The organism is Streptomyces sp. NPDC051452 (assembly GCF_044454765.1).
Taxonomy (GTDB): domain Bacteria; phylum Actinomycetota; class Actinomycetes; order Streptomycetales; family Streptomycetaceae; genus Streptomyces.
In genome coordinates this window covers 114351-226584 of the sequence record NZ_JBITEB010000009.1, presented here as the reverse complement: position 1 = coordinate 226584, position 112234 = coordinate 114351, and the positions used below count along the sequence as shown (strand labels likewise).

Genomic DNA, 112234 nt, shown 5'->3' with positions numbered 1-112234 from the left:
CGCACCCACGCCAGGGCTCCCCGCCGTAGCGTCACGTGTAGGCGTCACGCGGTGACGGCTGCTGACCGCGAGCAGCGCGCTACCGGCAGGACGAAGTCGGAGACCCAGTCCTGGACCCGCAGAGCAGGCGGTCGAGACGAAAGGCGGACGGGTTTGTCTCCGCGGCCAGGCGCAGCAGGCGTAGCGGCTGCGGGCGCAGGCCCGTGACGGTTGTGCGGCGGTCCGGACGGGCGGGCGGGGCAGGGGCGAAGAGGAGGTGCAGGCCGGCGATGTCCATGAAGAGCGTGTGGTTCAGGTCCCACAGCAGGCCGGTCACGTGTGCGGGCAGGGCATCGGCCGTGGCGCGGAGCGGGGGCAGGGTGTCGAAGTCGATGTCGCCGCGCACCGCGATGGTCGCGTTCGTGCCGTTGAGGGTGGTGATCGTGTTCATGCTGGGCGCGCCCCCTTCCGGGGGTTGTTGAGCCCAAAGACGAAGCACCCTCCGAACAGAGAGGGTGAACGCGATGGCAGGGGGCCGGGTGCCCGGGATGGGGGCAACGCCCGACTCCCCCGAAAGACCAGCACCCCGAAGGGAGCCGGTCGGTCTCGTTGTTCCTCCACCGTCGCACACTCGCGCGCATGCCCGCGATAGTCCTGAGGGTGTGCTTCAGCACCTCGCGCCAACCGACGGTGATCGCGCCGTAACAACGGGCCACAGGAGAAGCGAAGCGAACATTTGGCGTACCTGGAGCGTGCACGGCGCAGGTCTCGGTGCCCTGAGCCGTCCGCGAAGGCGATGTGGGCGGTGTGCGTTTACCGACCGGCTCTTTTCCCGACCGGACTCACGTTGCGCTTACACGAGTTGCGCGACGGCCAACACGATCTCCACACCGCGCTGCTCGAACCGGCCCGGGCCAGCCAGGGCCGTGGGCAATCCCAAAGTCCGAGTCCCACGTGCCAGGTTGCCGCGACGGGCTCGATGTCCGGGACCACGGTCACCGTCCCGACTCAGGCGCGGGCGCCACGCCCTACCGTACGCGGCGGAAAAGGTTGTCCGGCGCAGCGAACCGCCGCCGGACAACGAGCGTCTACGGGTGCGTGGGTGCGCACTGACCTCACGCACCGAGTCGTATTCGAGGGGAACCGAACACGTCCATGAAGACCACAATGACCACCGTGGCCCTTGCGGCGATCGTCGCCGCCGGCACCGCCGTCGCCGCCGTCCCGGCCTCGGCCGCCACCGCCAAGGCCGCGCCGACGCGTTGTCACACCGCCGACCTGAAGGCCGGTTTCGCCACGGGGGGCGACGCGAAGCCGGACATGGGGCGGACCGGGAAGCAGACGCAGGCGTTCATCTGGTTCACTAACAAGAGCAACCGCACCTGCACCCTGTCCGGCTTCGCCGGTGTCGACATGGTCGGCGCCCAGAGGACCGACGGCACCTGGTCCCTGATGCGCTCCGCCAAGAGGCCCACGAAGATCACCCTGGAACGGGGGGCCACGACGGACTTCAGCATCACCCTGCTCCCCGTGGCCAAGTCCACGCCCCAGAAGGAGAAGTTCGTCCCCGCGACGTTCCAGGTCACCCCGCCGAACGAGACCAAGCACTTCACCCTGAAGTGGCCGTTCGGCGGCCAGATCCTGAAGCAGGACGCCGCCACCCACCCGGGCACCTACCTCAACCCGGTCGGACAGTAATCCCCCGCGGCCACGTGGTCAGGGCTCCAGGAGGGCTCTGACCGCGCGGCGCTCGGCCATCCCCCGGTAGCCCACGGCGACCCGCTCCCGGGGCAGGATGAGGTCGAAGACCCCGCCCGGCTGGATCCGGCGGGCGGGATTCGGTCGACCAGGCCGGGCAGGAAGCGGCGCGCGGGTGCCGGGCCGCCGCGCGGCCCGACCTGGAAGAAGTACAGCTCCCGTCCGTCGACGGCCACCTCGTGCGCGACGCTGCCGACCGCGCCGATGCCGCGGGTCAGGGCTCCGAGAAGGGCGAGGACCGCAAGGTGTGCGGCGTACGCCGTCCAACGCGGTCCAGGCGCTGCTGGTTGCTGGCGAACGCTGCACCGCAGGAAGGCGGCGGCCTTGATGGACCGCTCCCCTAGGTCTTGCGGGTCAGGACCTTGGTGACGTGAGTTGTTGGCAGATCAGCTGGTGAGCGAGTTGCGCCGTCGCGAGCAGGTCCTCGCGAGCCGTGTCGACGTTGGATCGCACCGACAGTCCGTGCCAGACGGATTGGATGAGCCCGGTCAGGGCCGCCGCGTTGGTGCCCGCGGCTAGTTCCCCGTCCTGGATCGCTCGTTCGATGCGCAAGAGGAGGGCCTGCTCGTTCGAGCTGTGCAGCTCGGCGATGTAAGCGCTGGTATCGAGCGTGCTCGTGCTGTCGGTCATGACGGCGCTGCTGATGAGGCATCCGGGGTGCGTGTCGCTTGGCTGGGTGAACTCGTGGACCGAGTCGATGAGGACGCGTTCGATGACCATCTGGATGTCGTTCTCGGCGACTGCCTGCTGGTAGATCTCGCGGTAACGCTCGGCATAGGTCCGCACCGCTTCCTCGAACAGTCCGGCCTTGCTGCCGAAGGCGGCGTAGAGGCTGGAGGTGGAAAGCCCGAGGGTCGCGACCAGGGTGCGGGTCGAGGTGCCGGAGTAGCCGCGTCGCCAGAAGAGGCGAGCGGCGTCAAGGACCGCGAGGTCGCGGTCGAAGGCTCGGGGGCGTCCACGCTTGCGTTCAGTCACGCTTGCATTGTAGATCGTTCGCTCCATAATAGATTTATGGAGCGAACGATTCAGAAAAAGCTGTCGGTCGGCGGGGACAGCTGGGTCACGGTTGATGTGTACGGGGAGCCGGACACTCCGGGCCTCATCGTCGTCCCGGGCGTGATGAGTGATGCGCATGCATGGCGCGATGTGGCGGGCACCGTCGACGCTTGGCCCTCAGTGGTAGTCGTGAACCGTCGTGGCCGTGCCCCCTCAGGGCCGTTGACCGACTCGTACTCGCTGCGGACAGAGGTTGAGGACCTCGGCGTGGTCCTTGGCGAGTTCGACAGCGCGAGGGCTCTCTTCGGTTGGAGCTACGGCGGCATGATCACCTTGCTGGCCGCCAACGAGCGCCCGATTCACCAGATCATCGCGTATGAGCCGGTGATGCAGCCGTTCGGACGCCATGCGCTGCCGGACCTGAAGGTGGCAGCGGAGACGGCGGACTGGGATCGCTGCGTCGAGATCGTCAATCGGCAGATCTCCGGCTTCTCCGCAGCGCACGTCGATGAGCTTCGGGCCGAGCCTCACAGCTGGGCGATACTGCGTCGCTTGACTGGACCGCTGTACGCCGAACTCTGCGCGCTCAACGCGACACCGCCTCCGGATCTGCTGGCACAGCAGGCAGACCAAGTCGACTTGATCATCGGCCAGCGTAATCGCGGAAGGGCCCCCTACGGAACGTCGTTCGACCACGTGCGGCAGCGCGTCGCGCACGCCGGAGTCCACGAACTCCCTGGTCAGGGCCACCTGGCCCACATTCAGGCGCCAGCAGAGCTGGGGCGCCTGCTCAACAACCTCGCCGCGATCTGATGGGCACCCATACTCTCCATTGAGGGCCGCAGGCGGTACCGGGTGGCGATGCCGCGCCCGACTTGTCCCCGCTTCAGAGCCGCCGGGTACATTCGGGTTGTCCTGAGTGATCGCCCGAATCCCGGTGGCAGCCGGTTCCGGGTGCACCCCGAGGTGGCCGCGAAGATGATCGCGGCCAGCACCTCACGGTTCCCTCTCCGGCGGCCTCCTGCGCCCTGCGGGCGTTCCGGTGCCGGCGGGACCACCCGCTGGAACAGCTCCCACAGACCTCCCTGCGCCATCCGTTCGACAAGCGCAGCAGTCACCACCCCAGACTGGCGCAAGATCACCGACTGAAATGACGTCTAAGTTGCCTCGCCGGTCCAGCGTTGACCAGCGGTGAGGCTGGTCAACGCCAGGCAACCGAACCCTTTCTGCCTCACATCCTGCGCAGCTGCGCCTCGATCACAACGTCGCCCGCCACCAGGCCGAGGACCGCCAGCCCCCAGGCCAACCATCGCCCGGCCGGGCCCCAGCCTCCTCCTGAGTCCCGAATGAAAGGCGCGGGCCGGTCGGCTGCCATCGCCGACGATGACCGGCAGCACCCCGACAACCACCCGAAAGACAGCCGAGCGCCACCGAACGCGCACCAGCCGAGCACCCCCCTACGAACTCACCGACTGGGCGCCGGACGGGCGCGCCACATGGTCGTCCGGCTGGGAGCGGGTTGCCGGGGCCCGGCACATCGTGTCGTACTGGACTCACGGGCTTCACGGGCTCGTCAACCGCCTCAGTCAGGACCTCGATGTCGCGACCGAGAATCCGGCACCGATGCCCCAGTGGGTGATGAGGTCGGCAACCTGGTCCGTGGAGAACTTCAGGTCCCTGGGCAGGTCGACGCGGGTCTCCGCGTCGTCGTCGGAGATGTTCTTCGGGACGAGGAGGTAGCGGTGGTCGGTCTGCTCCGCGCACCCCAGCGGCCCGACAAGGGCCTCGGGCAAGGGGACGACTCGCTCACGCGTCATCTCTCGACGCTCACGGGTGCGCGGCGGTGCGGATGGTGGACACGGAGGCCGCGACGATCCACTGAACTCCGTTGCGGCGAGCGCCTGGTATCGGATTTCCCAGTATGTCTGGGCGGTCTGCGCGGCGGCGAGTAGGCCGGGCCGTCTGCGCGCCCCGCTGGGTCTATGCGGCCCAGGCGTGCTCCAGGTGGGTGCGGAAGGTGGCGGGCTCTCGTCCGATCAGTTCGGCCAGCGTTGGGTCGACAGTGGCGAACTCGCCATGCCGCGCCGCGGCGAAGATGCTCAGCATCAGGTCGGCGATCGGGGCCGGGGCGCCATGCGCCAGGACCTGCTCGCGGAAGGCGTCGTCCGGGACGACGGTGCGGATGAAGGGCCGTCCGGTGGTCTGGGAGGCGATCTCGGCGACGGTGTCGAAGTCGAGCGCCGCCGAGCCGGTGAGCGGCGGGGTGGGCCCCTCGTAGCGGGCCTCCTCGGCGAGGATCATCGCGGTGGCCTCGGCGAGGTCGTCGTGGCCGGTCCAGGCGACGGGGCCGTCGGCGGGCAGTGCGATGTCGCCGGTGTGGCGGCTGGACTCCAGGAATTGCAGGGCGCTGGAAGCGTAGAAGCCGTTGCGCAGCGCGGTCCAGGGCAGGCCGGTGGCGCGCAGCAGGTCCTCGGTCTGGGCGTGGTCGCGGCACGCCTGGAAGCGGGAGTCGTGGGCGGCGCCCATCTGGCTGGTGTAGAGGATGCGGCCGACGCCGGCCTGCACGGCGGCGTCGATGGCGACGCCGTGGCCGCTGACGCACTCCTGGCCCGTGCGGTCGAGGGAGACGAGGAGCAGCTGCTCGGCGCCCTCGAAGGAGTGCACGAGCGAGGCCGGGTCGTCGAAGCTGCCCTGCCGGACGCGGACGCCGCGGTCGGCGAGGTCCTGGGCCTTACGGGGGTCGCGGACGCTGACGCCCACGCGGTCGACGGGGACGCGCTCCAGAAGGCGCTCCACCGTGCGGCGCCCGAGCTTTCCGGTGGCTCCGGTGATGATGATCATGAGTTCTCCCGACATTGTTTCCGATGGAATCACTTTAAGGCTAACACTGGAAATACCAGTGGAACCAGATCCTCGGTACCATTGGTTCATGGTTACGCGCGACTCGTCCGACAGCCCTCGGCGCCGCATCGTCGAGGCAGCTGTCGAGCTGCTGGAGAACAGCGGCCCTGATGCGGTGAGCACCCGCGCGGTCGCCGCCGCGGCCGGAATGCAGCCGCCGGCGATCTACCGCCTCTTCGGCGACAAGGAGGGACTCCTCGAGGCCGTCGCCGAGCACGGCTACGCGCAGTTCCTGGAGAGAAAACGCACGGAGCTCGACGTCACTCCCCAGGATCCGGTGGAGGAGCTGCGCCGCGGTTGGGACATGGTGGTCGACTTCGGCGTCTCCCGCCCCGAGTTGTTCGCGGTGATGAACCGGGCCGCCGGCCGGGGATCGGACGCGGCACACCGGGCGGGCTTGGAGATCCTCCACGGGCGGGTGCGCCGGCTGGCGGCCGGGGGGTGGCTGCGCGTAGACGAGGAGCTGGCCGCCCAGATCATCCAGGCAACCGGCCAGGGCGCGGTCACCACCTGGCACTCCACCCCGGCGGACCGCCGCAATCCGGCGCTGTTGACCGTCCTGCGCGAGTCCATGGTCGCGGCCGTCACTCGCGCCGAGCCGGCGGTCCCAGCCGCGGAGTCCGGTCCCGCCGCAGCGGCCCGCGCGCTGCGCGCCGCTCTCCCCGATGACGCCGACGTCCTGAGCGACGCCGAGCAGCGCCTGCTGCGTGAGTGGCTCACGCGCCTGGCCGCGGACGGCGGCGCGCCGCATGCCTGATCGCGCGTCAGGCGCCCTCGTGCAGGTCGAACCTCCCGAGGAGGGATCGACCACACGGCAACGCTCGTGGTCATACATCTAGGCGGTCCCCCGGCAGTGACACCGGCCACCGCACAGCGGAACCTTTCACCTCGGCCCTGAACCGAAGGATAGGCCCGTAGTGCGAGCACGGTTGGGCACCGCACGCGACTACCCAGTAGTCATCGGCGTGTTGGTCGGCCTGCTATGCATCGCCTGGGAAGGAGTCGCGGCCGCCACATGAACACTCAGCGGGATAGGCGGCGCAGCCACCACTGCGCCGCCCACGCGCCCGACAATGGCGGCGCAGGAGGCGGCGGACCCAGCCACCAGCTGCCAAGCTGCTCGGCACCCCAACCCACGGGCTCGCGCCACGACCCACCGCCGGCCCCAGACCCACGGACCTGCACCAGCGACGACCGCGGGAAATTCGAATCCGATCGAATGCGCTGTCCAGGCAGTCCGTCAGCCGCACCAACGCGCCGTCCTCCCCCACCCCGACGGCCGGCGCGGGTGCGGTGCGGGGGCGGCGAAGACCCTCCAGGGCGACGAAAACCCTTCGGGCCTACACGGTACGCCCGCGGGCTTACAGCTCGCGGCCGACCAGGAAGTCCAGCACCGTGAGCAGGTCCTCTGCTGCCCCGGCGGCCAGCGGTGTCTGCGTCAGGAGGGTGCGGGCGGTGGTCGTGTGCGTGCGGGCCTCGGCCAGTGCCGCCGTACGTCCGCCGACCGCCTCCATCAGCTCGGCGGCCTCCTGCGCCCGCGCCGGCGAGTGCAACAGCTCGGGCAGGGCGCGAGCCGCCGGGGAGTCCAGGGCTGCCAGCACCGGGTAGGTCTTCTTGTGTTCCCGCAGATCGCCGCCCGCGGGCTTGCCGGTGACCGCGGGGTCGCCCCAGATCCCGAGCACGTCGTCGACCAGCTGGAAGGCGATGCCGAGATGCCGCCCGGCCCGGTCCAGCACGCCGGCCATGTCCTCGTCCGCTCCGCCGAGCACGGCGCCCAGCGCACAGGCGCAGCCCAGCAGGGCACCTGTCTTGGCCTCCGCCATCGCCCGGTACTCCTCGACTGTCACCCTGTCCGGGCCGGTGCACGGCCGACCGGTGAACAGCAGGTCGTCGGCCTGCCCGCGCACCAGGTCGGCGAGGGCCGCCGACAGAAGCCGTACGGCTCGGGCGCCCTGCGGCACGACGGCGAGGGTTTCCACAGCCAACGCGAACAGGGCGTCGCCGGCCAGCACCGCCGGACCCGTGCCGTATGCCTTCCACACGGCCGGACGGCGGCGCCGGGTCGCGTCGCCGTCCATGATGTCGTCGTGCAGCAGCGAGAAGGTGTGCACCAGCTCCACCGCGACCGCCGCAGGAATCCCGGCCCGCCCGTCGGCACCCGCCGCCCGCGCACCGAGCACCGCCAGCGCCTGCCGCACGCCCTTGCCGCCCGGTGTGGCGGCGGGCGCGCCACCCACCTCGCACCAGCCGAAGGAGTACGCGGCCATCTCGGCCATCCACGGATGCAGCCGGCCCACCGCCTCGCGCAGGGACGGCCGCACCAATTGAGCGCAACGGGAGAGGAGTTCGGGCGCGGCGGACGGAGCCTGGAGCGCGGTCATCGTACGGCCTCCGCGTCGAGTGCGAACTCCTCCTGTGCGTGGGTCACCAGCCGTTGCACGTGCTTGAGTCCACTCGCTTCCAACGAGCCTGCGAGTTCGACGAGTTCGGCCGCCGTCTCGTCACGGTCCCGTCCGAGCCGCGCCAGCGACTTGACGAGGCCCAGCCGGGCGAGCGCCTCGCCACGCGGCTCGCTCATCGCACGGAACTCCGCCAGCGCCAGCTCGTACATCTGCCGTGCCTCCTCGTGACGCCCGGCCCGGTACAGGACGTTGCCTCGCATCTTGTGGTTGTAGGCCAGCGCGCTGGACAGGTTCATCGCGCGACAGCCGGCCTCCGCCCGCGACAGCAGCTCCAGCGCCCTCTCGGTGTCCTTGTCGCGCACCGAGAGGAGGTCCGCGAGGCCGCGCAGCGCCCACGCGTGCCCGCGCCGGTCCTCGGCCCGCTCGGCTATCTCCGCCGCCTCTTCGAACAGCGCGTACGCCCGGTCGTAGTCCCCGGTGTTGCGGTGCATCTGGGCGATGCCCTCCAGCGCCCAGACCGTGTGCCGGGCCTCGCCGCGCCTGCGGGCCTCGGCCAGCAGCTGCTCGTGCAGCCGGCCGACCGCCGCGTAGTCGCCCTGTATGCGGCCGGTCTCCGCGAGTCCGGCCAGCGAGTAGCCTCGGCAGACGACGTCGCCGGCCCGCTCGCCGAGTTCGGCCGCGAGTCCGAGCAGCCGCCAGGCCAGCGGGAACGCGCCGCGCTGCCGGGCAAGGGTGCCGCCGCTCCACAGCGCCCACGCCATCGCCGCGGTGTCTCCGGCCTCCCGAGCGGTGCGGTAGCTCGCCTTCCACGCCTGGTCGGCCTCCCGTACCTTTCCTAGCCGCCGGTACGCCTCGGCCACAGCGAGCCCGCAGCGTGCGGCCTCGGCCGGGTGTCCGGACCGCTCGGCCTCGCGGAGCTTCTCGATGCCTTCCGCCAGCACATCCGTCAGAGAGGAGTTCACGGACAGGGTGGTCAGGGCGCCCTGGTATTCGGGCGCGAAAGCCTTGCCGTACATATATGCCTTTCTATACACGTTGCGTATACACGGCGTGTATAGCGAATCGGAGACACGCCCCGGCCTAGAGGACCGGTGCGCGTTGGTCTGTTGTCGATCAAGACGCGGGTAGCGCGACGGGGGTTGTCTGTGTGGTGCGGATCATGATGTGAAGGTTCCGCGCTGGGTCCGCACGGGCCGGCTCAACGGTCGCGATCCGAGCCGCCGTTGCCCCGTCCACGGGATCGTCACCGCCGGAACGGACCCCCCACTCCGCGCGAGCCCGCTGACGCTCGCCCGCGCCGCCGACCTGGAGGCCGCTCCAGCGTTGCGGTCGACTGCGGGGTGCTGCCCGTCCCCATCTCCAGCCTCGGCCTGTGCATCGGCAACGCCAACGGCCTGACCACGCACCGCACCGCCCACGCCGTCGGGGCCGCCTCTGCAGTTCGGGGCTCCTCCGGGCAGCAGCTGTCCGCCCCCCGTGCGGCGTCGTCCTCACGGCCGCACCAGTCCCAGTGCCAGCGCCGGGAAAGCCGCCGCCTCCTGCAGTACGGACAGCAACGGCACGATGAGATAGCCCCGGCCGGGAATGAGCATCGCGTCCTGCTCTTGTGGTGGTCCATGCCGTCGACGCTGTGGCGGTTCGCTACGGTGACCGGTCGGAGCGCGCATGCCGACGCGATCGAGCTTCCGGTCGCACAGGACCAGGCGGTCGTGTGGTGCTACCCGGCGATCACCCTCGGGCTGCTTTCGGCCGCGGCATACGCCCGCCGATTCTCGAGCCACGAACTTCGGCACTCGAGCCGTTCTCAGTCTGTTGCGCAGCCTTGACGGTACTGGTCTGGGCCAATACCGTCTGTCCCGCACAGAACTCCACATGACGCAACACCGCTGAACAGCATCAGAGTTGACGATGCACTCGCCGGGTGGGGCGAAAGCCCGGACGTCCGCTGCCGGCTTGCCTGTCAACGGCAGCCAAGGCGCCGGTCTTCACCCGGTCGTCGTCACCCGGATCCACAAGGGCGCCTGCACTGCTCGCCGTTGATGGAAATCGCCAGAGGCGGCATAGCGAACAGACGCGATCATGTCTTCCTTCGGAGGCCAGACCTATGCAATTCCCCCCTGGGGCACGACTCGGCGGGTGGAAGAGAGCGCTCTCTCTGATTCCCGTCGTCCTCATGACGGTGGCGGCCGGCGTCACCACAACACAGAACGCCCAGGCGGCGGTGCCCCCGACACCGTCGGGCTTCACGCTCACTTGGAGCGACGACTTCAACGGTGCGTCCGGCACCGGCATCGATCAGAGCCTGTGGAAGTACGACACCGGGCCGGGCAGCAACTTCGGCACCGGTGAGATCGAGACGATGACCAACAGCACCTCGAACGTCTACTACGACGGACAGGGCCATCTGGTGCTCCAGGCACTGCACTCGGGTTCCGACGCGCGCAGCGGATGGACCTCCGGACGCGTGGAGACCCAGTCGGCGGGCTTCGGCGCCCCGGCCGGCGGTGTCGTACGCATCGAGTCCGTCCTCCAGCAGCCCAACGTCACCACCGCCAACGGCGCGGGCTACTGGCCGGCGTTCTGGATGCTCGGCGCGCCGCTGCGCGACGGTGTGACCTGGCCGAAGTCCGGCGAGGTCGACATCATGGAGGACATCAACGGCCGCAGCTCCGTCTTCAGCACCCTGCACTGCGGTGTGAACCCGGGTGGGCCATGCAACGAGTCGACCGGCATCGGCTCGGGTGAACGCCCCTGTTCGGGCTGCCAGACCGGCTTCCACGACTACGCGGCGGAGATCGACCGCTCGGTGTCGCCGGAGCAGATCAGGTTCTACCTCGACGGAAACAACTTCTTCACTGTCAACGCCAATCAGGTGGACGCCACGACCTGGTCCGACGCGGTCGACCACTCCTTCTTCATCATCTACGACCTGGCGATCGGCGGCGGTTTCCCGGACGCCTTCGGCGGGGGCCCTAACGCGTCCACGGTCTCCGGCGGCAAGCTGGTCATCGACTCGGTGGCCGTCTACAACAAGGCCCCCGGCTCCGGAGGCGGCGGTGGCGGTGGCGGCGGTTCGGTGAGCGGCCAGGCGATCACCGGGCCCGGCGGCAAGTGCGTGGATGTGGCGGGTGACGACACCGGCGGCGACGGCACCGCGGTCCAGCTCTGGGACTGCCAGTCGGCGGCCAAGGACCAGCACTGGACCTGGAGCGGCCAGACCCTTCAGACCCTCGGCAAGTGTCTGGACATCGCCGGCGGCAACAGCGCCGCCGGTACGAAGCTGCAGCTCGCCACGTGCAACAGCGGCGGCTACCAGTCGTGGGTGCGTCAGCCCGACGGCTCGCTGCGGAACCCGACCAGCGGCCGATGCATCGACTCGCCGTCGGGTGCCACCGCGAACGGCACACGCCTGCAGATCTGGGACTGCAACGGCGCAGCCGCCCAGAAGTTCGCCATCGGCACCCCGATCTACGGACCGGGCGGCAAGTGCGTGGACGTGGCGGGTGACGACACCGGCGGCGACGGCACCGCAGTGCAGCTCTGGGACTGCCAGCAGGCCACCTCGCTCGACCAGAAGTGGACCTGGGACGGCCAGACCCTGCGCACGCTGGGCAAGTGCCTGGACATCGCCGGCGGTGTGAACGCGGCCGGCACAAAGCTCCAGCTGGCCAACTGCAACGGCGGCGGCTACCAGAACTGGGTTGCCAACGCCGACGGCTCGATGTCCAACCCGACCACCGGCAGATGCATCGATTCACCATCGGGTGCCACCGCGAACGGCACACGCCTGCAGATCTGGGACTGCAACGGCTCCGCCGCCCAGAAGTTCTCGCTGGCGTGAGCACGAAGCGCCCTGTCTGAAGCGAGGCGGGGCGCGTCGAAGGGCCACACCGCAACCGGTGCGGCCCTTCGACGAATCACCGCTGCGCAGGTGATCCGCTGAGACCTTGCGCCACCGCGAGCCCGCCGGGCTTCTCGCGCCGCTGGAACAGCCCGCGGCGTTCCGCGCCCTGCTGCTGGCCTTCGTCCGCCGCCTCCCGCCAGCAGTCGTCGCCCGCGCACAGCCGGTGAATCCGAACCGGGCGTGGGTGTCGATGACCAGGCCGGTGCTGGTGGCGGCCTGGCGGGAGGCAGCGGCTCGGCAGCGCCAGAGCGTCGGACCGCCCTCCTCGAGGTTGTGACGCGCTCATCCCCGTGGATGTGAGTGGTCCTCTTGGGTGCGCTTACTCACTCGACGGCCACCGTCGCCTGCCACGCGCCCGGACGCATGCCTGTCGCCTTGTGGAAGAACACCGAGAAGTTGGATGCGTCGGGGAAGCCGAGCGTGTCGGCGCAGCGGGCCGCGGTGAGGCGGTCATGTGCAAGGAGTCGTTTGGCTTCCAGGACGATGCGGTCGACGATGTACGCCTTCGCGGTGCGGCCGGTGGCCTGCTGCACCGCTCGTGAAAGGGTGCGGGGCGCGTATCCCAGAGCACGGGCGTAGTAGCCGGCGTCGTGGTGTTCCCGGAAGTGCGCTTCGACGCTGGAGCGGAACGACCGGAACAGCGGATGCGTGAACCGTTCTTCGGCGTGCGGTGGGCGCAGCCGGGCGATGAGCGCAGAAAGCAGGATTTCCGGCAGCTCTGTCGAGAACTCGCCGGGTGGGGCGGACGCCTCGAGGAGGAGATGGTTGCGCGCCGCGTCGACGAACATCCAGTCGGCGTCGGGAATGCTCCAGTGAGCGGCCAGGTCCGGGGACGCGACGAGCTCCCGGGTGGCGTGGGTGACCGGCGCTGTCGGCACGAACAGCACGAGGTGCCCTGTCACTTCGGCGATGTCGTCCCACCGGTGCACCGCGCCGGGAGGAACCCACACCGCGGATCGCCCCTTGAGCGGGTGGTGGAGGAAATCCACCGTGACCGAGCCGTGCCCGGCGTCGACGACGGCGAGGACGTGGAAGTCGGCGCGCTGCGTGCCGCCGTCGTTCAGCTCGCGAACGCGGCCGAACGTCATCGTCTCGACCGTGGCGGCGCGGCGCCCCGCGGGCTGGTAGGTCATCTGCCGGATCACGCTCACGTGTCCAGTTTTCACCATCGGGTGACCAGTCACGCCGATGTCCCGCCTCGGTGCGGAAGTTTCAATGAACGCACAGGGCAATCGCTCAGAACACCGACCGGAAGAGCCATCATGAACACGACGCAGCGGACGCTTCTGCCCGTTTACGACCACCGGCCGGGGACCGGACCGACCCTGGTGTTCCTGCACTACTGGGGTGGTTCCGCCCGCACCTGGGACCTCGTGGTCGACCGCCTGCCGGGCCGTGACGTGCTCACAGTCGACTTCCGCGGGTGGAGCCGGTCGAGTGCTCTGCCCGGCCCCTACACGCTCGGTCAGCTCGCCGACGACACGCTCGCCGTGCTCGCTGATGCGGGGGTCACCGACTATGTCCTGGTAGGGCATTCGATGGGGGGCAAGGTCGCACAGCTGGTCGCGGCCACCGGGCCCACCGGCCTGCGTGGCATCGTCCTCGTCGGCTCCGGCCCGGCGAAGCCCGCCGCACAGATCACCCCCGAGTACCAGAAAGCCCTGTCACATGCTTATGACTCCGCGGAGTCCGTAGTCGGGGCACGGGATCACATCCTCACCGCGACCGAGCTGCCCGCTCCGGTGAAGGCGCGCATCGTGACCGATTCGCGGACCGTGACCGAAGCAGCCCGTGCGGAGTGGCCGCTGCGCGGCATCGCGCAAGACATCACCGAACATACGCGCAGGGTCAGCGTTCCCGCACTCGTCATCGCCGGAGAGAACGATCGGGTCGAGCCCGCCGACGTGCTCCGCGACAACCTGGTGCCCTACCTTTCCCAAGTCGACTTCATGGTGGTCCCGCACACCGGTCACCTGATCCCACTGGAAGCCCCGGCCGACCTCGTCGACGCCATCACGGTCTTCGCGCCGGCCGCCTGACCGTCCCCACGGCGCGACGACGTGCTGTGCCCCTGATAACGCCTTTCGGCGCGAGTTCCAGCTGTTGGGCCGGTCAGGACGGTCCTGGGCGCACCGGCTCAGCGGGCCATCCAGCGGTCCATCTCCCGCGCCCGCGTGTCCAGCGTGGTGACGATGGCGGCTGACGCGGTCCGGGGGCTGCCGGGGGCCTGCGCGTCGCGCTGGACACCACCACACGCATGGCCGGGCCCCGGTTCGGGCGTCTCCACCTCGATTCCCGCCCGCCTCGCGAGCGCGACCGCCGTCGCCACGAACCCCTCGGAGAGCGCGAGGATCACGGGGTTCCCCGTCCGGCAGTGCCATGCGACCAGGCCGCGTGCGAACTCCGCGTATACGGCCGGATCGACCTCGAGTGTGTCCGGGTCGCCCCAATATTTCCCCTGGCCGATTCCGGCGGGCAGCTTGAGCTCCGCCTCGAAGACCTCGACCTCCCGGAGGAAGAGGCGGCCGACACCGTTCGGCGGGTTCCACAGCGTCTCGTCACCCATGTCGAAGTACATACTCATTGCGAATCCCCCTGCTCAGCCGCCCCGGCACAGGGTAGAAGGTCGGGCGGGTGGTAGGCACCCCGGTTAAACGGTGCCTGGGGGGAGTACGGCCGGCCCGACGGCACTCCGCCCTCCAAGCCGGCCCGCATTTCACGCAACCGTACAAACACGTTCGCCGATTGGGCCGTTGGAAGGAATCGCCTGGCGCCGGGGTTGCCCGTGATGCCTCCCTCTCGTTGTCGGCGACAGATACAAGTGACGAGCTGAGTGACGAGCTGATCGGGAGCGAAGATGCGCGGTGAGCGCAAGGTCAGGGTGGCCACGCTGGTGGCTTTGACGGCGGGCGGCATGGTGTGTGTCGGGCCGGGAGTCGCGTTTGCCGGCGGCCAGGATGGTGGTGCCAGCGCCAATGGTGGCACCGCGCTGGCTGAGGCCGTCCAGCAGAACACCGCCCAGGCGCATCGGCAGAACAACAGCTGTGCCGACGGGAACGGGCTGCTCCGCGGCGCGACGACGCTGATGGGTGGCCGCGCGCAGACACGGTGCGTGACCGGTGACGCCTCCCTGAACAAGCGCACTCTCACCGAGGGCGGGGGTGCCAACGCCAATGGGGGCTCTGCCACGGTCGGGACCGTCAACCAGCAGAACACGGCCCAGAAAGGCCGCCAGAACAACAGTTGCGGCAACCCCAATGACACGCCGATCACCCTCATGGGCGCCAACACGGAGAACCACTGCGTGGGGCTGGACGGCTCCACGAATGAGGACACGGTGACCCGGAGTGGTGGGGCCAACGCCAACGGCGGTTCCGGGGGAGCCTTCCTGGATCAGCAGAACACCGCGCAGGATGGCCGGCAGAACAACAACTGCGCTGACATCGACACCGCTTTCCTCAACCTGACCGGCGCCGAGACCGACGGCCGATGCGTGGATCAGGACAGCTCGGTCAACAGGCATGTGGTGACCACGGGCAAGGGCGCCACCGCCAACGGTGGCTCCGGGTCGGCTGCCGGACTCGTCCAGCAGAACACCGCGCAGGAAGGCCGGCAGAACAACAACTGCGCCGACCCCATCGCCGGTGTCGTCCTGACCGGTAGCCAGGCAGAGGGCCGCTGCGTCAACCGAGACGGTTCGGTCAACGAGAACGGCGTGGTCAAGGGTGGTGGCGCCACCGCCGACGGGGGAAGCAGTCTGGACGACGACCTGCTGCAGCAGAACACCGCGCAGGAGGGGCGGCAGAACAACAACTGCGCCAACCCCAACAACTCCGGAATCAACGGCAGCGGTGGCAGCGCCCGGGGCCATTGCGCGAACCATGACGGTTCGCTGAACCGGGACACCGTGGTCAAGGGCGGCGGCGCCGAGGCCAACGGTGGTTCCGGAGGAGGTTTCACCCCTCAGCAGAACACCGCGCAGGAAGGGCGCCAGAACAACAACTGTGCCAATCTCAACGGCTCCGAGCTCGACCTCATCGGCGCAAGCGCTCAGGCCGACTGCACGAACCATGACGGCTCGCTGAACCAGGGCACCCTGGTCAAGGGCGGCGGCGCCGAGGCCAACGGCGGTTCCGCCGGTGGCAGCCTGAGCCAGCAGAACACCGCGCAGGAAGGGCGGCAGAACAACAACTGCGCCAATCCCAACAACACGACCCTCGCTCTGACGGGTGCCAGCAGTAAGAACCGGTGCGCGACGGACGACCGTTCCGCGAACGTGGACAGCGCGGACATCGGCGGAGGCGCCGAGGCCAACGGCGGATCCGGCCTGCTGGACCTCACCCAGCAGAACACCGCGCAGGAGGGCCGGCAGAACAACAGCTGCGGCAACCCGAACGGCCTGTCGATCACCGCTTCCGGAAGCCGTAACAGCTCACAGTGCGAGGCTGTCGACGAGTCCACGAACGTTGGCACCCTCACCCGCTGACCGGCCATCCCTGAGTCGACGCATCCGCGGTCTCACGGCGACGCGGGTGTGTCGGCGGCCAGGTACGCACATCCCACCAGGCACGCAACCGCGGCCACCGCCGCCGTGTGCGACGCGAGCGGTAACCACTTTGTCCGAGGCCCGACCGAACGGCAGGAGTAATCACGATGCGGCAGCGAGGACGCCATGCGGCACCCCGCCGGTCCGGGCAGAAAGCACGACAGGCCGTTGCTCTCGTCTTCACCGCCGGAGCTTTCCTGGCGGCCAGTCAGGAGACCGCTGTCGCAGACATCCTGGACGGCAATCCGTTCAACGGGCAGCTGAACACCGACCAGGAGGGGCAGGAGAACCTCGATTGCGGCAACTCCGCCCACCTGGTCCGAATCAACGTGGCGAAGACCGCCAACCAGGAGACGGTCTGCGCCGACACCGACGGTCACACACACCGCCGAAGCGGTCATCCGGGCGGCCCGCAGGCGATCGGAGGAACGGCTCTAGGCCCTCAGATCAACACGGCACAGGCCGGAGAGCAGAATCTCAACTGCGGCAACTCCGCCGACGTGATCACCGTCAATGTGCTGGGTACGATCAACGAGCAGACGACCTGCGCGGCCGTGGCCCGAGACCATGCGGACGCGCAGGGAGGATTCACCGGCCGTGCCCAGGCTCTGGGTGGAACGTCACTGGGGCAGCAGCTCAACACCGCGCAGACCGGTAAGCAGAACCTGTACTGCGGCAACTCCTCCGACACTCTCACCATCAATCTTCTCGGAACCATCAGGAAGTACACCCGCTGCGTCGCCCTCGACAAGTCCTCTCGGCACGAGTCGGCCCCCGAACACCGGGGCCATGCTCTCGCCGATGCCGGTCAGGTGGTCGGTGTCGGGCAGAACACCGCACAGAACGGCCGCCAGAACCAGACCTGCGGCAGCCCGGGGAGCGGCATCGATCTTCCGTTGGGCGAGACGAAACGCGACACCCGGTGCACGGTTTACGACGCATCCGGCGCCGCGAGGTAGCCACGGCCGAGCAGCTCCGCGGTGCCGGGGTCGCCGTCAGTGCGGGTTCGGGGAGGCGGGTGGACGCCGCGATCCGCTCGCATCTCCGCCATCTCGGGGATCCGGGCGGTCATCCGCAGCCCGCCGACCAGGCCGGCCGGGTGGCGTTCTCGGCTGTGCACGCAGTCATCCGGCCTGCGGCTATGGGCGACGGTCCCGTTTCCGTTCGCTGCGCCGCAGTGCGCGGCGCTGCTTTCCCGGCAACGTGGCGGCCAAATCGCCCACCGGAGAGACGTCGTGGCAGTGGCCGTCCCGGCCGCCCCGGCACCACCACACCGGTGGGCCATCCGCCTCCGTCGCCCCCTGGTACCAGTCGTCGGCGGTCCCAGCGGGACGAGGGTGCATTCCGATCCCGTGTTCCCAGCAGATCGGCCAGACCTGCCAGAGCAGCTCGGTGATGGTCGCCTGCGCCGCATCCGCGACGACGGTCAGGACCGTCGCCGTATCGTGCGGCTCTGGCGGGTCGTCCTCGTCCAGGTCGCACGCATTGACCGGATTGCCATGCCAGCGGCCGTCCGGCATCGCCACGTAGACCTGGTCCCTGTCGATCCCACCCGGGGGCGAAGGCTGCCACGACGGCGCAGCCATCAGTATCAGCGGGCCCTGGCCCGGCAGGGTCGCCATCAGGTCGCGATTGACCGTAGCGAGTGCAGCCTCCAGCTTCGGCCACTGGCCGGGCACGGTCTGCCTGGGCTCCGGGAGACGCTGCCGGTCATCACCAGGACCGAGGCTGACATACGAGAAGTAGCTCACCGCGACATCGTCCCACCGCGCTGTCCTTCACCGCTGACGGCCTGCTCGCCGAGCACGACGCGGGCAAAGAGCGGCGGCGGCCGGAACAGGGCCCGGGTGGAGCTGCTGGCCCGCTGCCGTACGGAGCGCATCCAGCCGCCCACACCCGGACGGTGCGACCGGATCGTGAGAGCGCCGCTGCGGGCCGCCAAGGAGACGTTGACGTCGCGGATCTCGGCACGGCGCATGGGGAAGGCACGCAGCGGATCGTGGCCCTTGGCCGCGACACCCCAAATCCTTCAGTGCCGGGATGAAGGCACACCGGGCCCCCGAAGTGGCCTGGTGGGCTGGCGTCGGCTTCATCCGGGGGCTACCGTGTGCAGCCATGACTACCGGGACGGCATTGCGCCACACACGGATTGGTGACCCGGTGCTCTTCTGAGCGCCGTACGGGCCGGTGCCGGCCCGCTGTCGTATCGAGGATCTGGCGCTGCCGCGCGGGCTCCGCCTCTGTCGTGTTGACCACAGGCTCGACACCTCGACCACGACAGGAGAATTCATGCCCGCCAAGATGCTGCAGGTTCCCACCGCGGACGGTCAGGCCGACGCTTTCGCTGCCTTCCCCGAAGGTGGCGGCCGGCACGCCGGGGTGCTGATGTACCCGGACGGCTTCGGGATCCGGCCCGTGCTGCGGGAGATGGCCCGCGAACTGGCCGGACACGGGTACTACGTACTCGTCCCCAACCTCTTCTACCGGCACGGCCCGGCACCCGTGATCGAACTTCCCCAGTACATCGGAGAAGAGGTCCGGCCCGCGATCTTCGCCCAGCTTATGCCCATGATCGAGGCTCACGTCACAGAACGTGTCCTGACCGACGCCGACGCCTATCTCGCGTTCCTCACCGCTCAACCCGAGGTCGGCTCCGGACCGGTCGCGGTGACCGGCTACTGCATCGGAGGCCTCCTGGCGACGCGGACCGCCGCGGCCCGCCCCGATCAGGTAGCCGCCCTCGCCGCATTCCACGGCCCGGTGGGAGTCGACGGACCCGACAGCCTCTCCAAGCTCAGCGCCGAGGTCCACTTCGGCCACGCCGAGAGCGACTTGACGCCCGAGGCCCTCGGCACGCTCAACAAGGCCCTGGACGCGGCGGGTGTCGGCTACACCTCCGAGATCTACCCGGATACCGTGCACGGCTTCACCATGTCCGACACCGATGCCTTCAACCCTGCCGCACTGCGGCTTCACTGGGACCGCCTGCTGCCCCTTCTCGGCCGCACCCTGACCAAGGGCTGAGCCCGGCCCGCAAATCGACCCCGAGGTGCACGCGCCCGGAGTCCTGGCGATGGGCCGGAGCGGGTGGAGGACGGGCGACGGCCGCCCTCCACCGAGGGGTCCTTGAGAGGTAACCGGCCCGACTGGCGGGCGGGCTGTGGTAGGCAGGACCGATGATCAGCCGACTTCCTCTCGACCAGCAACTCGAGTCCCTTCGAGTGATGCTGTCCCGTAACGACATGTTGACGGAGGTCCTGTCGCGGGCAGCGACGCTGGAGTTGCCCGGGTGGTATGTGACGGCCGGCTGCCTGTTCCAGACCGTGTGGAACGTGGTCACGGGCAGGCCCCCGGCCAACGGCATCAAGGACTACGACATCTTCTACTTCGACAGCGGCGATCTGTCCTGGGAGGCCGAGGACACCGTGATCAGGACCGGACGCGAAGTCTTCGCCGGCCTGCCCGCGGAGGTGGAGATCCGCAACGAAGCGCGAGTTCACCTCTGGTATGAGGACAAGTTCGGTGTCCCGTGTGCGCCGTATGACTGCACCGAGGCGGCGATCGACAGTTTCGCCGCGACGACCTGCTGCCTCGGAGTCCGTGTGGAGGCGGACGGCCGGTGGCGCGTGTATGCGCCGCACGGCCTGTCGGACGTGTTCAATCTCGTCGTCCGGCCGAACCCGGTGCTCGCTCCACGGGCGGTCTATGAGACCAAGGCAGCGCGGTGGCGAGAGCAATGGCCCGAGCTGACTGTTCTCGACTGGCCCTCCACGAGTGCCGTGTCGGCCTCTTCCGCTCCGTGCAACCTGCCGACCCCCAAGTCTCCGACCTGACGGTCCCGGGCGAAGCTCGCGCAGGCGGTCGGCACTGGCGCGAGGAAATGTTTGGTGAGCATTCAGCTATAGTCCTCCGATCGTGACCATGACACGAAGGACGATCCTGAAGGGGCTGGCCGCCGCGCCATTCGCCGCAGCAGCCGGCAGCTTGATGCCCACTGTCGCCGAGGCGGCAACCATCGATGGCAGCCAGTTCAGTCTCACCAGCCGCTCGGCCAACGGCTACGGCGAGTTCGCCGACCTTACCGCCGGTCTGGCGACCAAGCTGACGAAGGTGGACGCGACAACCGTCATCGCGGACACCAACCGCAGTGCCACCCACCTCACCAGCGCCCCCAGCACCGTTGAGGCGTTCTCGACCGGATTCGCCTGGGACAGCGGCGACCAGACGGTCGACTACTGGATCCCCCAAGGCGTGACGACCAGTGCCGACGCCTACGGCAACGGGCTGTACCCGGCGGGCGGCACCAAAAGGGTTGTCCTGGTCTCCTGGTACTTCGAATCAGACCCCGACGGCAACGGGACCGACGAGTACGCCCTCGACAAGGGCCTGCGGCTGACCTTCGTCGACTACACCACCTCCACCAAACCGACGTACCGGCACGTTCTGCTGGTCGAGCCGGTCACGACCGACGCCGGCGGGTACTCCTTCAACCCCATCCGCAAGCATGCCGGCGGCATCATGTGGTACGGCAACCTGCTCTATGTCGTCGACACATACAAGGGGCTGAGGGTGTTCGACCTGAACACCCTGTTCAAAGTCGCCACCGCCGAGGTGGACGTGTGCGGTCTGCACACCGACGGCCTCTACTACGGCTATGGGTACCAGTACGTCCTGCCGCAGAGCTACGCCTATGACAACGCGGGAACGTACCTGCGCTACACCGCAGTCGGGTTGGACCGCACCAGCACCCCCGACAGTCTGGTGGTCAGCGAGTACTCGAAGTCGGGGGCCGTCGACTACACGGACGGCACCTTCAACGGCACCGGCCCTGGTACGACCACGCCCAAGGTGGTCCGCTGGAACCTCGACTACACCAATCGGCAACTCGCCTCGCTCACCGCGTCCGAAGCCGTCACCGTCGCCCAGGAGAAGATCCAGGGAGTGGTGTCATGCAACAGCAAGCACTACCTCGCCGCGAGCGACGGCCCGTCCACCAAGGGCTCGCTGCGCACCTTCACTTCCGGCGCATCGACCGCGACCACCGTTTGTGACCTGGCTGTCGGCTGTGAGGACCTCAGCTTCCACAGCAGCGGCGCGTCCGGCTGGGCCTACAGCGAATCCGTGATCTGGAACCTCAGCGAGTACGTCGGCAAACGGTACGTCTACGCGGTGCACGCAGACGGCTCGTGACCGCCTCCTGGCCCGAGCGGCTGGTAGCGGCGACGCCACCAGCCGCTCGGGGCCTGCCTCGCGCAGCACCAGGGCGATCGGGCCCACTGCCGCTCGTGCTGTGACCATGAGCATTCGGCGAGTGATAGGCAACGTCGTGGCGCATGACGACCGCGTTGGCGAAGTAAAGCAACCCGTGCGCTTCACCGAGCAGAGCGTGACCTCAGCCGGACGGCGTGACCGAGGACCACACGCCGAACCACTGCTCGGCGCCGTACTCCTCGAACCGCTCCACCTCAGTGAACCCCAGCTTCCTCGCGAGGCGGATCGAGCGGGCGTTGGCGGTCTGGGTGGTGAGCACCACCGGCTCGCCAGGAAGCACGCCGGCGAACCAGTCGAGTGCCGCTGCGCACGCCTCGGCCGCGTAGCCGTATCCCCACGCCTCCGGCAGGAACATGTAGCCGAGCTCGGCCTCCCCGCCGTCCGGACGGACGTGACCCTGACGCTCGGCGTCACGCCGATCGAGCAGCTGAATGAAGCCGATCATCGCCCCGTCGAGCTCCACCACGAAAAGCCCGGGACGCCGCCCTGGCACCTCGGGCACCACGCGCTCGAGCTCGTCGCGTGGTCGAGCGCCACCGACGTAGGTGCCCACTTCCGGCGAGGCGGACAGCTTGATGAACGCCGTACGGTCCCGCGCCTCGGACTCACGGAGCACGAGCCGCTCGGTCCTGATCGGGGCAGGTGGCCAGGCCACGGGTCCGTGCTCAGTCATGGCGGCAAGTTATCGCACGCCCGCCGGGCAGGGGACTCGGATTCCGGAACGCACATCAACCGCGTCCAGGGCCGCCGGACTCGGTCCAACGAGGGGTGTCGCGAACACCTGCTCAAGGAAGCGGTTGCAGGACTACACGGTCGACTGGCCCGCCGGGTCGGCTTCCGCTTGCAACTTGCGGGCTCGCTCGGCCGGGTCGTAGTTCGGCCTGACGCCCTCGATCAGCAGCAAGTCGCCCTCGATGTGGTCGGTGCGCAGACGCAGGATGGCCCGGTAGGCCGGTGAGTCGTACCAGGCACGGGCCTCGGTCAGGCCGGGGAACTCGATCAGCACCATACTGCCGGGCCACCTACCCTCTACGACCTCGGCTGGCGGACCATGGATGACGAAACGGCCGGCGAAGGGGTCGAGGGTTGCCTGGATGCGTTCCAGGTACTCGATGATGTCGGAGTGATTCCGGCGGCTGCGGAGATGAGCGAAACCGTAGGCAGGCACCACGGGGCTCCTTTGTTCCAGGGGGCGAGTGCTGACCGCGAACGTAGCCGGGGGAAGTCGGGCAGTGCGATTACCTCAGAGGGAATTGCCACAACCCCGAGCGTTGCGGCGCCCGATGGGCGGACCAGGCGCCGCTACCCTCTTACCTACAAGCCGGTGAGGTGACCAAGCGGATGGGCCTCCGGTGAGTGACGCGCTCGATCGCGCCGTCCGGCCGGTGGGCTTTGCCGGGCACCGGCCGGACGGGGGGTCAGCGCAGTCCGGCGAAGAGATCCTTCTCGGGTACGGCCGCGCCGGTGGCGTCCTGGACGCGTAGGAAGGTCTCCATGCCCATCAACTCGCCGAACCTCTCCTTGCCCATCTTGAGGAAGAAGATGTTCTCGCCCTGACTGGCGTGCGCTGCCAGCGCGTCGTACTTCTGACCGCTGAAGGCGGTCGTGTCCACCCACGTGGTGATCTCGTCGTCGGGGAGGCCGATCTCGGCCATCGCGGCGGCCTCGGCGGGATCCGGCTCCGGCATGTCCTCCTGAAACTCGCCCATGATCTCACCGAACCGCTGCATCATCGAGCGAGGCACCGTCGTCCAGTACACCTTCGGTGTCAGCTCGGTCATCTCCAGCGCCGCCATCGTGATCCGGTGGGCCTGGATGTGGTCGGGGTGGCCGTAGAAGCCATTCTCGTCATAAGTGACGACCACATCGGGCCGGTAGTGGCGCATGAGTTCCGCGAGGCGGGCGGCGCCTTCCTCCACGGGAGTCCGCCAGAAGGATCCGGGGGCGTCGTTGCTCGGCCAGCCCATCATCCCGGAGTCGGCATAGTCCAGCATCTCCAGATCGCTGACCTTCAGGACCTCACAGCTCGCCTCGAGTTCCTGACGGCGCATCAGGGCGACGGCCGCCGGATCGTGCCCGGGTTCGCCCGGCTTGACGCCCCCCGGTCCATCACCGCAGGCGCCGTCGGTACACGTCACGAGAACCGTGCGGATGCCTTCCGCCGCATACCGCGCGAGGATCCCTCCGGTACCGGTGGCCTCGTCGTCGGGGTGAGCGTGCACTGCCATGAGCGTCAAGGGTCGGTCGGTCATGGAACGGTCCTCCTGTGGAAATACGTGTCGATCCGATTGCGCGGCGGGCGTACCGCGATCTCGGGGACCGGCTCCTGTCCGGGCGGATGACCTGGTGATCTCCGTGTTTCCCCGCATGCGGCGCCGGTTCCTCGGTCGATGCAACAATGGCGACCGGATCGGCTGTTCCCACGGCGGCCGCTCGACTTTCCGGGCGTCGACATCCCGGTTCGTGAGGGAGTCCTACCGGCCGCCCACCGGGGCCCGGCCCGCACCACTCGGGGATGACCTCGGTGATGACTCCAGCGAGGCATCGGTCATCCTGAACCCGAAGTCTTCGCCGACACCGTCTGTCGCCGCGCAGGCGCCCGGCCGGTTCCCGAGCCGCGCGAAGTACCCGACGAATCGCACGCGGACTGCCTCGCGGGCACCGGTAGCCGGTCATGGTGCCGTTGAGAAGGCATCGCGGGCCCAGTCGGCGAACGACGTCCAGCGCAGTTCCGGGTGGGCGGCGTGCAGCGCGGGCAGGTCGACGCCGTAACCGACGTCGCGCAGGAACTCCCACATCGCTCGCATGTCGGCGTTGACGATCTCGTCGAGCCGCACTTCATTGTGGCGAACGGTCCCACCGAGAGCCGCGCCCAACGTGGCGGCCATGTCGCCGGGCGTGGGGGCGTCGCCGGCGAGTTCGATGCGCCGCCCGACGAACGCGCCGGGCTCCAGAAGGACAAAGGTGGCGAAAGCGCCCAGGTCGGGGCGCGCCAGCTGCTGTAGCCGGCGGTCCGGTGGCAGGGGGAGATCGAGTACCCCCTGGCGGATCCGCTCCACGTCGCCGAGGGCGTTGTCGAAGAAGTAGGTGGGCCCGAGGATCGTATAGGGCACCTCACCTGCGGCCAGCTCCCGCTCGACGACTGCCTTGGTCTCGAAGTGCGGTACGCCGGTTTCCTGGTCGGCGCCTGCGACGGAACTGAAGACCAGGTGTGGCACACGGGCCTGGTGCGCGGCGGCGAGAATGGCTCGGCCCTGTGCGATCTCGGCGGCCGGCCCCGACTCGAAAGGGGTGGTCATCGCGAAAACTCCGGCTACTCCCCGCATCACCGAGGCCAGAGATTCTCGGTCCTCGAGATCTCCGCCCACGACCTCGACGTTCTCTTCGGCCAGACGCCGGGCCGAGGCGGAACCAGGGTTGCGGACCAGCCCGCGGACGGCGGCACCGCGGGACAGCAATGCGCGGACGACGGCGCCGCCCTGTCCTCCCGCTGCCCCGAGTACCAGGATCGGCCGGTCAACGCTCATGAGGAAAGTCCTTTCGAATCGACTCCACGGGACCGCGCCGCCGCCAGTGGGACCGGGCAGTCGGATCAGTGTTCCCGCGACGCCGGAACGCCTGCTGCCGGTGGAGCGGGGAAGCGCCCTCGCCCAGTGAGCGGTGACCGGTAACCGGTGCGGCGTGCCGGGTTGCCTCATGCATCGACTGCGGGCACCGTGGTCAGTATGTGTCACATTGTCCCGGAAGGAGTTCGTTGTGGCCGGGACTTCCGACCAGGTGTCACGGACGGCGTGGCCGCAACTGCGGGTCGCCGACTGGACCGAGACCCGGGACACCCTGCACATGTGGGCTCAGATCGTAGGCAAGATCAGGCTGGCTCACGCGCCGCTGGTCAATCACTGGTGGCAGGTCACCTCGTATGTCAGCCCGCGCGGCCTGACGACTTCGGCGATTCCCCATGGCGCAGGAGTATTCGACATCGAGTTCGACTTCCTCGATCATCTGCTGCGTTTGCGCAGTAGCGACGGCACGAGCCGCACCGTGGCTCTGGAGCCCAGACCGGTGGCCGACTTCTATCGCGAGACGATGCAAGCCCTGCGTGAGCTGGGTATCGAGACAAGGATCCAGGCGCATCCGAACGAGGTCAGCCCGGCGATCCCGTTCGATGAAGACCACCAGCACGCTTCGTACGACCCGGACGCCGCGCAGCTGTTCTGGCGGCAATTGCTGCAGGCCAACCGGGTGTTGGGAGAGTTCCGCTCGTACTTCGCCGGCAAGGTCAGCCCGGTGCACTTCTTCTGGGGCGCGATGGACCTGGCCTGTACGAGGTTCTCGGGACGCACGGCCCCTCCGCATCCGGGCGGCGCTCCGAACTGTGGTGACTGGGTGATGGTGGAGGGCTATTCCCGCGAGTTGAGCAGCTGCGGCTTCTGGCCCGGCGGCGGGGAAGAAGGGGCCTTCTACTCGTACACCTACCCCGAGCCGGATGGCTTCGCCGACCATCCGATCAGCCCGCGCGACGCGTTCTACAGCCCCGAGCTCGGCCAGTTCCTCCTGCCCTACGAGGCAGTGCGCACCGCGGCCGACCCGGACAGGGCGGTGGCCGACTTCCTGCACACGACCTACGACGCTGCCGCGGAACACGCCCACTGGGACCGAGCGACGCTCGAAGAGGACCCGAACCGGTGGCAAGGGCACAGGTAGCCTCTCCCCCACCATGAGGGCACCCCGCGCGACCCACGTTCGCGTCAAGGCGTGGTCGGGACGTACTGGTCCGACGACAACTGGAACACCCGTACCCGCCGACCGCAGGTGGGATTGACGGTCTCACGGACCGGATGCATCCCCAGTTTCACCATGATTCGTTCGGAGGCGTCGTTGCCCACTTGAGCGATGCTGACGATCCGCTCCAGCCCTCGCTCTTCGAAGCCGAACCGTACGACGGCCGCGGCAGCCTCGGTGGCCAAGCCCTGCCCCCAGTGGGAACGTCCCAGCCGCCAGCCGACCTCAACCGCCGGCAGTACCTCCGGCAAAAAGTAGGGCACCGAAAGGCCGGTGAACCCGGCCAGCTCACCGGTGGACCGGATCTCCACGGCGAACAGGCCGAAGCCCCGGGACTCCCACTCGCTCTCCCACGCCCGGACCCCGTCACGAGTCTGCTGTTCGTCACGGACGCTGCCGTCACGGACCCACCGCATGACCTCGGGGTCGCCATTGACGGCAGCCATGGGCGCAATGTCTTCCTCGCGCCAGCGACGGAGGATCAAACGGGGAGTCTCAAGCGTGACCATCCATTGATTCTGGATCACACATGGACTCTCCGCGAGGCGTCAACCGTGGGCCAAGTCGGGCATATACGGTCGAAAAGGAAGGGCGCGCCGCGAATTACCAGAAGCAGGCCGATCAGGCGGTCGTCGGCCCACTGCCGCCTGCCGGTCCCGGGGTGGGGCGTCGCGCCCGGCGGCGCCGGGTCAACGCCGGGCAGCTCTTACGCGTTTGGGGCTCGTCGGCCGACCTGCGCGACTCCACTCGCGAGCCGTTCCAGGGCGTTGACTACGCTCTCAAGAGCCGGGTCAGGAGGACGGCCGCCGCTTGGTGCCGCCGCCGCCTCCGTTCAGCGGGATCAGGGCTTCCAGGCGAGCACCCTTGACCCAGGAGCCGAGCAGGTCGCGATGCAGGGCCACGATGTCCTGGCGCAGCGCCAGGCCCAGCGCGGCTTTCGTGAACGTGCGGCAGGTGGTGACGAACAACGCGACGTCGGCGCCGTGTTCAAGGCGGGCGGTACCGACGAACTTCTGCATGTCCTGCGAGGACACACTGCGGTGCGGCGCGTACTTCTTGCACTGGACGACCAGCTTGCGGCCGTCGGCGAGGTAGCCGACGACATCCGCACCCAAGTCGCCACTCCCGCCGCTGACAACGACCTTCGTGCAGCCGTCCCGCCGGCACAGGTCGGCGACGTACTGCTCGAACTCCTGCCACGTCAGCGCGTCGACTTCGGTCATCGACAACTCCCGCGTCCGGGCTTCCTCCTGTGCTCGCCATGCTCGGTCCTGGCCTACCGCGCGACGGTGTGCGCGCAGCAGCACCCATCCGGCGCCACCCACCACGGCCCCGGCGATCACGGCCACCAGGACGGGCCACACCTCCGCCCAGTGCCCGGCCGCCCACCACACGGCGATCAGCGCCACTGCCGCGGCCCAGCCCTGTAGCTGCCGACGCGTCCGCTTCTTCAAGCGCCGGCCCCGCCGCCGTGCCGCCATCAGGCCCCCGCTCCCCACACCCGTGATGAGCAGTGATTGACAACGGGCGCCACCCGGCTCCGACGCACTTGGGAGTTCATCGGCCGGCCTCAATGACACCGCTCGCGAGCTGCCCCAGGAAGTTGGCGATGCCCTCACCCGCCGGAGTGGGGGCGATCAGGACGCCTAAGGCCAGGACGATGACGACGGTCATTTTCTCGTCGAAACGACTGCGGGACTCGGTGCGCCGCCGCAGCCGGAAGAACACGATGATCGCGAGCAGCAACGTCACATCGATGGTCAACAACTGTTCAGACCCTCCCCCACACACCGGCCACCACCGTCGGGGAACGGCAGGACGCCACCCCGGCCTCCTTGTGTACCGAGGCCTCGGGGATGTTGTAGGCGGGTTTCCGGCGAATGGCACAAAGCCATCGGACCTGGCCGGATACCGCGTCGACTCAGGTCGGGCTTCACATATCACCTGACTGCGATACGTCGGCCGCCACGCGCGGACCCCCGGGCCGCGCACTCTTGACGGGCCCGGCCCAGGGCGGCGGGCTCGGTCGCCGTCGCCCGGTGGCGGCGCTGCGCGCAAGCCGCCTCGATCGGGGCCGTCGCGTCGCCTGAGCCGGCATCGAACCTGGGGAACGCGTCGCGGGACGGCTCCCGCATCGCGATGGCTGCCGCGCCACCGTCTGGGTGGTGATCGGGTCCACTCGGCGGCGCGGCGCGCCCTGACACTGGGCTTCGGTCAGTCACTGGGCTTCGGTCGCTCGTCGACAGCCGTCCGGCGCCCCACCGCGACCGACGTGGTCGGATGCGTGGCCAGGACAGCGGCTGGCGGGTGCGGCGGCTGGGAGGCATGCTTGGTGTGTTCGTGGTCGACGTGGCCCCACAGTGCTTGAGGCCGGCTCGGCGACCGTGCCCTGGTGGGTGCGGCGGGCGCTGTCCCGGGTCGCGTCCCACCAGCAGGCCGCCGCTGCGTGGGGGCCGGCAGAGATGAGGACCTTGGACCCGCATACTGCCGCTCCGTACGGGATATCCGCAGTACGTCGGAGTCCCGCCCCGCGGGTCGTCGACCTCGCAACAGCGGAACGGAAGGAACACTCTCGTGAGCATCATCGCCTGGATCCTGATCGGCCTCATCGCTGGCGCCATCGCGAAGGCCCTGACCCCCGGCAGGGACCCGGGCGGCTGCTTGGTGACGATGCTGATCGGCATCGTGGGTGGGCTGCTCGGCGGCTGGCTCGGCAAGGTGATCTTCGGCGTCCACTCGATCAACGGGTTCTTCAGCCTCTCCACCTGGATTGCCGCGATCGTGGGTTCCGTGATTGTGCTGCTGCTCTACCGTCTGGTCACGGGGCGCTCTCGCTGACACCACCTACGAAGACGGCGGCTCCCACGAGAGCCGCCTTCTTCGTGTGTACGGGCCGGTCACATGCCGATGGCCGGCGATGGCGAGGCGAGAAGCGGCAGCCGGTGCCGGAAGACCCGATCTACCGCTACGGCGGCGGGCAAGCGGTTCTCCGGCAACGGCAGGGCGCCCATCCGGAACGCGATCTCTTGCCGTGCTGACGCGGGCTCAGCCCAGCGACGGGGGCTGTCCAGGAAGGTTTCGACGCTGTGATCACACCGGACACACCACAAGATCTTTTCCCGCGTCGCACCAGTGCCGGTCTGCGGGTAGTCAGGAGGCGTGTCTGCGCGGTTCAACAGCCTTGAGCAGACTCTCGGCACGCCATCGCCCCGAAGGGTGTCTGCAGGGGGCCACGCGTCGTCGGTTCCGCGGGCGAAAAGGCGTACGCCGACGGGCCATGCGTACTGTCCTAGGTCAGCGGAAGCGTTGGCCGAGGCGTTCGATCAGCCCCACGGGCAGGAACGCGGGCCGGTGCGGTCGGCCGACCTGGTACGCCACGAAGCCCAGCGAGGAGGCGACAGTGACCTCTTCGGCCGTCTCCGCCTCGTAGACCACACGGCAGCGGCCCGAGTCGGCCTTCGCGCGCTCCCACAGAATCCGAGCCGGCTTGCGCTCGGCCTCGGCGCGTGGAGTGAGGATCCGGTCTGCGAAATCCTCCCAGGCGAAGGGAACCGGACCCCGCCACGTCGCGTCGACTTCCTGTTTCAGCTTGGCGGCACGCTCGGCGTCGGTCGTGCCCCAGGAGGGCGGAACATTGGTGATCAGGCCGACTCTGATGTGCCGTGCACGCAGGGCGTGCAGGTATGAAGCCGCGCCGGGCTGGTAGTCGGTGCTGCCGTCGCCGGCGGTGTGCACGAGGGTCTCGCCCAGGTCGAAGTACACGACGGGACAGTCGCGTTGGCTGCTCGCATGTGCGGCGATGACCGCTCCGTTGCCTCCCCTCGCGACTTCTGGGGCAGCCCCACTCGCGGTGGAGCACAGCGCAGTCGACAGTAGGACGACGCCCAGCACGAGGCTCGCACGGACAAAGCTCTTGGAAGCAGACCTGCCCATGGCGTCGTCGCCCTTCCTGCCGGGGACCTAGCACGATACCGCCCCGGTGAGCGTCCCGGTATGACCAGCGGCCGACGGCCCGACTGCGCCGACTGCCCCCATTGCGTGCGCAGTTCACCGACGAATGGCGGATGGTGGCCTGGGCGGCTGACTGGGGCCCACAAACCCCGCTCCGCTCGCCTCTGGCAGGGACCAAGGAGGGTCGCGAGGCCGACCCGAGTCTCAAAGCATTTCGGCTGGCTCAAGGCTTGACGGGTGAGGCCCGGTGCCTTGTCATCGTGAAAAGGGCACATACCGGGGGGCTGACATGATGGCGGCAGAGGGGCATGACGGGCCCGGTGCTGAGCCCGCAGGCGACAAAGCGAGCCCACAAGCTCAGTACTCGGAAACATGAGGCCAGCCAAAGTAGTTGGGCTGCGGACAACGTACCGCTGATCGTCCTGGCTCTCATCGTCGTCGTGCTGGGGATCATGGGCGCGGTGTCAAACGACAGCGTCACCTGCCCCGGCGGAGCCAGTAGCTGTGGCGTTCCCTGAGATACCCCGGCGACCAGGCGCCTCACGCGTGCGTAGGGGAGCAGACGGGCGCGTGTGAGAAGCCGCTGTGATGCTCCGCGCGCGAGACGTACCGGGCGCCTGAAGCCGAGCACGTAGCCACCGAACGATGAGGCGGCGGCAGCCCAACGGCTGGGCCGACACCGTTGGACCATCGAACGGAGCATGCCTGGCTCACCGGCCCGGGAACCTGCCCAACGGCATGTGAACGGCGCCCGCACGATCCGTGTTGTGAGTGACCCTGCCGTCAGGTCGCACAAGGGTCGGCCTTGCTGAGAGGTGAGCGGTCTCAGCGCAGTCGGCGCACGCGCAGTACCAGGTCGTCGGCATGGTGGGCGCCGGCACCGCCGTCGGGTGCCACTCGTGGCCGTTGCTCGTCCACCTCCACCACCCAGTCGTCGTCGAGCCGTGCCGCGACCATCGACGGCCAGACGTAGTCGGCGGGGTCGAAGCCACCCTCCCGGGAGTGCTGGGTGTCCATCCCGGCGTGGTGTACGAGCAGCAGCACACCGCCGGGCGCGACGGCGTCGAGCAGCGCTTGCTCGGCCGCGGCGTCGGGGGTGCGCAGCAGGGCCGGATACTGCGCGGAGACCAGGTCGAAGGAGGCCGGCGCAAGCTCCGCCCGCGTCAGCTCCGCGTGAACCCAGCGAACGGTGAGGCCGGCATCTCGCGCATGCCGGGCGGCCCGCTCCAGCGCCACGCCCGAGACCTCGAGCGCGGTCACGTCCCAGCCGCGGCGCGCGAGCCAGACGGCGTCCGCGCCCTCCCCACAGCCGACGTCGAGCGCCCGCCCGGGGGTGAGACCCGCGCTCTCGGCCACGAGCGCACCGTTGGGCCGGCCGCTCCACAACTGCTGCCGGTCGGCGTAGCGACTGTCCCACTCCACCCGCACCGCGGGATCTCCCAGGTATGCGTCGGATACGGGCGATACGTCAGCGGGCGAGTCGGTGTCGGAGGTCGGCGATCCTGCTGGGATGTCTACGGTCATGGGCCCACCGTGACAGGCGGACTTCCGAACCCGCCACTGCTGTTGCCGGTCCGGCAAAACGGTGTCACGAGCAGAGAGGTACCGAAGAAGGAACAAGCGAGGAGAGGCGGGGGTGTGGGCCTCGCCTGCCGGGCGGCGTCCAGCCGCCACATGGTGTTGACCGCGGCGACGAACCCGTCCAGCGCGGCGAGCTGACGCTGGACGGACGAGCGACCCTGCGGTCGCGGACGTTCCCGGAGCATCCCGCACAGCCGACTGGCGGCATCCTGGTGTCTGCCCTCGCGCTCCGGTCGGTCGCCGCGATGTGCAGCGGCCGGACGGCCCCGGTGAGGCCGAGTGGTCCCGCGACGGCAGGTTACCGAGTCACAGTGGGGCCCCGGTGTGCCCGCCGCGCCCGATACGACGCGGCTGAGACCACCGACGAAAGCCCCGAGCGGGTCACCACCCTCGCCCGGCTCACCGCGGCCTACGTTCACACCTGGCTCCATCCCGGCGCGTCACGTGGCAGACCACGTGCGAAGCACTGACGACCGGCCCCCATTCGGTAGAACGGGTCGAATCCAAGTAAGCCTCGCCTCGGCCTAATCGACCGGTGGTTCGACCGGGGGCGGGCCGGACCCGCCCATGCAATCGTCACTCGCCGGCCGCGAGGGTGACCAGGGACGAGGCTTACGGCCAGTAGCGACACTTCAGGCGCACTCGAGGATGCCTGGCGGAGGCTGTCCTACGGTGACGGCGGTGACGGCGGTGACGGCGTCGAGGGCCGCGCCTTTGGTGACTGGGCAAGCGCCAGGCTGCCGGCGGTAGCTGATTGGCCTCACCCGTCACCGCTGGGTCCTGGCCCGCCACAGCCTCACACGGCCTGATCACGGCGTCCGAGCCGTCCTGGATGGCTCGCCGTCACGACAGCTTGGTTGATAGCCTGTGGCGATGGACGAGGTGTTGGACGAGGGGCCTTTCTTTCACGGCACAAAGGCCGATTTGCGGGTCGGAGATCACCTTACCGCCGGTTTCCGTTCTAACTACCGGCCCGAAGTCGTGATGAACCACATCTACTTCACCGCGTTGCGCGACGGCGCGGGCCTCGCCGCCGAACTCGCCGCCGGCGACGGGGAACCGCGAGTGTATGTCGTCGAGCCCACCGGGGAGTTCGAGAACGATCCAAACGTCACCGACAAGAAGTTCCCAGGCAATCCGACCCGTTCCTATCGCAGCAGGGAACCGCTTCGGATCGTTGCCGAGGTCACCGACTGGACCCGACAGACGCCCGAGGCTCTCCAGATGTGGCGAGACCGGCTGGCCGCGGTCCTTCAGGACGACCGCGCCGAAATCATCAACTGACGGTGCGCCTGCACCACACCGGCGTCTACCGCTTCCACCACCCCGCCGTCGGCGAATGGTTGTGAACCGGCTTCTGTGGCAGCGCATGGGCTCCTTCGAACCCCGCCGTTCTGCTGACAGCCAAGATTGTCGCGGCTGCGATGGCATGGGCGACAGGATCGTCACATGCAGCCGATCTTCGTTCTCGTGCACAGTCCGTCCGTAGGTCCCTCGACCTGGCGCCCCGTGGCCGAACACCTGACGGCGGCGGGATACCAGGTAAGGGTGCCGTCCCTGCTGCGGATCGGCGCCGACGCACCGCCCTTCTGGCCCCGCATCGCCGACGCCGTCCGCGACGACCTCCGGCAGGTCCCGGCCGACAACCCCGTCACGTTGGTGGCACACAGCAACGCAGGCTTGTTTCTCCCGACGATTCGCTCCGCCCTCGACCAGCCGGTGACCAGGTCGATCTTCGTCGACGCCGCGCTGCCGGCCCGAACCGGACCGACCCCTGTCGCCTCATCCGAGTTGCTGGAATTCCTCCGTCCGATGGCCGTGAACGGCAGGCTGCCGCGCTGGACCGACTGGTGGGACGAGGCAGACGTCGCACCCATGTTCTCCGATCCTGTCGTGCGACAGACAGTCATCGAGGAGCAGCCCACGCTGCCGCTGTCCTACTACGAACAGCACATCCCGGTCCCCGACGGCTGGGATGACCACCCCTGCTCCTACCTGCTGTTCGGCCCTCCGTATCACGACGTTGCCGCCGAAGCGCGCGAACGCGGCTGGCGCGTGGCACACCTGCCCGGCGCGCACCTCCATCAGATCGTCGATCCCGTCGGCACAGCCCGGCACCTCGTCGAACTCGCCACCAAGATCTGATCCACTTTCGAAACGGCGCCACCCAGCCAATTGCTGTGCTGCGGCAGCCCGTTCGCATCGGGAATCCATGTGAGGCAGCAGCGCGACCGGCGATCCGGGGCCGGCGTCCTGCGGCAAACCGACTGCTACGCCTGGCCAGTTGTGAGGGGATGCCGGTCCAGCCGCTCGATCGGTTCGAAGCGTGCGGAAGGTTCCGTCGTGGGCGAACTTTCCCTGCCAACGTTGTCACTCCGATTGGTCTAGGCCTTGACTGGTACACACCAAAGCGATTGAGTATGGCTTCCGCACCCCCCACCCGGGCCGCTCCGGAACGCCGCGGCCGCCTCGTCGGCTCCGCCTGCCTCCGGTGCGACCCGGCTTCCGCAAAGGAGTTGTCTCCGTGTCGAAGCGCCGTCTTTCCGCACTCCTCACCGCGGTTGTGATCGGAACCGCAGCACCCGTCCTGCTGCCGGCCGCCGGAGCTTCCGCCGCGTCCTGCTCGAGCTACCCGAGCTGGCAGGCCGGCAAGTCATACGTCACCGGCGACATCGTCCGGTACACCGACGGCAAGGCGTACATCGCAGAGCACGACAACCCGGGCTACGACCCCGTCATCAGCACGTGGTACTGGGAGCCTTACGCCTGCGACGGCGGCTCCACGGACCCCTCGGGCAGCTTCGTCGTGAGCGAAGCGCAGTTCAACCAGATGTTCCCGAACAGGAATTCCTTCTACACCTACAGCGGCCTCAAGGCCGCGCTGAGCGCCTATCCGGCCTTCGCCAACACCGGCAGCGACACCGTCAAGAAGCAGGAGGCCGCCGCCTTTCTGGCCAATGTCAGCCACGAAACCGGCGGGCTGGTCTACGTGGTGGAACAGAACACGGCCAACTACTCGCACTACTGCGACTGGAGTCAGCCCTACGGTTGTCCGGCCGGCCAGTCCGCCTACTACGGCCGCGGCCCCATCCAGCTCAGCTGGAACTTCAACTACAAGGCCGCGGGCGACGCGCTCGGCATCGATCTGCTCCACAACCCCAACCTCGTCCAGACCGACGCCTCCGTCGCCTGGAAGACGGGGCTCTGGTACTGGAACACCCAGTCGGGCCCCGGCACGATGACACCCCACAACGCGATGGTCAACGGCGCCGGATTCGGCCAGACCATCCGCAGCATCAACGGCTCACTGGAGTGCGACGGCAGGAACCCCGCGCAGGTGCAGAGCCGTGTCGACGCCTACCAGCGGTTCGTACAGATCCTGGGCACCTCGGCGGGCGGCAACCTGTACTGCTGATCCGCGCGGGCCGCGGACCGGGCCGTCGGCCGCGGGGGCGGGGTGCCGCAACCATCCGTTGCCTCGGGTGCCGCAACCATCCGTTGCCTCTGGGCCGGCCCCACCACCGGCCCGGAGGCGGCGCCCCGGAACGGCGCCGGGGCCCGACAGCGGCGTCGGGCCTCCTGGCCGCCCTCGCGTTTCCGTGGCCCTGGTCAGAACGCCCAACGCGTATGGGTGTAGACGCCGGCGTCCCGGCCGAAGCCGTACGCCGTGACCGGGGCCACCGCGAACGCCAGCACGTCCCCCTTCCGGAGAGCATCCCCGATGCCGTGGAAGGTGCCCTCGGGCGAGGTGATGTGCGGCCCGTACTTCGCCTCGTACGCCGCGATCACCTCCTCGATCAGCGCCGGATCGGTCACCTGTCGCGCGTTGCCTTCGACGACGAGGTCGAGGCCCTCGGTGAGTGAGTTCCCTCCGGTGGTCAGCGCGCAGTGCGCGTCGTGGGCGAGGTTCCTCGCCTTCTGCTCCTGCGGGCCGGTGGAGAAGTACAGCGCCCCGTCGTGCCACGCCGCGATCAAGGGAGTGACGTGCAGCCGGCCGTCGGGCCGCACCGTGGACAACCAGAAGATCTCGGCGGCCTCCAGGTGCCGTCGCGCCTCGGCCCATTCGGTGGCCGTGACGTCGCCGGCACCCGGGCGGGGATTGAGCGCGGAGCTGTAGCGTGTGTCCAGCTCGGTGGTCGGTTGCTGTGCGGGTTGCCGCTTCTCGGTACCTGGTTCCGGCATGGTGGACCTCCTCTTCCGCACCGATAACGACCGCCCGGCCACCCGGAGATCGGCGTCACACCCGATTTCTCGTCTTGCTCGTCGACTCCATCAGGTATACGTCGCCAGCGGGTCGACTGGGACGAACGAACCTCGGCGTGCCGCACCGGTGGTCCCGAGGGCAGGAATCCCGGGACCACCGGGGCCGGGAGTCAGCCGAAGTCGTAGATGCTGACGGTCACGGAGCCGCCTTCGGCGCTGATGGTGTAGCGCCCAGGGCCCGTGTAGGGCAGACAGCCGTCGGCGAGGATGTCGTCGTCGTTGATGCCGGTGTCGTCCTCTCCCACGAAGGCGCACACCTCGGTGACGGGATGGGGGACGTACCTGTGCTCGGCGCCGCCGTACAGCGGGTAGCGGGGCAGGGTGGGGGTGTTGATGTCACGGTCGGGGTGTTCCCACAGCGCGGTCTGCTGCCCCCAGGGCGCCCTCACGGTGACTTCACCGTACGGTTCGGGCAGGTTGTTGTCGTCGCTCTCCCGGGGGTTGGAGAAGTCGATCGAGTAGGTGATGGGCCCGCCGGGCACCTGCGCCTGGGCCGCGCCGACGCTCACCACGCCGGCCAGTAACAGGACGGTCGAGGCAAGCACGATCAGTCGGCGCGCAGAGTTGTGGAGCACTCCACTCCCCTTCCACTCAAGGTAACCGTTTGGCTACTGGACGTAGCCTATGGGGAGACTCGGTCCGCTCCCCCGGCCAGCTGGGCAAACCCCTCGCAGGGATGGGACCGAAGCCCGGCGCGGTCGGTGCCTCGGGGCGCACGCCAGCGCGAGCGGCGCCGGGGCCGGGCGGCACTAGGTGCGCGGTCCCGCGGATGCGGTGCAGCTTCGCTCGACGTGGTCGACTCGGCGCTTCCGCCCGCGTTGGTGCGCGACACGACGTAGGTGTCCGCCGACGGGATGACCGCCCTCGGGGAGAGCAGGGGGCGGAAGCATCCTTGGAGGGGGCACCATGAGGTCATGAGGACGCAACCTGTACTGGTCTTCGACGGTGACTGCGGCTTCTGCACGACCTCGGTGTCCTTCGCGCAGAGGTGGATCAAACCGCGCTGCGACGTCACCTCCCGCCAGTGCGCGCGGCTGGACGCCCTGGGCGTGTCCCGGGAACGAGCGGAGTACGAGGCCCTGTGGATCACGCCCGCCGGAACGGTGTACGGAGGCGCCCAAGCCGTGGCCAAGTTGCTGTCGAGCGCCCGCGGCGGCTGGGCCGTCCTGGGAGCGGTACTGCAGCTGGCACCGATCCGGTGGGCCGCCCACGGCATCTACCGCGTCATCGCCCACAACCGCCACCGTCTCCCCGGCGGAACACCGGCCTGCGCCCTGCCCGCCGACCGAGAGTCAGTAAGGGACTGAGCCGGTGACGTGGCCTGCCGAAGCCGTTTGCAGCACCGACAGGAAGGCGTCACCGGTGCGGGAGCGCCCACTTGAGCGATCGTGCGCACGGCTCACCCGATGCTGACGACTCGCGCCCAGGGCGGCGGGGAGTCCGGGACGTAGTCCGGGTCCTTCTCGGCCGCGGCACCGCCCGGGCGGGAGAAGAGTCCCACGATGGTGCGGCAGGGCGGCTGGGCGGAGGGCCACGGTGTCTGGCCGTCCGTGAGGGCGACGATCACGTCCGGACGCGGCCTGGAGCGCAGTGCCTGGGCGAAGCCCGAACGCAGATCCGTTCCCCCGCCGCCGATGAGTTCGACGTTCTCGGCGCGGCAGAGCGGAACGACGGCCTCGGCCGCCGCGTCGCAGGAGATCACGGAGACCAGGTCACGACGTCCACCCACCGCGCGCGCGATGGCCGTCACCTCCAGCAGCGCGCTGCCCAGCTCCGCGTCGCTCACCGATCCCGAGGTGTCGATCACGACGCAGACCCGGGGTGGCGAACGGCGCAGGCTCGGTAGCAGCACCCCGGGAAGACCGGCCGAGCGCCGGGACGGACGCCGGTAGCTGTGGTCCTCCCCCACCCCGGGCGCGGCCACCGCCGAGCGGACCGCCGCGCCCAGCAACTGCCGCCAGGGCTGGGGCGGATGGAACGCCTCTTCCGCCCAGCGGCGCCACCCCTCCGGCGCGTCGCCTGGCCGGCCCTTGATGGCCTCGGCGACACGGAAGCGCACCGCGTCCCGCTGCTGCCTGCTCAGCCCGTGTGCCCCGCCCGGCCCCAGTTCCCACGGCCGGACCTGTCCGTCGGCACCACTGCCGCAGTCCAGCCAGGCCAGGTCCGAGGCGAGCCCGGACATCGACGCGGTTCGCAGGTACTCCTCCATCAGCAAGCCGTCGGGCAGCCGCAGCAGCGACGGATGCACGGTTCCCACGGGCCGGGGCAGACCGTCGCCATAGATGTCGTCGTTGATCTCGAAGTCGGCGGCGATGTTCCGCCGCAGCCGCTCGCCCGGCCCGAACTCGCCGTGCGCCCGGGCATACCGCTCGCCCCGGCCGTGATGGTCCCGGAGCAGGTGAGAGACCTCGTGCACCCAGACTCCCGCCAGTTCCTCCACCGGGGTACGCGTCACGAAGCCGGGGGAAACGTAGCAGCGCCAGTGCGCGTCCACCGCCATCGTGGGCACCGACCTGTCCTCCACCACGTGCAGGGCGAAGAGCGCGCCGGCCAGGTAGGGACGTACCTTCACCGCGTGCAGCCGGGCAGCCAGCAACTTCTCCATGTCCAACGGCCGTTCGGGCTGGTCGTCCGGGCCGCCGGAGCCGGCCGGCGGCCACGGCGGCCCGGCCCGCACCGGGCGCGGCGGCGCGGGCGGGGACATCGGGTGCGGCAAGGGCACCGTGCGTTTCGCGGCCCTCTTCACCGGCGCCGCGCGCTTCGCGGCCCGCTTCACCGGCGTACCGCCGTCGCGCGCCCGGTGCCGGCCGCCGCGGCCCGTCCCACCGAGTGGTCCGCCCGCCGGGCGAGGCCGACCACCCCGGCCAGCCGCTCCACCGCCTCCGGCACCTCCCAGTCGTCCCGCCGCACCGAGGCGAGCACCGTCGCCGGGGCGACCAGCAGGTCCGGAGCACCTGTTTCCAGGGCTCGGACCAGTACCGCCCAGCCCGCTTCCCACCGCTGCTTCGACGGCCGGGCACCGACGGCGGCCACCACCGCCTCCAGCGCGGCCTGGCGCAGGTCGCCCCGCACCGGCAACTCGGCCGAGGCGGGATCGGCCAGCAGCGACTCCGGGTCCGGCAGGTCCATCCGGTCGAGATGGGCGAGGAGTTCGAGCCCTGGGCCGTCCCCCACCGCGCCTCGCACCAGCAGCGCCAGCACCTCCCGGGAGACGCAGGACGCCGTGCCGAAGGCCAGCAGGGTCAGCGCGGCCTCCCAACTGCGGGGTGAGGGCCAGGCACCGCCGCGCCGCGTCTCGGTGTTCGGCAGCCGATGGATCAACGTCGGCCGGGCTGCCAGGAAGCCACAGACCGCGCGACGGGCGTAGGCCACCGCTTCCGGCAGCCGCTCCGGCACGATCCGGGGCAGCCGCGCCCGGGGCCAGACCCCGCCCAGGCCGCGCACCACCACCTCCCGGTCGTGCACCCAGTACAGGTGCACGAACCTGTTGGCCAGGGGCGGGCTGAGCTCCCATCCGTCCGCCGCCGACGCGCGGGGGTTGGCGGCGGCCACGACCCGTACTCCGGGCGGCAGTTGCAGTGCGCCTACCTTTCGCTCCAGGACCACGCGGAGCAGCGCGGCCTGGACGGCCGGGGTGGCGGTGGAGAGTTCGTCCAGGAAGAGCAGGCCCCGCCCGGCGCGTACGAGTTCCACGGCCCACTGCGGGGGCGCCATCGGCACCCCCCGCACCGCCGGGTCGTCGCCCACGATGGGCAGCCCGGAGAAGTCGGACGGCTCGTGGACGCTGGCGATGACGGTCGTCAGCGGCAGGTCGAGTGAGGCGGCGAGCTGCGTCAGGGCCGCGGTCTTGCCGATGCCCGGCTCACCCCAGAGCAACACGGGCAGGTCGGCCGCGACGGCCAGGGTGAGTGCGTCGAGTTGCTCGTCGGGGCGCGGCTCGGTGGTGGTCGTTCGCAGGAGTGTCAGGAGGTCGTCGGCGAGGGTGAGTTGGGTGCGGGTGCCGGACGCGTGGGCGGGTGGCGCCGGGGGCGCGTCGGCGGGCGGGGTGGGCAGGAGGGTGCTGGAGGTCATGGGCATCACCTGGGCATGGGTCGGGGGAACGGGACGGCCCGTTCCGGGTGTGGCGAGGGCGACCGCGCGAGCCGCACGGCAGGGCTGCGGGAGGGTAGGGCGGACAGGGCCGCGGGAGCGTGGGGAACCCACAGGTCAGCGGGAGAGATCGAAGACCGACAGGTCAGCGGCCAAAGGCAGAGGGTGAGGGTGAGGGTTGGCAGGTCAAGGGGTCAGGGCGGTCCGGGGCCGGCCCCGGCTGTCGCGCTTGTGGCGCATGGCGGCGGGCACACGGCGGTCGAGCCGGGGCCGTCGGGCCGTCTCCGCGTGCTCGGCGCCCGTGACGCCGCTGTTCCCGCCCGCGCCGGCAGCCGGGTGTACGGCGACGAGGCCGGAGCGGAAGAGTCCCTGGTCGACGTGGCGGGTCGCGGCCGACCGCAGCTCCTCCCGGAGGGGCCCGTCGCGCAGGACCGCACCGGGACCGAGCAACGCCTCGACCACGGCCAGCGCCCCGGCGACATCCCCATGTCCGAGCCGCTCCCGGACCGCGGGCAGGGCCTCCGGGCTGCGGTGCGCCGTGTCGATCTCCCGCAGGCAGGGGAGCGGCGGGCCGCCGAGCTCCAGCAGCAGCTGCTCCCGGCGCAGTTCGGTCGGGTCGTGATCGACCGCGGTCAGTACGCCGTCGCGGAGCGCGATCCGATGGACCTCGCCGCGGCACTCCACCCGGTGCGCGTCACCGGCCCCCGGGGCGGGGCCGGCCACCGGCGCGGTGCCGGACCCGGCCAGTGCTGCGGCGACATGGGGGTGCAGTCGATCGACCCCGATCAGTCCTTCCCGCAGCAGTTCCAGATCCGGAAGTGTGCGGGCCGCCACCTCCGGCAGCGCGGGAAGCGCCGCGATCTCCTGCGGCGGCAGCGCCTCCCGCAGGAGTCGGAACGTCGGGGCGTGGCTGTCGTCGGGCGCGACGAGTTCGAGCACGGCGCGACGGCGCGCACCGAGCCGCACGGTGAACGCGCCGCGGGTACGGCCCTCGGTCCGCAGCAGCAAATCCGCCTCGGCGGCCCATCGGTCCACCGCCCAGGATGCCGCGGGGGCGCCGGACGGACGGCACAGGTCCACAGGGAGTGGACGGCCGGAGACAGGTGACCGCGCGGATGACAGGGGAGCTGTGGTCCCACGCGCACCGCAACGCCACGCCAGTTCGCCGCTGCGGGTCCAGTCCCAGAGGTGCCGGTGCAGGTCGAGGCGGAAACGCCGGTCGGGATGCGGGTGCGGATGGTGCGGCGCGGTGCCGTCCCCGGGGCCCTCCCACACGGCGAGGGACATCCGCTGGCCGGCATCCGCCCAGGCCGGCGGTGTACGCACCACCAGCCGCAGCGGAATGTCGTCCGCGGTGCGGTACTGGGCCAGGGCGAGGGTGAGGCCTGGCCGGAGCCGGCCGTCGGGCGCGATCCTGGGCGCGTGCCACCGGAGGAGGTCCGGCGCGAGCCGACGCAGGTCTGCGCGGAGGCGGGTGACGATGTCGGTGCCGTGGCGGTTGCGCACGGCGCGAAGATCGAGGTCGACGTCGACGCGGGCGGCGGCGCAGGCCGCCGACCAGTCACCGACCGCACGTCGTGCGGTCGCGGTCTCGATCATGGAGGGAGGCACGGCGTACTCGCGGACGCGCTGCCACATCAACAGGTGGGCCGGAATCGGGTTCGCGTGGTGATGTGCCATCAGCACTCACCTTGCACGAACGATTCCCCCAATCCGTACGAGGAGAAGTTCTTCATCCCGCGCATCGTACGCACAGCGCCGACGATCTGTCCTCTGCTTATCGATCCCCCGACAAGCGGGCGGGGCAGGGGTGGGAAATGGATGTGCGCCGGCGGTGCCGTGCCGTGATCATGGACCGGACACGGAACCGCCAGCGATGAGGAAGCCCATGCCTGTGCCCACGCCTGTGCCGGCCGATCCGACAATTCTCCATCCGATGCCCGAGCAGCCCCGGGTGGTGCTGCTCAAGCCGCTCGTACGGTCCCCGCTCATCGAGGTCGGGGCTTACTCCTACTACGACGACCCGGACGACCCGACGGCCTTCGAGACCCGCAACGTGCTCTACCACTACGGGCCGGAGAAGCTGGTCATCGGCAAGTTCTGCGCGCTGGGCACGGGAGTGCGGTTCATCATGAACGGCGCGAACCACCGCATGGACGGCCCCTCGACCTTTCCCTTCCCCACCATGGGCGGCTCCTGGGCCGAGCACTTCGACCTGCTCACCGACCTGCCCAACCGCGGAGACACCGTCGTCGGCAACGACGTCTGGTTCGGACACGGCACGACGATCATGCCCGGCGTACGGATCGGGCACGGCGCGATCATCGCTTCCGGCGCCGTGGTCACCGGCGACGTACCCGACTACGGCATCGTCGGTGGCAATCCGGCCCGCCTCATCCGTACCCGCTATGACGACCGGGACATCGCCCGTCTGCTGGCGGTTGCCTGGTGGGACTGGCCGGTCGAGCACATCACCGAGCACCTTCGCATCCTCATGTCCGGCAGCGTCGCCGATCTCGAAGCCGCCGCCCCGGACACTCCGCACATCTGAGGCGCGTACGCGGCACGTCAACTGGTGACCCGGCCGGCCCTGTTCACGCCTCCAGGCGAATCCAGGTCCGGGCGAGTTCCTCGACCCAGGTGGCCGCCGCGTCGGGAGTGGACGGGGGCGCGCCCACGACGACGACTTCCGTGACGCCCGCCGTGCCGAGTGCGGGGAGGTCCCCGGGGCTGCCGTCGCTCAGCGCGACGGCGACCGTGAGCTCGCCGAACGCGCGACCGTGGCGGGCGCACTCGTCGGCGAGGACTGCGATACGCGACGGGACGTCGCCGACGGGGACGTTGAAGCCGTACCAGCCGTCGGCGAGCGTGGCCGCGCGGCGCAATGCGGCGTCGCTGTTGCCCCCGGCCACCACCGGAAGCCGACCGCCGCGCAACGGCTTCGGGTTGACCCGGATGGCGTCGAAACGGATGAACTCCCCCGCGAAGGAGGCCGGGTCCTGCGACCAGAGGGTGCGCATCGCGGCGAGGTACTCGTCGGTGCGGCGCCCGCGCGCGGCGAAGGGGACTCCGAGCGCCGCGAACTCCTCGGCGGACCAGCCGACCCCGATCCCGACGCTGAACCGCCCGGCGGAGAGCACGTCGAGTGTGGCCGCTTGTTTGGCGACCAGCACCGGGTTGTGCTCCGGCAGCAGGAGTACGCCGGTGGCGAGCTCGATCCGGCTGGTGACCGCCGCCGCGAAGGTCAGGGCGAGCAGCGGGTCCAGCCAGTCCGCGTCCGCGGGCACGGCGATCCTGCCATCGGCGGAGTAGGGGTAGCGGGAGGCAGGTGCGTCCACCAGCACCACGTGCTCACCGCACCAGAGCCTCGCGAAGCCGTGCGCCTCCGCGGCTGTGGCGACCGCACGGATCACCTCGGGACGGGCGCCGTCACCGATGCCGAGCGCGTGCAACCCCACTCGCATTGTCCACCTCCGGCGTCACCTTAAGCGCGCAGCGTGGAGCCACTCGGGCATGGCGCGCCGCGCGCGGAGGCCGCGAGGCATGTCGTCCGGACGGGCAGGATCGACGCCTCGGTGCCCCGCCCGTCAGGGCGGTATGGGCGAAACCTCGCGCTGCTTCACCCGAACGGGGTGTGGGTCTGATCGCCTCCCCACGTACTCTGCCGCCTAGGATCCGTGCGTGACCAAGGTCCCCGATGAGCTGATCAAGCTGGAGCGGTCCACCGAGGAAGAGCGCGCACGGCTCGCGGGCCTGACCGGTGGGGCGTTCGACGAGCAGCTGAGCCGCTGGCGTGATGCGTTCGAGGCGGTGCAGGCGGCCATCGCCGCGCACGCCGCAGCCACCGGGTCCAGCCCGTACGAGGTGGAGCAGGCTGTGAAGTCGGCCGTCCGGCACGCCCAGGAGGACCCTGCCGTCGAGTAACCGGCATGCGCGGAGATCGCGTGCTCCGCCTCTCGGTCGATGGCCGGTAGGCCGTTGGCCCACCGGGTCAGGGACGGGGGGCGCCGCACGGCGATCGGTCGAGTGGAGCCCGTCTGCCTCGAACGTGCTCCTGGACGGGGCCACCCCTCATTGGCGCGCAGGACGGAATGCGCGGCAGGCCGGGGCGTGCGGTGCCACGGGGCAGCCAGGATGCGCTCAGTTGTTCGACCTAACAGGAGCCGTTGACATGGAGAAGCGTGAGATTCTCACCGACCTCGACATGGCGAGCACGTCGAGTACGACCAGGTCGGTGATGAAGAAGCTGCCCGAGGTCACGTTGATCTTCTGGATCATGAAGATCGCCGCGACGACTCTGGGCGAGACGGCGGGTGACCTCTTCGCACAGACCCTGAAACTCGGTTACTTCCTCACCACGATCGCTCTGTTCGCCGTCTTCGTGGCGACCTTGGTGGTCCAGCTGCGGTCGAGGCGCTACAACCCGTTCTTCTACTGGACCGTGATCCTGTCGACCAGCATGGCCGGCACCACGATGTCCGACTTCATGAACCGCGACGCCAGCGCCAGGTACCTCTCGGGCGGGGCTACGGCCCTCGGTTGGGGCCCGCAGGGCCTCGGCCTGGGCTATCCGGTCGGCGCGGCGATCCTGGTCTCGATCCTCCTGTCGATCTTCGTCGTCTGGAAGCTGAGCGGGCTGACCTTCCAGATCCGTGACATCGTCAGCTTCCGCGGCGAGGCCATGTTCTGGGCCGCGATCCTGGTGTCCAACACTCTCGGCACGTCGATGGGGGACTTCCTGTCCGACAGCTCCGGCCTCGGCTACGCCGGGGGCGCGCTGTTGGTGACCGGGGTGCTCGTCGTGCTCGCGGTGCTGATGAAGGTGCCCGCGGTACCGAACGTGGTGCTGTTCTGGATCGCCTTCGTCCTGACTCGTCCGCTCGGTGCGACCGCGGGCGACTTCCTCACCAAACCGGTCGCCAAGGGCGGTCTGGACCTTGGCACCGCGGGTTCCTCCGCAGTGCTCCTGGCCGTGCTGTTCGGCCTGATGGCCTACGCCCACGTACGCGAGCGCAGGGGTTTCGCGGCGCCGAACGTGGGGCGGGAACAGGTCAGCCGGCGGGCAGAGTGACCGTGAATCTGGCCCCGGGCGTGTGCTCGGGGTCGTAGGAGACCTCACCGCCGACCGCACGGGCCAGACGACGTGCGAGCGGCAGCCCCAGGCCCGCGCCGTCGTGCCCATCCCCCGCGTCGGCGCGCCGCCCGGGTTGGAACAGCTCGCCGACGAACGACTCCGGCACCCCGGGGCCGTCGTCGTCGACGTGGATGTGCACGGTGCCCTGGGTGTGCCACGCGGACAGGATGATGCTGGAGCGGGCATAGCGGACGGCATTGGCGAGCAACGGGCTCACGATCCGCTCCAGGAGGGCGGGAGCGACCCCGGCGCACAGCACCGCGGCGGCGCTGTCCACGGTGACCTTGACGCGCTCCGGTGGGTCGAGGTGCTGGAGCAGGCCGTTCAGGACGGGTTCGATGTCGGCGGTGCCGGGGGCTGTCATCGGCTTGAGCGTGCCCTCACGGGTGTCGTCGAGCAGCGTGTCGCAGATCGTCCGCATCGACTGGGCGGCCTCCGCTATCACCTCATGGGCGGCATGGACCTCGTCGGCGGAGCGGTGCCGGGAGCGCAGCCAGTCCAGTTCCATGACGATCCTGGTGAGCGGCGTCCGCAGCTCGTGGGAGAGTTCCCCGGTCAGCTGTCGTTCGTGCCGCAGGACGGTCCGTATGCGGTCCAGGAGCACGTCCAACGAGGTGCCCAGCCGGGCGAGTTCGACCGGGTGGCCTTCGGTGTCGAAGCGGTCGTCGGAGCCCACGGCGCTCCACTGGGTGGCCTGGTCGGTCATCGTCCGCACCGGGCGCAGTGCCCGGCCGACGGACAGACGGGTGAGCACATAGGTGCACATGAGCATCACGCCGTCCAGGACCAGCGATCCCAGGAGCAGCGTGTCGGCGGAGCTGCGGTAGGGGCTGAGGTCCAGGGCGGTGACGATGGTGGCGCCCTGGGCGCCGGGCACGGCCAGCGAGCACAGGCGCACGGGGTCGTGCCCCTTGATGGTCGCGCAGCCTTGTCCATGCCGCGCGGCCAGCCGGTAGGCGGCCTGGGCCGGGGGGCTGCCGGCGGTGGGGGGCGGCTTCTCCAGCAGGCGTCCGTGGGCGTAGATCCACACGTTGGTGTCGAGGAGGTGGTCGTTGGCCGTCTCCACGACCCTTGTCCGGGGGCCACCGGTGTCGACGGTGGTAGCGACCGCGGCTGCCCGATTGCGCAGTTCGTCGTCCGCCTGATGCTGCAGATGCCGGTTCACCGCGACGTTGAACACCACGGTCAGGATCGTCATCAGGAGCGCGGCGGTGGTCGAAGCCACCAGGGAGAGTCTTCCGCGCAGCGTGCGCGGCACCAGGCGGCGCGAGAAAGCTCTCATGACAGACGATGTCCCACGCCGCGCACCGTGCCGATCGTCAGGCCGCTGCCCGCGTAGCGTAGCTTGCGGCGCAGCCGGGTCAGGTACTGGTCCAGGGTGTTGTCACTGACCTGTGCGCCTTCGGGCCAGCCGGACCGGGCCAGGTCGCGGCGGGGCACGATGGTGCCGTCGGCGGCGACGAGGGTGGCGAGCAGCCGGAATTCCGTCGGTGACAGGGCGATGCGCGTGCCATTCGTGGTGACGCTGTGGTGCACCGCGTCGAGGACGAGATCACCGGCCGAGGCCGGGGGTGGTACGGCCGCCCTTCTGAGTACCGCTCGCAGCCGGGCGGTGAGTTCGGCGAGGTGGAAGGGCTTGGGCAGGTAGTCGTCGGCGCCGGCGGAGAACGCGGACAGCCGGTCGCCGATCCGGTGACGGGCGGTCAGGAAGATCACGGCGCCGGGGAAGCCGTTGGCCCGCATCGCCTGGCACACGTCCCGTCCGTCCGCGTCGGGAAGGCCGACATCGAGGACCGCCGCCGAGATGTCGGCGGTGGCCAGTCGAAGTCCCGTCGCGCCGTCGGCGGCGAGGACGGGGTCGAAGCCCTCGTCGGACAGACCACGCCGCAGTACGTCCCGCAGTGCGTGGTCGTCTTCAATGATCAGGATCTTGGGGCGCATGGTCCTGCCTCCGTCCTGGTGCGGGTGCCGTGCCCGTGACGAACGATCCGGGCAGCCGGCGGGCTGTCACCCACAGGCATGTCCCGAGCCAGCCGACGGCGAACAACCACCCCCCGAGGACGTCGGTGAACCAGTGCACTCCGAGGTAGATCCGGCTCAACCCGACGAGCGCACCCCAGCATCCGATGATCAGCCGCAGCGCTGTCGCCCCGCGCGGAGCGCGCAGGGTCACGGCGGCGATCAGCAGCCCGGCGGTGATGGCGCCCGTGGTGGTGTGCCCCGAGGGGAACGCCCAGCCGGACGCGTGTGTGGCCCAGTCCGTCATTGGGGGCCGGGGGCGCCGCACCAGCTCCATGACCCCGTAGCGCAGGGCCTGACCCGCCGCGAGGCAACCTGCGAAGACCGCGGCGGCGAGCAGCCGGTGCCGGGCCGACCGCCCCACTATGAGGCCGGCCAGTACGGCGAGCGCGTAGGGGATGGCGCCGGTCCCTGTGGCGGTCACGTCACGCGCCAGGGTCACGGCCGCGTGCGGTCGGTGACCGGCCGACCATAGGAGGAGGTTGTGGTCCAGCCGCAGTGGTCTTCCGGCGCCGGTGACGAGGACCGCGGTCAGGACTCCGAACGCGCCCCATGCTCCGAGAGCGATGGTCCCGGCGACGTCGGTGACATCGCGACGGTTCATGAGGCCAGCAGCAGGGCGCCCAGGCGGACGGCCGTGAGCCGCCGCGCCACGACCTCCGACCGGTGGCGCAGCACGAGCATCGCGGTCAGCGCCACGAGCCCGCCGACGGCCGCACCGGCCAGGACATCGTGTGGGTAGTGTGCGCCGACCCACACCCTGGAGACGCCCATGGCGAGCGCGGCCACGACAGCGACCGCACCCAGCCGACGTGAGACGAACACCAGCGCCACGGCGGCGGCGACCGCGAGGGCCGCGTGATTGCTGGGGAACGACCAGTCACCGGGCGCCGGACACGCTTCCAGCGTCCGCACGTGCAGGCTCTGGCACGGCCGGTCCTCGCGCACGATCGATTTGACGCCCATGTCCACGCCGTACGCGACGATCACGACGACCGGCACCGCCAGCGCCGTCACCGCGTGCGCGGCGCCCGTCCGGCGGGCCCGCCACCAGCCGATGACCATGAGGACGGCGAACACCGCGAGTCCGTACGTCGACCAGAGCGACACCATGTCGTCCAGCCAGCCGGGCGCGTTCTGGGCCCGGCTCACCACGTCCTCGTACACGGACCCGTCGATGGAGGAACCGTCGAAGGCGATGATCACTGCTGGGTCCCCCTCGCCTTGGCACCTCGCCGGCCGCGCAGGACCTCGGCCAGCAGGGGGATCAGCGAGACGACGACGATGAGGGCGATCAGCGGCAGCAGGTACCGGTCGACGTTCGGGATCGAGGAGCCCAGTGCGTACCCCGCGAGGGTGACGCCGACACTCCAGACGAGGCCGCCGACCACCTGCCAGAGCGTAAAGGTGCGTACGGGCACTTCCAGCACTCCGGCCAGCGGGTTGAGAACCGTGCGCACCACCGGGATGAACCGGGCCAGCACGATCGCCTTCGCGTACCCGTAGCGCTCCAGGAGCTCCTCCGCGCGCTTCGCGCCCTCGTGCAGCCGCTGCGAACGACTGCGGGCGAGCAGCGCTCCGCCGCCCCGCCGACCGATCAGGTAGCCGCACTGCGCCCCGGCCAGCGCACCGACGACCGCGGCGGCGAGCAGTGGCACGAGCGAGAGGTGCACCGCTCTGTCCGCTGTGTTCGTGCACAGCAGACCCGCCGTGAACAGCAGGGAGTCGCCCGGCAGGAAGAAGCCGACGAGCAGGCCCGTCTCGGCGAACAGCACCACGCCGACGCCCAGCACGCCGAAGGCGCTCAGCAGGGACTGGGCGTCGAGCACGTTCACGGCGAGTTGCGAGGCCAGGTGGAGCGGTGCGGTCATTCGGTGGGGACCCTTTCCGGGGGACGACCTGGAGCAGCGCGGCGGGGCGGAGCGCCGGCGGTCTACAAAGAGGTAGACCGTCTACTGAACTGTAGACGATCGGCACGTCGAATGCGTTCCCAGGCCGACGGGACGTCACCCCAGGTTTCCTCATGCGTCGGGGTGCGCCCCGCAGCCGGCCCCATTTGGTGCGCCTGTCACTCGTTCGGCCGGACGGCCGGCCACGCACCCCGCGGCCTGGGCCCCGTCACCTCGCGGGGGCGCCGCTAGCGGCTGGAACCCTGCCGGTGACGGCCGGATGCCGTGTCGAGCGGCGCCACGGTCCCGGGCGCGTCCCGATGGGTGACGGCCAGGAAGCCGACGAAGCAGACGATGGCGACGGTCCAGGCCGCGGTGACCGGAGCCAGTCCCAGTCCGAGCCCGCCCCGGCTGTGGCCGAGCGCCATCCAGTCGGCGAGGGAGGCGCCCAGGGGGCGGGTGATGACGTAGGCGGTCCAGAAGGCGGTGACGGCGTTCAGTGCGCCGAACCGGTGGGCGACCGCCGGCACACAGATCGCGACGGCGAAGAGGACGATGGAGCCCGCATAGCCGAAGCCGGTGGTGGCGGTCAGGTCACCGGCGGCCGTACCCAGCGCGAAGGTGGCGAGGACGGCGGCCCAGTAGAACGCCTCGCGTCGCCGCGTGCGGACGCTGTGGATGGACAGGGTCCGCTCACTGGCGTACCAGAGGGCGAACACCGCGCCCAGCGCGATGAGGAAGAGCGGCGTGGACGTGGTGTAAGGGACGCCGAGGCCCACGTGCAGGACGTCGGCGGCCATCGTGCCGAAAACGCTGACCATGACGATGGCCGTCCAGTACACCCAGGCGATGTAGCGGCGCACGGCGAACTGCGCGGCCAGCGACGCGACCAGGGCAAGCCCGCCGACGGCGACCGCCGGCACCGGACCGAGCAACCGGGCCAGCAGGTCAGAGGCGGTCTCTCCCATTCCCGTTGTCAGCACCTTGATGATCCAGAAGTAGACGGTCACTTCCGGCACCTTGTTTGCCATGGCGCGCAAGGAGGCAAGGGGGCGGTCATCGAAGAGGTGCTCTGTTGTCATGAAGCGCACGATGACACGGCGGACTCCTCGAACCAAAGACGCCTTTGCCATTGCTTGGAAGCTTCTGGAGCACATGTTTCAGTTTCGCGCGGGTGACCTGAACGCAACCTGAACGTATGAGCAAAAGACCTGGTCAAGCCACTTGGGTTGCTGATAGTCGGGCTGCGACGCTTCGGCTTCCGCATGCTGCTCGGCTCCGTGTCGCAGACACAGGCGATCGATGAGGCCGCGCGCGGTGCCGAGGCGTGGAGCCCACCCCCGTGTAGAGAACCACGGATGGCTCGGATCTGTCCCTTACTCGCCGTGGTCCGGTTCAGCCGGACGTCTGCTCCCCCTGGGCCACCTCGACGCCCCGGTGCAGCAGGACGGCGCCCGCGCAGGAGGACGCGGCGGCGAGCGAGCACATCAGAACCATGACCAGCAGCACGGGAGCGACGCGCCGGACGGGCGCCTGGGCGAGCATGGCTTTGACCCTCGCCGGTACGGGACCGGTGCCCACCCCGGCGGCGACGAGGGGCAACCGGCCCGGCCCCGGCCCCCGGGTGGCGGCCAGCGCCGCCCGCCCGACGGCCCGGGCGGTGAGCTTCCGGTCGCCCGTGGCCCGCGCCGCGGCCTCGTCCGCGGCCCGTTCCGCCGCGAAGGACACCTGCGGTACGACGGCGGCCAGCGCGGGATGGCACCAGCCGGCGAGCTGTGCGGCGGCGAGGAAGAGATGGTGCCGCTCGGCGAGGTGCGCGCGTTCGTGAGCCAGGAGGGTCTCCCGCTCACGCGCGTCGAGAGCGCGCAGCATGCCGGTGGTGACCACGATGCGGTCCTTGCCGCGCAGACCGCCGGGCAGCGCGTAGGCGTCGGGACGGGGGTCGTCGAGGACGCACAACCCGCCGGCGTGCGGAAGGTGTGCGACCTCACCGCGGGCGGCACTCAGCCGCCGCAGCTCGGACCAGACGCGCCGGGCGACGGTGGCGCAGGTGACCGTGAGGGTCCCGGCGGCAAGCACGGAAACCGCCAGCACCAGCAGTCGTGGGCCGGCCCGGAGCGGTTCGACGAGGTGGGCGAGGGCGGCGAGCGGAGGGACGGCCAGGGCCACGGGCAGGAGCAGTATGCCCAGGCACGCCACGACCCCGATGGCCAGCACGGCAGCGGAGCCGGCGATCGCCCACAACGCGGCCTCGGGGTGCACTCGGGCGATGGCACGCCGGGCGAGCGGCGGCAGGAGCCAGGGCAGAGCGAGCGGAACGAGCAGCAGGGCGATCATCGGCCGTTCTCCTCCAGCAGGCGCCGCAGTTCCGCCTCGTCCGCCGCGCTGAGCCCCTCGATGAATCGGGCGAGGACCAGGCTGCGGTCGCCGTCCTGGTCGAGTTCCCGGTGCATGCGCCGAGCAGTCAGCCCATGCGCGTCCTCCACCGGGAAATAGAGGAAGCCACGTCCGCCGGGCCGGCGTCCGATCACGCCCTTCTCGTACAGGCGAATGAGCAGGGTCGCCACGGTGGTACGGGCCAGCGGGTGCGGCAACGCCGCCCGCACCTGGGCGGCGGACTGCGGCTCGCCGGCCGCCCACAGCGCCGTGAGAACGCTGGACTCCAGCTCGCCCGCAGAGCGACGCTCACTCGCGCTGTCCGTCATGACCCCATCCTCCCTACCGATACCTTCCCCACGCCGGACAGACCTGGTCTGTCCCGTAGTCCACAGGGTAGGCGCACCGATCAGAGTGTCCGCCTCCGGCTCTCAGGCCGTGGCCCTGGTGTGCACCCGTCGAATGCGACGCGGTAGCCGGCAGGGTGGCCGCGATGCCCGGTGCGATCAGCGGGTAGCGCGTACGGACGTGATCACGCCAGCCCGCCTCCGGTGACGGCGCCCCCACCGGTGCCGGGGACCGGCGGAGGCGAGGTCCGCGGCATGGCGCACATACGCTCCCCCCGGGGCGACCAAGTGGCCCCACACCGGCGGGAGATGATGCCCTGCCGGGGCGACGGCGAGCGGCGCGCGGGCCGGCGGGCCGGGTCGCGTACCGAGGGGCCGGGAGGCGCCCACCGACAGACTGACAACCACGCCCCGGCGAACACCGCCGCCAGGGCCAGCGGAACACGGAACGAGCACCAGAGTGGACTATTCGTTCCCGGCGAACAGTCCAGACGCACCGTTCGCCAACGGCGGTGCGTCGGCGCGGAATTGCTGCGCGCGTGCCGAGCGGCTGGCAGCCTGGCGGCCACTGTCGCCGGGGGCTCGCCATGGTTGGCCGCGAGCGGGAATGGTGTTGTGTCCAGGCACAGCGGGGGCGGCCTCGAGGGGCCGCCTCCTCGGCGGGGTGAGGAGGGGAGAAGGGGGGGGCCGCTGCCGTCGTAGAGCCGTAGGACGGCCTTTGTGCGGGCGGGTACGTGTCCGCCAGGCCGCTCACCTCCGCCGCGGCCGACCACTTGGAAGGGTCGGCCATGACATGCCCGGGATGGCCGGGTGCGTAGCGGAGCCGGGGGAATCGGCGACTGTGCCCGCGGTGGTTCGACAGGTCCGACAGCTGCTCGCTCACGAGCGTGCCGACACGGTCCCTTGGTGGTGGCGCCGGGCGCGGATCGTCACAGCGCGGCCCGGCTCGTCGGGACAGGGGTCGGTCAGTAAGCGGAGTTGACGTTGTCGATGGAACCGTAGCGGTGCGCGGCGTAGTTGGCGGCGGCGGTGATGTTCGCGACCGGGTCGGTGGAGCTCTGGGCGGTCCCGGCGACGTGGTAGGCGTTGAACGTGGGGTCGATCACCTGCAGCAGGCCCTTGGACGGGATGCCCTTCTGCGCGTTGACGTCCCAGTTGTTCTGGGCGTTGGGGTTGCCGCTGGACTCGCGCATGATGTTGCGGTGCAGCCCCTCGTAGGTGCCGGGGATGCCCTTGGCCTTCATGATGGCCAGGGACTGCTTGATCCAGCCGTCGAGGTTGTTCGCGTTGCCGCCGGTGCCGGGGTCGGTGTGGCCGACTCGCGAGGTGGCCGTGACGCTGTGGGCGCTTCGCGGTGCCTCGGCAGCGTGCGCGGAGGCCGGCATCAGGGTGAGGGCCGCGGCCGCGGCGCCGGTCGTGGCGATACCGGTCAGGGCGAGGGAGCGCAGGCGTGCAAGGCGACGGGTGGCGATGATCGCGGTCATGTGGAAGGAACTCTCCTGTAGGACGTCTTTGAAGGCGCCGGCCGGGCGTACCGGTCGCGGCCTCAGGGCGTCGGAGTGAGGCCCTGCGCTGCACGGCGCGGAAGGCACGATCAGGCGATCAACGCCCGGTCGGCCCTGCGGCTTGCGGCAACGAGCAACATGGTTAGGGGCCGATCGGCGGCAAGGCAAGAATGTGACGTACTACCTGACGCCGGAGTAAACGCTCAAATCAGACATACGGCGGCTTTCGTGCCTGCTAGCCGCGATGCCTGCGTACGGCCCTACTTAGGATGTGACATGGCCCCTATGGGCCGCATCACCCGATTCTCGGAGAAACCGGCCCTCCGACCGGCTCCCCACCGGCTCCATGCAAGCCGGACAGGCACCCCGTGACTATCACCAGTCGCTACGACCCGTAACCGAAGGTATCCATTCCGGGCCAGCGATACCGGTGGCCGGGGGGAATGTGGGGCTGGGTGTTGGGAGCCAGGTCCTGCCGCACGTCGAACGGCGGCACACCCTCTCTGCCTGGTACCGGACGGCACCTACTCCCGACTCCCCCTCTGCGACTCCCGGAGGCCCGTGCGCGTGCCCAGGGCTGCACCGGGATGGTGGAAGCCGCACCGTTTGCGTCGCCGGAGGCCTTCCGCTCGGCCCCCTTGGTCACGCGCCGCGGCCAGTCCGTAGTCCGGTCCCGCTCCGCCGTCGGCGACCGCGCTGAGGTCGAGCCAGCCGGGGGTAACCCGTTGGCTTCGAGCGTGCTCGAAATCCTAGTCTCGGACCATGACGACGACATTGATCACCGGGGCGAACAAGGGGCTCGGCTACGAGACCGCCCGTCGGCTCGTGGCCGCGGGTCACACCGTCTACATCGGCAGCCGGGACATCGAGCGGGGCCGCCGCGCGGCCGAAGAGCTGGGTACTCGCATGCTCCACCTCGACATCACCGACGACGCGTCCGTGCGGGCGGCGGTGAAGGTCCTCGAAGCCGACGGCGGGCTGGACGTGCTGGTCAACAACGCCGCGCTGCAGGCGGAGATGAGCGACGGCGCCGTAGTGGTCGGTGCCGCCGATCTGACCGCCGAGGTGATGCGCGAGACATTCGAGACGAACGTCTTCGGCACCGTGCGGGTCCTGCATGCCTTCCTGCCGCTCCTTCAGCGTTCGGCCGCCCCCGTGGTGGTCAACGTCAGTAGTGGCACAGCCTCACTGTCCAGGGCCGCCACCCCGGGGGACCCGGCACGCGCCTACCGGGGCGTGGCCTACCCCGCTTCGAAAGCCGCGCTCAACATGCTCACCGTGAAGTACGCGGAGGCGTTCCCCACCATGCGGATCAACGCGGTCGAGCCCGGGTACACCGCGACAGACCTCAACCAGCAGGCCGGCACCCAGACCGTCGAACAGGGCGCCGAGATCATCGTGCGCATGGCCCGGACAGCCCCCGACGGCCCCACCGGAGGCTTCTTCTCCGCCACCGGTCCCATGCCCTGGTAACGCGCGTCGGCATCCCGTCCTCGGCGGGGGCCGCCTTCCGCGGGGGCCGCCTTCCGCCAGAGCGGGGTCGCGCCAGCCGCGCACAGGCGTCACGGGTCGGCCGCCTTCTCCGCACGAACGTCGGGAGCGAGCCAGGTCGGGTTCTGGATTCCACAGAAGCCGAGCGTCACGTCGTCGGACGGGCGAGTTTGGCGGCCACGGCGTCGAGGACCCAGTCCAGGCCGGTCGCGAAGGATGTCTCGGCGTCCACATCCGTGCCGTCGTACACGGCCTTGGTCAGCGTCGGGAAGCGGCCCGTGGCCAACATGCGCGTCACATGCGGGCCGGAAGCGCGCTGCCAGTCACGCTTGGACAGGCCCGTGGCGCACTCGGCCCGCAGGTTCGCGATCTCGCGCCTGATCGCGCCAGTGACGTATGCGCTGACGATCTCCACGGCGCGCATGACGGTGTCGATGTCGGCGAGGCCGTCGAGGGCGGCCAGCCTGGCCTCGGTCACGGCGAGACCGTTCGGGCCCAGGGTCGGGCGGCCGCCGAACAGGTCGGCCAGCCATTCGTGACGGAGAGCGGTCTGCCTGGTGCGGTGGGCGAGGGTGCGCAGCGCCTCCCGCCAGTCACCGGGCCGCTCCTCGGGGAGGATCTCGGCGTGGACCTCGTCCACCATGAGGTCGAACAGCTCCTGCTTGGTGGAGATGTATCCGTACAGCCGCATCGGGCCTGCGTTCAGCCGGGCGGCGACCTTGCGCAACGACACCGCCTCCAGCCCGCCCTCGTCGGCCAGCGCGATGGCGGTGGCGACGATCCGCTCCCGGTCGAGCGGCACGGGGCGCGTCGGCGGCTCAGGCCGGTCCCAGACAGTCATGGTCACACCGTTCTCTTGCGATGCATCGTATCGGAGAAATACAGTGTATCGACATGAGACATCGTATCGCCGTCGGGAGCGGCCCTGCCGGCCTTACCTTCGCCCGCGTCCTGCACCGCCATGGCCACCGCGTCGCCGTCCTCGAACGTGATCCCGCCCCCGACGCCCGCCCCCCGGGCGGCACGCTGGACCTGCACGAAGGGCTGGGCCAACTCGCCCTGGACAAGGCGGGACTGCTGGCGGAGTTCCAGGCGCTGTCTCGCCCCGAGGGGCAGGCCATGCGCATCCTGGACACGGACGGGACCGTCCTGCGCGACTGGCAAGCCCGCCCGGATGACCGGGCCAATCCCGAGATCGACCGCGGGCAACTCCGTGACCTGCTGCTCGGCCCGCTCGACGTCCAGTGGGGCCGGGGCGTGACGCAGGTGGTGCCGGGGGCCCGGGACGGCGTACTGGTCGATTTCGCGGACGGGCGGCAGGAGGCGTTCGACCTCGTGGTCGGCGCGGACGGCGCCTGGTCCCGGGTCCGCCCGGCGGTCTCGTCGGTGACGCCGCACTACACCGGCGTCACCTCGGTCGAGACCTCCCTCGACGACGTCGACTCGCGCCACCCTGGCCTCGCCCGACTGATCGGCGACGGTTCCCTGGCCGTGTACGGCGTGAACCGGGCTCTCGTAGCCCAGCGCAACAGCGGCGGCCATGCCAAGGTGTACGCCCAGTTCCGCGCGCCGCTGGACTGGCACACACACCTGGACCTGGCCGACGTCGAGGCAGTGCGATCGAGCCTGCTGACTCTGTTCGACGGCTGGGCCGCCCCCGTCCTCGACCTCCTCCGCCACGGCACTGCTTTCACCCACCGCCCCCTCTACGTCCTGCCCGAGTCCCACACCTGGACCCACGTCTCCGGGGTGACGCTTCTGGGCGACGCCGCCCATCTGATGCCCCCCTTGGGAGCGGGCGCGAACCTCGCGATGCTGGAAGGCGCCGAACTCGCCGAGTCCATCGCCACCGCCACCCGCCCGGGGGATCTGGACGAGGCCGTCCGCGCCTTCGAGGAACGGATGTGGGCACGGTCCGGCAGGTGGGCGAAGATCACGCTGGCCGGTCTGGAACGCCTCGTGAGCCCGGACCCAGCCGAAGCCCTCGCCCTCTTCGACGAAGTCCAGCCATCCTGACCGCCAAGCGCGACAGCACCAAGAGGGCGTGACACGCGGCGAGTTCAGCTGTCCGGACACGCGGGCGGCGGCCTGGCACATCACCTCTTCCTGGCGGCCTCGCGGTACAACTGACCGCCTGTCGCGACGCGTTGGAGAAGGCAGAGGCGCCGCGCCGGGTGCGCGGGCACGTGGCCGCCCAACTCGGTGTCGCGCCGGAGGGCTTGGCCGCCCGCCGCGCTCGGCAGCAAGTCCGGGCCGGGCATCCCCGCCCGTGTGGCGGGCGCGCCCCCGCCCCTCCCGCTCCACCGCGTCCTGCCCGCCATGGGCCGGGCTGACCGCATTGTTGGCTGGTGAGACAGCCAGTATCGGGGGACGACGTCTCGCAGGGCTACGTCGGCGAAGGTCCGGAAGCACCCTACGGTCGGCGTGAGCTCAGCCGTCCTCCAGGACGGCCATGGCCGCGTTGTGGCCGGGAATGCCGCTGACGCCGCCGCCGCGGACCGCGCCCGCACCGCACAGCAGGACGTTGGCGTGAGAGGTCTCCACACCCCAGCGTCCGGTGCCCCGTGCCTCGTCGGCGAACGGGAAGGACAGCGGCCGGTGGAAGATGTTCCCCCGCGGAAGCCGCAGCTCCTTCTCCAGGTCGAGCGGCGACTTGGCCTCGATGCACGGCCTGCCGTCCTCGTCCAGCGCGAGGCAGTCGGCGATCGGTTCGGCGAGGACGGCGTCGAGCTGGTCCAGGGCGGCCTTGAGGAGCGCGGCGCGGGCGCCTTCGTTGTCCTCGGTGAACAGGCGGGCCGGGGCGTGCAGGCCGAACATCGTCAGGGTCTGGTAGCCACGTTCGGCCAGCTCCGGCCCGAGGATCGTCGGGTCGGTGAGCGAGTGGCAGTAGAGCTCAGAGGGCGGCGTCGACGGCAGGGTTCCGTCCGCTGCCTCCTGGTAGGCGGTGGCCAGTTGTCCGTAGCCCTCGGCGATGTGGAAGGTACCGGCGAAGGCCTCGCGCGGGTCGATCGAGGTGTCCCGTAGCCGGGGCAGCCGGCGCAGCAGCATGTTGACCTTGATCTGGGCGCCCTCGGCCGGTTCGGCGCCCTGCTCGCCCAGGAGGTCGGCCAGGACCTCGGGTGAGGCGTTGACCAGCACCTTGCGGGCCGCCACCGTGCCCTCCCGGTCGCCGGTGCGGTAGCTCACCACGGAGTGCGGCTCGTCGGGTTCGATACGCAGGGCCTCGTGACCGGTGACGATCTCGGCGCCGGCCGTGCGGGCCGCCGCGGCCAACGCGTCGGTGAAGGCTCCCATGCCGCCGATCGGCACGTCCCAGTCACCGGTGCCGCCGCCGATCACGTGGTAGAGGAAGCAGATGTTCTGGGCGAGGGACGCGTCGTGCGCGTCGCTGAAGGTGCCGATGAGGGCGTCGGTCAGTACGACACCGCGAACCAGGTCGTCACGGAAGCGCTCTTCGATCGCCACGCCGAGTGGCTGCTCGAAGAGCGTGTGCCAGGCGGTGTCGTCCCCGATCCGCTCCCGCAGTTGCGCGCGCGTGGGCAGCGGCTCGGTGAGCGTGGGGAAGACACCGCGACCCACCTTCGCGGTCATGGCGTAGAAGTCCCTCCACGCCCGGTATTCGGCGTCGGAGCCGGTCAGGGCCCGGAAGGAGTCCCGGGTTCGGTCCTCGCCGCCGCCGACGAAGAGGCCGGTGGCCCTGCCGTCGCGCGTCGTGGGCGTGTAGGAGGCCACGGAGCGCTTGCGCACCGCGAAGTTCAGTGCGAGGTCGTCGACGATCTTGGACGGAAGCAGGGAGACGAGGTAGGAGTACCGCGACAGACGCGCGTCCACTCCGGCGAAGGCCTGGGTGGAGACGGCGGCTCCGCCGGTGGTGCCGAGACGCTCCAGGACGAGGACGGAGCGTCCGGCGCGGGCCAGGTAGGCGGCGGCGACCAGGCCGTTGTGACCACCACCGACGATGACGACGTCGTAGACGTCCTGGGCGAATGCGGCGGGAGCAGACATGACTCTTGGTAACACGCGGTTGTCGACCGCCGCAAGAGTTTCTGCGCGGCAGGGCCCATTCCGCTCATGTCACTGAGTCGGGAAGCAGTGCCGGACCCATGGGGAGCATCGACCCGATTACGGCCCTCGCCGTGAACTAGCAGCTCGTGGCGCCTATTTCTCCTGTGAAGCAGGTCCGGTACGAAAGGTGTGGACGAGTCATGTCGGTCACGACTTGCTGATCGGGCAGTCAGTATCGTTTTCCTGGATTCCGCCGTACGCACCTCCGGCGCCGATACGTAGCGTTACGGGACTCGGGGTGGGAGGTGAAGCAGGTCGCCCCGCGCTGTCCCGGTGGGTCGAGGTTTCCCGACCTGTGTCAGACCGCGGGCATCCGCCCTACCCGGGGCCTCAGGTAGACCGTCCATGTCACGGCGGAGCAGACCGCGTACGCGGCCAGGAACGCCCAGTAGGCGGCGTCGCCGCTCGCACCGGCGAGGAACGCCTGCCGGAAGGCGATGTTCACCAGGACCCCGCCGAACGCGCCGACGGCGCCCGCCAGTCCGATCAGCGCCGACGCCCGACGCCGCGCGTCCCGCTCCGCGCTCTGGGCGTCCGTTCCGGCCGCCACCGCAATCTGTGCCTTGGCCTGGAAGATCGCGGGGATCATCTTGTACGTCGAGCCGTTGCCGATCCCGCTCAGCACGAACAGGGCCACGAACCCGGTGAGGAAGAGCGGCAGCGAATGCTGCCGGGAGGCCACGAGGACCACACCTGTTCCCGCCGCCATCGCCAAGAAGGTCCACAGCGTCACGGCGGCGCCCGTCCAGCGATCCGCCATCCTCCCGCCCAACGGTCGCACCAGCGAGCCCAGCAGGGGCCCCAGGAAGGTCAGGTACGCGGCCTTGACGGGGGTGTCGAACTGGTCGTGGAACTGCACTTGCAGGACCTGCCCGAAGGCGAAGCCGAAGCCGATGAAGGAGCCGAATGTGCCGACGTACAGCAGCGACATGACCCAACTGTGCGGCTCCCTGGCCACTTCACGCAGGGCACGCCTGTCGCTCTTCAACGACGTCAGGTTGTCCATCCTCAGGCCCGCGCCGAGGGCTGCCAGCACGATCAGCGGCAGGTACACCAGCGGTACGAGCCGCGGATGTGCCGCGCCCGCCGTGGCCAGGACCAGGAGGCCGACGAGCTGCACCACCGGAACGCCGATGTTGCCGCCACCGGCGTTGACGCCGAGTGCCCAGCCCTTGAGGCGCTGCGGATAGAACGCGTTGATGTTCGCCATGGAGGAGGCGAAGTTGCCGCCGCCTACGCCGGCCACGCAGGCCACGGCCAGCAAGGCGCCGTAGGAGACGCCGGGCCGCAGGACGATCCCTGCCAGCGCCGTCGGGACAAGCAGCAACAGGGCGCTGAACACGGTCCAGTTGCGGCCGCCGAACCGGGCCACCGCGAACGTGTAGGGCAGGCGCAGCACGGCGCCGAGCGCCGTGGGTACCGCGGTGAGGGTGAACTTGCCTGCCGCGTCGATGTGGTACTGCGGTCCGAGGAACAGCACCAGGACCGACCAAAGGCTCCACACCGAGAAGCCGATGTGCTCGGACAGGACGGAGAAGACCAGGTTGCGGCGGGCGACCCGTGCGCCGGTCCGCTCCCAGAACGCCTCGTCCTCCGGGCGCCAGTCCGTGATGCCGCGCGGATGGCCCGCGCTGTCGGCGGCACCGGTCCGCTCTGCGGCTTCTTCGGGGGTGTTCTTGGTTCCGACGACACTGCTCATCAGCTGTCACCCGCTGGTTCCGTGAGGTGGGGGCATGTGGTGCGATGACGTTATGGGCGGCGGGTTTCGGGGATCGGCTCCCCACCGCTCAACCGTGCTACGGCTCGCGCACGCCCCTGCCGGCCGGCTGTGAGGTCGTGACCGCGCTGTCGCGCACCGGCCAGACCCGCAGCCGTGCCGGGGTGCCGTCCGGGGCGGTGGGCTCGTCCAGGCAGCGTCCGTCGCGCAGGTCGAAAACCTGTTTGTACATCGGTGACGCCACCGTCGGGGCCGAGCCCCGGCTGCCGAGGATGCCTCGCGACATCACGTACGCGCCGCTGAAGGGGTCACGGTTGTCGACCGCGTACAGTGCGCCGGACCGGTCGCGGAAGACCGCCACCTGCTCACCGCTTGAACTGAGCACGGCCACGCCTCGACCGGGGATCAGGTCCTCGGGGGCACAGGCGCGTGACCACGTGGCGCCGTCGAAGATCTCCACGTTCCCGTTCACGCGGTACGCACCTCCAGGCGGGGGCCGGCCACCAGGGCCGGGGACAGGATCGTCCCGTGCTCGTCGGGCCGGGCGGGGCGGATCTGGCCGCGTTCCGGTACGAAGGTCACGGCGGGGTCGGGCGTGCCGGGGGCGTTGACGAAGGACACGAAACGGCGCAGTAGCTCGGGGTCGGCCAGCACGGCGGCCCACTCGTCCTGGTAGCCGTCGACATGGCGTTCCATCAGGGTGTCCAGTTCGGCGCCCAGTCCGAGGGAGTCGTCCATCACGACGGCTCGTACGTGGTCAAGTCCGCCCTCGATCCGGTCGAGCCAGACGGAGGTCCGCTCCAGCCGGTCGGCGGTCCGGATGTAGAACATCAGGAACCGGTCGATGCTCCGGATCAGTGTGTCGCGGTCCAGGTCGGCGGCCAGGAGGTCGGCGTGGCGGGGTGTCATCCCGCCGTTGCCGCCGATGTAGAGGTTCCAGCCGGTGGAGGTGGCGATGATGCCGAAGTCCTTGCCCTGCGCCTCCGCGCACTCACGTGCGCATCCGGAGACGGCGGACTTGAGCTTGTGCGGTGAGCGCAGTCCGCGGTAGCGCAGTTCCAGCTCGATCGCGAGGCGGACCGAGTCCTGTACGCCGTACCGGCACCAGGTCTCGCCCACGCAGGACTTCACCGTGCGCAGGGACTTGCCGTAGGCGTGCCCGGACTCGAACCCGGCGTCCACCAACCTTCGCCAGATCATGGGGAGTTGGTCGACGCTTGCGCCGAACAGGTCGATCCGCTGGCCGCCGGTGATCTTCGTGTAGAGCCCGAAGTCACGGGCGATCTCGCCGATGGTGATCAGTCCGTCCGGGGTGATCTCGCCGCCGGGGATCCGCGGCACCACCGAATAGGAGCCGTTGCGTTGCAGGTTGGCCAGGAAGTGGTCGTTGGTGTCCTGGAGGGCGGCCTTCTCGCCGTCGAGGATGTGGCCGCCGTCCGGGCCGGCCAGGATCGAGGCGACGACCGGCTTGCAGATGTCGCAGCCTTCGCCGTTGCCGTGCTTGTCGAGCAGGGTGGAGAAGGAGGTGATGCCGGTGACCCGGATGATCTCGTACAGCTCCGTGCGGGTGTGCGCGAAGTGCTCGCACAGGCTCTTGTCGACGGTGACACCGCTCGCCCGCAGTTCCTCGGTCACGATGGTGCCGAGGAGTTTGACACAACTGCCGCAGCCGGTGCCCGCCTTGGTGCACTTCTTGACGTCGGGGACGGTGGCGCATCCCTTGTCGTGGACGGCGGCGCGGACCTGTTGGTTGCTCACGTTGTGACAGGAGCAGACGACGGCGTCGTCCGGGAGGGCGACCGGTCCTGCGGGGCCGAGCCCGGCGGGCAGCACCAGCTGTTCGGGGGCTGTCCGCAGCGGCTCGCCGGCGATCGCCAGGGGCCGCAGCAGTCCGTAGGAGTCGGTGTCGCCGACCAGGACGCCGCCGAGCAGCTGGCCTTCGCGGCCGATGACGAGCTTCTTGTAGACGCCGTTGCGGCTGTCGCTGTACAGGACGTCGAGTGCCCCCTCCGTCGCGCCGTGCGCGTCGCCGAAGCTGGCGACGTCGACGCCGAGGAGCTTGAGCTTGGTCGAGGTGTCCGCGCCGGTGAACGCGTCCTCGGCGCGGTGTTCGCCGGCCACCGACCGGGCCGCGGTCTCGGCCATGGCGTAACCGGGGGCGACCAGGCCGTAGACCCTGCCGTCCGCGGCCAGCGCGCACTCCCCGATGGCGTAGACGTGCGGGTCGGCGGTGCGGCACCGCTCGTCGACGACGATGCCGCCGCGCTCTCCGACGGGCAGACCGCTCTCCCTGGCCAGCTGGTCGCGCGGTCGCACGCCGGCCGAGAAGACGACGAGGTCCGCCTGGAGTTCGCGGCCGTCGGAGAGTTCCATGCCGCGCACCCGGCCGTTCGAGCCGGTGACGATGGCCTGGGTGCCCGCTCCCGTGTGGACGGTGACTCCCAGGTCCTCGATCTTGCGTCGCAGCAGCTGCCCGCCCCCTTCGTCGACCTGGAGGGCCATGAGGCGGGGCGCGAACTCGACGACGTGGGTCTCCAGGCCCAGCGCGGTGAGCGCGCCCGCCGCCTCCAGGCCGAGCAGGCCACCGCCGACGACCACGCCTGTCCTGGCCTGCTCGGCGTCGGCGCGGATGCCCTCGAGGTCCTCGATGGTCCGGTAGACGTGGCAGCCCTCGGCGTCATGGCCCGGTACGGGTGGCACGAAGGGGTAGGACCCTGTGGCCAGCACGAGAGCGTCGTAGTGCAGTACCTGGCCGGAGGCGGTGGTGACGGTCCGCGCGGCGCGGTCGATCGCGGCGGCCGGTTCGGCCAGGCGCAGGTCGATGCCGTGGTCGGTCAGGAAGCCCGGTGGGGTCAGTGACAGCCCGTCGGCGTCGGCGCCGGAGAACCACGAAGTCAGGTGGACTCGGTCGTAGGCGGGGCGCGGCTCCTCGGCGAGTACGGTGATCCGCAGGTCTGCCGCTCCGGGCTGCTCGGTCAGCACCTCCAGGAAGCGCTGACCGACCATGCCGTGGCCGACGAGCACGAGATCCTTGAGCGGGCTGGAAGGCGGGCCGGACGTCCGGTGATGGGTCATGGCGAGGCTCCGTATGAGGTGAGCAGGTGCAGAGGTCGATCGGGAATCGGCGCGTCACGCTCGAAGACGCGGGTGAGTTCACCCACGGTGGCCAGGTCGCCGAGCAGGATCGCGCCGACCAGGCGCTCGCCGCGCAGTACGAGCTTCTTATAGCTGCCGCGCGTCGCGTCCGTCAGCCGCAGTACGCTCAGTGCGGAGTCGGCGGCCAGGTCTTCGGCGTCGAGGTGGGCTTCGCCGTAGGCCGCGTACTCCAGAGGTCCCGCGCTGAGCCGGGCCAGTGGGCGCGAGCCGTGGTAGAGGGCTGCCGGGTCCGCGCCCGAGAGGCGAGCCGCGAGAACGTCGGCCTGTTCCCAGGCCGGGCCGGACAGTCCGTGCACCGTGCCGCGGTGCTGGGTGCAGTCGCCGATGGCGTGCACACGCGGCGCGGACGTGCCCAGGGTGTCGTCGACGACGACGCCGGTGTCGACGGCCAGCCCGGCGGCGTGGGCGAGGCCGGTGCGCGGGCGGACGCCGCAGGCGAGCACGACCAGATCGGTGCCCAGACGGTATCCGTTGGCCAGCTCGACGGCGCTCTCCCCTGTGCCGCTCCGGTCCACCACCGCACGGGCGCGGTTGTTCGGGTAGACCTCCACGCCCAGTCGCCCGAGTCCGGTACGAAGTGCGGCGGCCGCCTCGGCGTCGAGCTGACGCTCGATCAGGTGCGGTCCCTGGTGGACGATCTCGACGTCGAGTCCGAGAGCACCCAGTGCCCTGGCGACACTGACGCCGAGCACTCCGCCCCCGATGACGACGGCGCGGCGGGCCCTGCCCACGTCCTCGGCCAGCCGGGCGCAGTCGGCGAGGGTGCGCAGACAGTGGACGCCGTCGCGCAGCCCGGTGCCGTCGGGGCGGCGCAGGCCACGGATCGGGGGGAGCACCGGGTTGGCTCCGGTCGCGAGGACGAGTTCGTCCCAGCGTTCGCTGTGCCCGCCGGCCGTCGTCAGCGTGCGTGCGGCCAGGTCCAGGGCCACGGCCTCGCTGCCCGTGCGCAGTTCGGCCGCGCCGGTCGGCAGCGTCACGGCCTCCGGCGCGTAGCGTCCGGTCAACACGTCCGCCAGGAGGACCCGGTTGTAGGGAGCGCGCACCTCCGCTCCGTAGAGGGTGAGCCGGGCCGTGCCGCCGAGAGCGTCGTAGCGTTCCGCGAAGCGTGCCGCGGCCATGCCGGCTCCGACCACCGCGATGTGCGTGCCGCCGCTCATACGCGCTGCTCCCCGGCCGGAGTCGGTGCCGCGGCCCGTGCCGCTTCGACACGCACCGCGCAGAGCTTGAACTCGGGCATCTTCGAGGTCGGGTCCAGCGCGGGATTGGTGAGGGTGTTGGCCCGTCCCGCGCCGGGCCAGTGGAACGGCATGAAAAGGGTGTCCGGCCGGATCGTGTCGGTGATCCGGGCCGGCGCGACCGCCCGGCCGCGCCGGGAGGTGACTACGAGCAACTCTCCTTCTCCAATGCCTAGTTGCCGAGCGAGCAGGGGATGCAGCTCCACGAACGGTCCGGGCGCGGAGGCGTTCAGGGCTGTGACGCGCCGGGTCTGGGCCCCGCTCTGGTACTGCGAGAGCACCCGGCCGGTGGTGAGGTACAGCGGGTAGGCGGCGTCGGGCTCCTCGGCCGCAGGACGGTGGGTGGCCGGGGCGAACCGGGCGCGGCCGTCCGGCGTCGCGAAGGAGTCGAGGAAGAGCCGCGGCGTACCGGGGTGGTCCTCGGCCGGACATGGCCAGAAGACCCCGTCCTCGGCGCGGATCCGGTCGTAGCTGATGCCCGAGTAGTCCGCGTGGCCGCCGGCCGAGGCGCGTCGCAGCTCCTCGAAGACCGTCTCCGGGTCGTCGTCGAATCCCTGCTCGACCCCGAGGCGTTGGGCGAGTTCACGCATCAGCCAGAGGTCGCCGCGCACCCCCTCGGGTGCGTCGACCGCGCGCTGCCGCAGGATCACCCGCCCCTCCAGGTTGGTCATCGTGCCGGTCTCCTCCGCCCACTGGGCACTGGGCAGAACGACGTCGGCGAGCTGTGCCGTCTCGGAGAGGACGAGGTCGCTGACGACCAGCAGGTCCAGCGAACGCAGCCGGTCGGTCACATGGGCCGCGTGCGGGGCGGACACCACGGGGTTCGAGCCCATGAGCAGCAGTCCGCGAAGACCACCGGGTCCCGGAGCGCCGAGGCTGTCCAGAAGTTCGTAGGCGGAGCGGCCGGTTCGCGGCAGGGTGGCCGGGTCGACTCCCCAGACGCGGGCGACATGCTCGCGGGCGGACGGGTCCTCGATCGAGCGGTAGCCGGGAAGCTGGTCCGCCTTCTGGCCGTGCTCCCGCCCGCCCTGCCCGTTGCCCTGGCCCGTGAGACAGCCGTAGCCGGAGTACGGCCGGCCCGCCTTGCCCGACGCGAGGCAGACGTTGATCCACGCGCCCACGGTGTCGGTGCCCTTGCTCTGCTGCTCCGGCCCTCGCGCGGTCAGCACCATGCCGCTTCCCGCCTCGCCGAAGAGGCGTGCCACCGCGCGGAGTTGGCTGACGGCGATGCCGGTGAGCCGCTCGACGCGCTCCGGCCAGTGGGCCATCGCGGCGGCACGTGCCGGTCCGAACCCGACGGTGCGGGCGTCGACGAACTCCTGGTCGACCAGCCCCTCGGCGATCAGAAGGTGCAGCAATCCGAGCGCGAGCGCCAGATCGCTGCCGGGCAGCGGTTGCAGGTGGATGTCGGCCTGCTCGGCGGTCCTGGTGCGGCGCGGATCGACGACGATCAACGTGCCGCCGTTTTCCCGTAGTTCGCGGAAGTACCGTAGGGCCGGCGGCATCGTCTCCGCCGGGTTGCCACCGACCAGGATCAGGCACTCGGTGCGCGGAATGTCCTCCAGCGGGAACGGTAGACCGCGGTCCAGGCCGAACGCGATGCGGTTCGCCGCCGCGGCCGACGACATGCAGAAGCGCCCGTTGTAGTCGATGTTGGCGGTGCCGAGCGCGACCCGGGCGAACTTGCCCAACTGGTAGGCCTTCTCGTTGGTGAGCCCGCCACCGCCGAAGACTCCGACGGCGTCGGCACCATGCTCGGACCGGATCGCCGAAAGGCCCCGCGCGACCCGGTCCAGCGCATCGTCCCAGCTCGCGGCCCGCAACACGCCCCGCTCACGTACCAGCGGCGTCCTCAGTCGGCTCGTGCTGTCGAGCAGAGCGGCGGCGGACTGTCCCTTCCCGCACAACGCGCCCCGGTTGACCGGGAACTCCGGCCGCTCGACGACCGTCGTCCCGGTGCTCTCGGCCGTCGCGAGGCGCATGCCGCACTGCAGGGAGCAGTACGGACAGTGGGTGTCGGTGGTGGTCGTCATGTCGTAGACAGTGACCACAGCGCGTTACACCGGCTGGTCGGCCGTGTTGCGCCCGCGGTACACGTCGCTCACAGCGCGGGCGGGACGGGGTGCGCCGCAGGACATGTTCCGTAACATCGCGAAGCATTTACCTAACCGGCGTGTGACGGGCAGGCAACCTGACGGAAACCGCGTGCCCGGAGTCTGCGTCCATGGGCACCAACGTCAATCCCACCCCGGCCGAGCCGGCGGGTCCGCTGACCGGGTTCACCGTCGGCGTGACCGCCGCGCGCCGGCGTGACGAGCTGGTCGCGCTGCTCACTCGGCGCGGCGCACGCGTGGTCGAGGCTCCGGCCCTGCGCATCCTTCCGCTGGAGGACGACATCGCACTGCGCCGGGCCACCGAGTTGTGCCTCACCGCGCCGCTGGACTACGTCGTGGCGACCACCGGCGTCGGCTGGCGCGGCTGGATGAGCGCGGCCGACGGCTGGGGACGGGGCGCCGAACTGTCGGCCGTCTGCAGGGACGCGGTCGTCCTGACACGGGGGCCCAAGGCGACCGGCGCCGTCCGCGCCAGCGGGCTGGACGAGACCTACTCCCCCGCGAGCGAGGCGACGGACGAGCTCCTGACCTGGCTGCTGGCACGACCGCTGTCCGGCCGCCGTATCGCGGTGCAGGAACACGGCCTGCCGCTGACCACCTTCAGCGCGGCCCTCCGGGAGCGGGGAGCCGAGGTCGTCACGGTCCCGGTCTACCGCTGGGCTCCGCCGGAGGACCCGGGCCCGGTCCGGCGTCTGGTCGAGTCGACCGTCCGCCGTGAGGTGCACGCCCTGGCCTTCACCAGCGCGCCCGCGATCACCGCCTTCCTGCAGACGGCGACCGCCGACGGCCTGCACGAGCGGGTCCTGGAGGCCATGTCCCATGATGTCCTGCCGGTCTGCGTGGGCCCGGTGTGCGCACGGCCCCTGCTGGACGCCGGGCTGCCCGTGATCTGGCCGGAACGCGGACGGCTCGGCGCCCTTGTCCGGACCCTCACCGAGACGCTGCCCACCCGCGGCCGCCGGGAACTGGACGTCGCCGGGCGCGCGTTGGTGCTTCAAGGAAGTGCGCTCCTGATCGACAACGAGCACTACTGGCTCTCGCCCAAAGGCGCGACGTTGCTGCGCGCGCTGGCGGAGCGGCCGGGCTGGGTGCTGAGCCGCGCCGAACTCTTGCGCCGCGCCTGGGCGGAGTCCGACGCGGACGAGCACGCCGTGGAAGCCGCCATCGCGCGACTGCGCGCCGCACTCGGCCCGCACGGCGACCTGGTCAGGACCGTGCCCAAACGCGGCTACCGCCTGGCGGCGGGATGACCGTGGCCGCCCCTTCGACGCACCCCGGCCGCCCGTTCCGGCCGACCCTTCTCGCCGTGGCCCACGGCACCCGGGACCCCGAGGGCGTCGCGGTCGTCGAGGCGCTGGTCGACCGCGTACGCGCACTCCGGCCCGACCTGCGTGTGGAACGCTGCTTCCTCGACCTGCTCGCCCCCTCCCTGACCGAGGCCCTCGCCCGACTGCGCGGTGAGGTGATCCTCGTACCACTGCTGCTCGGTGCCGGCTACCACGTCCGCGTCGACATCCCCGAGGCCCTCGCCTCGGCACTGCACCTGCGCGCCCGGGTGGCCGGCGCACTCGGCCCCCACCCGTTGCTGGCCGACGCCCTCAACGACCGTCTGGCCGAGGCCGGATGGGGCACCGACGACGGGCCGGTCGTACTCGCCTCGGCCGGTTCCACCGACCCCGACGCCAACGCCGACGCCGCCGCCATGGCCTCACTGCTGCGCGTGCGGCTCGCGAGCCGCCACGACGTCCTACCCGCCTATCTCTGCGCGGCCGGCCCCTCCCCCGCCGAGGCCGTGGCCGCCCTGCGAGCCGAGGGGCACTCCCGTATCGCGGTCGCCCCGTACCTGATGGGTCCCGGCTTCTTCGCACGCCGCGCCGCCCACGCCGGCGGCTGCCTCACCTCCGCGCCGCTCGGCACGCACGCATCACTCGCCCGCCTCGTCGCGCTCCGCTACGACGAGGCGCTCGGGGGCGTGCCGTCTGCCACGTCACCGCCTTCCTGTTCACCCCGGTAGCGAGCGGGGTTCGGTCCGGGTGGGGTCCGGGTGGGGTCCGGGTTGGATCCGGCGCGGGGAGGAGGACCCAGGCGCGGGGGGGGGCGACTGGATGCCCATGGCCTCGCCGATCACGTGGGAGCGTGTCCAGTCCACCCCCGCCTTCCCGGCTCGACCCCTCGGATTCAGGCGGCTTGGATGAGTTCGGCTCGGCCGAACAGAAGCGCGTAGCCGGAGGGGAGGCGGCGCAGGATGCGTGTCAGCAGGTCGGGGCCGGCCACGTCGGCGACGGTGGCGAGGACGCAGCCGGTGTCCCAGCGGGTGGTCGCCAGGGGGGCGTTGCTGCGGGCGGCAAGGTCTTTGACGAACGCCCAACCGGTGAGGGAAGACGCGGCGGGGTGCTGTGCGGTGAGGACGCGCGCGGCTTCGCGGGGAAGGCGGGCAGCCAGTTCGCGGCGTTCATCGCCCGTCAGCTGGCCTCCGAGACCGGACAGGACCAGACGGACGGCTTCCTCGGCCCGTTCCCGGGTGGGGTAGGCGGCTTCGTATCGGACCTTCTCCAGCAGCCGCTCGTACGTCATCACGGGCAGCTGCGGGAGCGATGCACCCCGATCGGACATCACGGTGGTGATTGCCTTTCTGTGCCGGATTGGTGGTGCCGGTGCCCGGCCGGAGGTGCGGACACCGGATGTGTGGATGATCAGGTATGCGGGGCCGACCGAAGAGAGCGTCTTGGCCACCTGGGAACTGCGGCGGCAATGGCGGCAGGAACTGCCGGAGCGGTCGGCTCTGGTGGCGTCGGTGGCCGTGTGGAGGACAGCGTGGGCTTCCCAGCGGTCCGGTTCACGGCCACTCGGCCCCGACCGCTCGAACCGGTACGGCGTTCACGGTGCGAGCGGCCTTCAGTGGGCGGCGGTCAGTGGGCGGAGGACGGACGAGTGGGCCACCGTCCGTCCTCCGCCCCCGAAAGGCCGGAGCCGACGAGGGTCAGCTGGAGATCTCCTTGGGGGAGGACTCCCCGCCGACGGCGATCTTGCGGCGCTTTGCGCGCTCGGCGATCGGGATGCGCAGGGTGAGCACCCCGGCGTCGTAGTGGGCCTCGATGCGCTCGGTGTCCAGGGTGTCGGCCAGCACGAGCTGACGGGAGAAGGCGCCCAGCGGCCGCTCCGACAGTTCCATCTGAACGTCGTCGCTCTTCGCCACGGGCCTGCGCTCGGCCCTGACGGTCAGCATGTTCCGCTCCACGTCGACGTCGATCGCGTCCGGGCTGACGCCGGGGAGGTCGAAGACCACCACGTACTCGTCGCCCTCGCGGTAGGCGTCCATCGCCATCGCGGACGGCCGGGACCAGGTGGCCGGTCCCACCAGCTGCTGCGCCAGCCGGTCGAGCTCACGGAAGGGGTCAGTGCGCATCAACATCGGGAAACACCTCCAGAAGGTTCAGGCAGTAGCTGCCAATGCGCCTCACGGAATCCGTTGTAGCATGTCATCCATTGGATGACAAACACGATGTCGTCGAATGGATGACACAACCCAAGGGGGCGCCCGATGACAGCACCCGACCAGCCGGCTTCCGCAAGCGCCGGAGCACGGGGTCCCGCCTCGTTCCTCGCCGCTGCGGCGGCCCTGGAGCTCATCAACGACGCCCTGACCGCCGCCCGGGATAAGACCGGCGGCACCGCTTCCGGTCAGGACGCCGACCCCGAGCAGGCCCTGGCCTCCCTCCTGCTGCTTCGACAGGTGCGCGAACAGCTCGCCGGCTGGGAAACCGACCTGATCGAAACCGCCCGGGACGCCGGCGCCAGCTGGGCCGACCTCGCCCACCCCCTCGGTGTCTCCAGCCGCCAGGCCGCCGAACGCCGCTACCTGCGCAACCGCCCCGGCCCCTCCGGAACCACCGGTGAACAACGCGTCCAAGCCACCCGCGAACGACGCGCCGCCGAACGCACCACCACCGCCTGGGCCCGCGACCACGCGGCCGACCTGCGCCGCATCGCCGGCCAGATCACCGCGCTCACCGACCTCCCCAGCGCCGCCCGCGCCCCGCTCAGCCAACTCCACACGGCCCTCGCCCACGACGACCCGGCCGCACTCCTCCACCCACTCACCGCCGCCCGTCCGCACCTGACCAACACCCACCCCGACCTCGCCGCCCAACTCGACACCCTCACGCCCCCTTGACCCGCCCACTCGACGGCTCTCCAGGAGCCGTGCGACGTCGCCGTCCTGGCGAAAGCGCAGGGCCACCGTGGGCCTGACCCGGCCCGCGTCGGCGATCGGCGATCGGCGGTCGGCGTCCGTTGGAGCGTGGGCGCTCGATCCGTGACCGGAAATCCAGGCTCGGGCGTGTCGGGCGGCCGGGTCAGCCGAAGATCTCCAGCGTGCCCCGGGCGGGCGGCAGTCGGCCGATCTGTTCCAGGAGGGCCATCGTGTCGTAGCGGTGGATGGTGTCGCCGATGCGCCCGTCCGTGATCCGGCTGATGCTCGTGCCCATGAAGGTGAAGCGGCGTCCGGTCGGCGCGAGTGATCCCAGCGGACCGGTCTGCGTTCCGGACGCTGTCCAGCCGTAGCCGACCAGGTCCCCGTCGGCGACCAGGTGGTCGAGGCGTACACCGAGGTCCGGGGCCGCGGTCAGCAGCGTGGCGTGCCGCGCGGCCGCCGCCTCCGCGCCGCCGGGAGCCGGGAGGGACAGGTTCTCCTCCACGCGGCGGGCTGGGTGGAGGAGACCGGGCAGGAGGTGGCAGGCGCCACCGGACCACACCTCCTCCACGAGACGGCGCACCAGACCGGCCCCCTGCTCGGCGGCCGCGTCCCCGCCGTGGCCGGGGCTCATGTCGAGGCCATGGCCGGGGCTCATGTCGAGCCGGTCGTCCCCGGTCACGAAGGCGTAGGCGTGGGTCCCCGCGCCCGGCTCCTCCTCCGGCAGGGCGCCCAGCGTGCGGTGGTAGGCGAGGGTGTCGACGGTCTGCCGGGCCGCCGTGATGCGGCCGTCGACGACACGGGCCAGGTAGATCCCCGCCATCCACAGCCGGCGCCCGGTGGGTGCCAGCCCCATCAGCTCGCCCTGGTGGGTGCCGCCGCCCTCCCACGCGGACATCACCCACTCGCCCTGGGCGACACAGGAGACCACGGGCAGGGTCAGGTCCGGGAAGGCCTTCCGATACGGCTCGATCTCCTCGCGGGCAGTGTCGGGGCCGTACGGCGACTGGCCCTCCATGTGCATGTGTTCGCCGAGGAGTGCGACACGTGGGGCGAACAGCTCGGGGAGCTGACCGATGTCCCCCTTGCTCCAACATTCCTCGAACAACCTGCGTATGACTTCCTGGTGGGTGGCGGCGGGGATGGTACGGGTGGGATTCACGCGGGAACTCCTTGGCTCGGGGCGCGTCGCCGTCGGGCGTGGCGGGACCGTCGATCGTGGCGGGACCGTCGATGGGGGGTGTCGCCTAAGTCCGGAACCGGCCGCTCAGCCCAAGAGGCGGAGCGTAGCCCCGGTCGGATGGGTGCCGGTGGCGTGCAGGAAGGGCAGGGCGTCGTAGCAATGCCATGTTCGTGCCAGTCGGCCCTCCCGGACCTCGGCGAGGGTGCTGCCCATCACCGAGAAGGTCCGTCCGCTCGCCGCCGTGCCCGTCAGCGTCCAGCAGCAGGCGGCCCTCGTCCCGCCCTCGCCGATCACCACGTCCAGCCGGCACCGCGCGTCGGGCACCGTCTGCCGCAGTGCCACCAGCCGGCCGGTGAGGAGGTCCGGGCCGCCGGACGCGGGAGCGGCGAGGTTCTCGGACGACCGGTAGCCGGGGTGGACGAGGTCGGCGGCGCGCTCCGGGGCCCGACCGCCGTACACGTCGGTGAACAGCTCTTCCAGCAGGCGTGCGGCGGGGACTTCGGCGGTATCAGCGGGGCGGGCGGGCCACGCCCCGTCCCGCGTGGAGACGGCGTACGGCAAGGTGTGCGGGTCGGACAGCCACAGCTGCTGGTGCAGACCGAGGGCGTCCCAGCTGTTACGGGTCTCCGCGATCCGGACTTCCTGGTCGAGGCGGGCGAAGTAGTGGCTCGTCAGTCGCACCGGTCGGCCCGTCGCCGCGATGCCGAGCAGCTCGCCCAGATGTGTGCCGTGCAGCTCCCAACGGGTCATCACCAGGTCGCGCTCGGCTACTTGCTCCACGACCTCGACCTGGAGATCGGGGAAGGCCGCGCGGTAGAGCAGGACCTCGTCGCGGCAGGCCTGGGGGCCGGGCGGTGGAAGTACCTTCACATGCTCGTACTGGCTGTGCACGGTCACCACGGGGGCGATCAGCTCGTCCAGCACGGAGGTGTCGCCCTGCCCCCAAGCCTCTTCGAAGTACCGGCGCAGCACGCGTTTGGCTTCTGCTACTCCACGCGTGATGCGGGGTCCCGCGTGCGCGGACACATAAGGCATGCTCTCTCCTCGGGCTGGACACGGAGGCGGCTCTCAGCCTCACCGCTTCCCCCGGCGGAAACCACGGGACCGCGGTGGCAGCAACCGGTCTGTCCGTAACTTGCTCCTTACCCCGCGGGACCGGTCGTCCGGGGCCGACGTGCGCGGCGGGTCCCGGCGCGGGGTGGTCTCGTCGCGGTCGGATGCGCGCTGGCGATCGAACCGAGGGACTGGAGGGCGGCGACAGAGCGAGTTCGTGTGCAACGGGAGGGGTGACTGCGGCAGACGCGCCTCGGGACGGCACCAGGCCGGTGCGGTAGCGGCGCGCGGTGACCCCGCTGGTCTCGTCCGACGGGAATCGCGTTCCGGTCAGCACTCAACTGGTGTGGTCCGACGGGGACAACGTCGGCGATGTAGGGGGGCACGGCGAAGACGGCTGGTGGGCGGTCCCCGTCTTGCCAGTCTGCGGCTTGCCGCCACCGAAGGATGAACTTGCTTCTGCCAGGCGCTACTTGGGGCTCACACCGAAGCTCTCATCGGCCCTCTTCCGGCGCTGATCGCCGGTCGGCGAAGCGATCCTGGTCGGCGGCGTCACCAGTACGGGCTTCGGTACGGTGACCTCGCGCCAGGTAGTCCCGAACGATCAACTCGACAGCGTCCTGCGGACTTCTGGTCCCGGCCAGCAGCATGACCTCGATGGCCAGATCGCTGTCCAGGCTGATGGTGACCTTCGCCATGTCTCCCCCTGCAAAGCTTCCCACGCGTCCTGTTCAGAGTAGGCGGCGACGACCGCGTCGGCGAGCGTACTGCTCGGTGTTAAAGGGGGCGTCCCGTAACTGGCAGGGCCCCGTCTCAGGATGTCCAGCCGATGCCTTCGAGGTCGAGCAAGTGCTCAGCTGCAAAACCAGGTCGACGTAGTCAGTCAGGTACGTGATCATGCGTTCATGCCCCTGAGAGAGACCCTTACCCGAGTCGACGCGGACCTGGCCGCCGGCCGGGTTCCCGTCGCGCGCCAGCGCTTGCGTGGTCTCATATCGTCGTTCCCGCACGATTTGACGCTCCGCCGCCGTCTGGCCGAGGTGTACCGGCTCTACGGCGACGCCGCCGAGGCCGGACGCTGGATGTACCTCGAAGAGGACCGGAACGCCGACGAGACCGCCGCCTTCGAGGCGCGGTACGGGTCTCCCGGGTGGCGGATGAAGGCCCTCGCCTGGCACGGCACCGAGGCGAAGGCCGCCACCGCCTTCGCAGAAGGGCAGTTGGTCGCTCTGCGGACCGCCTGCGCCGAGGAGCTGGGCCACCCCGTCGACTGGGACGACCCCGCCTCCTACCGGGACGGCCTGGAAGAGGGGTACGAGGCGCCTTCCGAGCCTTGGACGGTCGGCAGTGTGCTGGCGGGCGTCGGCTGTCTGGTGGCGGCTCTTGCGTTCGTCGCGATCTGGGTGAATGGACTCATTGCCCTCTTCGACTGACTCGGGTCACGTGCTCGTCGCGGTCCGCAAGGGCCGGCCGTGAAGCCTCCCACTGAAGGACCGGGCTCTGCTGATCACGGCCTCCTGGCCGCTTGCGGGGGTGGGAGCGCGAGGCGCGTACGGATGCGGCCGGGGAATACGGCTCCGCGTGGCACAGTGCCTGGATCGGGCGGCCCGGGTGGAGCAGCCGTTGATCGATGACGTCGGCGAGCAGGTAGCCGCTGGTCGTTTCGATCAGGAGCCGAGTCGCGCTAGTTGCCGCCCTCGCAGCCGTCTGTGCCCTCCGACTCGCACCCCAGGCCGTACCGGAGAGGATCAAAGCAGTACGGAGCACAGCCGTAACCGAATAGCCGTAACCCCATGACTCCCTCGTCACCACCTCGACAAGATCGCCAAGAGAGTCATCCCATGGCCCTTTTCCCGCTTAGAACTCGCCGAGCGATCCCGGCGCCGGTGAGATACCGCTCGACCGCCGCGGTCTCCGATGCGGGCGGGGCGGACAGGGGTACCACCCGGGCACGAGGCGAGGGCTGTGCGGCCCCCGCCCTGTTGAGTTACACGCTCTGCCAGATGATCGAGCAACTGGTCGAGTCCAACGGCGCCCTGACCGCTCCGCCACGGCGTCAGCCCCATCCGAACGAAGCCCGTGCCGCTTAGGCCTTCAATTCAGTAGCCGCAGCCCTGGGTTGCGCTGACAGAACCGCAGTAGGAGCCTGGAAGAGTTGGCCGGCCCACCGCCACTCGTGGGGGCACCGACGACCAAATCCACGAGCTGTCGTTCTTCGCCGCAAAGTGGGGCGACAGAGATTTCACCGACGTCACCCGCATTGTCGGCACCCACCCCGAAGCGGCCGGTGACCCTGCTTTCGGCACTGGGATGGTGACAACGGCCATCGATCAAGGGAGTAATGATGGACATGAATGACGGCGACATGACCATCGGTACTCACGGCATGCTGCTTCTCGGCGGAGAAGTTTTCTACATGTCGCATCTGCCGATGTTCGAGTCGCCACACAACTTCCAGGTCATCCTGGAGGTGAGCTTGGACGACACTGCCGGTCCGGTGGTCCGCTCCCATCGACATGTTGTGCCCGAAGAGCCGTATGACACGTTCGTTCCCGATGACTTCCCAATGAGCGAGTTGGATCCGCGCGGTGCCGGTCCGCGGCGGACGTCGATCACCGGCAGAATCTCCTGCGGACACTTCGAACGTAAGGGTGGGCAGCACCCGCCGCTCGCCGAGCGCACCGTCGCCAACGTCCAGAGCGTCGTGTACTTCGCGCAGCTCGATGTGCAGGCGGAGCACCGAGATGACAGGGAGCTTGCCTACCTCTGCTTTGGCCGCGGCGGGCAGTTGTACCTCGCTCACGACATCAGCGCGGCGCCCGACTTCGACCAAGTGCTCACGGTTCGAGCTGTCCCTGGCACCGCGACCAACCCGCTCGGAGAACGGCTGCCTGACGACGAGGCCACCCTAGAGAAATTCTTCGCAGAGCATTTCGCCGTGGCCGAACCGGTCGGCATCGGCGGGCGGTCCAACAGGCCGGACCAGCGGGTGGTTCCTCCTGAAACTGTCGATGCGTCGTTCTTTGCCACCGCGCCCCCGAGTGGTTTCCATGGGTTCGGCGTGCAACTGGAGGCGGAGCGGGAGGTTTACATAGAGACCGGCGATCTGCGCAAACCCAAGGCTCACCAGAGCTGATTCGAGGCGCCGGCCGCGTCGGCCTTCGAGGTAATTTCACTTGGTTAAGACCGTGTCCTACGTGGTGAGGCGGACGAGGCGCTTGTAGCCGCACAGGGCGGCTGCAGGCCGAGAAAGGACAGGTAGTTACGGGGATCGCGCTCGTGGCGGGGCTCAAGCGCCGGTAGCCGGACAGCCAGGAGATCGTCCGCTCGATGACCCAGCGGCGGCGGCCCAATCGTTCGCTGGACTCGATGCCTTTGCGGGGCGATCCGGACGCCAAAGCGCCTGCCGCGGAGCAGGTCGACGGCCGCGGTGGGGGTCGTGTCTCGTTTGGTGACCCTTGACCATGGGCTTCAGTCCTTCGCTGTCGTGTGTGTTGCCGGCCGCGACACCGACGAGGAGAGGCAGTCCGTTCGCGTCCGACAGGACGTGCATCTTGGAACCCGGCTTGCCGCGGTCCACGGGGCTCGGACCTGTGTGTTCGCCCCTTTCTTAGCGCAGACGTGGGCTGTGTCCAGGACGACGCGGGTGACCTCGATGAGGCCGGCGTCGTCGAGCCGGTGCAGCACGACTTCGTGCAGCCGCCCCCAGACAGCCGATGTAGCGGCGAACCTCGTACCGCCCAGGCCGCACTCGTTCTTCGCTGTGCGAAGGCGCTCTAGCGGCGGACTGCCGAGATCAGTCCGCCGGGCCGCTCCTCGCGCCGCGGCGGGCTGTCGATCGGGCGGCCGTAGGCGGCAGCGCGCTCGCGCAGGGTGTGGCTGTCGGCCTCCCAGCCGTGCCCGGCCAGCCAGCCCACCGGGTCGTCGGGCATCTCCGAGACCCACATGGAGGCCGCCGATCCCGGCACGGCGTCCGCTCCGAAGCGGTCGATCACGCCGCGCGAGCCCAACGTCAGCCCCATCCGACTGCCTGGCGCCGACTGCGCGCCGATCCGGGTCAGCAGCTGCTCCACCGCGTCCTCGGGGAGATAGATCAGCAGTCCTTCGGCGATCCACACGGTCGGCGCCGCGGGGTCGTGCCCCGCGGCGGTCAGCGCGCCTGGCCAGTCCTCACGCAGATCCACCGCGACGGTGATCCGCTCGCAGCGTGCGACCGCCCGCTCCCGGCGCAGCACCGAAGCCTTGAAGTCCAGTGGCGCGGCGGTGTCGACCTCGAACAGCCTGGTGCCCTCGGGCCACTCCATCCGGAAGGCCCGGCTGTCCATGCCGGCGCCGAGCAGCACGACCTGCCGGATCCCGGACGCGGAGGCCTGCCGCAGCAGGTCGTCGAGGAACTTCGTCCTGATGACGATGGAGAACGACACGGCCAGCCGCCGGCGTCGCGCGGCCTCGTCATCGGGCGGCGGCGATGAGGGCCACAGGCCCCCGGCGGCGGCGAAGGCCCGGGCCAGTGGGTCGCGAAACAGGGGGTTCTCCCGCTCGGTCTCCAGCGCCCGCACCCGGGCCACCCCGACCGCCGTGGCCCACACTCCCGACGGCTGCACATGCTCCTGCTCACCAGTCACCGCGCCAGCCTAGATGAAGGATTCCAAGGGGCCTGAGGAGGGGAGCCGTGGTCATGCGTGGCCGGCCGGTCGTACGCCCACTGATCGCACACGACCACTGAACCGCTGCGAGCAGATGCGGTGCCGATGCTGCTCAGACCCGCAACAGCCTGCGTCGTGGTCCATGCAGGCCCAGCGACGGTGATCGCGGTCACGGCGTCGTTCAGCGCGTAAGCACCCATCCGGGCGTCCAGGTGCCGGCGGCGTCGTGGCCGGCCGTCGTGGCGGCGAGGTGGGCGCGGAGGGTGGCGAGCGCGGGGTGGGGGTTGTCGCGGCGCCAGAGGAGGGAGTGCGGATAGACGGGCGTCGGGTCGGTCACCGGGATACGGCGCAGGCCGTGGTCTGCGGGCCAGATGAGGCGGGTGTGCTCCCCCATGAAGGTGGCCAGGGCCGGCGTGTCGGCGATGGTGTCGAGGAGCGCGTCGGAACCGAAGTTGGGGCCGGTCGCCTCGATGGTGAGGCCGAACTCGGCGACGAGGTCGTCGTAGTAGGCGGCCCACTCGGTACCGGGGACGATGCCAGGCATCCAGATCCGGTGCCGGGCGAGCTGGGCGACGGTCACCGACCGAGCGCCTGCCAACGCGTGGGAGGAGCCGGTGAGGAGCTGGAGGGGCTCGTCGAGCACCCGGATGGACTCGATGTCCTCGGGAAGGGGCCGCCCGGGTGCGGCGACGGCACGGAAGGACGCGTCGATGGCACCTGAGCGGATGGCGGTGACGGCCGTCTCGATGTCGAACAGCATCATCACGTCGAGGTCGATCTCGGGATGTACGCGGTGGAAGCCGCGCATCAGGCCCGACTGCGCGCTGCGCGAGGCGATCACGTCGACGCGCAGGGGACGGCTGCCGGGGTGCACGGACGCGACCGCGCGCTCGGCGACGCGTAGCAGCTCACGCGCGTGGGGCAGGAACGCCCGCCCGTCGATGCTGAGCTCGGCGCCCCGGGGGCCGCGGGTGAACAACCGCACGCCGAGGCCGCGCTCCAGCGTGGCGATGCGCTTGGAGACGGCCTGTTGAGTGATCGACAGGTCGGCTGCCGCCTCCTGGAACCGGCCCGCCTCCGCGACGGCGACGAAGGTCCGCACTGCTTCGAGGTCCACGTCGATCCACCTTAGTCAACAACGAATGGTTGTGCTGAGCCGACAGCTCGGTTGTTTGACCAGCCAGCTCGCTGCCACTTAGCTCTCCTTGGTCAACGTCGGTTTGTGCGGAGAGGAGCCCGCGTCATGAGCCGGAGGCCGTTGGGCCGGCAGTTCGGCTGGCTCTGGGCGGCGTACGCGGTGAGCGCCTACGGGTCCGGGTTCGGGTTCGGGGCCTTGCCGCTGATCGCCGTGCTGGCGTTGCATGCCGGCCCTGCCCAGGTGTCCGCGCTGTCCGCGGTGGGGCCCGCGGTGGGCGCGCTGATCGCGGTGCCCCTCGCGCCGTGGGTGGAGTTCCGTCGCAAGCGCCCGGTCATGATCGCGATGGACCTGACCCGGTTCGCGGCCATGGCCACGACCCCGGCCGCTTACGCCTTCGGTTGGCTCGGTTTCGTCCAGCTGCTCGTGATCTCGGCCGTGGTCGCGGCAGCCAAGATCGCGTTCAACGCGGCCAGCGGGGCGTACCTGAAGGCGGTGGTACGGCCGGATGACCTGCTCGTGGCCAACGCCCGATTCGAGTCGACGAACTGGAGCTCCATCGCGATCGGGCCACCGCTGGGCGGGGCGGCGATCGGTCTGTTCGGTCCGGTCACCACCGTGGTGGCCGACGCGCTCAGCTACCTGCTCTCCGCACTCGGTATCACCGCCATCCCCGGCCGGGAGGAAGCGCCGCCGGCAACCGGTGAAAGCCCTCTGCGGGGGAGCGCGTTGCTCGACGGCTGGCGGCACATCCTCGGCCATCCCGGCTTGCGGGCGCTCTACCTCAACCAGGTGCTCGTCGCCGGTCTGATCATGGCCACCGAGCCCCTGCTGGCCGTGCTCCTCCTGCGCCAGCTCGGCTTCCCGCCCTGGCAGTACGGCCTCGCCTTCGCCGCGCCCTGCGTCGGCGGACTCATCGGTTCCCGGCTGGCCCGTCGTGTCGTGGCCCGATACGGACGGCCCGCGGTCTTCCGGACCGCCGGCACCCTGCGCGCCATCTGGCTGATCGGCCTGGCGCTCGTCCGTCCCGGCGTCGTCGGCCTCGTCACCGTGATGGCCGTCGAGCTGGCGATCATCATCAACATGAGCCTGTACACCCCGGTGCTCGCCACCTACCGGCTCGAACACACCCCCAGGCACCTCGTCGCCCGAACCCTGTCGGCCTGGTCCATCGGCCAGCAGGCGTCCATCGCCCTCCTCACGGCACTCGCCGGACTGCTCGCCGACGTCACCGGCCCACGCACCGCCCTGACGGCCGCGGGACTGCTCATTCTGGCCACCCCACTTCTGCTTCCCCGGCACGACCAGGCATCGCACCACGTCCCGGAGCCGTCCCGCGGCCAGTCATGAGACACCGGAATTCGCCGGCGAGGCAGGGCGGTCATGAGACACCGGAATTCGCCGGCGAGGCAGGGCGTCTCAGGGGGGCGCGGGGCGCCCCGTCCCAGGTGGCGCAGGCCGCCGTACGGAGGTCAGCCGCGACACCACGTCATGCTCCTCGCGGCGGACGGAGGCCACCACCGGAGTGGCGAATCGGGTGTGGTGGCTGTCGCGTCCCGATGATCGCGCGCTGCTCCGAACGCAGGGGCGGTGGACGTCGCCGCGCCGGTCCGGGCGGCGAACAGCCCGGGCAAGAGTCCCTTGCGCGTCGGTGGAACGCGGGCCTCGGGCCCCGGCGCGGCAGGATCGGCGCCCCGGCCGGCACACCGCGCCCCGGAAGCTGTACTGAGAGTGGCGTGAGCTGCGAAATCCCACGTCTGTCAGGGGCGTTGACCCTCGCTACGGTCAAGGGCCGGCGCGAAGTCAGCCTCTGGCGGCACCCGGAGGACGAGCAGCGCGGTGTCGTCGCTGGCCCAGTTGTCACTGTGGGCGGCCAGCCGCTCGCTGAGCCGGTCGACGATGCCCTGCGCGTCGAGACCGTGGCAGCGGGACAGTGCCGCGGCCAAGGCTTCGTCACCGAACAGCGGCCGTTCCAGTGCCGCACGGTCGCGGCGGGCGCGGGCTTCGGTGGCGCCGTCGGTGTACAGCAGCAGCGCGTCGCCGGGCGCGAGACGGAAGCGGACGTCGCTGAGCTGGATGTCGGGCAGGATTCCGAGCAGGCTGCCCTGCCGGCCCACCTCCTGGATCCGGCCGTCCGCGCGGCGGATCAGAGCCGGCGGATGGCCCGCCGTGCACAGGCGGCCCGCCAGACCGCCGGCGGTGAGACGGAAGGTGGCGTAGACGGCGGTCAGGAACCGCTCGCCCTCGCGCTGATCGAGGAGCGCGGAATTCAGGTGCTGGAACACGACGGCGGGCGAGAGGTGCTGGGTGGCCTCGGCGCGCAGGGTGTAGCGGGCGAGGGCGGTGACTTTGGCGGCCTCGGTGCCTTTGCCGCACACGTCGCCCATCACCGTGCACCACCACGGGCCCTTTGTGCGGAAGAGGTCGTAGAAATCCCCTACCACGGTGGTGCCGCCCTCGGCCGGCAGGTAGAACGCCGCAGCCTCCAGCCCGGGCACCTTCTCCAGCGTGGGCGGCAACAGGCTGTCCTGGAGGCTGCGGGCCAGCGCGCTGGAGGTCTCCAGGGCCCTCTCGGCCGCCGTGAGGGCTTCCTGGGCGGTGCTCAGCGAGGTGCGCAGATTGATCTCGTTGCCGACGGCGCGGGCCATCGTGGCGAGCGTGGTCAGTTCCGCGCGCTGCCAGGCGTGCGGGTTCTCGTCGACGACACACATACTGCCCAGCACTTCCCCGCCCGGCCCGAGGATCGGGTATCCGGCCCAGGCTCCGATCTTCATCGGTATGACCGCGGTGTGGTCATGGGTCCGGGGGTCGACGGCGGCGTCCTCGACCACGAACGGTTGCCCAGAGAGCCCCACCAGGAAGTAGCAGAAGCTGTCACGCACCAGGTTCTGCCGCTCGGACACCTCTTCGGCGGGTACACCCACGCATGACTTCCAGAACGAGCGCCGCTCGTCGACCAGGGTGATGAACGCTCGCTCGCACCCGGTCACCGCGGCCGCGAGCTGGGCGAGGTCCTCGAAGGCCTCGTCCGGTCCGGTGTCCATGAGGCCGGTCGCCTCCACCGCGGCCAGTCGTGCCGGGTCGGACAGGGCCGCGGGCAGCCCGTCGGACCGCAGCCCGCCGGGGAATGAAGGCCTCTGCATCGCGGTGGTACCGCCCCTCGGCGCCGGGTTACCGGCGCCATCACGGCGTACAGGGCGCCGGGCGCCAAGACGTTTGGCGCACCCCCAAGAGTAGCCCTGCACGCCCCTGGCGCCGGGGTCACTGCGATCGGCGGGCAGAGGCCCGCGCGCTGGGGGGCCGGACAGGGCGATGCGCGCGCTGGTTCGCTTACCGACCGGTTCCCGCTCCAGCCGGTGCTCGATGTGGGCCCGGTCGAAGAAGGCGAGAGCGTGGTGACGCGCCTCCGCGATACTGGCGCCGGCCGTGCGCAGGGCATAGCAGGCACGCTTTAGCTCAGGGCATGGCCGGCATGCGTCAGGTGCCCAACCGGCACGATAGAGCCCCGTCTGCATCTGGAGGGGCCCCAAGATTCCCGCCCCCACCCCAGGAGATCGCCACCGAGCACCGGAAGGTGAGCCACGCACAGGGGTGGCCGCGTATCGCCGCGGCCCGAGGAATGCGTCCAGCGCGTGCTGTGCGGCGGGGAGACGTCGAGGTCACGCAGCACTCGCCGCCCCTATGGAGTGCCAGGCAGACGCACGCTCCACAGCGGTAGCTGCTCGAAGAACGTGACCGCCTCTTCCCGCCATCGTGACCGCCAGCCGGCAGCCATCGCGGACGCCTGGTGCGCATAGCGGCGCATGTCCGCCTGCATGCCGCCCGTGACGCCGCGGCGCTCCCCGATCTCCCGGATGGCGGCGATGGTCTCGGGACTGCACGAAGGGTCGCCGAGCGCGGCTTCCACCACGCGCCGCTCGGCGTCGTCGATCCTCGCGAGGAGGGCACGGATGGTGTAACTGTGCTTGCCGTCGCGGAGGTCGATGCCGGTCGGCTTTCCCATGGCGGTCGCGTTCCCGAACAGGTCCAGGTAGTCGTCGCGCATCTGTCCGCAGATTCCCACCAGCCGGGCGTAGTCGCGCAGTTCCGTCTCCCACCGCGCCGGCTGTTCGCCCGCGGCCAGGAGGCCGAGTTGCAGGGGTGCGAGGATGGAGTAGCGGGCGGACTTGTAGTCGGCCACTCGGTGCAGGGTCTCCTCGTCCGGCGCGGCGACGAAGTCGCGTTCCGTATCGATGATCTGGCCCATGAACGTGTCGGTCGCCGCCCGGGTCTGCACCTCGACCATGGCCTGCCGCACCTCGGCGGGCACCTTGGCGTCCAGCAAGGCGCGTAGGGACAGGGCGAGTGCGAGGTCACCGGCGAGCACGGTCAGGCCCAGTGCCGTCCGCGGGTGGCCGGGGAACCGCTCACGGTAGGCGTAGTAGGTGGACGGCCCGCCGCGGCGGGTGGGACTGTCGTCGATGAGGTCGTCGTGCACCAGACCATGGGTCTGCAGCAGCTCGATGCTCAGCGCGGCGGCGTCCAGTCCCTCGACCGGCTCCTCCGTCACCAGACGCGCCGCCTCGTGCAGCAGAACGACCCGCATCCGCTTGCCGCCCCTCAAGGACAACTCCCTGAGCAATTGCAGGCATTGCGGGGTGAACCGACTGGACGACGGCGCGTCGAGCCCGACGCTCAGCGTGTCGAAGTACTCCTCAAAGAGCGTGTTGAACCGCTGTTCGTATCCGGCGACACGCTCGAGGATCTGCTGGGTCATGACGCGTTCTTCCCGCTCGGGGGCCGTCGGAGCGGACAGCCTTGGACCTGCGACGGTAGAGGCTCGCGCTCATGGCTGGTCCCGGCGGGGTCAGGGGCCGGTGATCACGCGTGCATAGGGCGGCCCCGGCTGTCAGGCGGGGCTGGGCACGCACGCGATGCGGGTGCCCACTGGCAGGGCCCGCGACAGCTCGAACGGGTCGGGTGAGATCGGATCGGGTCGCCGTAACGGACGAAGGCGTGTACTTACGACTCCGGCAACGGTTCCAGTGCGGTCAGCGCCCCGCCCGCCTCGCGCTCACCGGTCCACCTGAGTTTCCCTTCCGCCCTGGCGAGGGGGCTCAGCCCTGTGCCGCTGGGCCCGCGGACAGCGAGGCATCCGTCGAGCCCCGGTGCTATACGAAGTCGGCAGCCGACCCCATCCGCAACAGGACGTCCCTCCACTCCGCGCCGGAGAGCTGCATCGCCGCCCGGCGAAGGTCGAGCGGGTGGCCGAGGGCAAGCGATGCCGCCATCTCCAGCACGGTCAGATGGGGGCCCATGGTGCCGGGCTCTCTGCGGTGGTCGTTCAGCAGCTCGGGTGTCCCGAGCAGTTCCAGGACGCTCGCCCAGTTCACCGAGGTCGGACGGTCGGTCGGCACGACGGCGCCCAGCATCGGCTCCTCGCTGAAGCGGCGGAGCCAGTAGCCGGCGCGGAAGTAGGCGAGCACCACCGTCGCCTGTCTCATCTGTGGGTTGTCCACCCCCTCCATCAGTTGCTGTGCCATGACCGCCGCTTGCGGAGCCAGCAGGGCGGCGGGCGCTTCGGTCTCCTGATAGATGCTCATGTCGCCACTATGCGGCGGCGGGACAGGCGCTCTCCGTACGGCGCCCAGCCCTGTCACGCGAACAGACCATCCGCTTTGCGTACAGCAACTTGCCCGGCTTCCTCACACGCTGCGGGTCGGAAGGCAGCAGGTCCTCTTCCGCGCTGCCATTCAGGGTCGCGGCCAGCGCCCCGGCGACATTCCCGGCCACAACCGCCGCTTCGCAGTTTCTTCAGCCTGCTCGGGCAGTCGGTGCCCTTACACAGCTCGCAGCCCTGACTCACCGCGCTGGTGACCATCGAGGGCTGAGCGGAGGTCACTGTTCGCCGAGCAGGGTGGGCAGCTTGCGCATGTCGTGGAAGATGACGGTATCCGGGCCTTCAAGCCGCTCGGCCGGGGTGAGTCCACCGGCGTAGCCGAAGGCACGCATACCCGCGGCACGGGCTGCCTGGATGCCAGGTCGACTGTCCTCGATCACCACGCAAGCCGCCGGATCGACGTCCATACGATGCGCGGCGTGCAGGAAGAGATCCGGAGCGGGTTTGCCGCGGCCGACCTCGGTGGCACTGAAGATCCGGCCCGCAAAGTGCTCGTAGAGTCCGGTACGCCCCAGGGTGTGTCTCATCTTGTCGTGTGAGCCGCTGGAAGCCACACAGGTCGGTAGGGTGATGCTCTGGAGCGCCTCGAATATCCCATCGACGGGGACGAGTTCGGCATCCACGGCCTCGCGGTGGAGTTCCTCGAACCGCTTCGACCAGACGGCCGCCGTCTCCTCCCCTAGCTGGGCGGCGACCTGTGCGCCGATGTCGGCGTGCGACCGTCCGATGAAGCGGGTGATCACCTCTTCCGACGTGAGTGGCCATCCCAAGGTGGCGCCAAGGGCAACCTGGACCCCTACAGCGATGCGCTCACTGTCGACCAGTACTCCGTCGCAATCGAATATCACCAGTTCAATGGGTCTGATCATCTCGGCAGCATAAGTCCCCGGCCGACAGTTGCCGCCGAGGGCGTCTTGCGGCGTCGCAATGCTCGGGACTCGTGGATCAGCTTCCCGGGAGCGCGTGAAGGGCGTACCTTCCCGGGTGATTGATCGACCGGTCACCGAGTAGGCCCGCATCCGCAGCGCGGGTCGGAAGAGGCACACCCGTGCTCAGCGTAGAGAACGCCGACAGTCCCGCCGAGACCGGCGAGTTGTTGCGCCAGCGCCGCCGCCATGGGATGCGCGACCCCGAACTCGCCGTTGATGGCGCGATGAGCCTGTGGAGGGCCCTGGCCGCAGTGTTCCCGGCCGAGCACTGGGTCCACCTGCGGACCACGAACCCCGTCGAGTCGACGTTCTCCACGACAAGGTTGCGGACCCAAGCCACCCGTGGCGCCGGTAGCCCGGTCGCCGCCCAGGCCATGGTGGTCAAGCTGGTCGAAGCCGCCCAGGCCCGCTGGCGCGCGATCACCGGAGCCCACCTCGTCCTTCTTGTCCGGGCCGGAACTCGCTTCGAGAACGGCATCCTGGTCGAGGGTCCCCAGGCGGTGGCTGCGTGAACCAGCCCACCCGTGGAGCACTGCATCACGTCGAGATTTGGGTCTCCGACCTCGATCGCGCCATTTTCTCATTCGGCTGGTTGCTGGAGGCCCTGGGCTACACCAAGTTCCAGCACTGGAAGGACGGGCGCAGCTGGCGGCTCGGGGCGACCTACCTCGTCCTTGAGCAGTCGCCAGCCCTCACCGCCGACGGGCATGACCGCTGCCGCCCCGGTCTGAACCACCTGGCGTTCCACGTCGAGGACGCGACCGATGTCGAGGAGCTGGTCGCCGAGGCCGCCCACCATGGCTGGCACCTGATGTTCCCCGACCAGCATCCACACGCCGGCGGCAAGCAGCACTACGCCGCCTACCTGGAGAGCGACGACGGCTTCGAGATCGAACTCGTCGCCATCACCTCACCGAACGAAGGTGAGTCCGACTGATCCACAGGAGTTGACGATTACTCGGCTGCGAGCCCCGTCGGTCCAAGACAGACAGGCCGACAAACCTGAGGTCGCAGGTCGCCCCGGTTCCGGTCGCCTTGGCCCACTCAGCGGGCGGCACGCTCAGGGAGATCTTGCCAAGGGAGCCCAACCGGAGTACGTGCGCAGGCCGCGGATGTCAGGACAGGAGGGCGGCGGCGTGATGGCGGGCCTCGCGCAGCCATGTGCCGCGGGCTTCGTCCGAGGAGTCGGCGACCGTCCGGAAGACGACTCGGCGAACATCGGTGACACCCACGTACGGCAGCACGCATGCCGCCCAGATCTTCTGCAACGGGTCCCCGAACTCCGCCTCTTCGCGGTCGGCCGGAGTGTCGGATGTGTTCAGCACGAGGGCTCGGCCGGCTCGCAGCAGCCCTTCGGGGCTTCCCTCCGCGCTGCCCAGTTTGTAGGCGACGCCGGGCACGAGCACACGCTGCACCCAACCCGCGAGAACAGCGGGCGGCATGCCCCACCAGTTCGGGTGAACGAACACCAGGGCGTCGAGTGTGGCCACCTCGGCACGGTGAAGCGCCACCTGAGAATCGTGAATGCCCGCAGAAGAGTTCGCGCCCGTACGCGTCCCCGCCGGCATACCCGTCCCTGTGGCGGATCGGACCGTGTCCGTCTCGTCCGCGGACAGCTCCGGAGCGAACTCCTCGGCGTAGAGATCGTGCGCGAGAACCTCACTTCCGAGGTCGCTCAGGTGCTGCACAACGGTCTCGAACAGGGCGTGGTTGAAGCTGCCGGCACGCGGATGCGCGAGGTAGACACCTATGCGCCGCATTCATCCCCCAAGGACATCGATGGTCGTCAGCCGTGGCATCCCGCCGCCGCCCTCCCCGTCCGGTCATCATGGCCGGTGAGCACCGCGCGCGGAAGTAACGTCCAATCGCTGGACCTGTCGCGGTCAGACGCCAGACGCCCAGCTCGTCGGCTCGGCGAGCGCCCTCCGGCCCGCCCACCGCCCACCGGCCCAGGCGCGAGGCTTGACCGTGATGTGAGACTTGCAGAATGGACATGGGGCGTGAGTCGCGGTGGGAAAAAGACGCAATGACGGTGGAGATCGTCTTCGCCCTCGTGACCGCCGCCGTCCTGGCTGCGGTGATCTTCGCCGCCGCTTTGACTCTCGTCCTGGCCCTGGGCATCTCTGGTTCCACGGAGAAGGGCGTGTTGGTGGGGGGCGCGCTGCTCGGAGCGATGGCCGGAGTGTGGCGTCTGGTGCATGTGCTGCTGCGGTTCGGCGAGCAGCGCCGAATGGGTCGCTGACTACGGTCCTTCTCCTTGAGGTCGGTAGCCTCCGGGCGTACGGATCGTTGGGCGCGCCATCGCGGGCCGCATGCGCGATCGGCTCGGTGAGCATGCAGTGCCCTAAAAAAAGGGGGGCATGACAGGGGCCCATCCCATCGACCGAGATACGTACGGCTCCGAGCTCCATCGGATCAGCGAGCGGAGGCCAGCAGCCCCCGCCGACCGCCTCCCCTGGAAGACAGCCTCCGCACGCGCTCCTCCCCCACTGGAGGACGAAGATCGGCGGCGTGAAGCGCTGGTTCGACGCGGAGATCACGGGGCGGATCCCTGACGAGCGCGGTCGCCTGGACCACCGGTTCGAGGAGTTCATCGAGGACTGCCAACGGCTCCCTCGCGCGGCGGTACCGCCGGGCGCTTCGGACCGGCCTGCGGTCGTAAGCGGAATCGCACTGGGGAGCAAGCCGTCGGTTCATGTTGGGTCCGGCGCTCACCGGGCAGACGACACGAGCACCATGAAGCCGAGCGGAGGAGAGACAGTGGCGCGGGACTCATCACTGAGAGCTGTCGGATGGGCACGGTCCCTTCCGGTCAGCAGCGGCGTGAAGGCCGCCAGGGACTGGACGCGCGCGCATCTGGCGACGCTCGGCTGGGCGGCAGCGGCACCGGATCTGGTCGACTCGGTCGTGCTGACCGTCTCCGAGCTGGTCACCAACGCCCATGTCCACGCCCACAGCCCAGCGCAGCTCATCCTCACCTGGGATGAGGAATGCCTGCATGTGACCGTCCACGACTCCTCGACCCTGCTGCCCGAGCAGCGGCACGCCGGCGACGAGGCGCTCGGGGGACGGGGACTGCTCCTGATCGACGCCCTCGCCGATACCTGGCAGGCCTACCGGTGCCCCCGCGGCAAGGACGTCACCGCGTGCTTCCAGCCGCCACCCGCGCGGTCGCCAGGGATTTCCCCGTCCTCCTGATCGCCTCCGGCCGAGCGATGACCGGACGAAAAGCAGCCGAGACGGAGACCCATGACCGGGACGACAGCGGGTAGGCGAAAAAGTACGAAAGCTGCTTCACGTGATCAACCAGCCCGGACCAACCAGGGATCACTTCTATGGTCACCCCCCTCAGCTCCATGGTCACTCCCCTCGGCAACTGGACACCGGACGAACCGGGACCGTCGGCATTCGTGCGGTACGGCGCCGTCTGGGACACCGCTCATGCGTCCGTCACCGACGCCCGGCGCGCCGTGCGCACGCTGTTGGCCCGGGCAGGGCACCGCCCTGATCAGCGCCCGAACCAAGACGCCCAGTTGGTCGTCAGCGAGCTCGTCAGCAACGCGATCCAGCACGCGCCCGGCCCGGGCGGCCTCCTGCTGGAGGTGACGCCAGATGCCACGCTGCTTCGGATAACCGTCCGCGACAGCTCCCGTCGGCTGCCCCGGCCGCAGGCACGCGACGCCCTCCGTATCGGTGGACACGGTCTGCACCTGGTGGGTCGCCTGTGCGACAAGCTTCGCACCGTCACGCTGGACACCGGCAAACTGGTCACCGCTCACCTTCGCTTGTACGGGGCCACCGGCTGACAGGATGTGCGGCTGATCTTCGGCGCGACCGTGCGGCACCGCCTCCGCGGACGGTAGGCGCGACGGTGCGGGGCCAGCCTCCTGGAGGATGGCCCCGCACCATGGCGTGTTGTTCGGAACCTACTCGATGTTGATCTTGAACGTGGTCGTCCTGTTGCGGATGTTCTCGGCGTTGCCGCTCATGCGCAGGTTGCGGAAGGTGGCCTCACCGACGGCGGGGCCCTGGCCGGGCTCGGGCAGCTCGTTGGCCCAGATGCCGAATCCGGACTTGGCGTCGAAGGCGTCCCCGCTCTTCTTGGAGTCGGTGATGGAGATGTCGGTGAAGATGGTGTCCTTCACCGGGAACTGCGGCTGGCCACCGGAGTAGTTGGTCTGGAACATCACGCCTCCGTAGGTGGAGTCATCGATGTCGACGTCGTTGACCCGGATCCCCTGGAAGACCTTGGAAGCGGAGAACGCCCAGATGGCGGGGAAGACCTGCGAGCCCCAGAAGTGGCCGCCCGTCCTGTCGAGGGAGACGTTCTCGATCGTCGTGGGGTCGGTCCCGAAGCCGTTCATCGGGTAGCCGAAGTCCAGCGAGGAGATCGTGATGCCGGAGTAGACCAGGGTGTCGGCCACACGGATGTTGCGGAAGGTGTTGGCGTAGCCGCCGTAGACGGCGATTCCGGCCGCCCGCCAGGTGAGTGTCGACGTCAGGTTCTCATAGAGGTTGTTCTTCTCGTCGGCGCCGCCGGCGTCGATCGCGGAGAACAGCGCGAAGCTGTCGTCGCCCGTGGCTCGGGCGTCGTTGTTGACCACGTGGTTGTCCGTGGAACCGTTTGTCATGTTGATGCCGTCGGCGAACGTGTCGCGGATGCGGGAGTTCTTGATCGTCATGCTGTCGGTGTTGGCGCCCCAGTAGAGGCACACCATGTGCTCGGCCCAGATGTCGTCGATGGTGATGCCGGAGACGTTGGAGAAGTCGAACACCTTGCCCGGTCCGTCGATACGGGACGTGTAGTTGCCGAAGTAGGCGAACCCGGCGAACGTCGAGCCGTTGGCGCTCGCCTCGGCCCGGAAGCCGATGTCGGTGTTCTCCTGGGAGGCGGGGGCGTGGAAGCGGGTGAACCAGGGCCCGGCTCCGACGACCTTGACGGTCTTGCCGTAGACCTGGAACTTGCTCGACGTCTCGTAGTCACCGGCGGGCAGGTAGACGCCGACGAGCTTGCCCGTGGTGTCCATACGGACCTTGTCCAGCGCGTTCTGCACGTCTTGCTGTGTGAAACCGGCCGGGACCGTGTAGGCGGCCGGGTCCGGGTTCGGGGCCGCCGTCGCCTGTTCGGTGTTGACGAAGTCGATGGCGTAGGTGGAGGTGTTGGCCGCGTCCTTCTGGAGCCGGATCCTGGAACCGGCCGGCACTGTCTTGCCCAGCAGCAGGTTCGCCTCGTCGTAGATGTGCCGCGGGGCGCCGGATCCGGGAGAGTTGCCGGGCGAGGTCTCGTTGCCGTAGAGCCAGGCGTACTTCGAGGTGAGGTCGACCGACTTGAGGAACTGGCCGTCCACGTAGACGTCGAGCGTGGTGTCGGTGCCGTCCGGGATCGAGAAGCGGGTCACCAGGGTGTTGGTCGGCGCGCGGGTGGTCCACTCGACGTACTGGCCGGTCCCGTCGAGGGTCACCGCCTTGCGGCCGCTCGCCTCACCGGCGATGTCGCCGACGGTCCGGTTCGGGCCGACGACCTTGGCGCCGCCTCCGACCGTGCCGTCCTCGGCTTCGTACATGTCGTACGGCATGTCCGCGCCGCGGCCGACGAACAGGGGCTGAGTCGTGGTGTTGTTGCCGCGCTTGACCGGTAGTTCGTTGGCGTCGTCGGCGATGACCGTCTTGACGGTGTACTTGCCGTTGACGGCCGTCCACGATCCGAGCCCGACCGGTGCGGTCGTCTGGCCCGGCGCGATGGCACCGTTGTAGGAGCCGCCGAGCGTCTTGACGGTGGCGCCCTTGGAGTCCTGGACCGTCAGCGTGACACCGTGAGATCCGGAGGCCGAGGCCGTCGTCCCCTGGTTCTTGAGCGCGACGGTGAACTTGACCTCGTCACCGGCCGAGGCGCTGGAGGGGGCCCAGGCGACCGGTGCCGCGATCAGGTCGGAGCTGGCGACGGGCTTGACGACGAGAGCGTCGGAGCGGGTGAAGGCGTTGTTCGCCTCGTTCTGCTCGATGACCTTGTTCGACGGGTCCACCTCGGCACCGACCGGGTAACTGCCCGCGTCCCGGGTGCCGATGCTTGCTGTGACCGCCTTCGACTCGCCGGCCGCGAGGGCAGGGACATCCGCCGTGGCGGCCTTCGTGCCGCCGAGGGTGAAGTTCAGGTCGGTGGCCTTGGACGTCTTGGTGCCGCTGTTGGTGACGGTCGCGGTGAGGCTGATCGCGTCCGACTCGACAGGGGCGGTGGGGGTGTTGGTGATGCCGGTGACCTTGAGGTCCGGGTTCGCGGCCGGGGTGCCGATCACCTGGAACTCGGCGACCTGCGCGCCCGGAGCCCCGGAGTTGGAGGTGAACTTGAGCTGGATGTCCGCGGCGGTCCCGGAGACCGGGATGGTGACCGTGTTGCCGCCGGCCGGTGAGAAGGTGTAGTCCTTCGCCGAGGCGAGCGTGGTGAAGGTCGTGGAGTCCTGGTCTCGGCCGAGGACTTGGACGTTCTGGGTGCGTGTCGACCAGGCGGCGTCCGGACTGAGCTTGACGACGATCTGGCTCAGGTCGGCGTTGGCGCCCAGCCTGGTGGTGAGGGTGGCCGGGTAGGCGCCTCCCCCGCTCTCCCAATACGTCCCAATCTGGCCGTCGTTGGCGTTCGTGGCGACGTAGGTGAAGGTGTAGGAGGAGGCCTCGATGGGCTTGCCCTGGGCGAGGTTGGAGCCGGGGCCGGTCGGTGAGCCGGGCCGGGTGACGCTGTTGCTCGCCGTGGACACGTTCCCGGCGGCGTCCTTCGCCTTCACGTAGTAGGTGACGGTAGCCGCCGCCGAGGGGGTGTCGGTGTACGTGGTGACGTCCCCCGCGACGCTCTTGACCAGCTGGTCGTTGGCGTAGACGTCGTAACCGGTGACCTTGACGTCGTCGCTGGACGCCTGCCAGGTCAGTTTCACGTCGGTGCCGGACTGCGTGTACGCGAGGTTGCCGGGTGCGGTGGGTGCCTGGGTGTCACCGCCGGATCCTTTACGGGTGACGCTGTTGCTGTTGGAGGAGACGTTGCCCGCGGCGTCCCTGGCGCGCACGAAGTAGGTGACGTCGCTGCCGGCCGGCTGGTTGTCGGTGTACGTCAGGACGTTCCCGGCGACGCTCGCCCGCAGTTGGCCGCCCGCGTAGACGTCGTAGGCCGTGACGCCTGTGTCGTCGCCGGCCGCGCTCCAGGTCAGCTTGATCTGTCCGGTGGCCGGCTCGGAGTAGGCGAGGTTCGTCGGCGCGCTGGGCGCCTGGGTGTCGCCGGCCGCCGGACCGTACACCTCCAGCTCGGACAACTGTCCCGCGGGCCAGCCGGTGTTGGCGGTGATCAGCGCGCGCACGTAGCGCGTCGTGGTGGTGTCGAAGTCGATGGTCGTCGACTGGTTGTGGCCGCTGTCGAAGGTGTACGCCTTCGAGGCCGTCAGGTCGGTGAAGTTCTGGTTGTCGGTCGATCCCTGGATCTTGAGCGTCTGGGTGCGGCTGGGCCATCCGGTGGGCAGCCGCAGCGCCACCTGGTTCACCTTGATCGATGCGCCGAGGTCGACCTGGAGCCACTGAGGGAAGGCGTTGTTCCTGCTCTCCCAGTAGGTGGCCTGGTTGCCGTCGCCGGCGTTGGCGGCGCCGTACACGTCGGCGTGCCCGCTCTCGCTGAACGGCTTGCCCAGGGCGAGGTTGGGTGTCGAGGCGGCGGTCGTGAGGACGCGCATCTCGGCGAGCTGGGCGGTGGGGGCGGCCGAGTTGGCGCTGAAGTCGGCTCGTACGTACCGGGCGAGGGTCGCGGGGAAGGAGACCTTCACCGTGTTGTCGTCGCCGGGGCCGAAGACGTACTGCGCCGACGACTTGAGCGTGGCGAAGGTCTTTCCGTCGGCGCTGCCCTGAAGGGCCAGCGTCTGCTTGCGGGTCTGCCATCGCTCGGGAAGACGTAGCACGACCTGGCGGACGCGCTTGGCCCGACCGAGGTCGGTCTGCACCCACTGGGCCGACTTCTTTCCGGCCTGCCAGTAGGTGTCGGCGTCACCGTCGGTGATGTTGGCGGCCGAGTGTGCGGCGAGGGCGCTGCCGGCCTTGGTCGTGGCGTCCACGGCGGCGTCGCGGCCGCCGGCCGCGTGCGCGCCGACGGCGGGCAGGCCCAGCACCATGACGGTGGAGGCGAGCGCCGCGGTCGCTGCGCGCCTTCTCCAGTATCTCGGCTTGTGTCGAGTCATGCGGGGTTCACTCCCTGCGGAGGTTCGCGCGCCGGCGGGGGCGGCGAGAGCGGCTCGTTCCGGGCAGAGCGGTGGCGCTGTACGACGGGACGGCAAGGTGCGTCCGTCACGGGCGGCACGGCGACCCATCGGGCACCATGCATGTCGGGGCACCATGCGCAGGTTCTTGCGTTCTTTCATCGCAATATTGCAGAGCGAAGTGGGTGCGTCTACGGTCGGGGCGGCAGAATTTCCTCGGGCGCGCTCTCGCTCCGGTGATACCGGCGGGGCGTGCGTACCGTCTGGGCAGGTGGAGAGGTCAGTGAGGTGCCGTAGTGCGCTTCGCACACTTGGGGACGCGCCTGCGGGAAGCGCCCTCGCCCCGGCCGCGCTCACGACACGCGTCATCGAACGTGCATGCTGCCCAGCGCAAGCGAACGCAAGACGCGCAATTTTTTGCGCGCTTCTGCTGATCAATAGCCATCCGCTCGGCTGCCCCCCGGCCGTTCCGTACCCTGGCGGCATGCGCATGCGCCCCACTCTGAGTTGGACGCCCACCGAGGGCCTGCCGCCGGGTAGCACGGATCCGGGACCGGTCGCCGACGCGCTGAGCACCGGCGGTGTACTGGTGCTCAGCGGAGCAGGCATCTCCACGGAGTCGGGCATCCCCGACTACCGCGGTGAGGGCGGGAGTCTGAGCCGTCACACCCCGATGACCTACCAGGACTTCACCGATGGCGCTCAGGCCCGGCGCCGGTACTGGGCACGCAGCCACCTCGGGTGGCGGACGTTCGGCAGCGCCCGCCCCAACGCCGGGCACCGGGCCGTAACCGCGTTTCAGCGGCACGGCCTCCTTTCCGGTGTGATCACTCAGAACGTCGACGGCCTGCACCAGGCCGCCGGCAGCGAGGGTGTCGTCGAACTCCACGGAAGCCTGGACCGCGTCGTCTGCCTTGCCTGCGGCGCTCTCAGCCCGCGCCGCGAACTCGCCCGACGCCTGGAGGAGGCGAACGCCGGCTTCGAACCGGTGGCCGCCGGAATCAACCCCGACGGTGACGCCGACCTCACCGACGAACAGGTGGGGGACTTCCGCGTCGTGGCCTGCGTGGTGTGCGGCGGCATCCTCAAGCCGGACGTGGTGTTCTTCGGCGAGGCCGTTCCGCCGCGGCGTGTCGAGCACTGCCGCGAACTGGTCCGCGAGGCGTCTTCCCTGTTGGTCCTGGGCTCCTCCCTCACGGTGATGTCAGGGCTCCGGTTCGTGAGGCAAGCGGCCCAGGCCGGCAAGCCGGTACTGATCGTCAACCGGGACCCCACACGTGGCGACCGTCATGCCGTCGGCCGGGTGGCGCTCTCGCTGGGAACGGCCCTCACCGCCGTGGCCGACCGACTGGGCATCCCGGTCGAGGGCGAAGCGCCGGTGCAGACGGGGTAGGGGTGGGGCGGGCGGCGCACCGCGCTCTCCGCCTCACCGTGCGAACTTCTCGATGGCCGCCGGGGTGACGGGCGTGAAGAAGTTGACGAGGTTGCCGTCGGGGTCGCGGAACAGCAGCGAGCGGTTGCCCCAGGGCATCGTGGTGGGCTCGGCGACGAAGTCGGTTACGAGGCCGGACAGGTTCCGGTGAACCTCGTCCACGTCGTCGACGAGGAACTCGGTGATCACGCTGTGGTTGTCGGCCGGGCGGGCGGAACCCTGGGCGAACAGCGGGACGGTGCGGGTGCCGGCGATCGCGAGGGTGGCGTTGGCGGTCTTGAGTTCGGCGAAGTCCTCCGTGGCCCACATCGCCTGTATCCCGGTGACGCGCTCGTAGAACTCGACGAGGCGCGGGACGTCGCCGGTGATGACGCGGATCGAGACGAAGTTCATGGTGATCTCCTTGACTGCGTGGTTTGCGTGGGCTGCGTGGGCTGTGCCGGGGCGCGTCGAACGCGCCCGGATGTGTCGCCTGCGGGAATCGGAATCGGTTCCTCCCGTCAGTCGGCGAACTGAAGAGTAGAAGAAATAGAGGTCAGAATCCGTCCTGTATTCGCCCTACGCTGGGGGGCATGCCTCGACCCACCGGCCGCGTACTGACACTCCTGGAGCTGCTGCAGTCGGGCGGCACCCGCACGGTGGCCGAACTCGCCGACCGCCTCGATGTCGACGGGCGCACCGTGCGCCGGTACGTCGACCATCTGATCGACCTCGACGTGCCCGTGGAGTCGGTGCGCGGCCGATACGGCGGATACCGGCTCGCTCCCGGCTACCGCCTGCCCCCTCTCATGTTCAGCGACGAGGAGGCGCTGGCCGTACTGCTCGGTCTGGTGGCGGGCCACCGCGCGGGGCTGACGGCGGCGGAGCGGACGGCGAGCGAGACGGCGTCGGCCAAGATCCGGCGGGTGCTGCCCCGGCACGTCGCGGCCCGGCTCGACGCGCTGCTGGACTCACTCGCCTTCACCGACCGGCCCGGTGGGTCCACGGCACCGGACGGTGGAGTCCTGCTCACCATCGCCGACGGGGTACGCCACCACCGGCCGGTCTCCATCAGATACACCGACGGCCAGGGCCGGCGCAGCGAACGCACGTTGCACGCGTACGGGATCGTGGCCCACGGGGACCGTTGGTACGTCACGGGCAGGGATGCCGGGAGTGGCGAGGACCGTACCTTCCGGCTCGATCGCATCGCGGACGCCAGGACCCTGCCCGGCTCCTTCGAGGCGCCCGTGGGCCCCGCCCCGGCCGAGCGCGTGGTGTCGGGGTTCGTCACGGCCGCGTATCGGCATGAGGTGACGTTGCGGTTCCACGCGACGGTCGAGGAGATCCGCGCCCACCTTCCCGCCAGTGTGGCGAGCCTGGAGGAGGAGCACGAGCCGACGAGGCAGGAGGGCCGCACGGCGGAGCGGTGGATACGCGTCGAGTTGCGGGCGGAACGGCTCGACTGGCTGCCGCCGGTGCTCGCCGCGATCGGCCGGCCGTTCGTCATCGAGCGCCCCGACGAACTACGCGACCTCGTCGTCGCCCTCGCCGATCGCCTCGCTTCCTACGCCCGCCAGTCCTGACGAAGGCTGACTGGACTGACGGGCCTGCCGTCGAGGAGCCACCGTCAAGGGGGTACGGCAGTGTCGTGCCCGCAGGGACAACTGCCCGCCGGGCGCGCTGTCCGCCCGGCCGCTGAGCGCGGCGCACCTGCCCGACGTGTGCACCGTCTCGGCCGGCCACGCCCCCGACCCGCCGCTGTACCACGCGGTGGACGCCGCCATCTGTTGACCAGCCCGCAACGGGCAATCGATGCGGCCCGGGCGCCTCGTACGGCGACCGGCACAGCCAAGTCTCCGCGGCGCTGACCACCGTCCCCCGCGCCCTGTGACCTACGCCGAGATTTGAGACACGTTTTACGTGATGCACGCAACTGCCGTCCGGGGGGTAGCCGTCTGACAGGAAGTCGGGCCTGGCAGGGCGGAAGAGCGAGAGAGCGGGGCGGAACGTGGGACGGCGCAAGGGCAGCATAGGGATCGCACTTGTCACGGGTGTGCTGCTGGTGGGCGCGAGTGCCTGCGGCGGAGGCGGCGGCAGCGACAAGGCGAATGGGGACGACGCGAAGGCGCCGGGTAAGCCGAGTGCCTCCTCCTCCCCTTCGCCGACGAAGCCGGCGGGCCCGCCGATGCTGCTGGAGACGATCACTCCGCAGACGGGGACCACGGTCGGCGTGGCCATGCCGATCTCGGTGGTCTTCACCAACCCGGTGGCGGCGAAGGCGCGGGCCGCGGTGGAGAAGCACATGAAGGTGAGCGCCTCACAACCGGTGGCCGGCGCCTGGCACTGGTTCGGCGACAGGCGCGCCGACTGGCGGCCCAAGACGTACTGGCCCTCCGGTACCAAGGTGAAGATCGACGCCGACATGAAGGGCGTCACCAACGGCAACGGACGTTACGGCGTGCGCGCGTACACGCACACCTTCACCATCGGCGACGACGTCCGCGCGGACGTCTCGGTGACCGGCCACACCATGAAGGTGACCCGCAACGGCAAGGCGGTGCGCACCCTGTCGATCAACGCGGGCAGCGCCCAGTATCCGACGTGGAACGGCACGATGGCCGTCATCGACAAGCAGGAGAAGGTCCACATGACCTCCTGCAGCGTCGGCATCAGCTGTGACAAGGGCAGCCCCAACTACTACGACCTGACGCTGCCCTGGGACGTCCATCTGACCCAGTCCGGCACATACGTGCACTATTCGACCGGTGACCCCAATCCGGGCAGCGGCAGCGCTCGGGGCTCGCACGGCTGCGTCCACCTGTCCATGTCCGACGCCAAGTGGTTCTTCGGCCAGGTCAAGCAGGGCGACCCCGTCACCATCACCGGCTCGCCCCGCGCCAAGGCTTCCGCCGACAACGGCTACGCGGCCTTCAACCTCGACTGGAACCAGTGGCTCGCGGGCAGCGCCTCCGGAGAGGGGACGACCTCGGCGCTGTGATGCGCGGCGGTGGCGGCGCCGTCGGTGGACCGGCGCGGGAGCAGGCAGGATAGGGGCATGACCGAAATCCACACCCCCCGTCTTCTCCTGCGCCGCTGGCTGGACGACGACGTGGTCCCCCTGTCCGACATCCACGCCGATCCCGAGGTGATGCGGTGGGTCGGCGACGGCACTCCCCGCTCCCTGGAGGAGACCTCCCAGGACATCGAGGACTGGGAGGAGGAGTGGGACGACGAGGGTTTCGGAATGTTCGCCGTCGAACTCCTCGGATCCGGTGAACTGGCCGGGGCCGTCGGCCTGTACCGGGCGGACTCACCGCCCGTGGTCGCGGACCAGGTGGCGATCGGCTGGCGGCTCGGGCGCCAGTTCTGGGGGCAGGGCTACGCGTCGGAGGCGGCCCAGGCCACGCTCGAGTTCGCCCTCCAGGACCGCGGCCTCGACCGGGTCGTCGCCGCGTGCCGGACCGGCGACACCGCTTCGACGAACGTGCTGCACAAACTCGGCATGCGGCCGGCCGGCGCCTACCAGGATCCGGACCAGGGCCACGACCTGCGTGTGTTCGAGATCGACCTGACGGAGTACGAGGCCTGAGGAAACCGCCGTCGCCCCGGGACCGGCGCGGTCGCAGGGCACCGCCGTCGACCCGGAACAGGCGGTCGCGATGACCGCCCCGCGTCCCGGGTTGGCCGGCACGAAGTCCGCCCCCTCGGGCCTGCTCCCGGCACCGGGTGCCGGCCGGCGCCCCAGGACCATGTCAGGGCGGGTGGTCGTGTTCAACGCGAGCGGGTGATGGACAGCCCGCCGACGGCCGCCGCGGCTGCCACGGACAGACCCAGCACACTCGCGGCGAGGCCGACGCTCGTGGCGTCCGCGAGGTATCCCGTGGCAACCGGGAGGACCCCGGCGAACAGGTATCCCCAGGCGCTCAGCGCCGCGTTGGACTCGGCCAGCCGGGCCGTGGTCACCCGGGCGTTCAGCAGGGAGAAGCCGCCGAGCTGGGCCATCCCCTGCCCGGTGCCCGCGCACACGGCGGCGACGAGGAGCGTGGCGACCGATTCGGCGTGCACGGCCAGCACCACCAGCACCATGCCGACGGCGGTCGCCGCGGTCGCCGTGCCCAGCAGGCGCCGGGTAGGCCAGCGGCTGACGAAGAACTGGACCCCGGTGGAGGCGCCGAACATCACGAAGGCCGAACCGCCCGCCACGATCCTGTTTCCGGTGCCGAGCAGGGTGGCCAGCAGGGTGGGGCCGAGGGCGAGCAGGAACGACGTCCCGGTCATGCCCGGCATGTACGCGGCCAGACCCACCAGCAGATCGCCCCGGTTGCGGCGCGGCACGGACGGTGGCCGCAGCCAGGAGCCCACCCCCGCACGGCGTACGTTCGGCAGGGTGCGGATGACCGGCAGCACCGACAGCAGCAGCGCCCCCTCGACGACGAACACCGTCACGGTGGGCGCCGGGAGCAGTTGGGCGAAGAGGCCGGACAGCAGCGGGCCGGTGGCCAGACCGGTGCCCATGGCGACCGATCCGGCGAGCGAGGCCTGCCGGCGCCGCTCGGGGCCGCCGACGTCCGCCACCGCCGCCATGCCGGCCGCCACGGTGCCGCCCACCGCGAGCCCGGTCAGCAACCGGGCGACGAGGAGGGCGGCGACGCTCGCGGCGCTCGCGTAGAGCACACAGGCCAGCAGCGCCGACAGCGCGGCCGGGAACAGCACGGTGCGCCGCCCGTACCGGTCGGACACGGCCCCCGCCACGGGCAGGGCGAGCAGCAGTCCGCCGATGTAGAAGGCGAAGACCACGGTCAGAGTGCCTGTGCCGAAGCCGATCCGGTGCTGCCACAGCACGAACAGCGGCGTCGGCACGTTCGACAGCATGAAGACGGCGGTCAGCGGCCAGGCGGCGCGCCAGACGTCCCACTGGCGCACCGGTCGCGCGGTCGCCGCCGCGACCTGGTTCGCGGCCCCCATCAGGCGAGGCCGCGCAGCAGCGGCAGCAGTTCGTCGGCCGTCCGCTCAAGGGCCGCCCGGTAGCGCGGCTCGTGCAGGTCGGGGGTGGGCAGCCGGAGCACGAGGTGGCGGGCCCCGGCCGCGATGTAGCCGCCGAGCCATTCGGCGACCTGTTCGGCGGTACCGCCGAAGATGCCCTGGGTGGTGCGCATGGTGGGCAGGTCGAGGCCGTAGTAGGCGCGGAAGTAGGCCCGCAGGGTTTCCTCGGCCTTCTCGGTGCTGTCGTCGACGGCGACCGACAGGTAGACGGCGGCGGTGACGTCGGGCTCGGGGCGGCCCGCGGCCTCGCGCGCCTCCCCCACCCGCTGCCAGCCCTTCGCGTACGCCTGCGACGTGGTGCTGGTCGGCATCCAGCCGTCGTACTGGCGGCCGGTGCGCTCCAGCATCTTCTCGCCCCCGTGCGCGATCCACACGGGCGGGCCGGACGGCTGTTCGGGCACCGGCAACAGCGCCACGTCGTCGAGCCGGTGGTAGCGGCCCTCGTAGGAGACCGGCTTGCCCTCGGCGCGCCACAGCGCCTGGCAGATCTCCAGGGTCTCCCGCATCCGGCCCACCCGTTGCCCGAAGGGGATGCCATAGGCCTCGAACTCGGCTTCGGCGGCCGGTGAGTTGAAACCGGAGCCGAGGCCCGCGACCAGGCGTCCACCGGATATGCGGTCCAGGCAGGCGAGTTCATGGGCGAGGTGCACCGGAGGGCGCAGCGGCAGCAGCACGGCGGTGCCGAGCCCGACGCGCTCGGTGGTGGTGGCCGCGGCGGTCAGGGCGAGCAGCGGGTTCATCCGTGAGCGGGCCAGCGGGGACTCACCCGCCCAGATGGAGTCGTAGCCCAGCTCCTCCACGGTGTGGGCGAGTTGCCCGAGGTGGCGGGGGTAGTCGCCGGGTTCCACGACGGATTCGCGGCCGGGCAGGACGACACCGACGCGCAGGCCGGCGGGTGACTGGGGCATGGGTTTCCTCTGAGGTCTCGGGTCTGTGGCTTCAGGTCCGTGGTGGCGGCCTGCCGGGGTGGGCTCAGGCGAAGACGGCGTCGATCAGTTCTCGGGCCTGGCGCGGGTTGAGCCGCGGGTCGCACAGCGTCTCGTAGCGTTCGGGGACCAGGTGTTCGCCGGTGACCGGGCCGCCGACGCATTCGGTGATGTCGGCCGCGGCGGTCTCCAGGGGCAGGCCGCCGACGTGCAGCCCTTGTGCCTGCAAGGCGTGGCGGACGGCGGACGCCTCGCAGATGGCGTCGGCGAGGTGGCGGGTCTTGAGCCCCGAGGCGGTCTTCACGGTGTTGCCGTGCAGGGGGTCGCTCAGCCAGATGACCGGGTGTCCGGCGTGGCGCACGGCCTCGGCGATCGCGGGCGTCGCCGCCTCGGCCGCGCGCACGCCCATCCGCAGGATCAGTGTCAGGCGGCCGGGCAGCCGGTGCGGGTCCAGGACCCCGCACAGCCGCACCACTTCGTCGGGGGTCGCGGCCGGGCCGATCTTGCAGCCGACCGGGTTGGCCATGGCGGCGAGCAACTCGACGTGCGCCAGGTCGAGTTGTCGGGTGCGCTCGCCGATCCACGGGAAATGGGTGGAGGCCAGGTAGCCGGCACCGGTCTGCGCGTCGCGGCGGACCAGGGAGCTCTCGTAGTCCATCACCAGTGCCTCGTGGCTGGCCCACGGGCCCGACGGACCGGTACGCCGGAGGTCCAGCTCACGCAGGACGCGCGCGCTCGCCTGGTATGCCGCGAGCATCCGGTGCGGGTCGTGGCGGCGGGCCTCGGCCGTCGGCTCGGGTGCGTTGACGAGATGGCCGCGGAAGGCGGGCAGGTCCGTGCCGTCGTACCTCTCGGTCGGGTTGCTGCGCGGTTTGGCGAACTGGCCGCCCATCCGGCCCACGCGCACCACCGGCTGGTCGGTGTGCAGGGCGAGCCGGTCGCCGAGTTCGTCCAGCACCTCGGCCTTGGCTCCGGTGTGCTCCGGTGTGCACTCCGCCATGTCCTCGGCGCAGTCGCCGGTCTGGAGCAGCCGGGCGCGGCCCAGGGCGACCTCGGCGAGTTGCTGTCGTAACACCCTGATGTCGGGTGCGGCGGTGAGCGCGGGAGCCGCGCGCAGCTCACCGAGGATCTCCTTGAGGTCGGGGTGGGCGCCCCAGTGCGGCTGCTGCTCGGCCGGCAGCAGCTCCCACACCGCGGGCGCCCGGTCCTCGCGCAGGGAGAGCGGCGAGGGCTCGGTCATCGGGCCCACTCCGGGCCGGGGACGAGGCCTTCGATCTCGACGAGCAGGTCGTCCCGGCACACGGCCACGTTCAGGTACATGGTCTCCACGTCCGGGCCGAGTGCTTCGCGGCAGCGGGCTCGCACCACCGGCAGGTCCCGCTCGTGGCGGACGTAGACCTTGGCCAGCCGGAGGTCCTTGAGTTCGTGGCCGCCGTCCAGGCCCGCCGCGGCCAGGCTGGGGCCGCCGATCAGCTCGGCGATGTTCTCCAGGACCACATCGGTCTGGGCGGCGACATCGCCCTGGTGGACGGTCTCGTGGCCGAGGATGCTGGCCGTCCCGGAGACGTAGAGCGTCCCGGAGGGCTCCAGTACGGTGGCGCGGGCGAAGCTCGGCGGCTTTGGACCGTACTGCTCGGGGTAGTGGTAGGCGGGCGTCTGGCGCTGGTTCTCCACGTGCCGGGGGTGTCCGGTGCGGCTGGCGAGCAGGACGAAGGAGATGCCCTCACCGCGGGTGCCGATGCCGGTCGCGGCGGGCATGTGTGCGGTGCCGTCGCCGTGGTGGGCGGCGAACGCCTCGGCGCGGCCGGCCACGAAGTCCTGGTAGATCTCCAGGCCTTCGGCGTTGCTGCCGAGTATGTCGCCGACGAAGTTCCACATGCGGAAGATGTGCGGGTACCCGAGTTCCGTGACGAGGGAGAAGGCCGCCTCGTAGGTCGTCCGTACCGTGGGGGCGTACACGGGTCGCGGTGCGATGGTGCCGGAGACGAAGAGGTGCTCGCCGTCGTGCGCGAAGACCAGGCCGTCGCGGGTGCCGAAGGCCGGTTCGGTCGTGGTGGTCCACACCTCGCGAAAGGCGTCGAAGCCCGGCGAGGACATGGGGACGGCGAGTTCGGGGTGTCCCTGCGGTTCGAGGGCGAGGTGGAACTTCTCGCCGAACGCGATCGTGCCGAGGACGTGCCGGCCGAGGACCGGCTGGGGTGTGCCGGTGAGGGGCGCGAAGTAGGCCTGTAAGGAGGGGCGCCGGGTCATGTGTGTGCCTTTCGGGTGTGGGAGGGCTCGTCCGCGCGGCGAACGGAGGTGTCCTCCTCCAGGGGGTGGGCGTAGCGGCGGAAGCCGGGGACGTGCTCGGCCCGGCGCAGCGCACCCCGGTACAGGACCATGCCGTGGACGCTGCTGCCGTCGTCGCGCCAGCACGCCAGGGGGAGCCGGCGGGCGTCCCCCTCGTCGGTGACGAACAGGGCGACGTACCCGTCTGCCGCCAGCAGGCTCATGCCGCGCCGTCCGCCGGTGCGGTGCCGAACAGCCGGCCGTATCCGGTGATCTTGCGCGCCGTCTCGTCCGCTCCGGCCAGGTGCAGGGCGTGCCAGAACAGGACCTGGTTGGCGGTCAGCACCGCGAAGTCCAGTTCCTGCTCCAGGGCGTCGATGACGCCCACCGCGCGGATGCCGTTGCCGGCCACGAGGACGGCGTCGGGCCGGTGCCCGGCGACCGTGGTGCGGATCCACTCGGACAGCGCCTCGGGGGTGATCAGCTTCTGGTTGCTGGGCAGTCCGCACGGGCCGTGGTGGACGACTTCGAAGCCCTGCTCGGTGAAGTAGCCGGCGCCGAGCCCGGAGAGCCGGTCGTCGAACCACGGGGGGTTGACGAGGGCGATGCGGCGGGCGCCGAGCGCGGTGAAGCCGGTGACGGCCGCCGCGGTGGTGCCGGTGAGCGGCAGACCGCGGGTGTACTGCGCGAGCCGGTCGAACAGTTCCTTCTCGCCGCTCGCTCCGAGGACGTAGGCGGAGCTGGTGAAGTCGAGCGCGATGGCGTCGAGCGGGGACGCTGCCAGCAGCTCCACCGCGTTGTCGATGTGCGGCGGTTCCACGAAGGCCCGAACCGGGTCGTGCGGGATCTTCGGGTCCATCTCGCCGCCGGCCCGCATCGCGCCGAAGTGGACGCGCGAGCCGTGCACGAACACGTCCTCGGGTGCGATCGCCTGGAACTCCGACTCCGGGCCGACGTCCGCGTGCGGTACGACCACGCCGATGCGCGCCCGCGCCTCCCAGCCGTCCTTCTGTGCTCGGATGGTGCTCATGTCGCTGTCTCCTCGTCGTCGAGCGGGATCAGGCGGTCGCCTCGGCGGCCAGTGAGCCGCCGCGGACCGTCCCGGTGCCGGTGGTGTCCAGGAAGCCGGGGTGTTTGCGGCGCATGTTCGCCATCACGAACTCGTAGGGGACGTCGTCGAATCCGCCGTGGTCGGCCAGGAACTCCATGCTCTGGCGGCCCTCGTCGTCGAAGGGGTGGTGCAGGCTGTCGGTGGTGCCGTCGAACTCCAGCGCCTTCATGCCGTACAGCCGGCACAGGATCTTGTTGAAGACCGGGGTGGCCTTGACCCATTTGCCGTCCAGGTGGACGGAGTTCAGGCCGTGGAAGAACACGTCGCCACCGATGTGTGCGCGCAGCCGGTCGGAGGCGAGGTGGTTGCGCACGTCGCCGTAGTGGACGCGGGCGGGTATCCCGACGGCCCGGCAGGCGGCCGCGTACAGCGCCGACTTGTGCAGGCAGAAGCCCTTGCGGGTGGTGGCGGTGTGGCTGGCCCGCAGCCCCTGCGGGGACAGGTCGGCGCCGTACACCTCGTAGAACACGTCGTCGCGGACGGCGTGGTAGAGCTCGACGGCCAGTCGGCGCTTGTCGGCGGCGCGGTCGGTGACCGCCTCGTCGACGAAGGACTGGACGGAGTCGCTCTCGTAGTCGAGGAACTCGGTGGGCGCGGTGAGCCGTCGCAGGTCGTCGGGTGTGAGGGCGTTCATGGTGACCCTTTCGTCGGCTTCGGGCTCACAGGCCCAGGAGGGAGGCGATGCGGTTGCGCTGGATCTCGCTGGTGCCGGAGTAGATGGTTCCGCCGACCGCGTTGCGGACGTCCCGCTCGATGCCGGTGGCGGTGAGGTACCCCTGGCCGCCGAAGATCTGGACGGCGTCGAGCGCGGTGCGTGTGTTGGCCTCGCTGACCACGGTCTTGGTCGCCGCGATGTCGATGGCCGCGTCCTGGCCGGTCTCCACCTTGGCGCCGGTGTCGGTCAGCCACTTGCGGGCGGTCTCCACCGCGATCTTCATGTCCGCGATCTTGTGGGCGACGCCCTGGAACGTGCCGATCGGTTCACCGAACTGGCGGCGGGACTTGGCGTACTGGAGCACGCGCCGCAGCCGGTGTTCCATCTCGCCGAGTGTGAGGGAGAAGGAGAAGAGGATCTCCCGCTTCATCACGTGGTCGAGGATCAGGAAGCCGGCGCCCTCCTGGCCGATGCGGTGGGCGGCGGGCACGCGCAGCCCGGTGAACGTCACCTCGCTCAGCGGGGAGGTGCGCAGTCCCATCTTGTCGAGCGGGTCGCCGACCCGGAGGCCGGGGGTGTCGCGCTCGACCAGGAAGACGCTCAGGCCGAACGGTCCGGGCTTGCCGGTACGTACGTACAGCAGGAAGAGATCGGCGATCGGGGCGTTGGTGATGAACATCTTGCCGCCGTCGATGACGTAGTCGTCGCCGTCGCGGGTGGCGGTGGTGGAGATGTTCAGGGCGTCGGAGCCGTTGTCCGGCTCGGTGATGGCGTGCGCGGTGATCGAGTCGCCGGTGACGATCCCCGGCAGGAAGCGGGACTTGAGCTCTTCGGAGCCGAACGCCTGGAGCGGGACGCCGACGCTGACGATCTGCGTGGAGGCGGAGAAGCCGAGGCCGGTGTCGCGGCAGGTGTGTCCGAGGCCCTCCAGGGCGCGCATCGTGTCGGTCAGGGTGCCGGCGCTGCCTCCGTACCGCGTCTCGAACGGCACGGCGAGCAGTCCCGAGCGCTGGATCACCTTCCACTTCTCCCAGGGGAACTCCGCGCGGGCGTCCCACTGTTCGACGTCGTGGTTGAGTTCGCCCGCCCAGGGCGCGGCGAGAGCGTAGGGGTCGGTCTCCGGGGTGGCGGTGGGCAGTGTGGACGGTGCGGGTGTCATGTGTGTGCTGCCTTCCGGTACGTCGCTGATCGGGGCCGGGGCCCGCGCCGCTGTGCGCGGGGCGGGCCCCGGAACGCGGTGACTCAGTACTGGGAGAAGCCGTCGGCGGACAGCGTGTGCTGCTCGTCTCCGCGCAGGGCCGGGCTGAACACGGAGATCAGTCTGAGGTCTTCGTAGTCGGAGGCTATGAGGTAGTGCGCGTCGTTCTCGTTGAGGGCGTATATGGTGCCCTCGGTGATCTTGTAGCGCTCGCCGGACGCGGTGACGACCTCGCCGGACCCCCCGGTGCAGTAGCAGGCCTCGAGGTGACGGCGGTACTGCAGGGCGCTCTGGGTGCCCTTGCGGACCAGGGTCTCGCACACGGTGAAGCCCATGCCGTCGGCCTCGGTGAGCAGGCGGTGGCTGGTTCCGTTGCCCCACTCGACGGGGGCGAGTTCGCTGATGCTACGGACGATCATGACATCTCCTAAGGTGTGGTCGGATGATGTGTCGGGAGGTCTACCGGGCGGTCTTCTGGAGCGCTCCGGGAGTTTGTTCCGGCTCGTGTGCGAGCCCGGCACGCCGGATCAGACGGCGGTCTTCGTCGCGTTCTCGACGAACGCCGAAATGGCGCCGATGCTGCGGAAGTTGTCCGGGGTCAGGGGAATGTCGTCGATCGGGATCGAGTAGGTCCGGGAGAGGTGCGAGACGACCCGGACCACGCCCAGACTGTCGACGACGCCGTTGTCGATGAGGTCGAAGTCGGCCGTCAGGTCCGCCGTGTCCTCTCCGTCGAGGAATTCGGTGACGACATAGCCGCGAATCTCGTCCGCCAGGGAGGTCATGAGGGGTTTCCCTTCTGTCGTGCTGCCTTGATGAGGTTGCGGTCGGGCTTTCCGGTGGATGTGCGGGGCAGCGGAACATCGCCCACGTGCACGGAGGAAGGAATGGCGTGGCGCGGCAGGCGCTGGGCGCTGTGCGAGCGCAGCCCGAGGGAGGTGAGCGAGGTGCCGGGCCGTCGCGTCACCTGGGCGTGCAGCCGGTAGCCGGCCTCGGGATCGGGGATCGCCACCACGGCGGCCTCGGCGACGTCGGGGTGGGCGGTCAGGACGTTCTCGACCTCCTGCACATTGGTCCGCACCCCGCGGACCTTGACCTGGAAGTCGGTGCGCCCCTGCAGCCAGTGCACGCCGTCGGCGTCCCGGGTGACGAGATCGCCGGTGCGGTAGAAGACCTCGTCGCCACCGTCGGGGGCGGGGACGAACACCCCTTCGTTTCGGGAGCGTTGCAGGTACCCGAAGGTCTGGAACGGGGTGGTCACGAGAAGTTCACCGGTTCCGGGGCCTTGGAGGATGTCTCCGTCGCCGTCGAGCAGCAGGGCCCGCACCCCGGGCAGCGGCCGGCCGATGGGTGTCTGTTCACCGGCCGCCCGGGGGTCGGCGTCGTAGAGGAAGCTGTCGTTGGTCTCGGTGCACCCGAATACGTTGTGGAAGCCGGCGCCGGGGAAGGCAGTGCCGAGCTGTCGCAGCAGGGCCTGCGGCAGGGCGTCCCCGGTGAAGATGACGGTGCGGACCCCGGGGTGGACGGCACCGTCCTGGGTGAGCAGCCGGTGCAGCATGGGCACGCCCTGGACGAAGGTGACCTCGTGCCGGGTGAGCAGGTCCTGCAGGTGACGTGCGTCCGCGCTGAGCTGCTGCTCGACGAGGACGGTCCGGGCACCGAGCCACAGCGCGGTCCACACGTCGAGCAGGGAGAGATCGAAGTTCAGGGGTGCGTAGGCGAGCAGGGTGTCCTGCTCGGTGAGGTGGAACCGCCGGGCCGCCCAGTCGGCGAACCGCTCGAAGGCCTCGCCCCGGATGGGCACGATCTTGGGCGTACCGGTGGAGCCGGAGGTCGTGAGCAGCAGGGGCGCGGTGGCGGGGTCCGCGGTGTCGAAGTCCCGGGCCGCCTCCTCGTCCGGTACGACCGGAGAGGCGTCGAGCACGCCCTGGTCGTCGACGGTCAGCACCGTGGAGCAGCGTGCTTGTGCCGCGAGCGTCGCACGGGCGGAGGAGCCCAGGTCGGGCGAGGGCGCCAGGACCGCGTAGCCGGCTCGAAAGGCGCCGATGAGAAGAGCGATCGTCGCGGGCGTCTTGTGTGCCGGGACGCACAGCGGCTGTCGGCGGTCGAGCCCGAGGGCGTCCAGGGCGCCGGCCAGGTCCTCGGCGAGTGTGACCAGCCGGCGGTACGTCACCTGCCGCTCGCCCCAGATCAGGGCCACCTGATCGGGCCGGCGCCCGGCGTGGGCGGCCAGGGCGTCTGAAAGGCGTGGTAATGGCACAGTTCCCCCTACTTCGTGCACCTGTCCATGACAATCGACATGCGAAGGGGGGTGACGGCGCTTGAGTCGCGCCAAAAGACATGCGGAGCACGGCGGCCATCTGCATGACCGGCCCCGCACCACTCCCCCGTGATCGAGCCGCGACCAACCGTAGCGGTGATGCATGCAGAGTCAAGCATGTAATTGGCCCGGTCTTCAGTGATGCACATCACTGAAAGCGGAGCGTGCAGAAGCGTCGAGTTCGCTTGATGAACGGTGCGTTGCGAGTGGATGTAAGGGCTTCCCAGCGGGCGTCCCAGCCCTTAGAGAGGGGATCGCCCCGGCTGCGGGAGTGCCGCGTGGACACGTGAATCGGCGACGGGGGTGCGCCGCGGCCGCGCGCGCCCGGCCACGCCGTGAGGGCGCGCCGCAGGCAGAGGTGACGCGATGGTTAAAGAATGGCGGACCGCGCGGCATCGAATGTTCACCCCGGCCGGGCATGCTCGACCGGACGCCGAAACACCGGAGGCCGCCCCTCGCGGGACGGCTTCCCGAAGACGGCTCCCCCGGAGGTGGAGCCGAAAAGGAGGCGGGCGATGCCGCCTTTACAGGGCGCTGCGCAGCGCCTGAACAGTTCCGGCCAGCTCCGCGGTGGCGCCGGCGGCGTTCAGCGCCGCGCTCAGGACCTCGGCGTACGTGGCCCGCGCGTCGGCGTAGCGCTGCCTGCCCTCATCGGTGATGACGGCGTAGACGCCGCGCTTGTCGTCCGGACACAGGTCCCGGAAGGCGAAACCGGCCGCGAAGAGGCGGCCGACCAGCCGCGTCACCGAGCTCTGCCCGAGCCCGACCTTGTCGGCGAGTTCCTGCATACGCAGCTCGCTGTCCTTGGCCTGAACGAGACACTCCAGGGCCCGGAACTCGGACAGCCCTATGCCGTGCTTGCGCTGCAGGGCCTGGGTGAGTCGGCGCTCCACATGCGCGTGCAGGGTGAGGACCTTCCCCCACATGGCCTGGTCGGACGCGGCGGCCGACGCATAGGAGATCGTGGTCATGAGGCAGCTCCCTCTCAGGCGGCACGTTGACAACAAGATACATGTTCATGCAAGCTTTATCCCACCTGCTGGTCTCTTCCGCCGGATCCCACGGGGTCCAACTACATGCACGTACAAACAAGGACTGGGGTTCCATGCCCGATCCCACGGCATTCACGGCGCCGGTGACTTCGCCGGCCTGGTCGTCGGCGTCTTCGTCGGCCTCGCGGCTGTTCTCGTCATTGTTCGACACGGCCTTCACGCTCGGCAGCGGTGCCGTCCGGTGCCTGGGCCGTCTGCGGTCCCGCGCGCCGCTCCCGCTCGCCGTGCCGGTTGACGTCCGCGCGTACGCGGTGGCCCTGCGGCAGCTGGACACGGGCGTCGGTCACGCCGCCCCGACCGGCCTCGATGCCGGTGCGGCTGCCGTGCCCGACCTGACCATCCTCATGGGGAAGACCACCGCATGTCGGCCGGCCCCCTTCACCCCGGCCGGGGGCGCTGTCACCCAGCTCCGCCCGGCCGCAGTCTGAGCAGGGGAGCGAACGTGTCCCGTTGGGAGATGTCACAGAGCGAGCTGACCGAGTACGTCCGTGAGGCGGTACGCATCAGCAGTGAGCATGTCGCCCAGGGCGGCATCCCGTTCTCCGGTGTGGTGGTCAACGACGGTCGCATCCTCGGCACCGGCTTCAACCGGGTGCGCGAGGACAACGACCCCACCGCGCACGCCGAGGTGGTCGCGCTGCGCGAGGCTGCCGCCAAGTACGGGCTGCACGCCACGGCGGGGGCGACACTGATCGCCTCGGGTGAGCCCTGCGCCCTGTGCTACATGGCTTCGCTGTACTTCAACGTCGGCCATATCGTCCACGCCGCAGACCGCAAGACGGCCGCACGGTACGGCTTCGACTACGCGGGCTCGTACTCGATCTTCGCCCAGGACCCCGCGTCCTGGCAGATCAAGGTCACCTCGCTGCAGATCCCCGAAGCCACGCAGCCGTTCGAAGAATTCCTCGCCATGAACCGGAGACGGATGTGACCGAGAAACACGCGACCGAGACACATGTGACGGAGACACACACCGGCAAAGTCGGCATCAAGGTCTGGTCGGACTACGTCTGTCCGTTCTGCATGCTGGCCGAGAACCCGCTGCACGAGGCGACCGCCGACCTCGACGTCGACATCGAGTGGATGCCCTTCGAGCTACGGCCCCACCCGACCCCGACGCTGCGGCCCGAGGACGAGTATCTGCCGTCGATCTGGGCCCGTTCGGTCTATCCGATGGCCCGCAGGATGAACGTCGACATCACCCTGCCCACCGTCTCTCCCCAGCCCTACACCCGGCTGGCGTTCGAGGGCCACCAGTACGCGGCCGAGCACGGCAAGGCCGAGCAGTACACCCCGCGGGTGCTTCGAGCCTTCTTCCAGGAGAACCGGGACATCGGTGAACTGGACGTCCTCACCGACATCGCGTCCGAACTGGGCTTGGACGAGGCGGCGTTCGCCGAGGCGCTGACGGCCGGCACCTATACCGAGGCACACCAGGAGGCGCTGCGGACCGCCGCGGCACACCGCATCAGCGTCGTACCCACGATCATCGTCGGCGAACACCACCGTATCGAAGGCGTCCCCACCGCGGCCCAGATCCGCAAGGCCGTCCTCGACACCCAGGCCGAGCAGGCGGTCGCCCGAGGTGCCGCCTGCGGCATCGACGGGTGCTGACACGACACGAGGCGTTCGGACACCACGGCCGTCCTTCCTTGTCCGGAGGGTGTGTGCCATGGCGGCGACCCATTTCGGCCACCCGGCGACGGATCCGTGGCCCTCGACCGGGCGACCGGCTCGCGATCGCGTCGACGACCGAG

At 70.1% G+C, this 112234-nt stretch carries 107 protein-coding genes and 3 pseudogenes; 40 read left to right on the top strand and 70 right to left on the bottom strand.

What is annotated here, in order from left to right:
* Positions 1-79: 79 nt before the first annotated feature.
* A complete protein-coding gene (locus ACIBA9_RS22290; RefSeq protein WP_399365439.1) occupies positions 80-430 on the bottom strand; it encodes an STAS domain-containing protein in 351 nt (116 codons plus the stop codon).
* Between the two features lie 704 nt (positions 431-1134).
* Between ACIBA9_RS22290 and ACIBA9_RS22285 the strand changes: the two genes are divergently transcribed.
* On the top strand, positions 1135-1677 hold the full coding sequence (locus tag ACIBA9_RS22285; protein WP_399365437.1) for a DUF4232 domain-containing protein: 543 nt from the start codon (positions 1135-1137) through the stop codon (positions 1675-1677).
* A 414-nt stretch (positions 1678-2091) separates the two neighbouring features.
* On the opposite strand, the gene ACIBA9_RS22280 is transcribed toward ACIBA9_RS22285, so the two are convergent.
* Positions 2092-2712: a TetR/AcrR family transcriptional regulator gene (locus ACIBA9_RS22280; RefSeq protein ID WP_399365435.1), complete on the bottom strand. Its 621-nt coding sequence runs from the start codon at positions 2710-2712 to the stop codon at positions 2092-2094.
* A gap of 36 nt (positions 2713-2748) precedes the next feature.
* On the opposite strand from ACIBA9_RS22280, the gene ACIBA9_RS22275 reads away from it, so the two are divergent.
* Positions 2749-3546 (top strand): alpha/beta fold hydrolase, encoded by a 798-nt coding sequence (locus ACIBA9_RS22275; protein ID WP_399365432.1) that lies wholly within the window; start codon positions 2749-2751, stop codon positions 3544-3546.
* Here ACIBA9_RS22275 and ACIBA9_RS22270 read toward each other — a convergent pair.
* The 3 genes from ACIBA9_RS22270 to ACIBA9_RS22260 all read right to left on the bottom strand — a co-directional run bounded on the left by ACIBA9_RS22270 (position 3495) and on the right by ACIBA9_RS22260 (position 5574).
* Entirely contained in the window at positions 3495-3851 is a 357-nt protein-coding gene (locus tag ACIBA9_RS22270) for a transposase (RefSeq protein WP_399365431.1), read from the bottom strand. The two genes, ACIBA9_RS22275 and ACIBA9_RS22270, sit on opposite strands and share 52 nt — an antisense overlap.
* 468 nt (positions 3852-4319) lie before the next feature.
* Entirely contained in the window at positions 4320-4550 is a 231-nt protein-coding gene (locus tag ACIBA9_RS22265) for a hypothetical protein (RefSeq protein WP_399365429.1), read from the bottom strand.
* A gap of 163 nt (positions 4551-4713) precedes the next feature.
* Positions 4714-5574: an SDR family oxidoreductase gene (locus ACIBA9_RS22260; protein ID WP_399365427.1), complete on the bottom strand. Its 861-nt coding sequence runs from the start codon at positions 5572-5574 to the stop codon at positions 4714-4716.
* An 88-nt stretch (positions 5575-5662) separates the two neighbouring features.
* On the opposite strand from ACIBA9_RS22260, the gene ACIBA9_RS22255 reads away from it, so the two are divergent.
* Positions 5663-6391 carry a TetR/AcrR family transcriptional regulator gene (locus ACIBA9_RS22255; RefSeq protein ID WP_399365425.1) on the top strand — a complete coding sequence of 243 codons (729 nt, stop codon included), beginning with the start codon at positions 5663-5665 and terminating at the stop codon, positions 6389-6391.
* Between the two features lie 604 nt (positions 6392-6995).
* On the opposite strand, the gene ACIBA9_RS22250 is transcribed toward ACIBA9_RS22255, so the two are convergent.
* Both ACIBA9_RS22250 and ACIBA9_RS22245 read right to left on the bottom strand, forming a co-directional pair.
* The gene (locus ACIBA9_RS22250) at positions 6996-8015 is read right to left on the bottom strand and encodes a polyprenyl synthetase family protein (RefSeq protein ID WP_399365423.1); all 1020 of its coding nucleotides are present in this window, start codon (positions 8013-8015) and stop codon (positions 6996-6998) included.
* Positions 8012-9052 (bottom strand): tetratricopeptide repeat protein, encoded by a 1041-nt coding sequence (locus tag ACIBA9_RS22245; RefSeq protein ID WP_399365421.1) that lies wholly within the window; start codon positions 9050-9052, stop codon positions 8012-8014. Before ACIBA9_RS22245 ends, ACIBA9_RS22250 begins: the two co-directional genes overlap by 4 nt.
* Positions 9053-10209: 1157 nt before the next feature.
* Between ACIBA9_RS22245 and ACIBA9_RS22240 the strand changes: the two genes are divergently transcribed.
* Both ACIBA9_RS22240 and ACIBA9_RS22235 read left to right on the top strand, forming a co-directional pair.
* Positions 10210-11877, top strand: coding sequence for a ricin-type beta-trefoil lectin domain protein (locus ACIBA9_RS22240; protein ID WP_399365419.1), 1668 nt, complete (start codon positions 10210-10212; stop codon positions 11875-11877).
* A gap of 106 nt (positions 11878-11983) precedes the next feature.
* Positions 11984-12217, top strand: coding sequence for a hypothetical protein (locus tag ACIBA9_RS22235; protein ID WP_399365417.1), 234 nt, complete (start codon positions 11984-11986; stop codon positions 12215-12217).
* 46 nt (positions 12218-12263) lie between these two features.
* On the opposite strand, the gene ACIBA9_RS22230 is transcribed toward ACIBA9_RS22235, so the two are convergent.
* Positions 12264-13091, bottom strand: coding sequence for a helix-turn-helix domain-containing protein (locus ACIBA9_RS22230; protein ID WP_399365415.1), 828 nt, complete (start codon positions 13089-13091; stop codon positions 12264-12266).
* A gap of 111 nt (positions 13092-13202) precedes the next feature.
* Here ACIBA9_RS22230 and ACIBA9_RS22225 point away from each other — a divergent pair, with 111 nt between their 5' ends.
* Complete coding sequence (locus tag ACIBA9_RS22225) at positions 13203-13979, top strand: alpha/beta fold hydrolase (RefSeq protein WP_399365589.1); 777 nt, start codon at positions 13203-13205, stop codon at positions 13977-13979.
* Between the two features lie 98 nt (positions 13980-14077).
* Here the strand turns inward: ACIBA9_RS22225 and ACIBA9_RS22220 are convergent, their stop codons facing one another.
* Positions 14078-14524, bottom strand: a complete 447-nt coding sequence (locus ACIBA9_RS22220; RefSeq protein ID WP_399365413.1) for a DUF6086 family protein — start codon at positions 14522-14524, stop codon at positions 14078-14080.
* 273 nt (positions 14525-14797) lie between these two features.
* Here ACIBA9_RS22220 and ACIBA9_RS22215 point away from each other — a divergent pair, with 273 nt between their 5' ends.
* Together ACIBA9_RS22215 and ACIBA9_RS22210 are read left to right on the top strand one after the other, a co-directional pair.
* Positions 14798-16426, top strand: coding sequence for a hypothetical protein (locus tag ACIBA9_RS22215; protein ID WP_399365411.1), 1629 nt, complete (start codon positions 14798-14800; stop codon positions 16424-16426).
* Positions 16427-16593: 167 nt separating this feature from the next.
* Positions 16594-17445, top strand: coding sequence for a hypothetical protein (locus ACIBA9_RS22210; protein ID WP_399365409.1), 852 nt, complete (start codon positions 16594-16596; stop codon positions 17443-17445).
* Positions 17446-17625: 180 nt separating this feature from the next.
* On the opposite strand, the gene ACIBA9_RS22205 is transcribed toward ACIBA9_RS22210, so the two are convergent.
* Both ACIBA9_RS22205 and ACIBA9_RS22200 read right to left on the bottom strand, forming a co-directional pair.
* Positions 17626-18237 carry a hypothetical protein gene (locus ACIBA9_RS22205; RefSeq protein WP_399365407.1) on the bottom strand — a complete coding sequence of 204 codons (612 nt, stop codon included), beginning with the start codon at positions 18235-18237 and terminating at the stop codon, positions 17626-17628.
* Positions 18234-18464, bottom strand: coding sequence for a hypothetical protein (locus ACIBA9_RS22200; protein WP_399365405.1), 231 nt, complete (start codon positions 18462-18464; stop codon positions 18234-18236). The genes ACIBA9_RS22205 and ACIBA9_RS22200 overlap by 4 nt, the downstream gene beginning before the upstream one ends.
* A gap of 311 nt (positions 18465-18775) precedes the next feature.
* On the opposite strand from ACIBA9_RS22200, the gene ACIBA9_RS22195 reads away from it, so the two are divergent.
* The 3 genes from ACIBA9_RS22195 (at position 18776) to ACIBA9_RS22185 (ending at position 21676) form a co-directional block, all read left to right on the top strand.
* Complete coding sequence (locus ACIBA9_RS22195) at positions 18776-19510, top strand: dienelactone hydrolase family protein (protein WP_399365403.1); 735 nt, start codon at positions 18776-18778, stop codon at positions 19508-19510.
* A 152-nt stretch (positions 19511-19662) separates the two neighbouring features.
* Positions 19663-20319 carry a nucleotidyltransferase family protein gene (locus ACIBA9_RS22190; protein WP_399365401.1) on the top strand — a complete coding sequence of 219 codons (657 nt, stop codon included), beginning with the start codon at positions 19663-19665 and terminating at the stop codon, positions 20317-20319.
* A gap of 88 nt (positions 20320-20407) precedes the next feature.
* On the top strand, positions 20408-21676 hold the full coding sequence (locus ACIBA9_RS22185) for a hypothetical protein (RefSeq protein ID WP_399365399.1): 1269 nt from the start codon (positions 20408-20410) through the stop codon (positions 21674-21676).
* Positions 21677-21878: 202 nt separating this feature from the next.
* Here the strand turns inward: ACIBA9_RS22185 and ACIBA9_RS22180 are convergent, their stop codons facing one another.
* From ACIBA9_RS22180 to ACIBA9_RS22165, 4 genes are all read right to left on the bottom strand, one after another.
* Positions 21879-22430, bottom strand: a complete 552-nt coding sequence (locus ACIBA9_RS22180; protein WP_399365397.1) for a GNAT family N-acetyltransferase — start codon at positions 22428-22430, stop codon at positions 21879-21881.
* 132 nt (positions 22431-22562) lie between these two features.
* On the bottom strand, positions 22563-22925 hold the full coding sequence (locus ACIBA9_RS22175; protein WP_399365395.1) for a DUF1330 domain-containing protein: 363 nt from the start codon (positions 22923-22925) through the stop codon (positions 22563-22565).
* A 250-nt stretch (positions 22926-23175) separates the two neighbouring features.
* Positions 23176-24009: a PIG-L family deacetylase gene (locus ACIBA9_RS22170; protein ID WP_399365393.1), complete on the bottom strand. Its 834-nt coding sequence runs from the start codon at positions 24007-24009 to the stop codon at positions 23176-23178.
* 420 nt (positions 24010-24429) lie between these two features.
* On the bottom strand, positions 24430-25284 hold the full coding sequence (locus ACIBA9_RS22165) for an NmrA/HSCARG family protein (RefSeq protein ID WP_399365391.1): 855 nt from the start codon (positions 25282-25284) through the stop codon (positions 24430-24432).
* A 229-nt stretch (positions 25285-25513) separates the two neighbouring features.
* Between ACIBA9_RS22165 and ACIBA9_RS22160 the strand changes: the two genes are divergently transcribed.
* Complete coding sequence (locus ACIBA9_RS22160; protein WP_399365389.1) at positions 25514-26461, top strand: DUF5996 family protein; 948 nt, start codon at positions 25514-25516, stop codon at positions 26459-26461.
* Positions 26462-26505: 44 nt separating this feature from the next.
* Here the strand turns inward: ACIBA9_RS22160 and ACIBA9_RS22155 are convergent, their stop codons facing one another.
* From ACIBA9_RS22155 to ACIBA9_RS22145, 3 genes are all read right to left on the bottom strand, one after another.
* A complete protein-coding gene (locus tag ACIBA9_RS22155) occupies positions 26506-27048 on the bottom strand; it encodes a GNAT family N-acetyltransferase (RefSeq protein WP_399365587.1) in 543 nt (180 codons plus the stop codon).
* A gap of 282 nt (positions 27049-27330) precedes the next feature.
* Complete coding sequence (locus ACIBA9_RS22150) at positions 27331-28020, bottom strand: restriction endonuclease (protein ID WP_399365388.1); 690 nt, start codon at positions 28018-28020, stop codon at positions 27331-27333.
* Positions 28021-28096: 76 nt separating this feature from the next.
* Entirely contained in the window at positions 28097-28306 is a 210-nt protein-coding gene (locus tag ACIBA9_RS22145; protein ID WP_399365386.1) for a hypothetical protein, read from the bottom strand.
* 807 nt (positions 28307-29113) lie between these two features.
* Between ACIBA9_RS22145 and ACIBA9_RS22140 the strand changes: the two genes are divergently transcribed.
* Entirely contained in the window at positions 29114-29377 is a 264-nt protein-coding gene (locus tag ACIBA9_RS22140; protein ID WP_393902686.1) for a GlsB/YeaQ/YmgE family stress response membrane protein, read from the top strand.
* 187 nt (positions 29378-29564) lie between these two features.
* On the opposite strand, the pseudogene ACIBA9_RS22135 reads toward ACIBA9_RS22140, so the two are convergent.
* From ACIBA9_RS22135 to ACIBA9_RS22125, 3 genes and pseudogenes are all read right to left on the bottom strand, one after another.
* A pseudogene (locus ACIBA9_RS22135) lies at positions 29565-29642 on the bottom strand (IS5/IS1182 family transposase); the annotation flags it as partial.
* A 191-nt stretch (positions 29643-29833) separates the two neighbouring features.
* The gene (locus tag ACIBA9_RS22130; RefSeq protein ID WP_399365384.1) at positions 29834-30301 is read right to left on the bottom strand and encodes a hypothetical protein; all 468 of its coding nucleotides are present in this window, start codon (positions 30299-30301) and stop codon (positions 29834-29836) included.
* Positions 30302-31315: 1014 nt separating this feature from the next.
* Positions 31316-32014, bottom strand: a complete 699-nt coding sequence (locus ACIBA9_RS22125) for a class I SAM-dependent methyltransferase (protein ID WP_399365382.1) — start codon at positions 32012-32014, stop codon at positions 31316-31318.
* A 930-nt stretch (positions 32015-32944) separates the two neighbouring features.
* Between ACIBA9_RS22125 and arr the strand changes: the two genes are divergently transcribed.
* From arr to ACIBA9_RS22110, 3 genes are all read left to right on the top strand, one after another.
* On the top strand, positions 32945-33355 hold the full coding sequence (gene arr, locus ACIBA9_RS22120; RefSeq protein WP_399365379.1) for an NAD(+)--rifampin ADP-ribosyltransferase: 411 nt from the start codon (positions 32945-32947) through the stop codon (positions 33353-33355).
* 225 nt (positions 33356-33580) lie between these two features.
* Positions 33581-34216 carry an alpha/beta hydrolase gene (locus ACIBA9_RS22115; RefSeq protein WP_399365377.1) on the top strand — a complete coding sequence of 212 codons (636 nt, stop codon included), beginning with the start codon at positions 33581-33583 and terminating at the stop codon, positions 34214-34216.
* Between the two features lie 379 nt (positions 34217-34595).
* A complete protein-coding gene (locus ACIBA9_RS22110; protein WP_399365376.1) occupies positions 34596-35486 on the top strand; it encodes a glycoside hydrolase family 19 protein in 891 nt (296 codons plus the stop codon).
* Between the two features lie 194 nt (positions 35487-35680).
* Here the strand turns inward: ACIBA9_RS22110 and ACIBA9_RS22105 are convergent, their stop codons facing one another.
* Both ACIBA9_RS22105 and ACIBA9_RS22100 read right to left on the bottom strand, forming a co-directional pair.
* A complete protein-coding gene (locus tag ACIBA9_RS22105; RefSeq protein ID WP_399365374.1) occupies positions 35681-36253 on the bottom strand; it encodes a pyridoxamine 5'-phosphate oxidase family protein in 573 nt (190 codons plus the stop codon).
* Positions 36254-36444: 191 nt separating this feature from the next.
* Positions 36445-36909, bottom strand: a complete 465-nt coding sequence (locus ACIBA9_RS22100; protein WP_399365372.1) for a hypothetical protein — start codon at positions 36907-36909, stop codon at positions 36445-36447.
* Between the two features lie 339 nt (positions 36910-37248).
* Between ACIBA9_RS22100 and ACIBA9_RS22095 the strand changes: the two genes are divergently transcribed.
* Positions 37249-37641, top strand: coding sequence for a thiol-disulfide oxidoreductase DCC family protein (locus ACIBA9_RS22095; RefSeq protein WP_399365370.1), 393 nt, complete (start codon positions 37249-37251; stop codon positions 37639-37641).
* Between the two features lie 92 nt (positions 37642-37733).
* Here the strand turns inward: ACIBA9_RS22095 and ACIBA9_RS22090 are convergent, their stop codons facing one another.
* The 3 genes from ACIBA9_RS22090 to ACIBA9_RS22080 all read right to left on the bottom strand — a co-directional run bounded on the left by ACIBA9_RS22090 (position 37734) and on the right by ACIBA9_RS22080 (position 42103).
* Complete coding sequence (locus ACIBA9_RS22090) at positions 37734-38939, bottom strand: VWA-like domain-containing protein (protein WP_399365585.1); 1206 nt, start codon at positions 38937-38939, stop codon at positions 37734-37736.
* A 167-nt stretch (positions 38940-39106) separates the two neighbouring features.
* Positions 39107-40405, bottom strand: coding sequence for an AAA family ATPase (locus tag ACIBA9_RS22085; protein WP_399365368.1), 1299 nt, complete (start codon positions 40403-40405; stop codon positions 39107-39109).
* Between the two features lie 204 nt (positions 40406-40609).
* Positions 40610-42103, bottom strand: a complete 1494-nt coding sequence (locus tag ACIBA9_RS22080) for a hypothetical protein (RefSeq protein WP_399365366.1) — start codon at positions 42101-42103, stop codon at positions 40610-40612.
* Positions 42104-42311: 208 nt separating this feature from the next.
* On the opposite strand from ACIBA9_RS22080, the gene ACIBA9_RS22075 reads away from it, so the two are divergent.
* Positions 42312-42974 carry a CatB-related O-acetyltransferase gene (locus ACIBA9_RS22075; protein WP_399365364.1) on the top strand — a complete coding sequence of 221 codons (663 nt, stop codon included), beginning with the start codon at positions 42312-42314 and terminating at the stop codon, positions 42972-42974.
* Between the two features lie 43 nt (positions 42975-43017).
* On the opposite strand, the gene ACIBA9_RS22070 is transcribed toward ACIBA9_RS22075, so the two are convergent.
* Entirely contained in the window at positions 43018-43887 is an 870-nt protein-coding gene (locus tag ACIBA9_RS22070) for an LLM class F420-dependent oxidoreductase (protein ID WP_399365362.1), read from the bottom strand.
* Positions 43888-44104: 217 nt separating this feature from the next.
* On the opposite strand from ACIBA9_RS22070, the gene ACIBA9_RS22065 reads away from it, so the two are divergent.
* Complete coding sequence (locus ACIBA9_RS22065; protein ID WP_399365360.1) at positions 44105-44347, top strand: hypothetical protein; 243 nt, start codon at positions 44105-44107, stop codon at positions 44345-44347.
* 247 nt (positions 44348-44594) lie between these two features.
* Positions 44595-45494, top strand: coding sequence for a hypothetical protein (locus ACIBA9_RS22060; RefSeq protein ID WP_399365358.1), 900 nt, complete (start codon positions 44595-44597; stop codon positions 45492-45494).
* On the opposite strand, the gene ACIBA9_RS22055 is transcribed toward ACIBA9_RS22060, so the two are convergent.
* The 9 genes from ACIBA9_RS22055 to ACIBA9_RS22015 all read right to left on the bottom strand — a co-directional run bounded on the left by ACIBA9_RS22055 (position 45475) and on the right by ACIBA9_RS22015 (position 53672).
* The gene (locus ACIBA9_RS22055; protein ID WP_399365356.1) at positions 45475-46839 is read right to left on the bottom strand and encodes a sensor histidine kinase; all 1365 of its coding nucleotides are present in this window, start codon (positions 46837-46839) and stop codon (positions 45475-45477) included. The two genes, ACIBA9_RS22060 and ACIBA9_RS22055, sit on opposite strands and share 20 nt — an antisense overlap.
* Positions 46836-47498: a response regulator transcription factor gene (locus ACIBA9_RS22050; protein WP_399365354.1), complete on the bottom strand. Its 663-nt coding sequence runs from the start codon at positions 47496-47498 to the stop codon at positions 46836-46838. The genes ACIBA9_RS22055 and ACIBA9_RS22050 overlap by 4 nt, the downstream gene beginning before the upstream one ends.
* On the bottom strand, positions 47473-48180 hold the full coding sequence (locus ACIBA9_RS22045) for a phosphatase PAP2 family protein (protein WP_399365352.1): 708 nt from the start codon (positions 48178-48180) through the stop codon (positions 47473-47475). The genes ACIBA9_RS22050 and ACIBA9_RS22045 overlap by 26 nt, the downstream gene beginning before the upstream one ends.
* Positions 48177-48782, bottom strand: coding sequence for a phosphatase PAP2 family protein (locus tag ACIBA9_RS22040; RefSeq protein WP_399365350.1), 606 nt, complete (start codon positions 48780-48782; stop codon positions 48177-48179). The genes ACIBA9_RS22045 and ACIBA9_RS22040 overlap by 4 nt, the downstream gene beginning before the upstream one ends.
* On the bottom strand, positions 48779-49447 hold the full coding sequence (locus ACIBA9_RS22035; RefSeq protein WP_399365348.1) for a DedA family protein: 669 nt from the start codon (positions 49445-49447) through the stop codon (positions 48779-48781). The genes ACIBA9_RS22040 and ACIBA9_RS22035 overlap by 4 nt, the downstream gene beginning before the upstream one ends.
* A 266-nt stretch (positions 49448-49713) precedes the next feature.
* Positions 49714-50547 carry a hypothetical protein gene (locus ACIBA9_RS22030; RefSeq protein ID WP_399365346.1) on the bottom strand — a complete coding sequence of 278 codons (834 nt, stop codon included), beginning with the start codon at positions 50545-50547 and terminating at the stop codon, positions 49714-49716.
* A gap of 313 nt (positions 50548-50860) precedes the next feature.
* Positions 50861-51802: a M56 family metallopeptidase gene (locus tag ACIBA9_RS22025; RefSeq protein ID WP_399365344.1), complete on the bottom strand. Its 942-nt coding sequence runs from the start codon at positions 51800-51802 to the stop codon at positions 50861-50863.
* On the bottom strand, positions 51799-52170 hold the full coding sequence (locus ACIBA9_RS22020) for a BlaI/MecI/CopY family transcriptional regulator (protein ID WP_362163380.1): 372 nt from the start codon (positions 52168-52170) through the stop codon (positions 51799-51801). Before ACIBA9_RS22020 ends, ACIBA9_RS22025 begins: the two co-directional genes overlap by 4 nt.
* A 983-nt stretch (positions 52171-53153) precedes the next feature.
* Entirely contained in the window at positions 53154-53672 is a 519-nt protein-coding gene (locus ACIBA9_RS22015; RefSeq protein ID WP_399365341.1) for a transglycosylase SLT domain-containing protein, read from the bottom strand.
* A gap of 783 nt (positions 53673-54455) precedes the next feature.
* On the opposite strand from ACIBA9_RS22015, the gene ACIBA9_RS22010 reads away from it, so the two are divergent.
* Positions 54456-55166 carry an SDR family NAD(P)-dependent oxidoreductase gene (locus ACIBA9_RS22010; protein ID WP_399365339.1) on the top strand — a complete coding sequence of 237 codons (711 nt, stop codon included), beginning with the start codon at positions 54456-54458 and terminating at the stop codon, positions 55164-55166.
* A gap of 166 nt (positions 55167-55332) precedes the next feature.
* Here the strand turns inward: ACIBA9_RS22010 and ACIBA9_RS22005 are convergent, their stop codons facing one another.
* Complete coding sequence (locus ACIBA9_RS22005; protein ID WP_399365337.1) at positions 55333-56025, bottom strand: TetR/AcrR family transcriptional regulator C-terminal domain-containing protein; 693 nt, start codon at positions 56023-56025, stop codon at positions 55333-55335.
* A 53-nt stretch (positions 56026-56078) separates the two neighbouring features.
* Here ACIBA9_RS22005 and ACIBA9_RS22000 point away from each other — a divergent pair, with 53 nt between their 5' ends.
* Positions 56079-57200 carry an FAD-dependent oxidoreductase gene (locus tag ACIBA9_RS22000; RefSeq protein ID WP_399365335.1) on the top strand — a complete coding sequence of 374 codons (1122 nt, stop codon included), beginning with the start codon at positions 56079-56081 and terminating at the stop codon, positions 57198-57200.
* A 414-nt stretch (positions 57201-57614) separates the two neighbouring features.
* Here the strand turns inward: ACIBA9_RS22000 and ACIBA9_RS21995 are convergent, their stop codons facing one another.
* The 6 genes from ACIBA9_RS21995 to ACIBA9_RS21970 all read right to left on the bottom strand — a co-directional run bounded on the left by ACIBA9_RS21995 (position 57615) and on the right by ACIBA9_RS21970 (position 67390).
* Positions 57615-59189: a phytoene desaturase family protein gene (locus ACIBA9_RS21995; RefSeq protein ID WP_399365333.1), complete on the bottom strand. Its 1575-nt coding sequence runs from the start codon at positions 59187-59189 to the stop codon at positions 57615-57617.
* Between the two features lie 358 nt (positions 59190-59547).
* Positions 59548-60948 carry a nitrate/nitrite transporter gene (locus tag ACIBA9_RS21990; protein ID WP_399365331.1) on the bottom strand — a complete coding sequence of 467 codons (1401 nt, stop codon included), beginning with the start codon at positions 60946-60948 and terminating at the stop codon, positions 59548-59550.
* A 97-nt stretch (positions 60949-61045) separates the two neighbouring features.
* Entirely contained in the window at positions 61046-61438 is a 393-nt protein-coding gene (locus tag ACIBA9_RS21985; RefSeq protein ID WP_399365329.1) for a nitrite reductase (NAD(P)H) small subunit, read from the bottom strand.
* Positions 61435-64041, bottom strand: a complete 2607-nt coding sequence (gene nirB / locus ACIBA9_RS21980) for a nitrite reductase large subunit NirB (protein WP_399365327.1) — start codon at positions 64039-64041, stop codon at positions 61435-61437. The genes ACIBA9_RS21985 and nirB overlap by 4 nt, the downstream gene beginning before the upstream one ends.
* Positions 64038-65279, bottom strand: a complete 1242-nt coding sequence (locus ACIBA9_RS21975; RefSeq protein WP_399365325.1) for an NAD(P)/FAD-dependent oxidoreductase — start codon at positions 65277-65279, stop codon at positions 64038-64040. The genes nirB and ACIBA9_RS21975 overlap by 4 nt, the downstream gene beginning before the upstream one ends.
* Complete coding sequence (locus tag ACIBA9_RS21970) at positions 65276-67390, bottom strand: molybdopterin oxidoreductase family protein (RefSeq protein WP_399365323.1); 2115 nt, start codon at positions 67388-67390, stop codon at positions 65276-65278. The genes ACIBA9_RS21975 and ACIBA9_RS21970 overlap by 4 nt, the downstream gene beginning before the upstream one ends.
* A 191-nt stretch (positions 67391-67581) precedes the next feature.
* Here ACIBA9_RS21970 and ACIBA9_RS21965 point away from each other — a divergent pair, with 191 nt between their 5' ends.
* Positions 67582-68721 (top strand): uroporphyrinogen-III synthase, encoded by a 1140-nt coding sequence (locus ACIBA9_RS21965; RefSeq protein WP_399365321.1) that lies wholly within the window; start codon positions 67582-67584, stop codon positions 68719-68721.
* A gap of 56 nt (positions 68722-68777) precedes the next feature.
* A complete protein-coding gene (locus ACIBA9_RS21960) occupies positions 68778-69485 on the top strand; it encodes a sirohydrochlorin chelatase (protein WP_399365319.1) in 708 nt (235 codons plus the stop codon).
* 164 nt (positions 69486-69649) lie between these two features.
* Here the strand turns inward: ACIBA9_RS21960 and ACIBA9_RS21955 are convergent, their stop codons facing one another.
* On the bottom strand, positions 69650-70084 hold the full coding sequence (locus ACIBA9_RS21955; RefSeq protein ID WP_393902900.1) for a DUF2267 domain-containing protein: 435 nt from the start codon (positions 70082-70084) through the stop codon (positions 69650-69652).
* 367 nt (positions 70085-70451) lie between these two features.
* Positions 70452-70883, bottom strand: a complete 432-nt coding sequence (locus ACIBA9_RS21950) for an Hsp20/alpha crystallin family protein (protein ID WP_399365316.1) — start codon at positions 70881-70883, stop codon at positions 70452-70454.
* Between the two features lie 129 nt (positions 70884-71012).
* Here ACIBA9_RS21950 and ACIBA9_RS21945 point away from each other — a divergent pair, with 129 nt between their 5' ends.
* Positions 71013-71645: a type III effector protein gene (locus ACIBA9_RS21945; protein ID WP_399365314.1), complete on the top strand. Its 633-nt coding sequence runs from the start codon at positions 71013-71015 to the stop codon at positions 71643-71645.
* A gap of 181 nt (positions 71646-71826) precedes the next feature.
* Here ACIBA9_RS21945 and ACIBA9_RS21940 read toward each other — a convergent pair whose 3' ends face one another.
* The 3 genes from ACIBA9_RS21940 to ACIBA9_RS21930 form a co-directional block, all read right to left on the bottom strand.
* Positions 71827-72825 carry an ester cyclase gene (locus ACIBA9_RS21940; RefSeq protein ID WP_399365312.1) on the bottom strand — a complete coding sequence of 333 codons (999 nt, stop codon included), beginning with the start codon at positions 72823-72825 and terminating at the stop codon, positions 71827-71829.
* Positions 72826-72930: 105 nt separating this feature from the next.
* Positions 72931-73881 (bottom strand): ester cyclase, encoded by a 951-nt coding sequence (locus ACIBA9_RS21935; protein WP_399365310.1) that lies wholly within the window; start codon positions 73879-73881, stop codon positions 72931-72933.
* A gap of 512 nt (positions 73882-74393) precedes the next feature.
* Entirely contained in the window at positions 74394-74597 is a 204-nt protein-coding gene (locus ACIBA9_RS21930) for a hypothetical protein (protein ID WP_393903426.1), read from the bottom strand.
* Between the two features lie 207 nt (positions 74598-74804).
* Here ACIBA9_RS21930 and ACIBA9_RS21925 point away from each other — a divergent pair, with 207 nt between their 5' ends.
* Complete coding sequence (locus tag ACIBA9_RS21925) at positions 74805-75332, top strand: DUF6584 family protein (protein WP_399365308.1); 528 nt, start codon at positions 74805-74807, stop codon at positions 75330-75332.
* Positions 75333-76249: 917 nt separating this feature from the next.
* A complete protein-coding gene (locus ACIBA9_RS21920) occupies positions 76250-77035 on the top strand; it encodes a hypothetical protein (protein WP_399365306.1) in 786 nt (261 codons plus the stop codon).
* A 57-nt stretch (positions 77036-77092) separates the two neighbouring features.
* On the opposite strand, the pseudogene ACIBA9_RS21915 reads toward ACIBA9_RS21920, so the two are convergent.
* The 3 genes and pseudogenes from ACIBA9_RS21915 to ACIBA9_RS21905 all read right to left on the bottom strand — a co-directional run.
* Positions 77093-77503 (bottom strand): annotated as a pseudogene (locus ACIBA9_RS21915) (transposase); the annotation flags it as partial.
* Between the two features lie 172 nt (positions 77504-77675).
* A complete protein-coding gene (locus ACIBA9_RS21910) occupies positions 77676-78488 on the bottom strand; it encodes a class I SAM-dependent methyltransferase (protein ID WP_399365583.1) in 813 nt (270 codons plus the stop codon).
* Between the two features lie 238 nt (positions 78489-78726).
* Entirely contained in the window at positions 78727-79662 is a 936-nt protein-coding gene (locus tag ACIBA9_RS21905) for a LysR family transcriptional regulator (protein WP_399365304.1), read from the bottom strand.
* Between the two features lie 126 nt (positions 79663-79788).
* Between ACIBA9_RS21905 and ACIBA9_RS21900 the strand changes: the two genes are divergently transcribed.
* Entirely contained in the window at positions 79789-81030 is a 1242-nt protein-coding gene (locus ACIBA9_RS21900; RefSeq protein WP_399365302.1) for an MFS transporter, read from the top strand.
* A gap of 410 nt (positions 81031-81440) precedes the next feature.
* On the opposite strand, the gene ACIBA9_RS21895 is transcribed toward ACIBA9_RS21900, so the two are convergent.
* From ACIBA9_RS21895 to ACIBA9_RS21880, 4 genes are all read right to left on the bottom strand, one after another.
* Positions 81441-82823 (bottom strand): PP2C family protein-serine/threonine phosphatase, encoded by a 1383-nt coding sequence (locus ACIBA9_RS21895; protein ID WP_399365300.1) that lies wholly within the window; start codon positions 82821-82823, stop codon positions 81441-81443.
* 536 nt (positions 82824-83359) lie between these two features.
* Positions 83360-84436 (bottom strand): polyprenyl synthetase family protein, encoded by a 1077-nt coding sequence (locus ACIBA9_RS21890; RefSeq protein ID WP_399365298.1) that lies wholly within the window; start codon positions 84434-84436, stop codon positions 83360-83362.
* A gap of 394 nt (positions 84437-84830) precedes the next feature.
* The gene (locus tag ACIBA9_RS21885) at positions 84831-85262 is read right to left on the bottom strand and encodes a hypothetical protein (protein ID WP_399365296.1); all 432 of its coding nucleotides are present in this window, start codon (positions 85260-85262) and stop codon (positions 84831-84833) included.
* A 295-nt stretch (positions 85263-85557) separates the two neighbouring features.
* Positions 85558-86208: an HAD family hydrolase gene (locus ACIBA9_RS21880; protein ID WP_399365294.1), complete on the bottom strand. Its 651-nt coding sequence runs from the start codon at positions 86206-86208 to the stop codon at positions 85558-85560.
* 314 nt (positions 86209-86522) lie between these two features.
* Between ACIBA9_RS21880 and ACIBA9_RS21875 the strand changes: the two are divergent.
* Both ACIBA9_RS21875 and ACIBA9_RS21870 read left to right on the top strand, forming a co-directional pair.
* Positions 86523-86780: pseudogene (locus ACIBA9_RS21875) on the top strand (IS256 family transposase); the annotation flags it as partial.
* Positions 86777-87205, top strand: a complete 429-nt coding sequence (locus tag ACIBA9_RS21870; protein WP_399365292.1) for a VOC family protein — start codon at positions 86777-86779, stop codon at positions 87203-87205. The pseudogene ACIBA9_RS21875 and the gene ACIBA9_RS21870, both read left to right, overlap by 4 nt.
* Positions 87206-87383: 178 nt before the next feature.
* Here the strand turns inward: ACIBA9_RS21870 and ACIBA9_RS21865 are convergent, their stop codons facing one another.
* Positions 87384-88028, bottom strand: coding sequence for an NAD(P)H-dependent oxidoreductase (locus tag ACIBA9_RS21865; protein WP_399365290.1), 645 nt, complete (start codon positions 88026-88028; stop codon positions 87384-87386).
* A 227-nt stretch (positions 88029-88255) separates the two neighbouring features.
* Here ACIBA9_RS21865 and ACIBA9_RS21860 point away from each other — a divergent pair, with 227 nt between their 5' ends.
* From ACIBA9_RS21860 to ACIBA9_RS21850, 3 genes are all read left to right on the top strand, one after another.
* Entirely contained in the window at positions 88256-88510 is a 255-nt protein-coding gene (locus tag ACIBA9_RS21860) for a DUF6332 family protein (protein WP_399365288.1), read from the top strand.
* 518 nt (positions 88511-89028) lie between these two features.
* The gene (locus ACIBA9_RS21855) at positions 89029-89466 is read left to right on the top strand and encodes an ATP-binding protein (protein ID WP_399365286.1); all 438 of its coding nucleotides are present in this window, start codon (positions 89029-89031) and stop codon (positions 89464-89466) included.
* A gap of 137 nt (positions 89467-89603) precedes the next feature.
* Complete coding sequence (locus ACIBA9_RS21850) at positions 89604-90074, top strand: ATP-binding protein (protein ID WP_399365284.1); 471 nt, start codon at positions 89604-89606, stop codon at positions 90072-90074.
* Positions 90075-90194: 120 nt separating this feature from the next.
* Here ACIBA9_RS21850 and ACIBA9_RS21845 read toward each other — a convergent pair whose 3' ends face one another.
* Positions 90195-94472 carry a discoidin domain-containing protein gene (locus ACIBA9_RS21845; RefSeq protein WP_399365282.1) on the bottom strand — a complete coding sequence of 1426 codons (4278 nt, stop codon included), beginning with the start codon at positions 94470-94472 and terminating at the stop codon, positions 90195-90197.
* Positions 94473-94974: 502 nt separating this feature from the next.
* On the opposite strand from ACIBA9_RS21845, the gene ACIBA9_RS21840 reads away from it, so the two are divergent.
* The gene (locus ACIBA9_RS21840; protein WP_399365280.1) at positions 94975-95883 is read left to right on the top strand and encodes an NAD-dependent protein deacetylase; all 909 of its coding nucleotides are present in this window, start codon (positions 94975-94977) and stop codon (positions 95881-95883) included.
* Positions 95884-95916: 33 nt separating this feature from the next.
* On the opposite strand, the gene ACIBA9_RS21835 is transcribed toward ACIBA9_RS21840, so the two are convergent.
* Positions 95917-96315, bottom strand: a complete 399-nt coding sequence (locus ACIBA9_RS21835; protein ID WP_399365278.1) for a VOC family protein — start codon at positions 96313-96315, stop codon at positions 95917-95919.
* Between the two features lie 179 nt (positions 96316-96494).
* Between ACIBA9_RS21835 and ACIBA9_RS21830 the strand changes: the two genes are divergently transcribed.
* The 3 genes from ACIBA9_RS21830 to ACIBA9_RS21820 all read left to right on the top strand — a co-directional run bounded on the left by ACIBA9_RS21830 (position 96495) and on the right by ACIBA9_RS21820 (position 99493).
* Positions 96495-97487 (top strand): helix-turn-helix transcriptional regulator, encoded by a 993-nt coding sequence (locus ACIBA9_RS21830; RefSeq protein ID WP_399365276.1) that lies wholly within the window; start codon positions 96495-96497, stop codon positions 97485-97487.
* 425 nt (positions 97488-97912) lie between these two features.
* Positions 97913-98902 carry an Ig-like domain-containing protein gene (locus tag ACIBA9_RS21825; RefSeq protein WP_399365273.1) on the top strand — a complete coding sequence of 330 codons (990 nt, stop codon included), beginning with the start codon at positions 97913-97915 and terminating at the stop codon, positions 98900-98902.
* Between the two features lie 57 nt (positions 98903-98959).
* Positions 98960-99493 carry a GNAT family N-acetyltransferase gene (locus tag ACIBA9_RS21820; RefSeq protein ID WP_399365271.1) on the top strand — a complete coding sequence of 178 codons (534 nt, stop codon included), beginning with the start codon at positions 98960-98962 and terminating at the stop codon, positions 99491-99493.
* A 182-nt stretch (positions 99494-99675) separates the two neighbouring features.
* Here the strand turns inward: ACIBA9_RS21820 and ACIBA9_RS21815 are convergent, their stop codons facing one another.
* From ACIBA9_RS21815 to ACIBA9_RS21760, 12 genes are all read right to left on the bottom strand, one after another.
* Entirely contained in the window at positions 99676-100869 is a 1194-nt protein-coding gene (locus tag ACIBA9_RS21815) for an MFS transporter (RefSeq protein WP_399365269.1), read from the bottom strand.
* Positions 100869-101855: an LLM class flavin-dependent oxidoreductase gene (locus tag ACIBA9_RS21810; protein WP_399365267.1), complete on the bottom strand. Its 987-nt coding sequence runs from the start codon at positions 101853-101855 to the stop codon at positions 100869-100871. The genes ACIBA9_RS21815 and ACIBA9_RS21810 overlap by 1 nt, the downstream gene beginning before the upstream one ends.
* 64 nt (positions 101856-101919) lie before the next feature.
* On the bottom strand, positions 101920-103113 hold the full coding sequence (locus ACIBA9_RS21805) for a 3-deoxy-7-phosphoheptulonate synthase (protein ID WP_399365265.1): 1194 nt from the start codon (positions 103111-103113) through the stop codon (positions 101920-101922).
* Positions 103110-104123 (bottom strand): FkbO/Hyg5 family chorismatase, encoded by a 1014-nt coding sequence (locus ACIBA9_RS21800; protein ID WP_399365263.1) that lies wholly within the window; start codon positions 104121-104123, stop codon positions 103110-103112. The genes ACIBA9_RS21805 and ACIBA9_RS21800 overlap by 4 nt, the downstream gene beginning before the upstream one ends.
* A complete protein-coding gene (locus tag ACIBA9_RS21795) occupies positions 104120-104365 on the bottom strand; it encodes a DUF6253 family protein (protein WP_399365261.1) in 246 nt (81 codons plus the stop codon). Before ACIBA9_RS21795 ends, ACIBA9_RS21800 begins: the two co-directional genes overlap by 4 nt.
* Positions 104362-105171, bottom strand: a complete 810-nt coding sequence (locus ACIBA9_RS21790; RefSeq protein WP_399365259.1) for a maleate cis-trans isomerase — start codon at positions 105169-105171, stop codon at positions 104362-104364. The genes ACIBA9_RS21795 and ACIBA9_RS21790 overlap by 4 nt, the downstream gene beginning before the upstream one ends.
* Before the next feature lie 28 nt (positions 105172-105199).
* Positions 105200-105886 (bottom strand): transglutaminase family protein, encoded by a 687-nt coding sequence (locus tag ACIBA9_RS21785; protein WP_393901149.1) that lies wholly within the window; start codon positions 105884-105886, stop codon positions 105200-105202.
* 25 nt (positions 105887-105911) lie between these two features.
* Positions 105912-107066: an acyl-CoA dehydrogenase family protein gene (locus tag ACIBA9_RS21780; RefSeq protein WP_399365257.1), complete on the bottom strand. Its 1155-nt coding sequence runs from the start codon at positions 107064-107066 to the stop codon at positions 105912-105914.
* A gap of 83 nt (positions 107067-107149) precedes the next feature.
* On the bottom strand, positions 107150-107524 hold the full coding sequence (locus tag ACIBA9_RS21775; RefSeq protein WP_393901147.1) for an ectoine synthase: 375 nt from the start codon (positions 107522-107524) through the stop codon (positions 107150-107152).
* Between the two features lie 108 nt (positions 107525-107632).
* Positions 107633-107890: an acyl carrier protein gene (locus ACIBA9_RS21770; protein ID WP_399365255.1), complete on the bottom strand. Its 258-nt coding sequence runs from the start codon at positions 107888-107890 to the stop codon at positions 107633-107635.
* Positions 107887-109365 carry an AMP-binding protein gene (locus ACIBA9_RS21765; protein WP_399365253.1) on the bottom strand — a complete coding sequence of 493 codons (1479 nt, stop codon included), beginning with the start codon at positions 109363-109365 and terminating at the stop codon, positions 107887-107889. The genes ACIBA9_RS21770 and ACIBA9_RS21765 overlap by 4 nt, the downstream gene beginning before the upstream one ends.
* A 584-nt stretch (positions 109366-109949) precedes the next feature.
* Positions 109950-110396, bottom strand: a complete 447-nt coding sequence (locus ACIBA9_RS21760) for a MarR family transcriptional regulator (RefSeq protein WP_362156420.1) — start codon at positions 110394-110396, stop codon at positions 109950-109952.
* 134 nt (positions 110397-110530) lie between these two features.
* On the opposite strand from ACIBA9_RS21760, the gene ACIBA9_RS21755 reads away from it, so the two are divergent.
* The 3 genes from ACIBA9_RS21755 to ACIBA9_RS21745 are packed head-to-tail and all read left to right on the top strand — an operon-like array spanning position 110531 to position 112091.
* The gene (locus ACIBA9_RS21755) at positions 110531-110905 is read left to right on the top strand and encodes a hypothetical protein (protein WP_399365251.1); all 375 of its coding nucleotides are present in this window, start codon (positions 110531-110533) and stop codon (positions 110903-110905) included.
* Positions 110906-110919: 14 nt separating this feature from the next.
* Positions 110920-111408: a nucleoside deaminase gene (locus ACIBA9_RS21750; protein WP_399365249.1), complete on the top strand. Its 489-nt coding sequence runs from the start codon at positions 110920-110922 to the stop codon at positions 111406-111408.
* On the top strand, positions 111405-112091 hold the full coding sequence (locus tag ACIBA9_RS21745; protein ID WP_399365247.1) for a DsbA family protein: 687 nt from the start codon (positions 111405-111407) through the stop codon (positions 112089-112091). The genes ACIBA9_RS21750 and ACIBA9_RS21745 overlap by 4 nt, the downstream gene beginning before the upstream one ends.
* The last annotated feature ends 143 nt before the right edge of the window (positions 112092-112234 follow it).

Coding starts and splice junctions, on each gene's coding strand:
- ACIBA9_RS22290 (WP_399365439.1), bottom strand. CDS start 430: ATGAACACGATCACCACCCTCAACGGCACGAACGCGACCATCGCGGTG.
- ACIBA9_RS22285 (WP_399365437.1), top strand. CDS start 1,135: ATGAAGACCACAATGACCACCGTGGCCCTTGCGGCGATCGTCGCCGCC.
- ACIBA9_RS22275 (WP_399365432.1), top strand. CDS start 2,749: ATGGAGCGAACGATTCAGAAAAAGCTGTCGGTCGGCGGGGACAGCTGG.
- ACIBA9_RS22265 (WP_399365429.1), bottom strand. CDS start 4,550: ATGACGCGTGAGCGAGTCGTCCCCTTGCCCGAGGCCCTTGTCGGGCCG.
- ACIBA9_RS22260 (WP_399365427.1), bottom strand. CDS start 5,574: ATGATCATCATCACCGGAGCCACCGGAAAGCTCGGGCGCCGCACGGTG.
- ACIBA9_RS22255 (WP_399365425.1), top strand. CDS start 5,663: ATGGTTACGCGCGACTCGTCCGACAGCCCTCGGCGCCGCATCGTCGAG.
- ACIBA9_RS22250 (WP_399365423.1), bottom strand. CDS start 8,015: ATGACCGCGCTCCAGGCTCCGTCCGCCGCGCCCGAACTCCTCTCCCGT.
- ACIBA9_RS22245 (WP_399365421.1), bottom strand. CDS start 9,052: ATGTACGGCAAGGCTTTCGCGCCCGAATACCAGGGCGCCCTGACCACC.
- ACIBA9_RS22240 (WP_399365419.1), top strand. CDS start 10,210: ATGACGGTGGCGGCCGGCGTCACCACAACACAGAACGCCCAGGCGGCG.
- ACIBA9_RS22225 (WP_399365589.1), top strand. CDS start 13,203: ATGAACACGACGCAGCGGACGCTTCTGCCCGTTTACGACCACCGGCCG.
- ACIBA9_RS22220 (WP_399365413.1), bottom strand. CDS start 14,524: ATGAGTATGTACTTCGACATGGGTGACGAGACGCTGTGGAACCCGCCG.
- ACIBA9_RS22215 (WP_399365411.1), top strand. CDS start 14,798: ATGCGCGGTGAGCGCAAGGTCAGGGTGGCCACGCTGGTGGCTTTGACG.
- ACIBA9_RS22210 (WP_399365409.1), top strand. CDS start 16,594: ATGCGGCAGCGAGGACGCCATGCGGCACCCCGCCGGTCCGGGCAGAAA.
- ACIBA9_RS22200 (WP_399365405.1), bottom strand. CDS start 18,464: ATGCGCCGTGCCGAGATCCGCGACGTCAACGTCTCCTTGGCGGCCCGC.
- ACIBA9_RS22195 (WP_399365403.1), top strand. CDS start 18,776: ATGCCCGCCAAGATGCTGCAGGTTCCCACCGCGGACGGTCAGGCCGAC.
- ACIBA9_RS22190 (WP_399365401.1), top strand. CDS start 19,663: ATGATCAGCCGACTTCCTCTCGACCAGCAACTCGAGTCCCTTCGAGTG.
- ACIBA9_RS22185 (WP_399365399.1), top strand. CDS start 20,408: ATGACACGAAGGACGATCCTGAAGGGGCTGGCCGCCGCGCCATTCGCC.
- ACIBA9_RS22180 (WP_399365397.1), bottom strand. CDS start 22,430: ATGACTGAGCACGGACCCGTGGCCTGGCCACCTGCCCCGATCAGGACC.
- ACIBA9_RS22170 (WP_399365393.1), bottom strand. CDS start 24,009: ATGACCGACCGACCCTTGACGCTCATGGCAGTGCACGCTCACCCCGAC.
- ACIBA9_RS22165 (WP_399365391.1), bottom strand. CDS start 25,284: ATGAGCGTTGACCGGCCGATCCTGGTACTCGGGGCAGCGGGAGGACAG.
- ACIBA9_RS22155 (WP_399365587.1), bottom strand. CDS start 27,048: ATGGTCACGCTTGAGACTCCCCGTTTGATCCTCCGTCGCTGGCGCGAG.
- ACIBA9_RS22150 (WP_399365388.1), bottom strand. CDS start 28,020: ATGGCGGCACGGCGGCGGGGCCGGCGCTTGAAGAAGCGGACGCGTCGG.
- ACIBA9_RS22125 (WP_399365382.1), bottom strand. CDS start 32,014: ATGACCGTAGACATCCCAGCAGGATCGCCGACCTCCGACACCGACTCG.
- arr (WP_399365379.1), top strand. CDS start 32,945: ATGGACGAGGTGTTGGACGAGGGGCCTTTCTTTCACGGCACAAAGGCC.
- ACIBA9_RS22105 (WP_399365374.1), bottom strand. CDS start 36,253: ATGCCGGAACCAGGTACCGAGAAGCGGCAACCCGCACAGCAACCGACC.
- ACIBA9_RS22095 (WP_399365370.1), top strand. CDS start 37,249: ATGAGGACGCAACCTGTACTGGTCTTCGACGGTGACTGCGGCTTCTGC.
- ACIBA9_RS22090 (WP_399365585.1), bottom strand. CDS start 38,939: ATGGAGAAGTTGCTGGCTGCCCGGCTGCACGCGGTGAAGGTACGTCCC.
- ACIBA9_RS22085 (WP_399365368.1), bottom strand. CDS start 40,405: ATGACCTCCAGCACCCTCCTGCCCACCCCGCCCGCCGACGCGCCCCCG.
- ACIBA9_RS22080 (WP_399365366.1), bottom strand. CDS start 42,103: ATGGCACATCACCACGCGAACCCGATTCCGGCCCACCTGTTGATGTGG.
- ACIBA9_RS22075 (WP_399365364.1), top strand. CDS start 42,312: ATGCCTGTGCCCACGCCTGTGCCGGCCGATCCGACAATTCTCCATCCG.
- ACIBA9_RS22070 (WP_399365362.1), bottom strand. CDS start 43,887: ATGCGAGTGGGGTTGCACGCGCTCGGCATCGGTGACGGCGCCCGTCCC.
- ACIBA9_RS22060 (WP_399365358.1), top strand. CDS start 44,595: ATGGAGAAGCGTGAGATTCTCACCGACCTCGACATGGCGAGCACGTCG.
- ACIBA9_RS22055 (WP_399365356.1), bottom strand. CDS start 46,839: ATGAGAGCTTTCTCGCGCCGCCTGGTGCCGCGCACGCTGCGCGGAAGA.
- ACIBA9_RS22050 (WP_399365354.1), bottom strand. CDS start 47,498: ATGCGCCCCAAGATCCTGATCATTGAAGACGACCACGCACTGCGGGAC.
- ACIBA9_RS22045 (WP_399365352.1), bottom strand. CDS start 48,180: ATGAACCGTCGCGATGTCACCGACGTCGCCGGGACCATCGCTCTCGGA.
- ACIBA9_RS22035 (WP_399365348.1), bottom strand. CDS start 49,447: ATGACCGCACCGCTCCACCTGGCCTCGCAACTCGCCGTGAACGTGCTC.
- ACIBA9_RS22030 (WP_399365346.1), bottom strand. CDS start 50,547: ATGACAACAGAGCACCTCTTCGATGACCGCCCCCTTGCCTCCTTGCGC.
- ACIBA9_RS22025 (WP_399365344.1), bottom strand. CDS start 51,802: ATGATCGCCCTGCTGCTCGTTCCGCTCGCTCTGCCCTGGCTCCTGCCG.
- ACIBA9_RS22020 (WP_362163380.1), bottom strand. CDS start 52,170: ATGACGGACAGCGCGAGTGAGCGTCGCTCTGCGGGCGAGCTGGAGTCC.
- ACIBA9_RS22015 (WP_399365341.1), bottom strand. CDS start 53,672: ATGACCGCGATCATCGCCACCCGTCGCCTTGCACGCCTGCGCTCCCTC.
- ACIBA9_RS22010 (WP_399365339.1), top strand. CDS start 54,456: ATGACGACGACATTGATCACCGGGGCGAACAAGGGGCTCGGCTACGAG.
- ACIBA9_RS22005 (WP_399365337.1), bottom strand. CDS start 56,025: ATGACTGTCTGGGACCGGCCTGAGCCGCCGACGCGCCCCGTGCCGCTC.
- ACIBA9_RS22000 (WP_399365335.1), top strand. CDS start 56,079: ATGAGACATCGTATCGCCGTCGGGAGCGGCCCTGCCGGCCTTACCTTC.
- ACIBA9_RS21995 (WP_399365333.1), bottom strand. CDS start 59,189: ATGTCTGCTCCCGCCGCATTCGCCCAGGACGTCTACGACGTCGTCATC.
- ACIBA9_RS21990 (WP_399365331.1), bottom strand. CDS start 60,948: ATGAGCAGTGTCGTCGGAACCAAGAACACCCCCGAAGAAGCCGCAGAG.
- nirB (WP_399365327.1), bottom strand. CDS start 64,041: ATGACCCATCACCGGACGTCCGGCCCGCCTTCCAGCCCGCTCAAGGAT.
- ACIBA9_RS21975 (WP_399365325.1), bottom strand. CDS start 65,279: ATGAGCGGCGGCACGCACATCGCGGTGGTCGGAGCCGGCATGGCCGCG.
- ACIBA9_RS21970 (WP_399365323.1), bottom strand. CDS start 67,390: ATGACGACCACCACCGACACCCACTGTCCGTACTGCTCCCTGCAGTGC.
- ACIBA9_RS21965 (WP_399365321.1), top strand. CDS start 67,582: ATGGGCACCAACGTCAATCCCACCCCGGCCGAGCCGGCGGGTCCGCTG.
- ACIBA9_RS21955 (WP_393902900.1), bottom strand. CDS start 70,084: ATGTCCGATCGGGGTGCATCGCTCCCGCAGCTGCCCGTGATGACGTAC.
- ACIBA9_RS21950 (WP_399365316.1), bottom strand. CDS start 70,883: ATGTTGATGCGCACTGACCCCTTCCGTGAGCTCGACCGGCTGGCGCAG.
- ACIBA9_RS21945 (WP_399365314.1), top strand. CDS start 71,013: ATGACAGCACCCGACCAGCCGGCTTCCGCAAGCGCCGGAGCACGGGGT.
- ACIBA9_RS21935 (WP_399365310.1), bottom strand. CDS start 73,881: ATGCCTTATGTGTCCGCGCACGCGGGACCCCGCATCACGCGTGGAGTA.
- ACIBA9_RS21930 (WP_393903426.1), bottom strand. CDS start 74,597: ATGGCGAAGGTCACCATCAGCCTGGACAGCGATCTGGCCATCGAGGTC.
- ACIBA9_RS21925 (WP_399365308.1), top strand. CDS start 74,805: ATGCCCCTGAGAGAGACCCTTACCCGAGTCGACGCGGACCTGGCCGCC.
- ACIBA9_RS21920 (WP_399365306.1), top strand. CDS start 76,250: ATGAATGACGGCGACATGACCATCGGTACTCACGGCATGCTGCTTCTC.
- ACIBA9_RS21900 (WP_399365302.1), top strand. CDS start 79,789: ATGAGCCGGAGGCCGTTGGGCCGGCAGTTCGGCTGGCTCTGGGCGGCG.
- ACIBA9_RS21895 (WP_399365300.1), bottom strand. CDS start 82,823: ATGCAGAGGCCTTCATTCCCCGGCGGGCTGCGGTCCGACGGGCTGCCC.
- ACIBA9_RS21890 (WP_399365298.1), bottom strand. CDS start 84,436: ATGACCCAGCAGATCCTCGAGCGTGTCGCCGGATACGAACAGCGGTTC.
- ACIBA9_RS21885 (WP_399365296.1), bottom strand. CDS start 85,262: ATGAGCATCTATCAGGAGACCGAAGCGCCCGCCGCCCTGCTGGCTCCG.
- ACIBA9_RS21880 (WP_399365294.1), bottom strand. CDS start 86,208: ATGATCAGACCCATTGAACTGGTGATATTCGATTGCGACGGAGTACTG.
- ACIBA9_RS21865 (WP_399365290.1), bottom strand. CDS start 88,028: ATGCGGCGCATAGGTGTCTACCTCGCGCATCCGCGTGCCGGCAGCTTC.
- ACIBA9_RS21860 (WP_399365288.1), top strand. CDS start 88,256: ATGGACATGGGGCGTGAGTCGCGGTGGGAAAAAGACGCAATGACGGTG.
- ACIBA9_RS21850 (WP_399365284.1), top strand. CDS start 89,604: ATGGTCACCCCCCTCAGCTCCATGGTCACTCCCCTCGGCAACTGGACA.
- ACIBA9_RS21845 (WP_399365282.1), bottom strand. CDS start 94,472: ATGACTCGACACAAGCCGAGATACTGGAGAAGGCGCGCAGCGACCGCG.
- ACIBA9_RS21840 (WP_399365280.1), top strand. CDS start 94,975: ATGCGCATGCGCCCCACTCTGAGTTGGACGCCCACCGAGGGCCTGCCG.
- ACIBA9_RS21835 (WP_399365278.1), bottom strand. CDS start 96,315: ATGAACTTCGTCTCGATCCGCGTCATCACCGGCGACGTCCCGCGCCTC.
- ACIBA9_RS21830 (WP_399365276.1), top strand. CDS start 96,495: ATGCCTCGACCCACCGGCCGCGTACTGACACTCCTGGAGCTGCTGCAG.
- ACIBA9_RS21820 (WP_399365271.1), top strand. CDS start 98,960: ATGACCGAAATCCACACCCCCCGTCTTCTCCTGCGCCGCTGGCTGGAC.
- ACIBA9_RS21815 (WP_399365269.1), bottom strand. CDS start 100,869: ATGGGGGCCGCGAACCAGGTCGCGGCGGCGACCGCGCGACCGGTGCGC.
- ACIBA9_RS21810 (WP_399365267.1), bottom strand. CDS start 101,855: ATGCCCCAGTCACCCGCCGGCCTGCGCGTCGGTGTCGTCCTGCCCGGC.
- ACIBA9_RS21805 (WP_399365265.1), bottom strand. CDS start 103,113: ATGACCGAGCCCTCGCCGCTCTCCCTGCGCGAGGACCGGGCGCCCGCG.
- ACIBA9_RS21800 (WP_399365263.1), bottom strand. CDS start 104,123: ATGACCCGGCGCCCCTCCTTACAGGCCTACTTCGCGCCCCTCACCGGC.
- ACIBA9_RS21795 (WP_399365261.1), bottom strand. CDS start 104,365: ATGAGCCTGCTGGCGGCAGACGGGTACGTCGCCCTGTTCGTCACCGAC.
- ACIBA9_RS21790 (WP_399365259.1), bottom strand. CDS start 105,171: ATGAGCACCATCCGAGCACAGAAGGACGGCTGGGAGGCGCGGGCGCGC.
- ACIBA9_RS21785 (WP_393901149.1), bottom strand. CDS start 105,886: ATGAACGCCCTCACACCCGACGACCTGCGACGGCTCACCGCGCCCACC.
- ACIBA9_RS21780 (WP_399365257.1), bottom strand. CDS start 107,066: ATGACACCCGCACCGTCCACACTGCCCACCGCCACCCCGGAGACCGAC.
- ACIBA9_RS21775 (WP_393901147.1), bottom strand. CDS start 107,524: ATGATCGTCCGTAGCATCAGCGAACTCGCCCCCGTCGAGTGGGGCAAC.
- ACIBA9_RS21770 (WP_399365255.1), bottom strand. CDS start 107,890: ATGACCTCCCTGGCGGACGAGATTCGCGGCTATGTCGTCACCGAATTC.
- ACIBA9_RS21760 (WP_362156420.1), bottom strand. CDS start 110,396: ATGACCACGATCTCCTATGCGTCGGCCGCCGCGTCCGACCAGGCCATG.
- ACIBA9_RS21755 (WP_399365251.1), top strand. CDS start 110,531: ATGCCCGATCCCACGGCATTCACGGCGCCGGTGACTTCGCCGGCCTGG.